94 protein-coding genes, 2 CRISPR repeat arrays and 1 riboswitch (2 of these 97 running past the window's edge) are annotated in these 115,343 nt (G+C 63.2%); of the genes, 53 read left to right on the top strand and 41 right to left on the bottom strand.

Going from position 1 to position 115,343, the window contains the following annotated elements:
* The 8 genes from C8D72_RS07640 to copD all read left to right on the top strand — a co-directional run.
* Positions 1–1,532, top strand: the 3' portion of a protein-coding gene (locus tag C8D72_RS07640; protein ID WP_115853824.1) for a xanthine dehydrogenase family protein molybdopterin-binding subunit. Its footprint begins 703 nt before the window's first position; 1,532 of the gene's 2,235 nt are visible here — the last part of the coding sequence; its start codon lies off the left edge, out of view; it ends in the stop codon at positions 1,530–1,532.
* Positions 1,533–1,968: 436 nt separating this feature from the next.
* Complete coding sequence (locus tag C8D72_RS07635) at positions 1,969–2,649, top strand: (2Fe-2S)-binding protein (protein ID WP_115853823.1); 681 nt, start codon at positions 1,969–1,971, stop codon at positions 2,647–2,649.
* Positions 2,649–3,632, top strand: a complete 984-nt coding sequence (locus C8D72_RS07630) for an FAD binding domain-containing protein (protein WP_115853822.1) — start codon at positions 2,649–2,651, stop codon at positions 3,630–3,632. Before C8D72_RS07635 ends, C8D72_RS07630 begins: the two co-directional genes overlap by 1 nt.
* A 25-nt stretch (positions 3,633–3,657) precedes the next feature.
* Positions 3,658–5,880 carry a xanthine dehydrogenase family protein molybdopterin-binding subunit gene (locus C8D72_RS07625; RefSeq protein ID WP_115853821.1) on the top strand — a complete coding sequence of 741 codons (2,223 nt, stop codon included), beginning with the start codon at positions 3,658–3,660 and terminating at the stop codon, positions 5,878–5,880.
* 116 nt (positions 5,881–5,996) lie between these two features.
* On the top strand, positions 5,997–6,893 hold the full coding sequence (locus C8D72_RS07620; protein WP_115853820.1) for a polysaccharide deacetylase family protein: 897 nt from the start codon (positions 5,997–5,999) through the stop codon (positions 6,891–6,893).
* Positions 6,894–6,929: 36 nt separating this feature from the next.
* On the top strand, positions 6,930–7,643 hold the full coding sequence (locus C8D72_RS07615; RefSeq protein WP_115853819.1) for an SDR family NAD(P)-dependent oxidoreductase: 714 nt from the start codon (positions 6,930–6,932) through the stop codon (positions 7,641–7,643).
* A 106-nt stretch (positions 7,644–7,749) separates the two neighbouring features.
* Positions 7,750–8,130: a copper homeostasis periplasmic binding protein CopC gene (gene copC, locus C8D72_RS07610; RefSeq protein WP_211308804.1), complete on the top strand. Its 381-nt coding sequence runs from the start codon at positions 7,750–7,752 to the stop codon at positions 8,128–8,130.
* Positions 8,127–9,017: a copper homeostasis membrane protein CopD gene (copD, locus tag C8D72_RS07605; RefSeq protein WP_115853818.1), complete on the top strand. Its 891-nt coding sequence runs from the start codon at positions 8,127–8,129 to the stop codon at positions 9,015–9,017. The genes copC and copD overlap by 4 nt, the downstream gene beginning before the upstream one ends.
* A gap of 41 nt (positions 9,018–9,058) precedes the next feature.
* Here the strand turns inward: copD and C8D72_RS07600 are convergent, their stop codons facing one another.
* Both C8D72_RS07600 and C8D72_RS07595 read right to left on the bottom strand, forming a co-directional pair.
* Positions 9,059–10,180, bottom strand: a complete 1,122-nt coding sequence (locus C8D72_RS07600; protein WP_115853817.1) for a CobW family GTP-binding protein — start codon at positions 10,178–10,180, stop codon at positions 9,059–9,061.
* Positions 10,181–10,284: 104 nt separating this feature from the next.
* Positions 10,285–10,767: a PACE efflux transporter gene (locus C8D72_RS07595; protein WP_245955193.1), complete on the bottom strand. Its 483-nt coding sequence runs from the start codon at positions 10,765–10,767 to the stop codon at positions 10,285–10,287.
* 91 nt (positions 10,768–10,858) lie between these two features.
* On the opposite strand from C8D72_RS07595, the gene C8D72_RS07590 reads away from it, so the two are divergent.
* A complete protein-coding gene (locus C8D72_RS07590; RefSeq protein WP_115854455.1) occupies positions 10,859–11,761 on the top strand; it encodes a LysR family transcriptional regulator in 903 nt (300 codons plus the stop codon).
* A 5-nt stretch (positions 11,762–11,766) separates the two neighbouring features.
* Here the strand turns inward: C8D72_RS07590 and C8D72_RS07585 are convergent, their stop codons facing one another.
* From C8D72_RS07585 to cas1f, 7 genes are all read right to left on the bottom strand, one after another.
* On the bottom strand, positions 11,767–13,485 hold the full coding sequence (locus tag C8D72_RS07585) for an HD domain-containing phosphohydrolase (RefSeq protein ID WP_115853815.1): 1,719 nt from the start codon (positions 13,483–13,485) through the stop codon (positions 11,767–11,769).
* A gap of 154 nt (positions 13,486–13,639) precedes the next feature.
* A CRISPR array of direct repeats spans positions 13,640–14,746; the repeat unit is 28 nt; unit sequence TTTCTGAGCTGCCTGGGCGGCAGCGAAC.
* Positions 14,747–14,876: 130 nt separating this feature from the next.
* A complete protein-coding gene (gene cas6f, locus C8D72_RS07580; RefSeq protein WP_115853814.1) occupies positions 14,877–15,446 on the bottom strand; it encodes a type I-F CRISPR-associated endoribonuclease Cas6/Csy4 in 570 nt (189 codons plus the stop codon).
* A 3-nt stretch (positions 15,447–15,449) separates the two neighbouring features.
* A complete protein-coding gene (csy3, locus tag C8D72_RS07575; protein WP_115853813.1) occupies positions 15,450–16,484 on the bottom strand; it encodes a type I-F CRISPR-associated protein Csy3 in 1,035 nt (344 codons plus the stop codon).
* A gap of 17 nt (positions 16,485–16,501) precedes the next feature.
* Positions 16,502–17,494 (bottom strand): type I-F CRISPR-associated protein Csy2, encoded by a 993-nt coding sequence (csy2, locus tag C8D72_RS07570; RefSeq protein WP_115853812.1) that lies wholly within the window; start codon positions 17,492–17,494, stop codon positions 16,502–16,504.
* Positions 17,491–18,837 carry a type I-F CRISPR-associated protein Csy1 gene (gene csy1 / locus C8D72_RS07565; protein ID WP_115853811.1) on the bottom strand — a complete coding sequence of 449 codons (1,347 nt, stop codon included), beginning with the start codon at positions 18,835–18,837 and terminating at the stop codon, positions 17,491–17,493. Before csy1 ends, csy2 begins: the two co-directional genes overlap by 4 nt.
* 27 nt (positions 18,838–18,864) lie before the next feature.
* Complete coding sequence (cas3f, locus tag C8D72_RS07560; RefSeq protein WP_115853810.1) at positions 18,865–22,185, bottom strand: type I-F CRISPR-associated helicase Cas3f; 3,321 nt, start codon at positions 22,183–22,185, stop codon at positions 18,865–18,867.
* A complete protein-coding gene (cas1f, locus tag C8D72_RS07555) occupies positions 22,182–23,162 on the bottom strand; it encodes a type I-F CRISPR-associated endonuclease Cas1f (RefSeq protein ID WP_115853809.1) in 981 nt (326 codons plus the stop codon). Before cas1f ends, cas3f begins: the two co-directional genes overlap by 4 nt.
* A gap of 152 nt (positions 23,163–23,314) precedes the next feature.
* On the opposite strand from cas1f, the gene C8D72_RS07550 reads away from it, so the two are divergent.
* Both C8D72_RS07550 and C8D72_RS07545 read left to right on the top strand, forming a co-directional pair.
* Complete coding sequence (locus C8D72_RS07550; RefSeq protein WP_115853808.1) at positions 23,315–23,557, top strand: FitA-like ribbon-helix-helix domain-containing protein; 243 nt, start codon at positions 23,315–23,317, stop codon at positions 23,555–23,557.
* Complete coding sequence (locus C8D72_RS07545; RefSeq protein WP_115853807.1) at positions 23,554–23,985, top strand: type II toxin-antitoxin system VapC family toxin; 432 nt, start codon at positions 23,554–23,556, stop codon at positions 23,983–23,985. The genes C8D72_RS07550 and C8D72_RS07545 overlap by 4 nt, the downstream gene beginning before the upstream one ends.
* A 127-nt stretch (positions 23,986–24,112) precedes the next feature.
* A CRISPR array of direct repeats spans positions 24,113–25,940; the repeat unit is 28 nt; unit sequence GTTCGCTGCCGCCCAGGCAGCTCAGAAA.
* An 87-nt stretch (positions 25,941–26,027) separates the two neighbouring features.
* Here C8D72_RS07545 and sstT read toward each other — a convergent pair.
* Positions 26,028–27,278: a serine/threonine transporter SstT gene (gene sstT, locus C8D72_RS07540; RefSeq protein WP_115853806.1), complete on the bottom strand. Its 1,251-nt coding sequence runs from the start codon at positions 27,276–27,278 to the stop codon at positions 26,028–26,030.
* A 227-nt stretch (positions 27,279–27,505) separates the two neighbouring features.
* Positions 27,506–27,940: a hypothetical protein gene (locus C8D72_RS07535; RefSeq protein ID WP_115853805.1), complete on the bottom strand. Its 435-nt coding sequence runs from the start codon at positions 27,938–27,940 to the stop codon at positions 27,506–27,508.
* A gap of 177 nt (positions 27,941–28,117) precedes the next feature.
* Here C8D72_RS07535 and C8D72_RS07530 point away from each other — a divergent pair, with 177 nt between their 5' ends.
* From C8D72_RS07530 to C8D72_RS07520, 3 genes are all read left to right on the top strand, one after another.
* On the top strand, positions 28,118–30,289 hold the full coding sequence (locus C8D72_RS07530) for a tRNA(Met) cytidine acetyltransferase TmcA (RefSeq protein ID WP_170140538.1): 2,172 nt from the start codon (positions 28,118–28,120) through the stop codon (positions 30,287–30,289).
* 90 nt (positions 30,290–30,379) lie between these two features.
* Positions 30,380–31,834, top strand: a complete 1,455-nt coding sequence (locus C8D72_RS07525) for an aminoacyl-histidine dipeptidase (protein WP_115853803.1) — start codon at positions 30,380–30,382, stop codon at positions 31,832–31,834.
* Positions 31,835–32,008: 174 nt separating this feature from the next.
* Entirely contained in the window at positions 32,009–33,613 is a 1,605-nt protein-coding gene (locus tag C8D72_RS07520; RefSeq protein ID WP_115853802.1) for an adenosine deaminase family protein, read from the top strand.
* A gap of 24 nt (positions 33,614–33,637) precedes the next feature.
* Here the strand turns inward: C8D72_RS07520 and C8D72_RS07515 are convergent, their stop codons facing one another.
* Entirely contained in the window at positions 33,638–34,837 is a 1,200-nt protein-coding gene (locus tag C8D72_RS07515) for an MFS transporter (RefSeq protein ID WP_115853801.1), read from the bottom strand.
* 281 nt (positions 34,838–35,118) lie between these two features.
* Between C8D72_RS07515 and flhF the strand changes: the two genes are divergently transcribed.
* From flhF to C8D72_RS07490, 5 genes are all read left to right on the top strand, one after another.
* Positions 35,119–37,431 (top strand): flagellar biosynthesis GTPase FlhF, encoded by a 2,313-nt coding sequence (gene flhF, locus C8D72_RS07510; protein WP_115853800.1) that lies wholly within the window; start codon positions 35,119–35,121, stop codon positions 37,429–37,431.
* A gap of 27 nt (positions 37,432–37,458) precedes the next feature.
* The gene (locus C8D72_RS07505) at positions 37,459–37,917 is read left to right on the top strand and encodes a hypothetical protein (protein WP_147301509.1); all 459 of its coding nucleotides are present in this window, start codon (positions 37,459–37,461) and stop codon (positions 37,915–37,917) included.
* A 129-nt stretch (positions 37,918–38,046) separates the two neighbouring features.
* Positions 38,047–40,119, top strand: a complete 2,073-nt coding sequence (locus C8D72_RS07500) for an FUSC family protein (RefSeq protein ID WP_115853798.1) — start codon at positions 38,047–38,049, stop codon at positions 40,117–40,119.
* A complete protein-coding gene (locus C8D72_RS07495; protein ID WP_170140537.1) occupies positions 40,109–40,330 on the top strand; it encodes a DUF1656 domain-containing protein in 222 nt (73 codons plus the stop codon). The genes C8D72_RS07500 and C8D72_RS07495 overlap by 11 nt, the downstream gene beginning before the upstream one ends.
* Complete coding sequence (locus C8D72_RS07490; RefSeq protein ID WP_245955192.1) at positions 40,327–41,301, top strand: efflux RND transporter periplasmic adaptor subunit; 975 nt, start codon at positions 40,327–40,329, stop codon at positions 41,299–41,301. Before C8D72_RS07495 ends, C8D72_RS07490 begins: the two co-directional genes overlap by 4 nt.
* 14 nt (positions 41,302–41,315) lie before the next feature.
* Here the strand turns inward: C8D72_RS07490 and C8D72_RS07485 are convergent, their stop codons facing one another.
* Both C8D72_RS07485 and C8D72_RS07480 read right to left on the bottom strand, forming a co-directional pair.
* Complete coding sequence (locus C8D72_RS07485) at positions 41,316–41,996, bottom strand: hypothetical protein (RefSeq protein ID WP_147301508.1); 681 nt, start codon at positions 41,994–41,996, stop codon at positions 41,316–41,318.
* Between the two features lie 75 nt (positions 41,997–42,071).
* Positions 42,072–42,722, bottom strand: a complete 651-nt coding sequence (locus tag C8D72_RS07480) for a DNA-3-methyladenine glycosylase (protein ID WP_115853794.1) — start codon at positions 42,720–42,722, stop codon at positions 42,072–42,074.
* 150 nt (positions 42,723–42,872) lie between these two features.
* Between C8D72_RS07480 and C8D72_RS07475 the strand changes: the two genes are divergently transcribed.
* The 4 genes from C8D72_RS07475 (at position 42,873) to cobJ (ending at position 46,625) form a co-directional block, all read left to right on the top strand.
* Entirely contained in the window at positions 42,873–44,267 is a 1,395-nt protein-coding gene (locus tag C8D72_RS07475; protein WP_115853793.1) for a hypothetical protein, read from the top strand.
* A gap of 98 nt (positions 44,268–44,365) precedes the next feature.
* On the top strand, positions 44,366–45,037 hold the full coding sequence (locus C8D72_RS07470) for a precorrin-8X methylmutase (protein ID WP_115853792.1): 672 nt from the start codon (positions 44,366–44,368) through the stop codon (positions 45,035–45,037).
* Positions 45,037–45,843: a precorrin-2 C(20)-methyltransferase gene (locus tag C8D72_RS07465; protein ID WP_115853791.1), complete on the top strand. Its 807-nt coding sequence runs from the start codon at positions 45,037–45,039 to the stop codon at positions 45,841–45,843. Before C8D72_RS07470 ends, C8D72_RS07465 begins: the two co-directional genes overlap by 1 nt.
* Entirely contained in the window at positions 45,840–46,625 is a 786-nt protein-coding gene (gene cobJ, locus C8D72_RS07460; protein ID WP_115853790.1) for a precorrin-3B C(17)-methyltransferase, read from the top strand. The genes C8D72_RS07465 and cobJ overlap by 4 nt, the downstream gene beginning before the upstream one ends.
* Here cobJ and C8D72_RS07455 read toward each other — a convergent pair.
* Positions 46,614–47,390: a cobalt-precorrin-6A reductase gene (locus tag C8D72_RS07455; RefSeq protein WP_115853789.1), complete on the bottom strand. Its 777-nt coding sequence runs from the start codon at positions 47,388–47,390 to the stop codon at positions 46,614–46,616. The two genes, cobJ and C8D72_RS07455, sit on opposite strands and share 12 nt — an antisense overlap.
* 100 nt (positions 47,391–47,490) lie before the next feature.
* On the opposite strand from C8D72_RS07455, the gene cbiE reads away from it, so the two are divergent.
* Genes cbiE through C8D72_RS07440 form a run of 3 tightly spaced genes read left to right on the top strand, consistent with a single transcriptional unit; the run spans position 47,491 to position 50,090 of the window.
* On the top strand, positions 47,491–48,759 hold the full coding sequence (cbiE, locus tag C8D72_RS07450; RefSeq protein WP_115853788.1) for a precorrin-6y C5,15-methyltransferase (decarboxylating) subunit CbiE: 1,269 nt from the start codon (positions 47,491–47,493) through the stop codon (positions 48,757–48,759).
* A complete protein-coding gene (gene cobM / locus C8D72_RS07445; RefSeq protein WP_115853787.1) occupies positions 48,756–49,541 on the top strand; it encodes a precorrin-4 C(11)-methyltransferase in 786 nt (261 codons plus the stop codon). Before cbiE ends, cobM begins: the two co-directional genes overlap by 4 nt.
* Positions 49,542–49,550: 9 nt before the next feature.
* Positions 49,551–50,090 (top strand): hypothetical protein, encoded by a 540-nt coding sequence (locus C8D72_RS07440; protein ID WP_115853786.1) that lies wholly within the window; start codon positions 49,551–49,553, stop codon positions 50,088–50,090.
* Between the two features lie 36 nt (positions 50,091–50,126).
* On the opposite strand, the gene C8D72_RS07435 is transcribed toward C8D72_RS07440, so the two are convergent.
* The 4 genes from C8D72_RS07435 to C8D72_RS07420 form a co-directional block, all read right to left on the bottom strand.
* Positions 50,127–50,822, bottom strand: a complete 696-nt coding sequence (locus C8D72_RS07435; protein ID WP_115853785.1) for a glutathione S-transferase family protein — start codon at positions 50,820–50,822, stop codon at positions 50,127–50,129.
* A 22-nt stretch (positions 50,823–50,844) separates the two neighbouring features.
* Entirely contained in the window at positions 50,845–52,119 is a 1,275-nt protein-coding gene (locus C8D72_RS07430; RefSeq protein ID WP_170140536.1) for an Nramp family divalent metal transporter, read from the bottom strand.
* Between the two features lie 175 nt (positions 52,120–52,294).
* Positions 52,295–53,962, bottom strand: coding sequence for a cation acetate symporter (locus C8D72_RS07425; protein ID WP_115853783.1), 1,668 nt, complete (start codon positions 53,960–53,962; stop codon positions 52,295–52,297).
* Positions 53,959–54,285, bottom strand: a complete 327-nt coding sequence (locus C8D72_RS07420) for a DUF485 domain-containing protein (protein WP_115853782.1) — start codon at positions 54,283–54,285, stop codon at positions 53,959–53,961. Before C8D72_RS07420 ends, C8D72_RS07425 begins: the two co-directional genes overlap by 4 nt.
* A gap of 237 nt (positions 54,286–54,522) precedes the next feature.
* Here C8D72_RS07420 and C8D72_RS07415 point away from each other — a divergent pair, with 237 nt between their 5' ends.
* On the top strand, positions 54,523–56,442 hold the full coding sequence (locus C8D72_RS07415; RefSeq protein WP_115853781.1) for a putative nucleotidyltransferase substrate binding domain-containing protein: 1,920 nt from the start codon (positions 54,523–54,525) through the stop codon (positions 56,440–56,442).
* Positions 56,442–57,197: a 3'-5' exonuclease gene (locus C8D72_RS07410; protein ID WP_115854454.1), complete on the top strand. Its 756-nt coding sequence runs from the start codon at positions 56,442–56,444 to the stop codon at positions 57,195–57,197. The genes C8D72_RS07415 and C8D72_RS07410 overlap by 1 nt, the downstream gene beginning before the upstream one ends.
* 87 nt (positions 57,198–57,284) lie before the next feature.
* On the opposite strand, the gene C8D72_RS07405 is transcribed toward C8D72_RS07410, so the two are convergent.
* The 3 genes from C8D72_RS07405 to C8D72_RS07395 all read right to left on the bottom strand — a co-directional run bounded on the left by C8D72_RS07405 (position 57,285) and on the right by C8D72_RS07395 (position 62,360).
* Positions 57,285–58,922, bottom strand: coding sequence for a BCCT family transporter (locus tag C8D72_RS07405; protein WP_115853780.1), 1,638 nt, complete (start codon positions 58,920–58,922; stop codon positions 57,285–57,287).
* A gap of 446 nt (positions 58,923–59,368) precedes the next feature.
* The gene (locus tag C8D72_RS07400; RefSeq protein ID WP_211308803.1) at positions 59,369–61,039 is read right to left on the bottom strand and encodes a BCCT family transporter; all 1,671 of its coding nucleotides are present in this window, start codon (positions 61,037–61,039) and stop codon (positions 59,369–59,371) included.
* 220 nt (positions 61,040–61,259) lie between these two features.
* Positions 61,260–62,360 (bottom strand): cobalt-precorrin-5B (C(1))-methyltransferase, encoded by a 1,101-nt coding sequence (locus C8D72_RS07395; RefSeq protein WP_115853779.1) that lies wholly within the window; start codon positions 62,358–62,360, stop codon positions 61,260–61,262.
* 562 nt (positions 62,361–62,922) lie between these two features.
* Between C8D72_RS07395 and C8D72_RS07390 the strand changes: the two genes are divergently transcribed.
* Positions 62,923–63,942, top strand: coding sequence for a VirK/YbjX family protein (locus C8D72_RS07390; RefSeq protein ID WP_115853778.1), 1,020 nt, complete (start codon positions 62,923–62,925; stop codon positions 63,940–63,942).
* Here the strand turns inward: C8D72_RS07390 and C8D72_RS07385 are convergent.
* Complete coding sequence (locus C8D72_RS07385; protein WP_115853777.1) at positions 63,928–64,947, bottom strand: SMP-30/gluconolactonase/LRE family protein; 1,020 nt, start codon at positions 64,945–64,947, stop codon at positions 63,928–63,930. The genes C8D72_RS07390 and C8D72_RS07385 overlap by 15 nt on opposite strands.
* Positions 64,948–65,093: 146 nt before the next feature.
* Positions 65,094–65,246: riboswitch (FMN riboswitch) on the top strand.
* Positions 65,247–65,358: 112 nt separating this feature from the next.
* Between C8D72_RS07385 and ribB the strand changes: the two genes are divergently transcribed.
* The 11 genes from ribB to C8D72_RS07330 all read left to right on the top strand — a co-directional run bounded on the left by ribB (position 65,359) and on the right by C8D72_RS07330 (position 80,941).
* Entirely contained in the window at positions 65,359–66,051 is a 693-nt protein-coding gene (ribB, locus tag C8D72_RS07380; protein ID WP_115853776.1) for a 3,4-dihydroxy-2-butanone-4-phosphate synthase, read from the top strand.
* 199 nt (positions 66,052–66,250) lie between these two features.
* Complete coding sequence (locus C8D72_RS07375) at positions 66,251–67,741, top strand: carboxypeptidase M32 (protein ID WP_115853775.1); 1,491 nt, start codon at positions 66,251–66,253, stop codon at positions 67,739–67,741.
* Between the two features lie 291 nt (positions 67,742–68,032).
* Entirely contained in the window at positions 68,033–69,865 is a 1,833-nt protein-coding gene (atzF, locus tag C8D72_RS07370; RefSeq protein ID WP_115853774.1) for an allophanate hydrolase, read from the top strand.
* A complete protein-coding gene (gene uca / locus C8D72_RS07365) occupies positions 69,862–73,533 on the top strand; it encodes an urea carboxylase (protein ID WP_115853773.1) in 3,672 nt (1,223 codons plus the stop codon). Before atzF ends, uca begins: the two co-directional genes overlap by 4 nt.
* The gene (locus C8D72_RS07360) at positions 73,530–74,252 is read left to right on the top strand and encodes a GntR family transcriptional regulator (protein ID WP_211308802.1); all 723 of its coding nucleotides are present in this window, start codon (positions 73,530–73,532) and stop codon (positions 74,250–74,252) included. The genes uca and C8D72_RS07360 overlap by 4 nt, the downstream gene beginning before the upstream one ends.
* Positions 74,253–74,370: 118 nt before the next feature.
* Positions 74,371–75,708, top strand: coding sequence for an urea ABC transporter substrate-binding protein (gene urtA / locus C8D72_RS07355; RefSeq protein WP_211308801.1), 1,338 nt, complete (start codon positions 74,371–74,373; stop codon positions 75,706–75,708).
* Between the two features lie 119 nt (positions 75,709–75,827).
* Positions 75,828–77,456 carry an urea ABC transporter permease subunit UrtB gene (gene urtB, locus C8D72_RS07350; protein ID WP_425453265.1) on the top strand — a complete coding sequence of 543 codons (1,629 nt, stop codon included), beginning with the start codon at positions 75,828–75,830 and terminating at the stop codon, positions 77,454–77,456.
* Positions 77,457–77,503: 47 nt separating this feature from the next.
* Positions 77,504–78,535, top strand: a complete 1,032-nt coding sequence (gene urtC / locus C8D72_RS07345; protein ID WP_115853771.1) for an urea ABC transporter permease subunit UrtC — start codon at positions 77,504–77,506, stop codon at positions 78,533–78,535.
* A complete protein-coding gene (urtD, locus tag C8D72_RS07340; protein ID WP_425453264.1) occupies positions 78,528–79,376 on the top strand; it encodes an urea ABC transporter ATP-binding protein UrtD in 849 nt (282 codons plus the stop codon). Before urtC ends, urtD begins: the two co-directional genes overlap by 8 nt.
* Positions 79,369–80,064: an urea ABC transporter ATP-binding subunit UrtE gene (gene urtE / locus C8D72_RS07335; protein ID WP_115853770.1), complete on the top strand. Its 696-nt coding sequence runs from the start codon at positions 79,369–79,371 to the stop codon at positions 80,062–80,064. Before urtD ends, urtE begins: the two co-directional genes overlap by 8 nt.
* 121 nt (positions 80,065–80,185) lie before the next feature.
* Positions 80,186–80,941: a Mut7-C RNAse domain-containing protein gene (locus C8D72_RS07330; RefSeq protein WP_170140535.1), complete on the top strand. Its 756-nt coding sequence runs from the start codon at positions 80,186–80,188 to the stop codon at positions 80,939–80,941.
* A gap of 43 nt (positions 80,942–80,984) precedes the next feature.
* On the opposite strand, the gene C8D72_RS07325 is transcribed toward C8D72_RS07330, so the two are convergent.
* Complete coding sequence (locus tag C8D72_RS07325) at positions 80,985–82,025, bottom strand: alpha/beta fold hydrolase (RefSeq protein WP_115853768.1); 1,041 nt, start codon at positions 82,023–82,025, stop codon at positions 80,985–80,987.
* A gap of 199 nt (positions 82,026–82,224) precedes the next feature.
* Here C8D72_RS07325 and C8D72_RS07320 point away from each other — a divergent pair, with 199 nt between their 5' ends.
* Positions 82,225–83,547, top strand: coding sequence for an Nramp family divalent metal transporter (locus C8D72_RS07320; RefSeq protein WP_115853767.1), 1,323 nt, complete (start codon positions 82,225–82,227; stop codon positions 83,545–83,547).
* A gap of 53 nt (positions 83,548–83,600) precedes the next feature.
* Here the strand turns inward: C8D72_RS07320 and C8D72_RS07315 are convergent, their stop codons facing one another.
* The 3 genes from C8D72_RS07315 to C8D72_RS07305 all read right to left on the bottom strand — a co-directional run bounded on the left by C8D72_RS07315 (position 83,601) and on the right by C8D72_RS07305 (position 86,828).
* Complete coding sequence (locus C8D72_RS07315) at positions 83,601–84,404, bottom strand: DUF1206 domain-containing protein (RefSeq protein WP_245955191.1); 804 nt, start codon at positions 84,402–84,404, stop codon at positions 83,601–83,603.
* A 64-nt stretch (positions 84,405–84,468) separates the two neighbouring features.
* Entirely contained in the window at positions 84,469–84,948 is a 480-nt protein-coding gene (locus tag C8D72_RS07310) for a YchJ family protein (protein WP_115853766.1), read from the bottom strand.
* A 149-nt stretch (positions 84,949–85,097) separates the two neighbouring features.
* Complete coding sequence (locus C8D72_RS07305) at positions 85,098–86,828, bottom strand: META domain-containing protein (RefSeq protein WP_170140534.1); 1,731 nt, start codon at positions 86,826–86,828, stop codon at positions 85,098–85,100.
* Between the two features lie 222 nt (positions 86,829–87,050).
* On the opposite strand from C8D72_RS07305, the gene C8D72_RS07300 reads away from it, so the two are divergent.
* The 4 genes from C8D72_RS07300 to dctP all read left to right on the top strand — a co-directional run bounded on the left by C8D72_RS07300 (position 87,051) and on the right by dctP (position 90,586).
* Complete coding sequence (locus tag C8D72_RS07300) at positions 87,051–87,359, top strand: hypothetical protein (RefSeq protein ID WP_245955190.1); 309 nt, start codon at positions 87,051–87,053, stop codon at positions 87,357–87,359.
* Positions 87,356–88,807, top strand: a complete 1,452-nt coding sequence (locus C8D72_RS07295) for a sodium:solute symporter family protein (protein ID WP_115853764.1) — start codon at positions 87,356–87,358, stop codon at positions 88,805–88,807. Before C8D72_RS07300 ends, C8D72_RS07295 begins: the two co-directional genes overlap by 4 nt.
* A 128-nt stretch (positions 88,808–88,935) precedes the next feature.
* The gene (locus C8D72_RS07290; protein ID WP_211308800.1) at positions 88,936–89,319 is read left to right on the top strand and encodes a methyltransferase family protein; all 384 of its coding nucleotides are present in this window, start codon (positions 88,936–88,938) and stop codon (positions 89,317–89,319) included.
* A gap of 214 nt (positions 89,320–89,533) precedes the next feature.
* Positions 89,534–90,586, top strand: coding sequence for a TRAP transporter substrate-binding protein DctP (gene dctP, locus C8D72_RS07285; RefSeq protein ID WP_115853762.1), 1,053 nt, complete (start codon positions 89,534–89,536; stop codon positions 90,584–90,586).
* A gap of 171 nt (positions 90,587–90,757) precedes the next feature.
* Here the strand turns inward: dctP and C8D72_RS07280 are convergent, their stop codons facing one another.
* The 6 genes from C8D72_RS07280 to C8D72_RS07255 all read right to left on the bottom strand — a co-directional run bounded on the left by C8D72_RS07280 (position 90,758) and on the right by C8D72_RS07255 (position 97,069).
* Positions 90,758–92,041: a TRAP transporter large permease gene (locus tag C8D72_RS07280; protein WP_115853761.1), complete on the bottom strand. Its 1,284-nt coding sequence runs from the start codon at positions 92,039–92,041 to the stop codon at positions 90,758–90,760.
* 99 nt (positions 92,042–92,140) lie between these two features.
* Positions 92,141–92,764: a TRAP transporter small permease gene (locus tag C8D72_RS07275; protein WP_115853760.1), complete on the bottom strand. Its 624-nt coding sequence runs from the start codon at positions 92,762–92,764 to the stop codon at positions 92,141–92,143.
* A 95-nt stretch (positions 92,765–92,859) separates the two neighbouring features.
* Complete coding sequence (locus tag C8D72_RS07270) at positions 92,860–94,518, bottom strand: Na+/H+ antiporter (protein ID WP_115853759.1); 1,659 nt, start codon at positions 94,516–94,518, stop codon at positions 92,860–92,862.
* A gap of 215 nt (positions 94,519–94,733) precedes the next feature.
* Positions 94,734–95,294, bottom strand: coding sequence for a type 1 glutamine amidotransferase domain-containing protein (locus tag C8D72_RS07265; protein WP_115853758.1), 561 nt, complete (start codon positions 95,292–95,294; stop codon positions 94,734–94,736).
* A gap of 50 nt (positions 95,295–95,344) precedes the next feature.
* Entirely contained in the window at positions 95,345–95,908 is a 564-nt protein-coding gene (locus tag C8D72_RS07260) for a type 1 glutamine amidotransferase domain-containing protein (protein WP_115853757.1), read from the bottom strand.
* Between the two features lie 165 nt (positions 95,909–96,073).
* The gene (locus C8D72_RS07255) at positions 96,074–97,069 is read right to left on the bottom strand and encodes an aldo/keto reductase (RefSeq protein ID WP_115853756.1); all 996 of its coding nucleotides are present in this window, start codon (positions 97,067–97,069) and stop codon (positions 96,074–96,076) included.
* 247 nt (positions 97,070–97,316) lie between these two features.
* Between C8D72_RS07255 and C8D72_RS07250 the strand changes: the two genes are divergently transcribed.
* A complete protein-coding gene (locus C8D72_RS07250) occupies positions 97,317–98,774 on the top strand; it encodes a DNA recombination protein RmuC (RefSeq protein WP_245955189.1) in 1,458 nt (485 codons plus the stop codon).
* A gap of 18 nt (positions 98,775–98,792) precedes the next feature.
* On the opposite strand, the gene C8D72_RS07245 is transcribed toward C8D72_RS07250, so the two are convergent.
* On the bottom strand, positions 98,793–99,926 hold the full coding sequence (locus tag C8D72_RS07245; protein ID WP_115853755.1) for a glycerate kinase: 1,134 nt from the start codon (positions 99,924–99,926) through the stop codon (positions 98,793–98,795).
* 130 nt (positions 99,927–100,056) lie between these two features.
* Entirely contained in the window at positions 100,057–102,075 is a 2,019-nt protein-coding gene (betT, locus tag C8D72_RS07240) for a choline BCCT transporter BetT (protein ID WP_115853754.1), read from the bottom strand.
* Positions 102,076–102,366: 291 nt separating this feature from the next.
* On the opposite strand from betT, the gene C8D72_RS07235 reads away from it, so the two are divergent.
* Complete coding sequence (locus C8D72_RS07235) at positions 102,367–102,921, top strand: hypothetical protein (protein WP_147301507.1); 555 nt, start codon at positions 102,367–102,369, stop codon at positions 102,919–102,921.
* Positions 102,918–103,340, top strand: coding sequence for a hypothetical protein (locus C8D72_RS07230; RefSeq protein WP_115853752.1), 423 nt, complete (start codon positions 102,918–102,920; stop codon positions 103,338–103,340). The genes C8D72_RS07235 and C8D72_RS07230 overlap by 4 nt, the downstream gene beginning before the upstream one ends.
* Before the next feature lie 38 nt (positions 103,341–103,378).
* Here the strand turns inward: C8D72_RS07230 and C8D72_RS07225 are convergent, their stop codons facing one another.
* A complete protein-coding gene (locus C8D72_RS07225; RefSeq protein ID WP_115853751.1) occupies positions 103,379–103,798 on the bottom strand; it encodes an HIT domain-containing protein in 420 nt (139 codons plus the stop codon).
* Positions 103,799–103,974: 176 nt separating this feature from the next.
* On the opposite strand from C8D72_RS07225, the gene C8D72_RS07220 reads away from it, so the two are divergent.
* Together C8D72_RS07220 and C8D72_RS07215 are read left to right on the top strand one after the other, a co-directional pair.
* Positions 103,975–104,106, top strand: coding sequence for an entericidin A/B family lipoprotein (locus tag C8D72_RS07220; RefSeq protein ID WP_115853750.1), 132 nt, complete (start codon positions 103,975–103,977; stop codon positions 104,104–104,106).
* 388 nt (positions 104,107–104,494) lie between these two features.
* The gene (locus C8D72_RS07215; RefSeq protein WP_115853749.1) at positions 104,495–106,753 is read left to right on the top strand and encodes a TonB-dependent siderophore receptor; all 2,259 of its coding nucleotides are present in this window, start codon (positions 104,495–104,497) and stop codon (positions 106,751–106,753) included.
* A 117-nt stretch (positions 106,754–106,870) separates the two neighbouring features.
* Here the strand turns inward: C8D72_RS07215 and C8D72_RS07210 are convergent, their stop codons facing one another.
* From C8D72_RS07210 to C8D72_RS07190, 5 genes are read right to left on the bottom strand one after another with little or no spacing between them, the layout of a single operon-like run.
* The gene (locus tag C8D72_RS07210) at positions 106,871–107,659 is read right to left on the bottom strand and encodes a 2,3-dihydro-2,3-dihydroxybenzoate dehydrogenase (protein ID WP_115853748.1); all 789 of its coding nucleotides are present in this window, start codon (positions 107,657–107,659) and stop codon (positions 106,871–106,873) included.
* Positions 107,656–108,525 carry a siderophore-interacting protein gene (locus C8D72_RS07205; RefSeq protein ID WP_115853747.1) on the bottom strand — a complete coding sequence of 290 codons (870 nt, stop codon included), beginning with the start codon at positions 108,523–108,525 and terminating at the stop codon, positions 107,656–107,658. The genes C8D72_RS07210 and C8D72_RS07205 overlap by 4 nt, the downstream gene beginning before the upstream one ends.
* Positions 108,522–109,418 carry an isochorismatase gene (locus C8D72_RS07200; protein WP_115853746.1) on the bottom strand — a complete coding sequence of 299 codons (897 nt, stop codon included), beginning with the start codon at positions 109,416–109,418 and terminating at the stop codon, positions 108,522–108,524. The genes C8D72_RS07205 and C8D72_RS07200 overlap by 4 nt, the downstream gene beginning before the upstream one ends.
* Positions 109,419–109,457: 39 nt before the next feature.
* Entirely contained in the window at positions 109,458–111,164 is a 1,707-nt protein-coding gene (locus C8D72_RS07195) for a (2,3-dihydroxybenzoyl)adenylate synthase (protein ID WP_115853745.1), read from the bottom strand.
* Positions 111,165–111,166: 2 nt separating this feature from the next.
* Positions 111,167–112,405 carry an isochorismate synthase gene (locus C8D72_RS07190; RefSeq protein ID WP_211308799.1) on the bottom strand — a complete coding sequence of 413 codons (1,239 nt, stop codon included), beginning with the start codon at positions 112,403–112,405 and terminating at the stop codon, positions 111,167–111,169.
* Between the two features lie 232 nt (positions 112,406–112,637).
* Here C8D72_RS07190 and C8D72_RS07185 point away from each other — a divergent pair, with 232 nt between their 5' ends.
* The 3 genes in view from C8D72_RS07185 to C8D72_RS07175 are tightly spaced (at most 30 nt apart) and all read left to right on the top strand, a layout consistent with a single transcriptional unit that may run on beyond the window.
* The gene (locus C8D72_RS07185) at positions 112,638–114,413 is read left to right on the top strand and encodes an IucA/IucC family protein (protein WP_170140533.1); all 1,776 of its coding nucleotides are present in this window, start codon (positions 112,638–112,640) and stop codon (positions 114,411–114,413) included.
* Positions 114,414–114,443: 30 nt separating this feature from the next.
* Positions 114,444–115,298 carry a GNAT family N-acetyltransferase gene (locus C8D72_RS07180; RefSeq protein ID WP_170140532.1) on the top strand — a complete coding sequence of 285 codons (855 nt, stop codon included), beginning with the start codon at positions 114,444–114,446 and terminating at the stop codon, positions 115,296–115,298.
* Positions 115,298–115,343, top strand: partial view of an IucA/IucC family protein gene (locus C8D72_RS07175; RefSeq protein ID WP_115853742.1) — the start only. It continues 1,898 nt past the right edge of the window; the window shows 46 of its 1,944 coding nt (coding positions 1–46); it begins with the start codon at positions 115,298–115,300; its stop codon lies off the right edge, out of view. Before C8D72_RS07180 ends, C8D72_RS07175 begins: the two co-directional genes overlap by 1 nt.

Below are 115,343 nucleotides of genomic sequence, written 5' to 3'. Positions count from 1 at the left end.
AGAAGGTGACGGTCATCTCGCACTTCATCGGCTCCGGGTTTGGCAGCAAGCTCTTCATGTGGCCGCACGCCATCATGACGGCCGTGGCGGCACGTCGGCTGGGCCGTCCGGTCAAGACAGTGCTGTCGCGTACCCAGGAGTATCTGGCGACCGGCTATCGCCCGACCTCGCTGCAGCGTGTGCGTCTGGGCGCCGATGACAGCGGCAAGCTGCTTTCCATCCATCACGATGGCTGCAACGAGAGCTCGCCGGCCGGCAAGCACGACGACACCGTCAGCGGCGCCACGCCCAAGATGTATGACTGCGGTGGTAATGCGGCCGTCACCAATCGCCTCGTCACGGTCAACAAGTGCCCGCCGTGCCCGATGCGCGCTCCGGGGGAAGCCTCCGGCAACTTCGCGCTGGAAACGGCGATGGATGAGCTGGCGGTCAAGCTGGAGATGGACCCGCTGGCGCTGCGAAAGAAAAACTTCGCGGCCGCCGATCCGACCTCTGACCTGCCCTGGTCCAGCAACCATCTCAAGGAGTGCTGGGATGACGCCGCCAGCCGCTTTGGCTGGGACAAGCGCAATCCCACGCCCGGTGCAATGCAGGACGGTGACGAGATCATCGGCTATGGCATGGCGACCCAGAGCTGGGAAGCGATGCGCCAGCACTGCAGTGCGCGCTTTGGCTTTCGCGCCGACGGCTCCCTGCTGGTGGCCTGCGGCACGCAGGACATCGGCACCGGCACCTATACGATCGTGGCGCAGACGGCCAGCGAGCTGACCGGGATTCCCATCGAAATGGTCGATGTGCGTCTGGGCGATTCGCAGCTGCCGTCCGGCCCGCTTTCCGGTGGTTCGATGGCGACCTCCACTGTCCTGCCGGCGGTTTCGGCGGCCTTTGATGAGGCGCTGTCACAGCTCAAGTCGCTGGCCACGGCCGAAGGCGGCGTGTTTGAAAACGCCGACCCCGACACCATTGAAATCCAGAGCGGCAAGCTGGTGCAGGGGGATCGCAGCGTCGAGATCACGCAGCTGCTGGCGGACAACCAGCTGGGGCTGATCGACGGTGAGGCGTCCGCCCAACCCGGCGACGAGCAGAACCAGTACAGCTTCCGCTCCTTCGGCGCCGTGTTCGTGGAAGTGCGCTGGGATCCAGGCATCTCGCGTCTGCGTGTGGCACGCGTGGTCTCGACCATCGATATCGGTCGCGCCATCAACCCGATGACCGCACGCAACCAGGTTGAGGGCGGCATTGTCATGGGGATCGGCATGGGGATGTTCGAACAGGCCGAGTTCGACCAGAATGGCTATCCCTACAACAACAACCTGGCGGACTACATTCTGCCGGTGAATGCCGATATGCCGAAGGTCGAGGTGGACCTGCTCGACTATCCCGACTATCGACACAATGCGTTCGGTGCCCGCGGGGTCGGCGAGATCGGCCTGACGGGCGTGGCCGCCGCCATTTCCAATGCGGTCTATAACGCTACCGGCAAGCGCATTCGCGACATGCCGATCTCGATCGAAAAGCTGCTGTCCGCCTGAGTCCGGACCTGCTTTTGAGTAGGGCAGGGCCGGTTCTTGTAAAAGGACCGGCCCTTTTATTGTGGCTCTGCAAGGATCAGGCACAGCCCCTGAAAAGGTGTTGAAAAGGTTCGGCGATAAACTGGCAATCGTTGCCAACCCGGGCCAGGCTGAACATCGTTCGCCGGCAAACGATAGTCCAGACGAACGACAATCCTGACGAATGATAGTTCTGACGAATGATAGTTCTGGCAAACGATAGTCCCGGCAAACGACAGTCCCGGCAGACGACAGTCGGGACAAGCAACAGCCCCGACAGTCACTGACATACCCCACGACTTCAGAGCGCCTCAAGGCGCCATCATTGGTGGCTGGCACCGCCGATGCCCCGCATACCGACCGTGAAGACACAGGGCACACATGAACGCTTGTGCCCTGGTGCAATGAGGAGTGACACATGAGTGATCACCAAAACAATGGCGACTCAAGGGTCGAGACCTTTGATGCCCGTTCGCCTTCAAGGCGACGATTTCTCAAATCCATGGGCGCCTCCGGCCTGGCGGCCGCCACGGCGCCTGCCTGGGCGCAGATTGCCCAGGCCAGCCAGCAGCAACAGAACGCGCCCGTCGAGCCGCAGGACGATGGTGCGCCCGCCGAGGGCGAGCAGCAGATTCAGCTCACCGTCAACGGCGTGGAGCACACCCTGAACGTCAAGCCCAACGCGGTGCTGCTCGATGTATTGCGCGACCGGCTGATGCTGACCGGCACCAAGAAGGGCTGCGACCAGGGCCAGTGCGGCGCCTGTACGCTGCTGGTCAATGACACGGCGATCAACTCCTGCCTGTCGCTGGCGGTCTCCCACGATGGTGACAGCGTGACCACCATCGAAGGGCTCTCCAACGGTGACGAGCTGCATCCGGTGCAGGCGGCCTTCTGGGAACATGACGCCTACCAGTGCGGCTACTGCACTTCGGGGCAGATCATGAGCGCGGTGGCGATTCTCAACGATGACAACATCGGCTCGGACGACGCCTCGGTGCGCGAGGCGATGAGCGGCAACATCTGTCGCTGCGGCGCCTACAAGAACATTCTGGCTGCCGTGCAGGATGCCCGCGGCAAGATGGAAGGAGCGAGCTGATGCGCGAATTTGACTATGCACGAGCCGACAGCCCCCGCCAGGCGGTATCGACCCACGGCAGCAATGAGCAGGCGGCCTATCTGGCCGGCGGCACCACGCTGCTTGATCTGGTCAAGATCGACATCATGCGCCCGGAGCAGGTGGTCGACATCAACCGGCTTGATCTCAATGAGATCGAAACGCTTGATGACGGCCGCACCCGCATCGGTGCACTGGTGACCAATACGGCCCTGGCGCGCCATGAGCGCATCCAGAGCGACTACACCGTGCTCAGCGAGGCGCTGCTGTCGGGGGCCACCACGCAGCTGCGCAACAAGGCCACCACTGCCGGCAACGTCATGCAGCGCGTGCGCTGCCCGTACTTTCGCGACGGCGTCTCGAGCTGCAACAAGCGCGAGCCGGGCTCGGGCTGTGCCGCCATCGAGGGCCATAACCGCTCGGTGCACGCCGTGCTCGGCACCAGCGAGCACTGTATCGCCACCCATCCCTCCGACATGTGCGTGGCGATGGCCGCCATCGGCGCCACGGTCACCGTCGAAGGCCCCGAGGGCCAGCGCGAGATCGATTTTCTCGACTTTCATCTACTGCCCGGTGATGCCCCCGAGCGCGAGCACAACCTGAAGCCGGGTGAGCTGATCACGCATGTGACGCTGGATGCGCCGCTCAACAACGGCCGCTCGGGCTATCTCAAGCTGCGCGATCGCGCCTCCTATCAGTTCGCGCTGGCCTCGAGTGCCGTGATCGTGACACTCGATGGCGACACCATTGTTGATGCCCGTGTGGCACTCGGTGGGGTAGGCACCAAACCCTGGCGCGCCCATGAGGCCGAAAAGGCCCTCAAGGGACAGCAGGTCAGCGAGTCGAGCTTTCAGCGTGCCGCCGAGATCGCGATGCAGGGCGCCACGCCATACGCCCACAACGCCTTCAAGATCCCGTTGGGTCAGCAGGCCATCGTGCGCAATCTCACCACCCTGACCGCCTGAAGGTCTGATCAGACAGGAGAACGTCATGAGTGACAGCATCATTGGCGCCGGACCGAAGCGCATCGACGGCCAGCGCAAGGTGACCGGCGAGGCGCCCTACGCCGCCGACCATCATCCTGACAACATGGCCTATGGCTACGGGGTTTTCAGCACCATCGCCAGCGGTACCATCACCGGTCTCGATCTGGAGGCGGCGCGCCAGTCCCCCGGGGTGATCGACATCTTTCATCACAATCACTTCCCCGAGCTGCACCGCACGCCGTCTTCGATGGCCCAGGGCAACAAGGTCGAGGAGACCCGTCTGCCGTTCGAGGACAACCGGGTCCATTACGAAGGTCAGTTTGTGGCACTGGTGGTGGCCGACACGTTTGACAACGCCCGCGCCGCGGCACGCAAGGTGGGCGTGAGCTACCAACGCGATGACGCCATCGCCAATCTCGATCAGGGCGTGAAGGCCCATGGGACAAAGCCCGGCAGTGGTAACCACGAGCGCGGCGACGCCGAAGGCAACTTCGATGGCGCCGCCCACAGCATCGATGTGACCTATACCACACCGGTCGAGACCCACAACCCGATGGAGATGCACGCCTCCGTGGCGAGCTGGGAGGGCGATCGCCTGAGCATCTTCGAATCCTCTCAGGGGGTGGTGCAGCAGCGCGGCGCGTTGTCGAAAATTTTCGGCATTCCGCCGTCACACATCCGGGTCGAATCGCCGTTTATCGGCTCGGGCTTTGGTTCCAAGCTCTGGATGTGGCCGCACGCCGTGGCGGCGTCCGTCGCCGCACGCGAAACCGGGCGCCCGGTACAGCTGGTGGTGCCCCGCCCGCAGATGTTCACCACTACCGGCCATCGCCCGGAGACGCGCCAGCGCATGCGTCTGGCCACCGACGACAACGGTCGGCTGGTATCGCTGCGTCACGAGTCGATCAACACCACCTCGTTTACCGATCAGTACGTCGAGACCTGCGGCAGCGTCACCCAGAGCCTCTATTCGTGCCCGAACCTGACGGTTTCTCATGAGACCACCCGGGTCAACCGCGGCACGCCCACCTCGATGCGTGCGCCGGGCGCGGCCCCGGGGCTGTTTGCGCTGGAATCCGCCATCGACGAGATGGCACTGGCCGCCGGGGTTGATCCGCTCGAGTTTCGCCTGAACAACTACGCCGACCGCGACGAGAGTCAGGATCTGGATTTTTCCAGCAACCACATCCGCGAGGCCACCGAAAAGGCCGCCGAGAAGTTTGGCTGGCATGACCGCAATCCGGAAGTCGGTTCGATGCGCGACGGTCACGAGATCGTCGGCTATGGGATGGCGGCCTGTAACTGGGAGGCGATCAAGCGCGAGTGCGAGGCGCGGGTCTCGCTGCGCGCCGACGGCACGGCCTATGTCACCTGTGCCACCCAGGACATCGGTACCGGCACCTACACCATCATTGCCCAGACGGTGAGCGACATTACCGGCCTGGGGCTTGAGAAGATCACTGTACGACTGGGGGATACCAGCTACCCGAACGGGCCGATCTCGGGTGGCTCCTGGACCACGGCCACCACGTTGCCGGCGGTCGCGGCGGCCACCCGTGAGGCGATCAAGGAGCTCAAGGGTTACGCGACCTCGGAGAAGGGCGACTTTGCCGATGTCGATAATGACAGCGACAGCCTCGTGTTCGAAAACGGCCAGCTGACCCATGACGGGCAGGGCGTGAACTACGTCGACGTGCTCAAGGGTCAGAAGCTGGCCAGTGCCGACGGCCACGCCCATACCCAGGGCGCCGATGACCGCTACTCCTATCGCTCCTTCGGGGCACACTTTGTGGAAGTGCGCTGGGACCCGGGCATCTCGAATCTGCGCGTCTCCCGGGTGGTCAGTGCCATCGACGTCGGCCGCGTGATCAACTCCCTGACGGCGCGCAACCAGGTCGAGGGCGCCATCGTCATGGGGCTGGGCATGGCCCATTTCGAGGCCACCGACTATGACGCGCGCAATGGCCGACCGGTGAACAACAACTACGCCGAGTACGTGGTGCCGGTGCATGCCGACCAGCCGCCGGAGGTCGATGTGATCCTGCTCGACTATCCTGACCTTGAGTTCAACGAGTTCGGCGCCCGCGGGATCGGTGAGATCGGGATTACCGGCATGGCGGCGGCGGTGGCCAATGCGGTCTATCACGCCACCGGCAAGCGCATCCGGGACCTGCCGATCTTCAAGGAAAAGCTGATGGAGAACATCCCGGCCGTGCAATCGGCCTGAGGTGTCAGGCATCTCCTTCATGCATGCCGGCGCCCGACAGGGCGCCGGCTTTTTAATGTCCGAACACGGGCCGGGGCATCGCAAGGCGCGGCCGTTTTTATCGACAGGAGAACCGCATGACACTCAACCATCTGCGCCATCATGAGCGCTTTGCCTATCGCCCGATCACCGACCGCGATGATTTTCGCTGGCCCGGCGATACGCGCCTGGCCGTCTATGTGGGCGTCAATCTGGAGCACTTTGCCTTTGGCGAAGGGCGTGGCCCCGGTATTGCGCCGCCGGCGCCGGAAGGCGAGCCGGACGTGCTCAACTACGCCTGGCGAGAATACGGCAACCGCGTGGGCGCCTGGCGCTTTCTGGAGATGCTCGATGAACTGTCGCTGCCCGCCGGGGTGATCGCCAATACCTCGATTCTCGACCACTGCCCCGAGCTGCTGGAGGCCTTCATGGCCCGCGGCGATGAGCTGATCGGTCACGGCCATACCAACGCCGAGCGCCAGGGCCAGCTCTCGCTCAATGATGAGGCGGCACTGATCAACCGCTGCCGCGAGCGCCTGACGAGCCACTTCGGTACGGCGCCCGAGGGCTGGCTCTCGCCCTGGATCTCGGAAAGCGATCGCACCCCGGATCTTTTGCAGGAGGCCGGGTTCTCCTACACGCTCAACTGGGCGCACGATGACCGCCCGATTGCCATGCGCACCCGCCGCGGTCAGCTGCTGTCGATTCCCTATCCGCAGGAGCTCAACGACATCCCGACCATCTCGACGCATCGGGTCAGCATGAGCGAGTTCGCCACCATGATGCGCGATCAGTTTTTCGAGCTGCTTGAGCAGTCGCGTCATCAGCCGCTGGTCATGGGCATCGCCCTGCACCCCTGGCTGACCGGCCAGCCCTTCCGGCTGCGGCTGCTGAGAAAAGTGCTTGCTGATCTTGCCGGTCATCGTGAGGCCGAGGGCGTGTGGTGGACCACGCCCGGGGCGATTGCCCGCCACGTGGCCAGACAGAACGTGTGACACGATCGAATGCATCAATGAGCAAGGAGGTTGTGAATGACTGACGACACCGCAGCGCCGCGCGTGGCGATGATATCGGGGGCCAACCGTGGCATCGGCGCCGCGATTGCCAGGCGCCTGAAAGAGGAGGGCTGGCAGCTGAGTCTGGGCGTGCGCCGGCACGACGAGATCGACCCGGCGCTGACCGGCGATAACGTGCTGGTGCATCACTATGACGCCGCCGATGCCGGTCTGGATCAGGCGTGGGTCGAGGCCACGATCAATCGCTTCGGGCGCCTTGATGCACTGGTCAACAACGCCGGCATCATGATTCCCAAAACGGTGATCGAGGCCGAAGATGCCGACATCGACGCGATTTTCGACATCAACGTCAAGGCGCCGTTGCGGCTGGCGCGCGCGGCCTGGCCGCATCTGAAAAAAGCCGGTACCGGGCGCGTGGTGTCAGTGGTGTCGCTGTCCGGTCATCGGGTCAAGAGTCCGCGTTCGGGGCTCTACGCGATGAGCAAGTTTGCCGCCCTTGCGCTGTCTCACGCGCTGCGCAAGGAGGGCTGGGAAGACGGCGTACGCGCCACGGCGCTGTGCCCGGGGCTGGTCGCCACCGACATGGGCGAGTCGGTCGGCAACATTCCGCCCGAGCAGATGACGCAACCCGAGGACCTGGCCCGGCTGGTGTCGATGGCACTGAATCTGCCCAATACCGCAAGCCTTGCCGAGCTCAACGTCAACGCCTCGCTGGATGACTACTACTGAGGCGTTCGGCCGCGGTGACTTTCCAGCCTGCGGGATCAGGACGACAATGGGGCCATTGCGGCGATCCCGCTTTCCTTTCATGTGGCCTGCAGATGGAGAAAAAAAGATGAAGACTGCCCTGCGCTGGAGAACGTCGGTCTGGATGGCACCGGTATTGCTGGGTGCGTTGATGATCAGCGGCCAGGCGCTGGCCCATGCCCATCTGAAGGCGTCCAGCCCGGGCGAGGGGGAGAGCATTTCCGCCCCGCACGAGATCACCCTGAGCTTCAGCGAAGGCCTGGAGCTGGCCTTCAGCGAGGTCGACGTGGTGGGCACCGACGGCAATTCGGTCGAGCTTGACGAGGCCCGCCTGCAGGACGGCGGCAGGACCCTGGTGACGCCGATCAGTGATGAACTCGAAAGCGGCAGCTACGACGTGCACTGGCACGTGCTGTCGGTCGACGGCCACAAGACCCAGGGGCAGTACCGCTTTGATGTTTCGCCGTGATCGAGCCGGCCACGGCGCTGCTGATAACGCGCCTTGTCTTTAACGTGGCCGCACTCCTGCTCTGGGGCGGGAGTGCCTGTCTGCTGCTGATCAATGATCAAACGCTGCGCGAACTGCTCTGGCACCGCCTGCGTCCCTGGGGCGTAGGCGCGGCGGGGCTTGCCGGTTTCGCTACCCTGGCGGGCCTGCCGGTGCTGACTGCCTCGCTCGGCAGCGGCTGGGGGAATGCGCTGGAGAGCCACATGCTCACCCTGGTGGCCACGCGTACCCTGGTGGGCAGCGTCTGGGGCTGGCAGCTGGCCGCCATGGTGGTGATGGGCGCGGTGCTTATCGTGCCGGCGTTGCGACGCCCGGCAGGTGTCAGCGTCGCCTCGGCGCTGATGCTGGCCACGCTCACCGTCTCGGGGCATACCGCCATGCACGACGGCGCGGTCGGCGTGCTGCATCGTCTCAACGATTGGGGCCATCTGCTGGCCGGTGGTTTCTGGCTGGGCGCGCTGGTGCCGGTGGTACTGCTGCTGGGGCAGTTGAAGCAGCCGGCAATGCGACAGGGCGCTATTCAGGCGCTGATCCGCTTTTCCAGCGTCGGGCATCTGGCGGTGGCGCTGGCGGTGCTGACAGGCATGGTCAACACCTGGCTGGTGGTGGGCGGTCTGCCGCTGGATGGTGATGTGGTCTATCAGTGCGCGCTGTGGCTCAAGGTCGCGCTGGTGGGGCTTCTGGTGGCCATGGCGATGTTCAATCGCTACTGCCTGGTGCCCCGGCTTGCCCGGGAGGCCGGCGCGCTGCAGCGCCTGCGCCGGGTCTCCATGGCGGAAATCGCTATTCTCATCGGCGTGGTCGCGCTGGTGGGCTGGTTTGGCACCCTCCCGCCGGGCCACGGTTGATCGTCATGGTGGTTCTAGCCGGGCCATGTTCAAAAAGCGCCTCAGCTGTCGAGAAAGTCGCCCAGCGTCATTTCCAGGGTTTCCCGCGGGATGTCGCGAGTGATAAAGACCAGCCGCGACAAGCGCACACCGCCCGGCCACGCCTCGAGTTCGACCGGCGGGTGAAAGAGATGCTGCACCCCGTGGATGACCAGTGGTCTGTCCCGGCCCTCGATATCCAGCATGCCCTTGATGCGCAGCATGTCGTGGCCCATCAGGCTGGTGATCAGCGACAGCCAGGCTTCAAGACGTGCGGCCTTGATGGGGCGCTCGAACACAAAGCAGTGCGCGCGGATGTGGTCATCGTGGCGGTTGGGATCAGGAAGCGGCGCGGCGGGCATCATGCCGGCCTGAACCTCGGCTTTATCGACGCTTGCAAACATCGCACCGGGAGACAGCGTGGGCGAATGCGGGGTGGGGGCATTTGAGGCGGCCTCACCTAGCCAGCGCTGAATATCGGCGCTGCGCGCTTCCATATCCTCCGGCCCCAGACCCAGCAGGTCATCGGCTTCGATATGGCCGTGATCGAGCAGCTGCTGGGTGGCGCCCGGGTTGATCACCGCCAGACGCTGGCGCAGCGCGTTGAGCTGTTCTTTACTCGCCACGTCCTGCTTGGTGATCAACAAAAGATCCGCCATCGCCGCCTGACGCAGCGCCTCTTCATGACGATCCAGGGTCATGCTGCCACTGGCGGCGTCCATCACCGTGACGATGCCATCCAGTGCATAGTGGCGCGCCACCTTCGCCTCGCTGATCAGGGTATGCACGATGGGCGCCGGGTCGGCCAGCCCCGTGGTCTCGATGATCAAACGGTCGAACTGGCGCTGCCCCTCGCGGGAAAAGCGCCATACCGCGTCCCGGAGCGTACGGGCCAGGTCGGTGCGGATCGAGCAGCAGATGCAGCCGTTGCTGAGCTCGATCTGCTCGCCATCGGTGCTGGCGGCAAACAGTTGATGGTCCAGCCCGATCTCGCCGAACTCGTTGATGATGACCAGTGCCCGCGACATGCTCGGCTGCTGCACCAGCTGATTGAGCAGGGTGGTCTTGCCACTGCCCAGAAAGCCGGTCAAAAGGGTCACGGGGATGCGTCGTGCGGGCGTTGAAGAAGTGTCGAGATAGGACATGTCATTGCCTGAAGGATGCGAGGGGCGGCCAGCGCCGATGGCTAATAATGTTATTTTATAACATTTTCGTCAATCGTCCCTGTCCAGTCACGGTCCCTGCATCCTCAGGCCCGGTTTGTTGGCGCCTCGCCGCGTGCCGGGCTGTCCGGAATCGGAAAGACCACGTCATAGACCCAGTTAAAGACAAAGGCGTAGACCACATAAAAGAGCGCCAGCGAGGTGACCAGCGGTGCGGCCTCGGCCAGGGTCTGGCCCAGATAAAGGGCAATCAGTGGCAGCAGCACGCAGATCAGGCCCAGTTCAAAGCAGATGGCGTGAATGACGCGCATGAACACGTTCTTGTGCACATGGCCGCGCAGGCGCTTCAGCGCGTGATCCACGCCCAGGTTGTAGACGTAGTTCCAGATCGTGGCGACCACGGCGCTGATCACGCCGACCATGCCCATGTGGCTGATGCTTAGTGAAAAGAGCAGGTGCCCCAGCGGCATGACGATCAAAAGGCCGATGATTTCAAACATCAGCGTGTGGCGAATGCGATCAAGGGTGGTGCGCATGGTGTCGAGCTTCCGGTAAGTGATGCTGCGCACTATCATTCATGAAAGTGCCAAAACCAAGTTGGAACCCATCTGTTTTGCAGATGGATCTTCGATCGATTTCTTTCATTGTGTAGAGCCTGCGATGACCCCGACGCTGGAACAGCTCAATGCCCTTGTTGCCACCGCCGAAACCGGATCGTTCTCGGCCGCGGCGCGCCGCCTTGGCAAGGCGCAGTCGCTGGTCAGTACCCACGTGGCCAATCTGGAGCTGGATCTGGGCCTGACGCTCTTTGATCGCAGCGCCCGCCTGCCGGTGCTCACCGAAAGTGGCGTGCGCATGGTGGAAGAGGCGAGAGGCGTACTGGCCCGGCGCGAGCGCTTTCTGGGCGTGGCGCGCCGGCTGGAAGCCCATATCGAGCCGCGTCTGAGCCTGGCCATCGACGAGTTTTATCCCGAGCACCTGATCGGCGGACTGATGCAGGATTTTGCCCGGCAGTTCCCGAGCGTGGAGGTAGAGATGCACTTCCCCCTGCTGGAGGATGTCGGGCGCATGCTGGAGTCGGGTCAGGCGGATCTGGGCGTGATCTGCCGCCCGCAGCCCCTGTTTCCGGCGCTCGAGACCCGCCCGCTGGGGCGCGTACCGCTGCGGCTGGTGTGTGGTCGGACGCACCCGCTGACGGATGAGGCAAGCGTGACCCCCGAGGCGCTGCGACAGCATCGCCAGCTGATCGTGGCCACCCGCGGCCAGCCCGGTTCGCGGCTGGCCGAGCGCGTGGGCGCGGATGTGTGGTGGGTGGAAAGCCACTTCGTGATGCTGGAGCTGGTCAAGCACGGGGTGGGCTGGACGCTGATGTCCGATCACGTGATTGCGGCCTCGCCGGCGCGCCCGTCACTGGTCACGCTGACCGCACCGGCGCTTGAGCGCTGGGTCGCACTCGAGCTGGGCTGGCATGCCAGTCGCGGGCTGGGCGTGGCCGGCAGCTGGCTGCGCGACCGCTTCCTCGCCCAGCCCCTGACGCCGCCGGTCGTACTCGAACGCGGCTGAGCGTTTCAGTAGGGCGCCAGGCCAAAGCCTTCGGGGCGCATCAGGCTTTCCAGCGTCCCCAGCTGGGCAAAGTCGACCCGGCTCAGAATGTCATTCATGGTGCGATCTTCGCGTTTCAGGTTGCGCACCACGCGTACGCGGCGTGGCTGGCCGCTGTCATCCAGCTCCATGACCCAGGCCAGAAAGCCCCCTGAAAACTTCACCAGGCTGCCGATCGGGTAAAAACCGTGACGCTGGATATAGCGCGTCACCCACTGCTTGTCGAAGCACTCGGGGCGGTGATAGAGATAGCGGTAAGCCTCGATGGCCGTTTTGCCGCGCCGACCGCCCCGTGCGCGTGTCATGGCATCCACGGTATCGACCACGGCCGCCATGCGCGCGATGGGGGAAAGCGCGTCTCCCTTGCAACCCTGCGGATAGCCGCTGCCGTCCAGACGTTCGTTGATACACTGGATCACGTCATGGCGCATGGCCGGTGCGAGCCAGTCAATACCCTCAAGCGCTTCCATCAGTACGGGCACATGGCGGCGCAGGTAATCGCGCTGGCGGATATCGAGCGTGCCTTCAATCGAGGGCAGCGTATCGTCGATCAGCATCGGCTTGCCCATGTCATGGACCAGCGCGGCGATTACCACCTCACGAGCCCGAGGGGCGTGATCGGATTCGCTCAACACCAGATCTCCCAGCCGCACGGCCACGTTCAGCGAGTGCTGCACCCAGGTTGGCTGCTGGTGCAGGCAGTGCAGGGCGTAAAAAAGATTCTGGCGCTGCTTGTTCAAAAGCGTCAGTAATATATCGGCACTATCAAACAGACAGTTCGCTGGCAGCGGGCGCTGGTTCTGAAGGGCCAGCAAAAAGATATGCAGCTGGCGGGCTACCTCAAGCAGGGTGCCCACCATGGGAGCTTCTTCGGACTTTTGTCGCTTCGCGTTGCGCCTGTAGCCGGGGTCACTGGAAGAGTAGAGCGGCGACGGGAAGCTCATGCGCCCGCCCTCACCGGTGCGATAGGCCGTTTCGCGCTCGGTCTCGTTGACCAGATATATCAGGCGCTGCTCGTGCGCGCGGTCCGTGTTGATGAAGATCACGCCAATGGCGGCGAAGTGCGAACGCCCGGCCGGGTTGACGTGACGAATCTGGCCCATCGTGGTGAACACTTCCCCGTTGGGAAAGGAGAGTTCGAGTTGGGCCATGAACTCATCGGTTTTCAGCGGCGCGCTGTTGGCCAGAGGCACTTCCAGCAGTGCCCCGCCAATGGAAAGATTGCGCAGCCGCCCGATGATGGGCGGCTGGTTTTCATACAGGGTTATACCGGTTTTGACCTGCATACCCTCCAAAAGAAACACGCGCGTACTGTTGCGCTTGGAGGTGGTATGAAGCGTCCCTGGCAGCGAGCTGCGTATCTCGAGGCGGTCGTTATTGCGCACCACCTCAAGTGCCACCATGCCCTCAAAAAGCAGCGTCTCGGTATCGCCTTCGGCGCTGAGTGTCAGTGGCTGATTGACCAGCTCGGCGGCATCAAGGCTCTGGGCATCGAGCAGGGAAAGTGACAGGACCCGGCGCTCATGATCCAGCCCGCGCAGCGTCACCGGACGGGAGACCGAGGACGCCTCTACGCTGATCGACAGCGCATGGGTGTGATAGCTCAGTGCCTCCACGACGCTGGCGATCTGCTCGGTATCGTGAATTTCGATCTGGGGTGATGTTTCCGACGCCAAACTTTCCATCGAAAGGCCTGCTCAATATAAGTAGTGCGCGACTCAATAGCGTAATCGTGACGTTAGTATCGGCAGCAGAGCAGATTAATTTAGATTAGCGCGATGACTTGAAGGCCAGGAGGGCAATACTCTTGGAAAGATACCGGGCAGAAAAAGGCGGCAGTTTCCGCGCTGCCTGTGCGGCATCCAACCAGCGTCATGGTTTGCTCGATGTCATCGCGCATTTCTGAGCTGCCTGGGCGGCAGCCAACGTGAATCGCTCGTTGCGCTTGTTCTGCGCCATTTCTGAGCTGCCTGGGCGGCAGCGAACAATCTGATGCTATGATGACAACTGCCAGAATTTTTCTGAGCTGCCTGGGCGGCAGCGAACTCGTGATACTGCAGGCCGCATGGTGACGTATTTTTCTGAGCTGCCTAGGCGGCAGCGAACTTTGGTCTGTAATGTGCCTTGATTGTATCAATTTTCTGAGCTGCCTGGGCGGCAGCGAACGGCACCTCGGCCTCGGGGTTGGATCGATACGTTTTCTGAGCTGCCTGGGCGGCAGCGAACTTGGTGCCCAAAAAGTGCAGCTCGGCCCCATTTTTCTGAGCTGCCTGGGCGGCAGCGAACTCGAGAGAAGAACCAGAAGGAACAGAAATCGTTTTCTGAGCTGCCTGGGCGGCAGCGAACCGTATCTGCCGCGCGGAACGCGCATTGAGCTATTTCTGAGCTGCCTGGGCGGCAGCGAACAAGCACTAGAGCAACACTTCCCCAACCATATCTTTCTGAGCTGCCTGGGCGGCAGCGAACTCTTTGTCTGGCCGTCATCTTACATGCGAGATTTTCTGAGCTGCCTGGGCGGCAGCGAACTTGCTGGGATCGCGCACCGGCATCGCCCTGCTTTTCTGAGCTGCCTGGGCGGCAGCGAACATGCCGGAGAGCGTGCGCGACCGCTGCACCAATTTCTGAGCTGCCTGGGCGGCAGCGAACCAAAACAGCGGCGGCACCTATGCATTCGATCGTTTCTGAGCTGCCTGGGCGGCAGCGAACTCGATCGTCATGACTTACGCCCAGCTGCCGATTTTCTGAGCTGCCTGGGCGGCAGCGAACCTTCTGCGATTCCACGTCATCAGCGATGAGCATTTCTGAGCTGCCTGGGCGGCAGCGAACACGCATAGCGATGAGCTGTTCGGCCTTGAGCGTTTCTGAGCTGCCTGGGCGGCAGCGAACCCTACTATCGGGTACACGAATGACGTTATCCATTTCTGAGCTGCCTGGGCGGCAGCGAACTAGCGCATAATGCGCTCAAGCGTATGTTTTTAAATAGCTTTCGGCATATTCACCTCAATATACCCTTTTTTATCGCGTCTCCATAAGCCATTGATTTTGCGAGCGCCGTTATGGCGCCCGCAAAAAAGGGTTAAAACCAGGGGATGGTGGCTTCCCGGCTTAGCCCATACTGGTTGAAGCGTCCCGAGGCGGGGTTCGACTGCAGCTGGCCATGCTCGATAAACAGCGCGAAGCGTTCGCCCGTGGAGCGGCTGGCGATCTGCACAAACGGCAGTTCGATGCGTCGCTCGGCGGGGGCGCTCATCAATTGCTGTGCCTCGGCCTCCGACACGTCATGGCGGCGAGCGTAGCGTCTGGCGCGACTGGGACTGCCGGTATTGAACTGCCGCCGCTGAACCACCCGGTGCTGTGCGCTCTCCGGCACGGACGTAATGCCACCGTGTTCGACAAGCTCGCTCAGACCGGCCAGCCATGGCAGTGCCATCAGCTGTTCGAGCCGGTCCTTCTTTCCGTGGAGGCGAAGGCGATCGCCGGGCGTACGCGCGTTCACGCCGGTCCTGTGGTCAGGAAAGCTCACGCCGATATCCTCGGCCTGAAGGTCGAACAGCGCACGGTGCAGTTTGGCGTAGAGCGCCCCCATCAGCATGGATGGGGGAAAGTCCGGGTCGGGGCGCAGCCGAAGATCGAGATAGTGATCCATGCCTCACCCCGCATCGCCGAAGACGCCGCCGCGAATCAGGGTCGCCATCACGAAGTGCTGATTCTCGGTGGCGGGCACCTGATCCTTCAACAGCCAGTTATCCAGCAGATTGTAGAAATCCACTTTCTGCTTCGGCTGGCGGTAGGCGGCGCCCTGCGTGGTGACCGAGCCGTAGGGCTCCACTGCAATAGGCCCGAGTTCGCTGCCGTCTTCCGGCGTCGGGTACCAGGTGTCGATGGTGCGCAGGGCATTGCCCAGCTTCTGGGAATGGATGGCGGCATTTCTGTCGTCGCCGATTTGATAGAGCGTTTTGCTTTTGTCGCCGCGCGAACGATCCAGGATCAGTTCCTGTGACGGGAAGACCTCCTGACCGGCGCCTACACGGGCAAAGGCCACTACGTCCAGCAGCAGGTACTGCTCACCGGCCAGCGCCGCAGCGATGGTCTCGCCCAGCTCACGCGTCTGGTCGGTGCCGGCGAAATCACGCGTCGAGTGCTCGAGCGCATCGAACGTCCAGCTTTTTTCTGGCTGGCCCTGCTTCATCTGGCTGACGACGACTTCAATCTGTTCGGCCCCCATGCGATTGCGCCAGAGGAAGCGGCCGTTGGCGAGGTTGCAGGCGTAGCGGTGCGCCAGCTCGCTAAAGCCCTGCTCGCTGACGTAGCCACTGACCGTCTGCTTGAGCTTCTGCTGATACGCAGCGTTGTTGCAGGCGGAGGGGTTACCCGCGCCGGCAAGCACACGCAGCGTAAAGCGCACCGCCAGCGTATCGGCGTCATGGGGCAGGGCGGCGACGTCCACCGTCTGCAGGTTGGGATTTTCAATCGCGGCGTCGAGTTTGGCCGGGTCCTGATCCTTCGTCTTCAGGCGGTTGGAGATGGTGCCGCGTACGGATTTCTCGCGAACCGGAATGCCGGGCCACGTCTGAACCTGATCTCGCGCGTCCCACGAACCGGCGCTCAGCAGCGCATCAGAGGGGTCGAGCTTGCGCTCGAAGGCGAGGACGGAAGCGGTCTTGAGGACGTCGTTCTTGGCCATGGTGTTCTCCTTGATGATCAGTCGTTTGTCGAGTGGGTCAGGGCGTAGTCGTTGGTAAGGCGGTAGATGCCGCGCTCGAGGTCGTTGTCGACGAACCAGAGCAGCGCATCGGGGCTTCGCAGGCGATGCGGGCTGACCCACTCACCGATGGAATAGAGGCTTTCGACGAACTGGAACGGCACGCTCGGGTCGCGGGCGTTGGCGACTTCGCCGGGCTCGAACAGGTCGGAAATGGCGCCGTAGCCGACCGGAATCGGCACCAGCCAGCCGGGGTAGGGGCGGCGGATTTCCCACGTCGCCACCTCTTTCGTCCGGCCTTCTCTATCCTGCTGGGTGTCGACTTGGCACTCGTGGTTGAGCCGGCAGAGATCGAGCCAGGCGTCCAGCGCCGTGGCGCTGTCGTCCTTGGCCTGGAGCGTTGCGGTGTGCTCGGTCAGGTAGTCATCGCGCAGCACCAGCGCAAAGCCAGGCAGCAGCCGGCGCTTGAGCCGGCGCCACTGTTTGGCGCGCTGCGCTTCATCGGCATCGAAGGTGATCAGTTCGGGGCGCTGCCGGCTCGACGCATTCAGCGGCGGCATGACACTGCCGCCGGCAATGCGCATGCCCTGCACCTGCTCGAACAGCTGGCAAGCGATGGTCCGGCGGCGCTCGGCGCTGCCCAGATCATCACCATCGGACTCGATGCCGATCAGTAGCGTCACGTCCAGATGGGCGCGCCCTTCTTCGACGATGGCGGCCGTATTACCGGCTTTATCCACCGGGTTGCGGGTGAGATGAAACGCTCGGGTAAAACCGCCCTCGGTGACCTGCGGCTCGATGTGATGACACACCACGCCAACGCCGTCGAAGACCACTCGAATGTCGTCGGGCAGGTTGCGCTCCAGCGCCTGAACGCCGCCCATGAAGGCGCTCATGGCGGGAAAGCCCCAGGTCATCGAGCTCGAGATGGCGTTGGCGTTCTGGATGCGCAGCCGCGGTAGCACGAGCAGATGCGGTGTGGAATCGATCATGCCGCGGCTCCTTCGTCTTCGTCGTCATCGCGCAGCGTGTCCTGCAGGTCATCAAGCTGGCGGCGAAAGCTTTTGAGTACGCTGTCGAATCGCCCTTTCCAGTGTTCATGCTCGACGTCACCGAGATTGAGCGGGCTATCACGGTTGAGCGTGCGATTGAGCCACTGGGCGGCGCGCGCGCTGATCTTGTCATGCCAATCGGACTGACGCCGCGCCTCGGCGAATTCTGCATCGAGTTCCGCGCGCCTCGGATCGAGCCAGTACTGCTCCTCCGCCGCCAACTGACAGCGCTCATCGGTCGTCCAGCCCGCTGGCACCGAGTGAATGTCGAAGATGAACAGCATCAGCTCATCGACCAGCATGGCCGTCAGGTCATCGCGCCGATCGCGCGTGTGCCTGTTGGCGGCGGGGTCGGATTCGAGAAATCGCTTCAGATCATCGAGCGTGCGCCGTACTTCCTGACGCCGGCCGAAGGTCTGAAGCGCATCGCGCATGGGTGGATAGACGTCGCGCGACTGCCAGTGGGGCGGCAGTGAAGCGAGCAGATAGTTCTGGCCGCCGCGCTCGCTGTTGAGCTGGGAGATATTCTGCGGCTTGGTGCCGCCGAACTTCTGAACGGCCAGATTGAGGTAGTCGGCATAGCCGCCTTCAAACGCCGCATTGTCTCGTCGCGCCTTGCGCCCGGTTTTGGCGTGTTCGCCAAAGCGTGCCTCGCTCACTCGTGCGTGAAATGGATGCGCCAGCGCGGTGGCATAAAGCGGTGCGAGCAGGTGGTAATTGGCGTTATCGCCTGGCTCATCACCGACCAGCCAGTACAACTGTTTGCCGCGGGCGTGGGAACTCGGCGTGCCCTTGGGCTCGACGATATTGGCAAAGGCCTGCACCCAGGACTGGGCTTCGGCGCGGTCATCACTGAGCGCCTCGATCAGTGCTTGGTCACCTTCGAGGGCTCGCTCCAGCAGAGAGCGCCCCTCCCACTGCAGTTTCAGGAACTTGTAAACATCCAGAGCGGCCGCATTGCCGACCACATCGCCGTCGAAATCGGCAGGCAGACAATGGCTGCCGACCAGCTCGTTGCGCTTGAGCTGACCGGGCTCGACGTACAGGTTGGTGCCCTTGGCGTCGGGATGAATCGCCTTGAGCGAATGGGTCACGACCTGGAGCTGGCTGACACGATGTGCAGCGTCGGCAAGCCAGGTCTGCGGCTCGAACTGCTGTTGCAGTTTGAGATAGACGGGGTCATCCGGCGCTAGCTTTTCCGTTTTGGTCTGAAAACGGTCATGCATGAAGCCATGAATCAACGCTTCCAGTGATGGCGGCGGACTATTGATGTGTTCTGACATGCTCCCCCTCGTTTGTAGAGTTGTTGGTCATTTTTTCCTCACAAACCCCAGCGCGGGATGGAAGTGCCATCCCTGCGGGGCGCGATCCGGTTTCAAACGAATGCGGCCGAAGCGCCTCGCACAGCGCTCCAGCGTCATGTCCATGGCGTCGGCCTGCTCACTCAGGGCGGCCATGTAGTCCGGCTCGTTCCAGGGCGACACGCGCGGGTTCGCCAGCGCCTCATCCGGCAGACGAGCCAGCTCGGATTCCACCGGTGTCAGTTTCTCCTCGCGACCCTCCTGATCCACCCGGCGGAAGCCGTAATCCTCATCAAGCTCATCCGGATACAGCACGAATTCGGCGTCCGGTTCGTTGTCCTCGCGAAACGGCTGCTGTTGGCTGGCGATCGCGCTTAGCGACATCGCCGTGGGGCGATAGAACAGATAGGCGCCCAGAAAGAGCGGCTTTCGACGCCGGGATCGTCGCTGCCCGGGCAGTTCGGCACCTTCTACCATCAGCATCCTGAGGCGCGCGTGCTCCAGATCGACCAGTCTGCCGGTGGGCGCCAGGGTGTCAGTCGGCAACAGGCGCGGGCGCGAGTCGATGGTGTTGATTTCCTCACCGCGCAGGAGGGTGGCAAGCCGGTGTTTGGCCAGCGGCCACGTCTGCTCGGTCTCAAAGCCCGGACGGCAGAAGGCCGGGCATTTGCCTGCAAGGTGGCGAACGTTGGTGTCGAGCAGGGCAATATTGGGTTCAGTGACAGGCTCATGGCGGTGGCGTCGCACGCGCCCGGCCAGCTGGATGATCGAACGCATGGAAGAAGGCTCGACCACGGCCCAGTCGTAGTCGTGATCGCGGCCCACTTCGGTCACCGGCGAGCCCAGCACGATAAACAGGTGGTCCTCGGCGTCACTGCCCAGCCGCTGGCGAATATCGGTCAGCTCGAACACTGCATTCGGCTCGCGCCGGTCCAGCGTCTGATCCAGCCGGTTTTCCAGCCGCGAGCGCAGCAGCAGCGGAAACTGCGAGTGATAGACGCAAAGATGAACCCGCGTACCTTCAGGAATTTCTGAGCGATAGATCGCCTGCGCTACGGCGACCAGCGGCTCGATGTTGGCCATGCGCACCAGCCCGAAACTGACGCGCCTGCCGTTGTGCGGGTCGATCGAGTGGTGCTGCGCGTGCAGTGCGAAAGCTTGTGTCAGCACGGTCTGCGCCACCGCCTCATGAATGGCGTCCGGATGTTTGGAGGGTGTTGATACGGGTACGAGATAGCCCCGTCGCAGCGGGTCGAGAGCGGCAAGCCGGGCCGCGCGTTTGCGAGCGAAAGCATCATGGGCAGTATCGAACGCGGCGCCATCGGCGCAGCTCTGATGCGTACAGCCGTGCTCGTCGAACCAGGCGCAGATGGGATCAACCGGGGCGCCGGGCACGCCGCGATGACGCTGGTACTCGGCTCGGCCTTCCCGGTAGGCGTCGAACAACCCGCGCACCAGCGCCGGTGGCAGGGTGGCGGAGGAGAGCAGTACACGGGCACCCAGCAGGCCGGTCCAGTAGACCAGGCGGGTCAGTGCGGGCAGGTCGTTGATATCGAAATCATCCGGCTCGTCGAGTACCAGATCACCGCTCATCAGTCTCAGCATCGGGGCAATCTGGCTGCCGCCACGCAGGCTTTCGGTGGCCGGCATCAGATGATCAATGGTGCAGACCAGCACCGGCGCCTGGATCAGCGCGCGGGCATGCGGGTCGGCGACCGCCTTGCCCAGCACGCGATGAGTCTCAAGGTCGCCCTCGAAAACGACATGAGCCTGATCGTCGAGCAATGCGGCGCTGGATTCGGAACCGCCGCTGCCCTGCTGGTGCTCGAAAAGAGTGCGGCTGGCGCTGCCGCCCACCCGAATCGCCAGCTCATCACTGCCGAGCCCGAGCCGCTCGCGGTAGGCCTGTCCGGTCTGTAGTGTCAGGGTGCGAAGGCCGAGCGCAATCGAGAAACGCGCGCCGGTTTCCGGGTCGGCCAGCGCATAGAGAATACGGCCGTTGGCGATGGTCTTGCCGCAGCCGGTAGAGGCCATGTTGATGCCGAAGAAGCCCTGCTCACGGCTTTTGTCACGCAGGCCAGTGGCGAGATCGAAGGCCTTGTCCTGCCAGCGAAAGCGGGCATTGCGGCTGCGTGCCCGGAATCCCTTATGGCGAGCGATACGCGGCAGTGCTGCTGCCATGTCCGGCAGGTGATGGATGATCTCACCGGTGGCTCGAACGACGCCCAGCAGATGCTCGGTCAGCGGCTGGCAAAGTTCGCGCTTGCCGTGACGTGTGGTGGTATTGGCAAACAGCGGCCCCTTCCACGAGCCATCCAGCCGCCCGGTATCGACAAGGCTTGAGTAGTGATGGTCGGCCAGCATCAGCGCCAGACGCGCCAGATGCATCAAATACGGTGATTCGAGCGGTGGCGTCACCCAGCGGCATTCGCTTAACTGACGCGCCAGTCGAGCGGCGCGGGATCTCCAGGCGTCATCCGTCACCGGCAGACCGTGGGAGAGCTGCCACCAGGGAGTGAGCGTTGCGGCATCAGCCGGTGTGATGCACTCGTTCCACGCCGCGGTAATGGCCTGCGGTAGCGTAGGGAGGGCGCCGGCATTGAGTATGGCCCGGGCGCCTGCCCATTTTTGAGTACCGTCTTCCTGGTAGGCGGGCAGTGCCGGCAGGCGATGATGGCTGACGATCAGCCAACCGATGGCGGCAGCCAGCGGCGGCAAATGATGAAAGGGGGACTCATCGGCTGCGGGAGTATCCAGGCCGTCGCGCTTGAGCCGTGACAGCCAGCAGGCATCATCGGTAGCGTTCGGATGTTGCAGGCGTGCCAGCCAGTCGGCATCGTCATCTTCACCAACAAAGGCCTCGAGCAGTCGCAGCGATACCCATTCGTGACGGTAGCGGTTGCGCCCTCCCAGCTCGCCTTTCAACCGTTGTTGAAAGGCATCGGTGGCCTTGCCGAGGTCGTGAAACAGCGCCGCTATCGAGGCCAGAAGATGCATCAAACGCAGCGAGTGCCAGTCGTTTTCGTCCTCGCGTCGCAGCACATTGCGCCGCGTGGTGTTGGTGGGCGTGGCGCCGCGGGCGTTGAACTGCGACGCGTCGCCGACGATCCACAAAAGCTCGCTGTGGTCGTGGCCGCGAATCCAGTGGCAGGCCACGGCGGTATTTTTACGGGCCTTCTGGCGTAGCAGCTTTCTAAGCGTATCGAGCCCGGCCTGGGTGATGGCGGTCTGCCAGGTGCGTTCGCCGCGGCGTTCGGCGAACTGATCCAGAATGCGCCGGGTCTCCTTGAGCGCATTCTTGTGGCACTGCGAGACGATCAGCACGTTCATCGCGCGGCCTCGTTGCCAAGCTGCTCGGCAACGCGTTTTAACGAGTCGATCATCGTGTCGAGCGCCTCGACCTGCGTCAGACGCTCGATACAGGCCTGGCGAAACTCCTGCTCCTCATCGCCGCGACTGGCGGAGATAAACGCCTGCGGCAGGATGACGGCGTCCTTGATCAGATCGGCCACATCGAACACCAGTCCGCCGCGTCGGGTCTTGCCGTGCAGCACTGCCAGTCCGTGGGGCAGCCCCAATACCCAGGTCGCGGTGGCCCCCAGCCCGTAGGCCAGATAATTACCGTGATCGAGAAAGCGATTGGCCGGGTCGGCACCACTGCCAACTTTGGCGCGGGTAAAGTCGCCGTAGTCGCTCGCCTGTGAGGCCAGTCGGAACAGCTGTTTGGTCAGTCGCGCCTCTTCGGTGAGCAGGGCAGTGGTATCCGGCGCCTGAGCGATGGCTGCGCGGCTACGTGTCAGCAGGCCACCCAGTTCCGTACTCGATGGGGCAAAGTCAGTCGCGCGCTGGAACCGCGCTTCTCCCCAGAGACGTTCAACCTGTTTCAGCCGTTCGATCTGAAAGGCGCGGGCGGCTTCCAGCCTGAGGGTATCGTCGAACCAGAACCTTACCCAGTGCTGCAGGTATTCGGTGGGGCGGTACTCGCTCTGCGGATTGAACCAGGCAACCTCGACATCGATCTCGTTGGCCGAAAACAGCGGCGTGCCGCCACCGCCGCAAAACCCTACCAGCACACCGGCCTTCGCCAGCTCCCGCATCGCCGCCTGAGTAATCGAGGTGCCCGTGCCCAGCAGCAGCGAGGTGGTGTTGGCAATGGGAATGTTCCAGTACTTCGAACGCTTGCCTTCATCGGTCACGTACTCGACGCGCCCGCCGTTGACCAGTACCCGACAATGCTGGAGGTAATACAGATTGGCGCGTTTGGAGTGCAGAATCGTTTTCAGATCGCTGGCAGAAAGATCGTCCATGGCGCACTCATGTTCTGTTGGTTTTAGACGTTATCGTCAAAGGCAGGCTGCACATTAGTGATAACTGAAAGTAATCACGCGTGGAAGTAGAACAGGACGCTCGACAATCGAATGATTACAATGATGGCATTGCAATCATCAGGAGGTGGCCCATGGCCAACATCACGATCCGCAATCTGGATGAGTCCCTGAAGGGGCGCCTGCGCATGGCGGCGGCGCGTCACGGACATTCCATGGAAGAAGAGGTGCGCATCATTCTGCGCCAGGCATTGGCGCCGGCCGAGGAAACAAGGGGGCTGGGAAGCCGAATACGACAGCGCTTTGCCGAAGACGGCGTAGCGCTCGAGCTGGTCCCGCGCACCGATTCACCCCGGCCCGCGACGTTTGAAGAATGATCGTTCTCGACACCAACGTACTCTCCGAGCTGATGCGCCCGGTACCAAATGACGAGGTGGTGCGCTGGCTGGATGAGCAGGCCAGCGAGGCGGTGTTTGTAACGGCCATTACCGTGGCAGAGATTCTTCACGGCATCGCTCGTCTGCCGGAAGGCGCTCGGCGTCGTCGGTTGGCGGATGCTGCAGCCGGGATGCTGGAAGAGGATCTGGCGGGCAAAGTCCTGCCCTTCGATACTGACTCGGCGGTAATCTACAGCCGGTGTGTGGCAGCGCGCGAAAACAGCGGTCGACCGATCGGCATGGCCGATGCTCAGATTGCTGCTATCTGCCTGCAACATCAGGCAATGCTGGCCACGCGCAATCTAAAAGACTTTGAAGGACTGTCGATGACACTGCATGATCCATGGCAGGCGCATCAGGCAGGATGACCCTTTTTTGATCGGCTGCTGTCGCTCTTTAAAAATCAACGCGTTAAAAGCAGGCTGGAAAAAGGGTTTTTGGCGGATTTCGCCGGTGAGCCCGGTAGACCAGGGCTTTCCGGCGACATAGCCTCTAGTTCGCTGCCGCCCAGGCAGCTCAGAAATATGGAGCAGGGTAGTATGATAACCGCTTATAGTTCGCTGCCGCCCAGGCAGCTCAGAAATCGGTCGTCAGCGTATACGTATTGGTCTTGGCGTTCGCTGCCGCCCAGGCAGCTCAGAAATGTCTCGCCTGGGGCATGAAGGTACAGCAGAAGTTCGCTGCCGCCCAGGCAGCTCAGAAATACAGTTAAGACACGCTTCCATTTACCCCAGCGTTCGCTGCCGCCCAGGCAGCTCAGAAATTGAATCGGTCAATCGCGACCTTAATGAGGTTGTTCGCTGCCGCCCAGGCAGCTCAGAAAAGCAGGCGGGCCAGGCTATCAGCCTGTGAGTTGTTCGCTGCCGCCCAGGCAGCTCAGAAAAGCCCGGCAGTGTCAGCGGAAACTGGGACTGGGTTCGCTGCCGCCCAGGCAGCTCAGAAAACATCGAGGCGATCGAGTTCATCACGAATGATGTTCGCTGCCGCCCAGGCAGCTCAGAAAACACCAGAGCAGGAGCGCACGTAAACGTTCCCGTTCGCTGCCGCCCAGGCAGCTCAGAAATATACCGGGCAGCGCATCACGCTCGAGGAGCCGTTCGCTGCCGCCCAGGCAGCTCAGAAAAGTTTGCGAAAGGCGTCGACGGTGGTGTCGGCGTTCGCTGCCGCCCAGGCAGCTCAGAAAATGCCGACGCGACGGTTGTAATCACCGGTCGAGTTCGCTGCCGCCTAGGCAGCTCAGAAAGATGATGAGGCCGTACTGGCGCAGGCGCCCCGGTTCGCTGCCGCCTAGGCAGCTCAGAAATGGAGCGCAAGCGGGGCACCGTCGAGGCCGAGGTTCGCTGCCGCCTAGGCAGCTCAGAAAAGATGGCGCGCCCGTCTTTCTTCAAACGCGACGTTCGCTGCCGCCCAGGCAGCTCAGAAAATGACGTGCGCCGAGGTGTGCAAGCGGATCAAGTTCGCTGCCGCCTAGGCAGCTCAGAAAAGCGCGTGACCGTGCCGCGCTCGCAGACAAGCGTTCGCTGCCGCCTAGGCAGCTCAGAAACGGCCAAAGGCGTGTCACGCGCACAGGATAGCGTTCGCTGCCGCCTAGGCAGCTCAGAAAAGCGAGATCTCCGAGCTGGAGCACCGCGCCAGGTTCGCTGCCGCCTAGGCAGCTCAGAAAAGCAGGCGTTCTTCGGCGGGCAGCTCAAAGCCGTTCGCTGCCGCCTAGGCAGCTCAGAAAGTCCAGCACCTATAGGCGCGTAGCGCCTGAAAGTTCGCTGCCGCCTAGGCAGCTCAGAAAGGTATCGGGTCGAGGTCGAATTACGTTCGCACGTTCGCTGCCGCCTAGGCAGCTCAGAAACTCTGGCGGTTCTATCGGTGGTGGTGGCGGTGGTTCGCTGCCGCCTAGGCAGCTCAGAAAGTGGAGCCGCCCGTGGTGCCGCCCGTGGTGCCGTTCGCTGCCGCCCAGGCAGCTCAGAAAACGTGGGCCTGCGCTACGCGATCGCTCGCAAGGTTCGCTGCCGCCCAGGCAGCTCAGAAAACTGACGCGGCAATCGAAACGGCGATATTCAAGTTCGCTGCCGCCCAGGCAGCTCAGAAACGCGACCGCGCCCGCGAAATCTACCTGACGGCGTTCGCTGCCGCCCAGGCAGCTCAGAAACAGATCAGCCTCCACCATCAGCCCCCATAGCTGTTCGCTGCCGCCCAGGCAGCTCAGAAAAGCTTTCTCAGCCAGCGACGCAGCCGATTACGGTTCGCTGCCGCCCAGGCAGCTCAAAAAATAACCTTCTGGATCAGCGTCGCATTGAGCTCGTTCGCTGCCGCATAGGTAGCTCGGAAACGCTCAACACCTGCAGGAAGCGCAGCGCCAGTGTTCGCTGCCGCGCGCCTCCCGGCCTCTGGCTCGGCGCTGCCACAAGCCCTGGTGTCAGGCCGTCTCGTTGCGGGTCTCTTCGCCCAGACGTCGTCTGGCCCCCGGGGAGCGACAGGCCGCGGCGGTAAAGAGCACGTCGGTGGAGGAGTTGAGTGCGGTCTCCGTGGAGTCCTGCAGCACGCTGATGACAAAGCCAACGGCGACGATCTGCATCGCGACGTCGGCGGAAATGCCGAACAGGCTCGCCGCCATCGGAATCAGCAGCAGCGAGCCGCCGGCCACCCCGGAAACGCCGCAGGCCGCGAGGGCCGAGACCACGCAGAGCAGAAACGCGGTCAGGAAATCGACGCCCAGGCCCAGCGTGTTCGTCGCGGCAAGCGTCATTACGGTGATCGTGATCGCCGCGCCGGACATGTTGATCGTCGCGCCCAGCGGGATCGACACCGAGTAGGTGTCGCGATGCAGCTCCAGTCGCTCGCAGAGCGCCATGTTGACCGGGATGTTGGCCGCGCTGCTGCGGGTAAAAAAGGCGGTGATGGCGCTGCCACGCAGGCAGGCGAAGACCAGCGGGTAAGGGTTTTTGCGGGTATGGGCGAACACGATGAGCGGGTTGGTCACCAGCGCCACGAACGCCATGCAGCCGAGTAGCACTGCCAGCAGGTGAGCGTAGTTGGCGAGCTCCCCGAGGCCGGTATCGGCGAGCGTGTTGGCGACCAGTCCGAAAATGCCCAGCGGGGCGAAACGGATGATAAAGCGCACCAGCCCCGACACCGCATCGGACAGATCCCCCAGCGCGTTGCGGGTGGTGTCGCCCGCCTGGCGCAGCAGCAGCCCCAGGCCCACCGCCCAGGCGAGAATGCCGATGAAGTTGGCCTCTACCAGCGCGTTGACCGGGTTGTCGACGGCGCTCAGCGCAAGGTTGCGCAGCACCTCGATGATATCGGAGGGCGGGGCGCCGTCGGCGGGCGGGGCGTCGATCGCAAGCGTCGTGGGGAAGGCGAAGCTCGCCACGACCGCCACCAGCGCGGCCACCAGGGTACCGACCAGATAGAGACCGAGTACGCCATGGACCTGCGTCGGCCGGCCGCGCTGATGCGCGGCGATCGCCGCCATCACCAGCACGAAGACCAGAATCGGCGCGATCGCCTTCAATGCGTTGATGAAAAGATCACCGAGAATGGCAAAGGACTGGGCGATGCCCGGCGCCCAGAGGGCCAGCAGCGTGCCGGCGACGATGCCGATGAGAATCTGTGGAATCAGCCCCAGGCGGGGCAGGGATGAACGATGATCGGAACGGGCGGACATGGCGCTCTCTTGTAGGCCGGGATGTGTGATGCGCAGGCGCACCGCGGGCGCCAGGGAAGTTTCGGAGCGTCCGCGAAACGGCGCATTCTAGCACCGCCACGCCGGCCATACGCCATCGCTTCTGTCTGCCGCTTGAGTGATGTGGCCATCAAACGCTCGGCGCGGTCAGGAGGCCGGCATGGGGGCAGCGGCGTATGACGCCATGGCTCGCTGCCGCCCAGGCAGCGCTACTGCTTCGTTGACCAGCTGCGTCCGCCCGGCGGGTTGGCGTCGCCGTCTTCACAGGTCATTCCGGAGCTTGAGTAGCTGCGCGAGCCGTCACTGTGGCGGCAGACGTTGGCCTCCCCTTCGCTCACGCCGTCGTAGCCGTTGAGCCGGTAGTTGTCGGGCACGTAGTTGCTGCGCCAGTGTTCCAGCTGTTCGGGCGGGAGAATCACACCAATGTCCACATCGCGCGCGGGATCAAAGCGCTGCGGGTCGCGAATGCCAAAGGGTGGGTGGCGGTGCGGCGGGCGGTGATGGTCCAGGTTGGGGCGGCGGTGATCGAACATTACCGATTCGCTGGCACTGGCTGTCTGGGGCGGGCCGGCAAGCGCCACGGCGCTGACAAGACATGCCAGAAAATAACCCGGTACGGCGGGTCTGAATGGTCGGCGCTGCATGGCGTCTCTCCCTGTGCCTGATCCGCAGGAAAAGCGGGGCTGAATGGCATTATCGGCGTGGTACGCGCGTTCTGAAGCTTTCTGAAGAATATAGCGCGTCTCGGGCTCGGGTCGCACCGAAGTGCCATATTCGGCATGCTTTATCGTGATGTCTTGATTCCTGCCTGTGAGGTGGTCGTGTCTGACGACGATGTGATTGCGCTGCATCAGTGGCGCCAGACTTTGAACTCCGCCCGCCACCGCGGCCTTGTATGGCTTTGTGGTCCGGCGCAGGCGGTTCGCGCGCGCGCTGCGGCCGTGCTCGAGGCGCTGGCCCTGACGGATGTCCTGTGGGCGGGCTTGCCGGCCCGCGATGATGTCGCCCCGGCCGTCGAGCCTCTGGCGATGAACAAGGCGCGCACCCGACTGGGCACCGAGCAGGGCGCGGTGGTGTTTGATGCCTTCAACGGCTTCGACCCGGACGCCTTCGGTGCGCTGGCCGGCACCGTGCGCGCCGGCGGTCTTGTGATCCTGCTCACGCCCGATGACTGGGGGCAGGCGCCGGACGGTGACTACGCCCGTTTGGCCGACCATCCGTTTGACGGGTCACAGCTGTCTTCGCGCTATCTCGCCCGACTGGCGCGCCTTCTCAAGGAGGACGCGCAGGTGGCGCGCTGGATCGTCGGGCAGCGATTGATCCTGCCGACAGCCGAGGCACCGATCTCGACGCCGTCCGCCTCGGTTGAGGATGGCGACTGCCTGAGTCCGGACCAGGCCCGGGCGGTGGCGGCCATCACGCGCCTGCGCCGGCGGCGCCCGCTGGTGCTCACCGCCGATCGCGGCCGCGGCAAGAGTGCAGCACTTGGCATTGGCGCGGCGCAGCGGCTGATGCAGAACGACACGCGCATCCTGATCACCGCCCCGCGGTTTTCAAGCGTGGCACCGGTGTTCGAGCGCCTCGCCGCGCTGCTGCCGGACGGTGTGTTGCAGGATCAGCGCTTTGTCTGGCAGGGGGGTGAGGTCTGTTTCGTGGCGCCCGACCGGCTGGTGGAGAACCTCGAGCACTGGGGCGGCGATGGCAGCGTGCTGCTCATCGATGAGGCCGCGGCGCTGCCGGCGGCACTGCTGCATGAGGCGCTGCGCCACTTCCCGCGCGTGGTGTTTGCCACCACCGTGCATGGCTACGAAGGCAGCGGTCGCGGCTTTGCCCTGCGCTTTCGCGCCCGGCTGGATCAGCACGCGCCGCAGTGGAAGGCGCTGACGCTCGACACACCCGTGCGCTGGGCCGCCAAAGACCCGCTGGAGCGCAGCGTGACCCGGCTATTGGCGCTGGCCGCCGAGCCGCCATCTGATGACGGCACAGGCGATACGGCGTACCACCACCGCCTCGATCGGGACGCGCTGGCCCTGGATGAACCGCGGCTCGAGGGGCTGTTCGCGCTGCTGGTGCAGGCGCACTACCGCACGTCCCCGGCGGATCTGCGCACCCTGCTGGATGGCCCCGGTATCGGTATCGAAACGCTGGAGAGCGCCCCGGTGGCGGGTGAGGGCCGGCTGCTGGCGGTGGCGGTGACGGTAGACGAAGGCGGTTTCGATGATCACCTGGCCGAGCAGATTGCCCGCGGTGAGCGCCGCCCGCGCGGCCATCTGATGGCGCAGTCGCTGGCCCTGCATGGCGGGGTGGTCGAGGCCGCCACCCACCGGCTGCGGCGGATCATGCGGCTGGCGGTGCTGCCCGGACGTCAGCGCCAGGGGCTGGGTCGGCGGCTGGTCGCGCACATTGTGGAAGGCGCGCGCGCGGATGACAGGGCGCTTTTAGGGGCGAGCCTGGGTGCCGAGCCCGGGCTGATGGCCTTCTGGCAGCGCTGCGGACTTTCCAGCGTGCGGCTGGGGCTGCACCCGGAGACCTCCACCGGCGAGCATCCGGTGATGATGAGCCGGGCGCTCAACGAGCGCGGTGCGGCGCTGCAACGTCTTCTGGATGGCAGCATGGCGGCGCAGCTGCCGGGGCTACTGGCCTTTGAACTCTCAACGCTGTCGCCGGCGGTGGTGGCGCAAACGCTGCGGGATCAAAGGGTGATCGCTCCGGCATCACCGGTGGCCGCGCGGGCGCAGCTCGATCGGCTGGCGTTTGGTCAGGCGCCGCTGGTGCCGAGCCGTCAGGCGCTGGTCTGGTGCGTGCATCAGGCGCTTCACGACAGGGGTGAGGCGGCCATCTCGCCCGAGCTGATCACCCTGTGCGGCCTGCTGTGGCAGGGGCACTCGCTCACCTGGCTGGCCCGGCGCGAGAACCTGACCGGCAGCGCACAGGCGATGGACTGGCTGCGCCGACAGGCCCGCCTTCTGCTCGAAGAAAAGACGCCGTCATGAGCACCCGGGGGCCGGCAGGGCTGAAGGGGCGCGGTGAATGGCGTATTCTTGAGGGCAGCCATCGAGCCATATCGCACAGGGAGAGTCTGCGTGAACGAACATCTGGACACACTGGAACCCACAAACCTGTGGCGCCACTTTCGTACCTTCTGCGAGGTGCCGCGCCCTTCAGGCAAGGAAGAGGCGCTGGCCAAACGGCTGGAGGCTTGGGCCTCCGAGAAGGGGTTTGAGTACGAGCGCGACGAGGCCGGCAACCTGCTGATCCGCAAGGCCGCCACTCCCGGCCATGAAGACCGCCCCGGCGTGGTGCTGCAGGGCCATCTGGATATGGTCTCCCAGGCCGCCCCCGGCGTGACCCACGACTTTGATCACGATTCGATCGACACCGAGATTCGCGACGGCTGGCTCTACGCCCGCGGCACCACGCTCGGGGCGGACAACGGCGTGGGCGCCTGCGCCGCGCTGGCGATTCTGGAAGAGGAAGGCCTCACCCACGGCCCGCTCGAAGCGCTGATGACCGTCGAGGAGGAGGCCTCGCTGGTCGGCGCCATCAAGCTCAGGGAAGGCTGGCTCAAGGGCAAGTATCTGCTGAACCTGGACTCCGAGGACGAAGGTCAGGTCTACATCGGCTGTGCCGGTGGCGCCTCGGTGCGCACTACGGCCACTCTGCCGGATGCTTCCATTGATGGACCCATGGAGACGCTGGTCATCAGCGTGCACGGGCTCAAGGGCGGCCACTCGGGGCTCGACATCCATCAGGGGCTGGGCAACGCCAACCGGCTGCTGTCGCGTCTGCTGCATCGTCTCTGTGAGCACGGCCTGCGGCTGGTCGACTATGACGGCGGCACCATGGGCAACGCCATCACGCGCGAGGCGCGGGCCACGGTGGCGCTGCCGGAGCAGCAGCACGAGGCGGCGTTGGCGGAGATCGAGCGCTATCAGGCGATCTATCGCGAGGAGCTGGCAGGCCTTGATGACGGCGTGACCGTCAGCGTCGAGTCGGCCTCTGCCGATCGCGCCCTGACCAGCGAAGACACCTATCGGGTCATGGGTCTGATGCACGGCCTGCCCTACGGCGTGGCCGGCATGAGCCGCTCGGCGCCGGGTGTGGTCGAGACCTCCAACAATCAGGGCGTCGTGCGGCTCAAGGACGCCACCTTCTCGATCCAGCTGATGGTGCGCTCGCTGCGCGATTCCACCCGCGATGAGCTGGTGGCACGCATCGCTACCCTGATGCGCCTGACCGGTTTTGAGCCGAAAATCAACGAAGGCTATCCGGGCTGGACGCCCGAACCGGAGTCCGAGCTGCTGGCGCGCTTTGAGCGCGTTCATGAGACCGTCACCGGGGAAGCGCCCGAGGTTCGGGTCATTCACGCCGGGCTCGAGTGCGGCCTGATCGGTTCGAAAAACCCGGGGATGCAGATGATCTCGTTTGGCCCCACCATCCGCGGCGCCCATACCCCGGATGAGCGCGTGGAGCTCGGCGCGGTGGAAAACTTCTATGGCGTGCTCCGGGCCATGGTCGAGGACCTGGCGCAGCGCTGAGCCATCATGACCTGTCGATCAAGAGAGGGCCTTCGGGCCCTCTTTTTTATGTCTGTGGCCGGGGCACCTCGGGCTGCTCCGGCAGGACAGCCTCCAGCGGCCTCGCTAATATGGTCGGAGCCGGCCATCGTCACGGTCGCAGCATCGCCCTCAACAATGACAAAAGGGCCTTTCATGCGAACCCATTTTCTCTCCTGCCGGCGCCAACTGGCCACGCTCATGACCCTGGGCGCCGGGGCGCTTCTGATGGCTGCCCCGGCCCCGGCCTCGGCCTCGGCCGACAGCGATCGTACGGCGCGCACCGCCGACTATATGGCCGATATTCGCGACCGGCCGCCCGAACTTCGCATGTTTTTGCAGCGCATGCCCAAGGGCGGCGACATCCACCATCACCTGTGGGGCGCGCCCTGGCCGGAAACCCTGCTGGAAGAGGCTGGAAAGACGGGGCTTTGCGTGCACGCCGATGGCTCGGCGATCGCGCCGCCGCCGTGTGACGGCGACGCGCTGGTGCCCGCCGAGGGTCTGGCACAGCGCGACAGCGTGCTCTACGCCGATCTTTTAAATGCGCTGTCGATGCGCAACACGCCCATCGGCCCCGGCACGCCGCCCATCGAGGGCCATGATCACTTCTTTGCCACCTTTGACCGCTTCGCTCCGGTAGCGGCCGGCTCGCCCGGGGCGCTTTTGAGCGCCTCGCAACGGCTGGCGGCACTGGATCATCAGCGCTATCTGGAGACCATGTCCAACCCCGGCGCGCTGCATGCTTTTGGCGCCATGGCGCAGTCGCGTGATCTCGACACTGATGATCTGGACGCGGCCTTCAAGGCGCTTTCGCCGGCGCTTGAATCGCATCTGGCAGACGCTCGTGAGGAAGTCGATGAGATGTTTGATGAGGCCGCCACACGGCTGGGGTGTGACAGCGAGGATGCCGCGCCGGGCTGTGACGTCACGGTGCGTCTGCAGGGCTTTGCCGTGCGCACCCAGGCGCCGATGGCGGTGTTTGGCGAGCTGATGATGGCCTTTGCGCTGGCCGATGCCGACCCGCGCTATGTCGGCGTCAATATCGTCGCACCCGAGGATAATCCGGTGGCGCTTGCAGACTACGACCGCCACATGCAGATGCTGGCCTTTCTCTCGAAGCACTACCCCGAGGTGCCGCGGGCACTGCATGCCGGCGAGCTGGCACTCGGGCTGGTGCCGCCGTTCGAGCTTCAGGATCACATTGACAAGGCGGTCGAGGTCGGCGGCGCTCGACGCATTGGACACGGCGTGGACATCGCCCATGAGCAGAACGCGCCGCAGCTTTTGCAGGCCATGGCCGAGCAGGACGTGGCGGTGGAGATCAATCTGACCAGCAACGACGTGATTCTCGGCGTGCGCGGCGCCGATCACCCGCTCAATCTCTATCGCGATGCGGGCGTGCCACTGGTTCTGGCCACCGATGATCAGGGGGTCTCGCGCATCGACCTGACCCATGAATACGAGCGTGGGGTCACCGAGCACGGCCTGGACTATCCGGCGCTCAAGCAGATGGCGCGCAACAGCCTCGAGTACAGCTTTCTGGACGGCGAGAGCCTGTGGGCGGACGGTGACGTGGGGGATGCGCGGGTGGAGGCCTGTCAGGACGTCGCGCTTGAAAATACGCCCGAGGGTGACTGCGCCCGCCTGATCGAGGCAAGCGATCGTGCCCGGCTGCAGTGGCAGCTCGAGCAGGATCTGGTGGCCTTTGAAGACGAGGTGGCGCAGTGGCCCTCGATGCTCGGCGCCAGCGAGCGCTGAGATCAAGAAGAGCAGCGGCCCGGGTTACGACGCCGGGTCCGCCGCCACCGGACGGCGCAGCACGCTGACCAGCACGCTCAGCGAGAGCAGCATCACGAAAACGCCGTAGACATAGATCGTGGCTTCCAGGCCGAATCGCTGAGTGGCCATACCCGCGGCCAGCGCCGGCAGGCTGGCGGAGAGATAGCTCACCACGTAAAACACGGCCATCAGTGAGGAGCGCTCGCCGGCCGGCGCCAGTGGCATGACCGCGCGCAGGGCGCCCATAAAGCCCGAGCCGAAGCCGAGGCCCGCCACGGCGTAACCGGTGATCAACAGCGCCAGGCTTGGCAGGTAGACGCTGATCAGCACCAGCACCAGCCCGGCGGGCAGCAGGGTGCTCGAGAGCAGCAGGATGGTTCGGGTCGTAAAGCGGCGAAAGCGCCAGACGCTGATACCGCCCATGACCGATAAAATACAGGCCAAAAGCCCGCCCATCAGGCTGCTGTGAAACCCGGCGACCTGCTCGGCCAGCGCCGGGCCCAGCGACAGGCTGAAGCCCCCCAATGCCCAGGCGGCCACATTGGCCGGCATGGTGCGCACAAAGGTGGGCAGCACCGTGGCCGGGACCCGGGCACGGGGCGTCATCGATGCCAGTGCGCCCGGACGGCGCGTCACGCTCTCCGTCATGCGGCCCAGCCCCAGTACCTGCCAGGCAAAAATCACGATCATCACGACATAGACCAGCCGCAGCGGCCAGGGGGCGCCTGTGACCAGCAGGCTGGCGCCCAGCGCGCCCAGACCCATGCCGATCATGGGGGCCACGCTTGCCATGACCGGGCCGCGCCGGTGGTCGCTGTCCATCAGCGCCGCACTCAGGGCGCTGGTCACGATGCCGGTGGCTACTCCCTGCAGAATGCGGGCGGCGAACAGCCAGGCAAGATCGGTGGCCATGAGAAAGCAGGCCATCGAGGCCAGCTCGATCACAAGGCCGGTGAGGATCACCGGGCGACGGCCGAGATAATCCGACAGCGCGCCGGTGAACAACAGCGTCAGCAGCAGTGCAAACAGATAGCTGGCGAACACCAGGGTCAGCATGAACGGCGAAAAGTGCCAGCTCTCCTGATAGAGCGGATACAGCGGCGTCGGCACGCCGGAGGCGGCCAGAAAAGCCATCAGCACCAGGGTATAGAACGCCAGCTGGCGCGGGCGTGGCGCATCCGGGGCCGTGACATCACGGGGCATGGGGGGCGACCTTGAGATAGATATCTTTTGGAATGGCGCCAGTGTAGGGGATTGCCCCGGCAGGGTCAGGTTTATGTTGCCGGTGGCGCTTGCCTGCGCCGTGCCCTCGGCGGTGTGGCAGAAAACTTTAGGGTGACGGGTGAATAAGGCATGAATTTATCGTTATTCCGATTGATCGATCCGGGTGCGCGCGTGGCACCCTTGGCGCCATGACATGAAGGCGGCAGTGGGAGGCGATTCCCTGCGGCCCGCATCATTGCCGTCGATCAGGAGAGCCAGGCATGGGGGTACACCGTTTTATCGGCGTCAACGCGCGCGACGCCATGCGTCAGGTGCGCGAGTCGCTGGGCGATGACGCGCTCATTCTCTCCAACCGCCAGGTGGACGGCGGCGTTGAGATCGTGGCGATGCTCGATGCCGATCAGGAAAGCCTGACCGGTCACCCGGCCGAGCCTGCCCCAAAAACGCCCGAGCCCGCCGCACCGGCGCCGGCGCCCCCCGAGCCCGTGCCCGAAGCGCCACCGCGCCCGAGTGGGGCAGCACCGGAGGAGATGCAGGCCTTCAGCGCGCAGCTGATGGGGGAGCTTTCCGCCATGCGCGATCTGCTCAATACCCGGCTCACAACGCCCCCCACCGCCGAGGAGGAGAAAGCCACCCCGGCCACCCGCCTGCGTCAGCGCCTGATCGGCGTGGGGTTCAGCCAGACCTTGGTACGTGAGCTGATCGCACTGCTGCCGGCCGAATTTGCCGACACATCCGAGACCGACATCGACGAGGCGCTCAACGGCTGGATCAGCCGTCAGCTGGCCGCCCGGCTGGAGATCTCGGATGTGAACAGCGACCTGCTCGCCGAAGGGGGCGTGATGGCGCTGATCGGCCCGACCGGGGTGGGCAAGACCACCACCACCGCCAAGCTCGCCTCGCGCTACGTGATGACCCACGGCAATCGCGACGCGGCACTGATCACCACCGACAGCTACCGTATCGGCGCCCAGGAGCAGCTGCGCATCTATGCGCGCCTGCTGGGCGTGGAGGTGCACGCGCTGGAGGGCGACGGCGATCTGGGCGCGCTGCTGGGACGGCTCATGACGCCGCGCCGGGCGCTGCTGCAGATGCAAAGGGCCACGCCCAAGCGCACCATCCTGATCGACACCCTGGGCATGAGCCAGCGCGACCCGCGGCTGGCCACCGAAGTGGCCCGTCTGGGCGAGGCGGGCGTGCCCATTGCGACCCTGCTGGTGCTGGACGCCGCCAGCCACGGCGATACGCTTGAGCAGGTGGTGGCGGCCTATCAGCAGGCTGCCGCCCAGGCCGGCACGCCCATCCGCGGCTGCATCATCACCAAGCTGGATGAATCCGCCCGGCCGGCGACCGTGCTGGACATTCTGGCCCGTCACCGGCTGCAGGTGCTCTTTATCGCCAACGGCCAGCGGGTGCCGGAGGATCTGGCGGCGGTGGACGTGGCGGCGCTGGTCAATGAGGCGCTGTCGGTCGATAGCGCCTCGCCGTTTGGCTATGACGCGGCAACCCTTGCCGAGATGGCCGGGCAGACGCGTCAGTCGAAGGCCCATGCCCTGTCGCGCGATGTCGTCAGCCACGGCCGTTCACTGCACGCCATGTTCGATACCCTGGGCCGCCGGGCGCCGGGGACCCCGCTGCTGGAAAGGCTCTGGGCCCACGGCGTCAGTAACGCCCCCAATGAGAGTTTTGCTGCCCACATGGCGGTGCGCGCGCCGCTGACCGTGGCCCCCAACGAGGAGCACGCCCTGTGGTGGTCGAAGGAGAATGGCTCGCGCAAGCAGGACTGGGCCATGCCGCTGGTGTCGCTGGATGACCACGGCCTGCCGCTGCCGCAGACCTGGCTGCGCCACCGCCTGCCGACCTCGGAAACCGCGCGCATGGCCTGGGCGCGTGAGACCCATCAAAGCGCCTGGCATCTGATGGCAACACTGCCGGCGGTTGAAGAGATGCATCGTCTGGCCGCCGATCGGCAGCTGTGGATGGCGGCGGCCACCGCCGCGCGCCGGGTTCGCCATCAGGGCGAGCGCCAGCGGCTGGTCGATCTGGCCGGTCTTGCCGAGGAGATCGATCAGCGCCAGTGTCGCTGGCGCGCCCGTCCGGTCAACATGGTGCTCTCCTGCCTGCCGGCACTGTACGAGACGCGCGGCAGCGGGGCGCCGGTGGAGGTGCTGGTGTGGTTTGCGCGTCTTCACGATGTCGATGACAACCGCGTGCTGGCGCGGCGCTACTGGCTCTCCAACGCCGTGACCGGTCGCGATGTGGCCTCACGGCTGGCCCGTGCGGTGGCGCTGGAGGGCCTGGAGGGGCTGACCCGCCAGGCGATGCGTCGGCTGGAAGAGAGCGGCGTGGCGCGCAGCGATCGCGAAACCCGACTGCAGCTGGCCTCGGGACTCGCGGCGCTGGCGACCCGGCTGGAGCTGTGCGGTGAGGACTGGGCCATGGATGTGCGCGCCCAGCTGTTCAATCTGTCCGGCGGTGCGCGACGACGCACCGGCACCGTGCTGCTGGAAGCCCTGCTGCAGGCCTTTACCGCCCGTGATGCGCTGATGGATGCCCGCGGGGAGCGCGCGTGATGGCGATTGATGCCAACGGTCGTCGTCATGTCGGGTGATCAGGCCAGCGGCCTGCGCCAGTGGTCGCAGGCGCACGCCTCGAGAAACGATACGGACGGGGCGCCGGCCGAGCTGGTGGTCATGGTATGGGGCGAGACGGGCCCGGGCATTGAGCAGCTGTCGCAGCGTCTGGCACTGCCCGATGGCGTATCGCACTGGCAGCCCCGGCCCGTCGTGCTGTCGGCGTCACTGCCCGACGCGGTACCGGACACTTCCTGGTGGATGCTGCAACTGGGCCATTTGTCGCCGCGGGAGGCGCCGAAGCTGGCCGAGGCGCTGCGTTCATTGCACCGCGCCGGCATGCCACAAACCGTGCTGCTGGATGCGCCTGAATCTCTGGCGGTCGCGGGGCTGATCAGTGCGGCACGCACCCATCTGGGCGTGCGGCTTTTGCAAAACGAGCGCACCTGGCATCACGCTGTCATGGCTGCGCCGGGACCCGGTTAAGGTAGACGTCAGCTCATTGTTGATGAAATACTTTGCGTCCTTACGTTTTTCTTCACGCACGTCGTTGTCTGCCTGTGGGCCTTGCCGCTAACCGGCGGCGTGCGTCGTTCATGATGCTGATCATTCCCGATGAGAATTGTCTCGAGTATTACCGGTGACCACTGGGTGCTGGCGCTGCGGACCGTGCTGGCCGTCTGGCTGGCGCTCTATGTGGCGCTGCGACTGGATCTGGCCCAGCCGGCCTGGGCGATTCTGGCCGTCATGATCGTGACGCTCCAGCCGGTCATGTTCTCGGGCGGCACGCCGCCGCTGGGCATCATCATTCATCGCTGTATCGGCCGCCTGATCGGCACCTTTCTGGGTGCGCTGATGGGACTGGTGCTGATCGCGCTCTTTGCCCAGCAGCCGATGCTCTATCTGCTGGCCGCCGGCGGCTGGCTGGCCTTTTGTACCTTCTGCGTGATGCTGCTCAACGACGAGCCGGCCAGCTACATCATGATGCTCAGCGGCTATACCGCGACGCTGGTCTCGCTGACCGCGATCGGCACCGGCGTGGACAACATCTTTGATCTGGCCGTGGCGCGTACCACGGAGACGGCGCTGGGCATCGGTGCCGGCTTTTTGATGCATGTGCTGATCAAGCCGCGCTTTGGCAGCCACGCCCTGCCGACCACGCTGGACGGCCTGACCGGCGGTGCCGCCGCCGAGGTGCGCATTGCGCTGGTAGAGCGGCGAACGCGTGCCGAGCTCAACGAGCGGCTGCGTACGCTGATGGGCAAGCACAAGCAGTTCGAGACCCAGCACGGGCTTGCCCGCTTCGAGTTTCGTCGCTTTCGTCGGCTGCTGCCGGCGCTGGATCGTTTTGCCGGCGACAGCCTGGCGCTGATGACCGGGCTGCGCGAGCTCGAGGAGGCCGTCGACCGACTGTCGCACTGCGAGGGCGCGGCAATGATCATGACGGCCCTGCGCGACCCGACGCTGCCCTTTCTGGACGCGCTGGCGCAGGGCGGCGAGCTGCCCGAGCAGCCGGTATTGCCCGACATCGACGCGCTGGTCACGGCCGAGGCACGGGTGACCCGGGTACGTGCCGAGCTGGTGCGCGAGCGTTTGAGTGAGGTGCTCGCCCTGTTGCATCACGGCCGGGCGCTGAGTCTTGCCATGCAGCACCACCAGCATGCGCGACTGGTGCGCCTGACCGGGCGACGCCCGCGGCGCGCCTGGCATCCGGAATATGGCGTGGCGCGCTACAACGCCTTTCGCGTGTTCATCGCCTTCGAGCTGCTGGGGCTTTTCTGGATTCACAGCGGCTGGCCGTCGGGCTATCTCTCCATGATGCTGCTGGGCGTCTTTATCGTGCTTTTTGCCAAGGCGCCCAATCCGGCGGCGGTGGTGCGACAGTTTCTGACCGGCACGATCTGGGCGGTGATCATCGGCTGCGTGTTTTCCTACGTGGTCTTTCCGGCCATTACCGGTTTTCCGCTGCTGGCGCTGAGCATCGCGGTGCCGGTGGTGATCGGCACGCTGATGACGCCGCACATGCGCTACTCGGCGATCGGGCTGGCCGGGGCGGTCACGCTGATGACGCTTTTGAACCTGCACCGCACCTACGAGTTTCACCCCACCCAGTTCATCAACGGCGGGCTGGCCTCGATTCTGGGCACCATCGTGACCATGGTGACCTATTCGCTCTTTCGCCAGCGCACGCCCGGGGAGCGTCTGGAAACCCTGGTGGCGGCCTACTGGCGCGGGCTTGAGCGGGTCACCCGGGCGCGGCGGCTGCCCTCAAGAACCTGGATCGAAAGCCGGCTGTATGACCGGCTGGGCCGGTTGCTGGCGCTGGGCAGCGGTGAACTGATGCTGCGTGAAGCGGTGGATCTGCACGCGCTGGCCATGTGCCTGTGGCGGCTGCGGCGCCTGGCCCGGGACAGCGGCCCCCATCAGCGCGACATCGAGCGCTGGGTCGCTGATCTGGGCCGGCAGCTGCCAGGGGCGGGTCGGGATGCACAGGCCTGGCAGCGTCTGGCCGCCGATAGTGAAGCCCGGGCCACGGCGCTTTACGATCTCGAGCCGCTGCCCACGGCGTTGATCGGCGAGTTCGAGATGCTCTCGCATCTGCTGCGGGATCTGCCCGGCGCCGAGGCGCAGGCCCGTGAAGCGCTGCAGGGCGCTGATGACGAACAAGGAGCCATGGATGCTCGATGAGTGGTCATTTCTGGGGTTTCTGACGCCACCCCTGTTTTTGCCGGTGTTTGTGGCACTTTTGCTGTTCTGGGGCGTGCGCCATGTGATGTCGCGCCTCGGGCTGTATCGATTTTTATGGCAGCCGGTACTAGCGGACATCGCCATTTTTACGCTGCTGTTGTGGGCGGTGCTGATGTTGAGCGGGGCACTGCCGGCCGGAGGAAGAGCATGACGGACAAGGAGTCGGGTATGAAGGGCGTGTCGGCAGTGGTGGGGCGCACCCTGCGCATTGTACTGACGCTGGCGCTGGTGGCCGCGGCACTGCTGGCCGCCTGGTGGATCTGGCATCACTACATGCATGATCCCTGGACGCGCGATGGCCGCATTCGCGCCGACATCGTGCAGGTCGGGGTGGATGTCTCGGGGCTGGTTGACACCCTGGAGGTGCACGACAACGATCTGGTCGACAAGGGCGAGGTGCTCTTTACCATCGACCAGGCGCGCTATCAGCTCACCCTGGATCAGGCCAAAGCGGATCTGGCGCGTTTCAAGGAGCAGCGTGACGAGGCGAAGGCGACCAGCAGCCGGCGTGATCGGCTCAACAACTACGTCTCCCAGGAGGCGCGCGACAACGCCCGCTTTGAATACCGCTCGGCCGAGGCAGCGGTACAGAACGCCGAGGTGGCCGTGCGGGCCGCACAGCTTGATCTGGAGCGCTCAACCGTACGCGCGCCGGTGAAAGGCTACGTGACCAACCAGCAGCTGCGCCCGGGGCAGTACGTCAGCTCCGGCACCCAGGCCATGACGCTGGTGGATGAGCAGAGCTTCTACGCGCTGGGCTATTTCGAGGAGACCAAGCTCGGCGGGATTCACCCCGGCGATCCGGCGCGCGTGCGCCTGCTGGGGCGTGATCGGGAGCTTCATGGCCATGTGGACTCGATTGCGCGCGGCATCGTCGACAACAGCCTGACCGGTCAATCCGGCCAGGCCGGCGGGCTGGCGGCGGTGAACCCGTCGTTTGACTGGGTGCGCCTGTCCCAGCGGATTCCGGTGCGCATTACACTCGATGAGATTCCCGCGGATCTGGTGCTCTCCGCCGGGCAGACGGCCACCATCTATGTCGATGCCCCCGGCCATGAGCCGGCCGAGGATGGCTGGGGAGCAGGGCTGCGGCGACAGCTCGAAAACCTCTTCGACCTCTAGACGCCCGCCCGGGCCTAACGGCTGTAGGGCGTGGCCGGTGCCGGCCCGCGCGGGTCCGAGTAGAGGTCCGCGCTCCGGCCCGGGTCGTTGAAGGCCGGCGGTCGTGACTGACCGGGCAGCGGATAGCCGTGCGGCGGCAGGGGATAGCCGGTCGATGGCGGACGATAGCCCGGTGGCTGGCCGCCGGGGCGGTGCCACCGATCGGGCCCGTAATAGCCGTTGCCACGCGGTGCATTGCCGTAGACGGTGGCCCGCTGTTCGCGCTCGAACTGACGACGCTGGCCGTCATAAAGGCGCTCATAGTCACGTCTCAGCCGCTCGTCGGGGTCGATGGGCTGTGGCCGGTGCCAGCCAAAGCCCGGCCGGCCGTCGTAGCCCCACTGACTATCAGGGCCGGGGCGCCCGTCAAATCCGGGGCGGTTGTCGAAGCCGGGTCGTCCATCAAAGCCGGGACGATTGCCGGGGCCGGGACGGTTATAAAAGCCCGGCCGGTTGCCAAAACCGGGTCGATTGGTGCGGTGCCAGTGGCGTTCAACGCCGCCGCTCCCCTGGCGAAACTGCGATTGATTCTGCGAAAAATGCGATCGATCCTGAGAAAAGTGTGAGCGTACTGGTCCCTGATCATCGGCCAGTGCCACACTGCTCAACGTTGACGCAACAAGTCCTGCGACAAGCCCTGCCAGTAATGGTGTCATGACGGCCCCTCCCGGGAGTCGTTCCTTGCAGCCTTCATTCTAGCCTGGCAGGGGGTGTACCGCGCCATGCCGGGATTACTCTTCGGCCCTGTTCCCCTGGCGGGCCTTCTTCTCGAGCTGGCGGCGCAGCTGCGGTGTGGCAATGCGCAGGCGCCAGGGCGCGTCACGATGCTCGGGTTCGGCGTAGTCGATGCCGATACGCGGCCCCAGAATAATGTCGTCATCGCTTACCGGTGTGCCCGGCTCGATCCAGAGGCCCTCACCGCTACACAGATCGAGGCGATTGTGGGCCGTTTTGGTGATTGCCATGGCGCGGGTCATCTTGCCGGGACCGTTCAGCATGTCGCGGCCCCGCTTGCCGTTGCGGCGCGCGATCATGGTCTCTTCACCCTGAACCGGTTCAATGGCGCGAATCAGTACGGCGCAGGGCTCGCCCACGGCCTCGGTCACCAGATTGAGCATGTCGTAGATGCCATAGATGATGTAGACATAGGCATGGCCCGGCGGACCGAACATCACCTCGGTGCGCGGGGTGCGCCCGTTCGAGGAGTGACAGGCGGTGTCCATGAATCCCAGGTAGGCCTCGGTTTCGGTGATCCGGCCGATCAGGCGCTCCTCGCCGTCATCGACGATGAGATGACAGCCCAGCAGGTCACGGGCGACCTCGAGGGTGGGGCGGTCGTAGAAGTGCCTGGGCAGCGGCGCCGGCGCGGGTGTTGCGGACATTGAACCTCCTTGTGAATGCGCCTGACACGGGGACAGCGTTGCCTCCCGGGTCAAATGATGCGATAGCATGGCCCCCAATGATGGACGAGCCCGGCGGGTTTCGCCGGTCCGGGGTGTCCGATATTTCCCTTATCCCGTGGTTGAACGCCCATGTTGCCTGAACCGCACGACTTCAATCAGATGCAAAAGCCCGGCTGGCAGGGCGCGCGAGGTGCCTGCCCGTCGCTGGCCACGCCCATGGAGACCGGGGACGGCTGGCTGGCGCGCCTGCCGCCGCTGATCGCACCGCTTGAGGGTGATGATGTCATCACGCTGTGCGAGGCCGCCGAGCGCTTCGGCAACGGGCTGATCGAGGTCACACGGCGCGGCAACCTGCAGCTGCGTGGTCTGGCCGAAGGCGCCCATCGGGGGCTTGCGGACTATCTGATCCGTCGCTTGTCGCGCCACTGGCTGGAAAGCGGCGTGCCGGCAGTGTCGATCGACCCGCTGATGGACGTCGATGAGGCCATCGATGCGCCCACGTGCGCCCTGGCCCGCCGGCTGCGCGGTCAGATCCTGATCGGTGCCCCGGCCGGGCTCGCGCCCAAGTGCGCCGTGGTGATCGACGCCGGGGGCTGGGCCGGGCTTGCCGGGCTTGCCGGCGATGTGCACGTGCGCCTGGACGGTGACCGCGGTGGCTGGATCGGCGTGGCGGGTGATCACGGCAGCGCCACCTGGCTGGGCTGGATGGTGGCCTCCAAGCTGTCCAGCGCCGTGCTGGGCCTTTTGAGCGAGATCGACATGCTCGGGTCCAGGGCGCGCGGCTATCATCTGCTCGCCCATGTCTCGATCTATACGCTCTGCGATGTGCTGGGCTGTCGTCCCGGCGCGCCACCGCCGCGCAGCGGTCTGTATCAGGGCCCGGACGCCGGCGCCCGGCGCCAGCGCGACGTGCTGGATGTGGTCTGGCCGTTCGGCCAGCTGCCGGCGCTGAAGCTTTTGCGCTTTACGCGCGAGGCGCTGCGCTGTGGCGCTCTGGCCTTTGCTGCTGCACCCGGGCGTCACTGGCGGCTTCTGTGTCGCGAGCATGCCGATGTCGATGCCATCATCCGGGCCGCGCGCCAGGCCGGTCTGATCGTGGCAGACGATGACGCCCGTCTTGCGATTGTGGCCTGCACCGGGGCGCCGGGCTGTGCCAGCGCCTTCATGCCCACCCACGACACGGCCCGGGCGCTGAGCGAGCGCTGGTCGCAGCTGTTTGATGACTCGGTCCGGCTGCACCTGTCCGGCTGCGCCAAGGGCTGTGCCAGCCTGGATCTCTGCACCTTCACCCTGGTCGGGATGGCGCAGGGGGTCGGGCTGGTCTTTCAGGGCAATCCGCGCGGCGTGCCCCGCCTGATCGCCGAGAATCCTGCGGCCCTGACGGCGGCGTTCGAGCACCTGGCGCACACGCTGGCCCGGGAAGGTCATGCCCTGCCGCTGGATGGCGACACCCTTGCCCGCATTGGAGAGGAGCGCCTCGTGGCGCTGCTGCGTGCGGGCAGTGGGCCCACCGGTAGCGCGTAAGGCAGGGCGCTGACGCACAAGGGCGGACGCTGTCGCATCGCCAGGGTAGAATGGCGCGCCTGACCGCCCTGATATCCACCTAAAAAACGAGGGAACCAATGACCGATCGCCATGGCACTCATGACGCACCTGCCAAACGTTCCCTGTATGACTACGAACATGACGGGCAGGCCATCTATCGTCAGTCGTTCGCCATTATCCGCTCGGAGGCGGATCTGGCGCGCTTTTCCCCGGTCGAGGCCGATGTGGCGGTGCGCATGATTCACGCCTGCGGCGTGGTGGCGCTGGCCGAGCAGATCGTCTTTGGCGGTGGCGATATCGTTCGGGCGCGCGAGGCGATACTGCAGGGTGCGCCGATTCTATGTGACGCCGGCATGGTCGAGCGGGGCGTGACGCGGGCGCGGCTGCCGGCCAACAACGAGGTGGTCTGTACCCTGCATGATGCGCGCACGTTTGATCTTGCCGCACACATTGGCAATACCCGTACGGCGGCGGCCATTGAGTTGTGGGGCGAACGGCTTGACGGCGGGGTAGTGGTGATCGGCAACGCGCCGACCGCGCTCTTTCATCTGCTGGATCTGCTCCATCAGGGCGCCCCGAAACCTGCGGCCATTATCGGCGTGCCGGTCGGCTTTGTCGGTGCAGTGGAGTCCAAGCAGGCCCTGATCGATGCCGGGCTCGACATTCCCTTCGTGACGGTACGCGGTCGCATGGGCGGCAGCGCCATTGCGTCTGCCACCATCAATGCGCTGGCAAGCGACCGACTGTGATGCGATCAACTCCCGAATTTTCCGCGTCCTCCGGTGGTAACGCTGCCAGCGGCGGGCGCCTGTACGGCGTGGGCACCGGCCCCGGTGATCCGGAGCTTTTGACCCTCAAGGCCGCGCGGGTACTGGCCCAGGCCGACGTGGTCGCCTGGTTTGCCAAGGCCGGCAATCAAAGCAACGCCCGCCGCGTGGTCGCCGAGCATCTGCGCCCCGGCCAGCCGGAGCTGGCGCTGTACTATCCGGTCACTACCGAGCTGCATCGCCACTCCGAGGGCTATCGCAGCGCCATTGCCGAATTTTATACCGACAGCGCCGAGCGGCTGGCCGTCGAGCTGGCTGCCGGGCGCAGCGTGGCGGTGCTCTCGGAAGGGGACCCGCTCTTTTTCGGCTCCTGGATGCATCTTCACGTGCGCTTGAAAGACCGCTTCCAGGTCGAGGTCATCCCCGGCGTGACGGGTATGGCCGGCGGCTGGTCGAGCGCCGGGGTGCCGATCTGCCAGGGCGATGACGTACTCACCATCCTGCCGGGCACGCTGGACGAGGCGGCGCTGGTGGATCGACTGTCGCGCTGCGAGGCGGCGGTGATCATGAAGGTGGGGCGCAACCTGCCGCGCATTAAAAGCGCGCTGGCGCGTGCCGGCCTGCTGGAGCGGGCGCTGTATGTCGAGCGCGCCACCATGGCCGGTGAGCAGATCATGCGGCTTATCGATCGCGATGACCGGCCCGCGCCGTATTTCTCGATCGTGCTGGTGCCCGGCTGGGCCGAGTGCGCCCATCCGGTCACGCTGGATGCGCAGGTGTCCTCATGAGCGGCCGGCTGATCGTGATCGGGCTGGGACCGGGCGAGGCCACTTATCTGACCGCACAGGCGCTCGAGGCACTTGAGCGGGCCGACTGGTTCTACGGCTATGGCCCCTACGTGGATCGGGTGGTGGCCGTGGACGACCCGCGCCGGGTGGTATCGGACAACCGCGAGGAGGGCGCCCGGGCCCGTGAGGCGCTCACCCTGGCCGAGCGCGGCGAGTGCGTGGCGATGCTCTCCGGCGGTGATCCGGGCGTGTTTGCCATGGCCTCGGCCGTGTGTGAGCAGATCGAGCGCGGCCCGCAGACGTGGCGTGAACTCATACTTGAGGTCGTGCCCGGCGTGAGCGCCATGCTGGCGGCAGCCGCCGCCTGTGGCGCGCCGCTGGGCCATGACTTTGCCGCCATATCGCTGTCCGACAATCTAAAGCCCTGGGCATTGATCGAGCGCCGGCTGCTGGCCTGCGCCGGCGCCGGGCTGGTCATGGCTTTTTACAATCCGATCTCGAAGGCGCGCCCCTGGCAGCTGGGCGTGGCGCTGGAGAAACTGCGTGACGTGCTCTCGCCCGACACATTGGTAATCTTCGCCCGCGCCGCCGGCCGAGTGGATGAGCAGATCACGACCACCACGCTCGACCAGGCCCGCGCCGAGCAGGCCGATATGGCCACGCTGGTCATCATCGGCAGTGAAGAGACCCGCCGGGTCGAGCGGCCCGGGCAGTCGTCGCTGATCTACACGCCGCGCTTTGCTCCCGGTTGCGACCCCGAGGCCGCCGGCTCACAGGGCTGATACCCACTCGACCAGCCGCACCATGCCCGAGTCATCCAGACCCTCCACAACAGGTATGTTCGGCATGGCCGGACGGCGCATCATGATGACCTCAACGCCAAGCTCCCGCGCCGCAACCAGTTTCGGGAAGGTCGCCGCGCCGCCGCTGTGCTTGGTCACCAGCACGTCGATGGCGTGGCTTCGCAGCAGCTGGCGCTCTGAGGCCAGCGTAAAGGGCCCGCGTGCAATCAGATTATCCACATGGGGCAGGGCCAGCGGCGGATCGATGGGGTCGATACTGCGGATCACGTAGTGGTGCATGGGTGCGGCTTCAAAGCAGGCGGCCTGCTCGCGGCCGAAGGTGAGCAGCACCCGACGCGGCGTGGCGCCCAGCAGGGTGACCGCCTCGTCGGTGGTGTCGCACTCGCGCCAGCAATCCTCGGGAGCGCGCTGCCAACCGGGGCGTGCCACCCGCAGGATGGGCAGGCCGGTCTGGCGCGCCGCCTCACTGGCGTTGTGCGCCATCTGCGCGGCAAAGGGGTGAGTGGCTAGAATCACGGCATCAATGTGATGGTTTTTCAGCCAGGCCACCAGCCCCGGCACACCGCCAAAGCCGCCGCTGCGGGTGGTGACGCCGTTGTCGATGGGCGCTCGCGTGCGCCCGGCCAGCGACAGCGTGACTGAAATCGCCGGCAGGGTGGCCAGCCGCGCGGCAATCCGGCGGGCTTCAAGCGTACCGCCGAGCAGCAGGAGGCGTTTATGATGGGAAGCAGTCGGTAGACACATGGTCTGTCAACGCCGTGATCAGTGGTGATGAATATGTCCCGGTCACTGTACACCCGATGGCGGTGGCGACGGGTAGCGCAATATAACAGGAGAGAGATGCATGAGCCCCAGTGACGCCCCCTCCGACGCAGCGAGCGAGCCCTGGCTTGCCATCGTGGGCATTCAGGAGTCCGGTCCCGAGGAGCTGTGTGACAAGGCGCGTGAGGCGATCAGCCGGGCCTCGGTGGTCTTTGGCGGCTCGCGTCATCTGGCGCTGACCGCCACGCTGATTCAGGGTACGCCGATCGCCTGGCCCTCGCCGCTGAGCGAGGGCATCGATCAGCTGCTGGCGCTGCGCGGACAGCGGGTGTGCGTGCTGGCCTCGGGCGATCCCTTTCACTACGGCATCGGTTCGACGCTTTCGGAACATGTGCCGGCCAGCGAGATGGAAGTCTTTCCGGCACCGTCGGCCTTTTCGCTGGCCTGCGCTCGCCTGGGCTGGCCGCTGCAGAAAAGCCGGCTTTTGTCGCTGCACGGGCGGGCCATGAGCCGCCTTAACGGTCACCTGCACCACGGCGTGCGCATCGTGGCGCTGACCAGCGATGGGGACGCACCGGCCCTGATGGCCGGCATGCTCACCGAGCGCAACATGGGCGAGAGCCGCATGACCGTGCTGGAGGCGCTGGGCGGGCCGCGTGAGCGCATCGAAAGCTTCACGGCGCAGGCGCTGGCGCGCGAAGAACAGGCGTTCGATGCGCTCAACGTGGTGGCGCTCGAAATCGTGCAGCACGGCGAGGGCGCCGTGGCCGGGCTGGCCCCCGGACGCAGCGATGTGCTCTTTGAACACGACGGCCAGATCACCCGTCGTGATATTCGCGCCATGACGCTGGCACGACTGTCGCCGCGTCCGGGGGATCGGCTGTGGGACATCGGTGCCGGTTCCGGGTCGGTGGGTATCGAATGGCTGCTGCTGGATGACTCGCTCGAGGCGGTAGCGATCGAGCGCGACGAGACGCGCTGTCAGCGCATTCGCCGCAACGCCGAAACGCTGGGCGTACCGCGACTGGAGATTACCCCGGGCGAGGCGCCCGACGCGCTGGACGGACTGGCCACGCCGCAGGCCATCTTCGTGGGCGGCGGAGTGAGCAACATGACGCTGATGGCGCGCTGTTTTGACGCCCTCGCTCCCGGCGGCCGGCTGGTCGCCAACGCGGTGACGCTGGAAAGCGAACTGGCGCTGGGGGAGTGCCACCGCCTGCTGGGCGGCGAGATGATGCGCCTGAGCCTTGAGCAGACCGCGCCGTTGGGCAGCATGATCGGCTGGACGCCGGCGCGCACCATTACCCAGTGGGTCTGGACCAAGCCGCTGGACTTTCAGGGGGTGTCATGACGGTCCACTTCATCGGCGCCGGTCCGGGGGCGGCCGATCTGATCACCGTGCGCGGCCAGCGTCTGCTCGAGCGCTGCCCGGTGTGCCTCTATGCCGGCTCAACGGTCGCCACCGAGCTGCTGGCGTATTGCCCGAGCGATGCGCGAGTGATCAATACCGCATCGCTGGATCTCGAGGCGATCGAGGCCGAATACCTTCGCGCCAACCAGAGCGGTGACGAGGTGGCCCGGCTCCATTCGGGAGATCTCTCGGTTTATAGCGCGCTGGCCGAGCAGCTCAGGCGCCTGAAACACCACGGCATCGACTACACCCTGACGCCCGGCGTGCCGGCCTTTTCGGCGGCCGCGGCCCTGATCGAGCGCGAGCTGACGGTACCGGAGGTGGCGCAGAGCGTGGTGCTGACTCGCCTTTCCGGCCGGGCCTCGAAAATGCCCGAGCGCGAGCAGCTGGAAACCTTTGCCGAGACCGGGGCGACGCTGGCCATCCATCTGGCGATCCATCGTCTTGAAGAGATCGCAACGCGCCTGGTGCCCTTTTACGGAGAGACGTGCCCGGTGGCGGTGGTCTATCGTGCCAGCTGGCCGGAAGAACGCCTGGTTCAGGGCGTTCTGAGCGATATCGTCGAGCGCCTGGTGGACAATCCGATCGAGCGCAGCGCGCTGATTCTGGTCGGCCCGGCGCTGGCCGACAGCGATTTTCGCGACAGCGCGCTGTACGAGACCGGTTACCGCCGACGCTTTCGTCACGAGGGCGATGACGCGTCAGTGGTTGAGAGGGGATGAGGAGACAACATGCAAAACGATCTGCCCGACAGGGGCGCCTATAGTGAGGCGCTTTATGCCTTTCGCGAACATCGGCTCTCCTGGGTGGCCTATCTGGATGCCGTGCTCAAGGGCGTGGTGGGCATCGCCATCAGCGTTGCGCTGATGCTCTCGCCGCGCTGGATCACGATGGCGCCCATCACCGCGCAGATTCTTTTCTACGCCGGCATCGCTTTTGCGCTCTGCGCGCTGGGGCTGTCGATCTATCGGCTTTTTTATATTCGCCGCGTGCGGCTGTATACCGATCAGGATGGGGTCTGGTGCTATCGCGGCATTCTGCCGTGGCGGCGCGGCATCGTCGGCACCAACTGGCGCGACGTGCGCCAGGCCAGCTACGGCACGGGCTTTGTGCGCTGGGCGACGAAAGCTTACCCGGTCAACGTCGATAACCGCTTCACCGACACCGACCCCATCACCCTTGCCCACGTCCACCGCGGCCACGAGTTTGTGGGGCATGTGAATGCCTGGCGCAACCGGATGCTGCGCCAGGACGGGGAAACGCTGCGCTAGGCTTTATCAGGCTCAGGCTCAGGCTCAGGCTCAGGCTCAGGCTTCGACCGGCGGGCGGCGGTCCTCGATGACGCGTCGTCCGCGAATGCAGTCTTCTTCGTGAAAGGCCTCCCGCCAGGGCTCCTGAATGCCGGCCTCGACCCACTCGGCCACGGCCGGGTGAGCAAGCAGCCGGTCCACGTAAGCCATGGCCTGCTCACCGGGATCGAGCCGATAGTTTTTGAGGCGCACCGCCACCGGGGCATAGAAGGCATCCACCGCGGTGAAGGCGTTACCTGCCAGCCAGGGCCCGCCAAAATGCTCAAGCCCCGCCTCCCAGAGCGCTTCCAGGCGCTTTAGATCACGCGCGAGCGCCTCGCTCGGCGTGCCGAGCTCGATGGTCAGGCCGCAGTTCATCGAACACTCATCGCGCAGGGCACCAAAGCTCGAGTGCATCTCGGCGGTCGCGCAGCGGGCAAAGGCGCGGGCCGCGGGGTCCTTCGGCCACACGGCCGGGGTGGCCTCGGCCAGGTACTCGCAGATCGCCAGCGAATCCCACACCGTCAATGCGCCATCTACCAGGCAGGGCACCTTGCCGGTCGGAGAAAAGGCATCAAAGGCCGGCTGACGTGCGCCGTATTCAAAGGGCGTCAACACCTCCTCGAAGTCGATACCGAGGGCGCGCATCAGCACCCAGGGGCGCATCGACCATGAGGAGTAGTTCTTGTTGGCGATATGAAGCCGATAGCGCATGGTAACTCTCTCCGGGAGATGATCAGATCACGCCCAGCATACCCAGAAATACCCGCAGCGCCAGCAGACAGACGATCAACATGACCAGGCCATAGACCAGGTTCTGTCGGAACGTATTGGCCAGTCCGCCCAGAAGCGTTTTCTGGTTACACAGCACCCAGATCGAGCCCACGATCGCCGGCAGTAGCAGTCCGTTGATCGCCTGCGCCGTCAGGATCAGCTCGATGGGCGTGCTGCCATAAAGCGCCACGATCACCACCGGTGCCAGCGCGGCCAGCAGCATGACGCCGCGGTTGCGCGTGCTGCGGGCACTCTCGTTGCGACCGGTCGCCTCGCCCAGCAGCGGCGGCTGCACGGCGATATTGAAAAGCCCCGACGAGAAGCCGGCCGCCCACAGGCCGAGCGAGAACAATACGCCGGCGTACTGGCCCAGTACGGGCGTAAGCTGACCGGCCATGTCGGCGGCACCCGATACGCCGGTGCCCAGCGGATAAATCGCGGCCGCTGAGCACAGCAGAATGGCGATCATGACCACGCCGGTGATGACCACATTGGTGGTGTGATCAAAGCGTGACAGGGCCAGGCGCTTGTCCAGCGGCGTGGTGGTGTCACTGGCGTACTTGCGCTTGATGAAGGCTGACAGTCCCAGCACGGTGTTGGGCGGCAGCGTGGTGGCGATCAGGGCCAGGATCAGCCAGTAGTTGCCCTCCGGAATCTGAAACGAGAAGCCGGTGGCCGCCACCTCGCCCGGATTCGGGCCGGCCAGTGCCAGCGTCAGCACAAACGACAGCACGATCAGGGCGATGATGACGCGGTTGATGTTTTCCAGCAGTCGATAGATGCCGACCCAGCACATCAGCAGCGCTGACAGGGCCAGGATGCCCACCCAGGCCAGAATCGGAATCGAGGGCAAAAGAAAATTGAGCGCCAGCGCCGCACCGGTGAAGTTGCCGGCCTGAAAGGCGACGGCGCCCAGAAGTAGTGCAACGTAGAGCGTGATCGCCCACTTTCGGCCCATGCGCTGGCGAATGCCCTCCATCGCCGACATGCCGGTGGCCAGCGTGAAGCGAATGACCGGGCGCTGAAAGCAAAAGGCCACCACGGAGGCGGCCATCACCGCCCACAGCAGCGCGAAGCCGTACTCGGCGCCGGCGACGGATAGCGTGGTGATCGAGCCGGGGCCGAGAATGCAGGCCGCTACCATGGCGCCGGGGCCCAGGGCCCGAAGGCGCTCGGCGATCCCCAGTGACGCCGGTGCCGGGGTAACAACGCTCTCGTGCGTGGTCATCGTTTTCATGTCGGGCCTCGTGGCAGATGGGCATGTCCTTTTCTGTTTATGCAAAAGGCGTGCCTGATGCGGTCGGGACCCGATATTTCGATCCTGCCTGGCGGTGTGGGGGCTGGCAATAGACCAAAAAAAGCCCTGCGCGAGGCAGGGCGAAGGAGAGAGCGGGTAGAACGGAAAGAAAGGGTTAGTGGGCCACGCTGCCCGAGGCACCGATGCCGGTCTGGGAACGTACGAACTGGGCATCGAAGAGTTCCCGCTCGCGTGCGGCAGAGGCAGATTTGTCGGTCACCGAGAACAGCCAGATGCCGATAAAGGCCACCGCCATCGAGAACAGCGCCGGATAGTCATAGGGATAGATGGGACTGTCATTGCCCAGCACCTGCACCCAGATGGTCGGGCCGAGGATCATCAGCACGATGGCCGTGGCCAGTCCCATACCGCCGCCAATGACCGCCCCGCGGGTGGTCAGTTGGCGCCAGTACATGGAGAGCAGCAGCACCGGGAAGTTGCAGCTCGCCGCGATCGAGAAGGCCAGGCCCACCATGAAGGCGACGTTCTGACTCTCGAAGGCGATTCCCAGCACGATGGCGACAATCCCCAGCACCAGCACCGAGATCTTGGAGATGCGCACTTCCTTTTTCTCATCGGCGTTGTCTTTCATGATGACGCCGGCGTACAGGTCATGCGAGATGGCCGAGGCACCGGCCAGCGCCAGTCCTGCGACCACGGCAAGGATGGTGGCAAAGGCCACTGCCGAGATGAAGCCCAAGAAGATACTGCCGCCCACGGCGTTGGCCAGATGCACCGCCACCATGTTGGTGCCGCCGATGATCGCCCCCGTGCTGTCCTGAAAGGCCGGATTGGTGCTCACCAGAATGATGGCGCCAAAACCGATGATGAAGGTCAGGATATAGAAGTAGCCGATGAAGCCGGTCGCCACGAACACGCTCTTGCGTGCCTCCTTGGCGTTGCTCACGGTGAAAAAGCGCATCAGGATATGTGGCAGGCCCGCGGTGCCGAACATCAGTGCCAGCCCCAGCGAGATTGCCGAGATTGGGTCCTTGACCAGCCCACCCGGGCTCATGATCGAGGCACCGCTCGAGTGCACGGCCACCGCTTGATTGAACAGTCCCTCGATACTGAAATCGACGTGCATCAGCACCATCAGGGCCATGAAACTGGCCCCGAATAGCAGGATGGCCGCCTTGATCATCTGCACCCAGGTGGTGGCCAGCATGCCGCCAAAGAGCACGTAGCAGACCATCAGCACGCCCACCACCACCACCGCAATGTGATAGTTGAGGCCGAACAGCAGTTGAATCAATTTGCCGGCACCCACCATCTGCGCGATCAGATAGAGCGCCACCACGGCCAGCGAGCCAAAGGCGGAGAGAATGCGCACCGGACGCTTGCTCAGACGAAACGAGGCCACGTCAGCAAAGGTATAGCGCCCCAGGTTACGCAGGCGCTCGGCGATCAAAAACATGATCATCGGCCAGCCGACCAGAAAGCCCATCGAGTAGATGAGGCCGTCATAGCCGGAAGTGAACACCAGCGCCGAAATGCCCAGGAAGGAGGCCGCCGACATGAAGTCGCCCGAAATCGCCAGGCCGTTCTGGAAACCGGTAATGTTGCCGCCGGCGGCGTAGTAGTCCGACGCCGACTGACTTTTCTTTGACGCCCACCAGGTGATGTAGAGGGTGATGCCCACGAAGATCATAAACATGATGATCGCCGGCACGTTGAGTGACTGCTGTGTTACGGGGCCGGTCAGGGCGTCGGCCACGGCAGTGGCACCGGTCAGCAGGCTGCCTGCCGCCACCAGTGCCAGTTTGGCAAGCACGATGTTCATCGTTCGATCTCCTCGAGCACCCGGGCATTGAGGCGGTCGAATTCCCCGTTGGCACGACGCACGTAGAGACCGGTCAGCGCGATGGCGACCACGATCAGGCCCAGACCGATGAGGATGCCCCAGGTCGTGGTCATGCCGCTGGCCAGCGGTGTGCCCAGCACGCCGGGCGCAAAGGCGATCAGCAGGATAAAGGCCATGTAGAGGCTCAGCATGATGATGGCCAGTGTCATGGCAAACCGGCTGCGTTTTTGCACCAGCTCCTGAAAGCTGGCGTTGCGCTGAATATCGCGCCACTGGGTATCGTTGTGCGTCGGTCGATTCATGGCTCATCCTTGTTGTCCCGGCGAATTACCATTTTTATGTGCATGGCCACTAATACTTGCCCGGAATCGGGGCAAAAGAGCAGAGCACTTTAGTCGTGATTCGACCAAAGAGAAGTTCAGGGCGCGAAGAGCTCGCCGGTCGCGATGGCGGCGGATATGCTTTAAAAAGCAGGAACATCACAAGCCGTTGGTCGCCCACGCGATCCGCGGCAAGGCATGACAGGGAGCAGCAGGGACATGGATATCGAGCAGCTGGAAATTCGCCAGCACATGGCGCAGTTTGCGCCCTTTGAATATCTCGGTGACGAGTTGCTGGACCAGGTGGCCACCCGGGTCGAAATCAGCTATTACCAGGCCGGTACCGATATTCTGACACTGGATCAGGACGTCAACGAGCTCTGCTATGTCCGCAGTGGCGCCGTCGAAGTCTCAAGGCGCAGCGGTCAGCTGTTTGACCGGCTGGTGGAAGGCGACATCTTTGGCTATTCGGACATCATGCGTAATCGCCGCGTCCGGTTTCCGGTGCGCGCCATCGAGGACACGCTGATCTACTTCGTGCCCGCCGAGCTTTTTGACTCGCTGCGCGCCAACAATGACGATTTCGCCGACTTTGTCGAAACCGGCGGCGACCGGCTCAAGGCCACGATCGACCAACAGCGCAATGACAATCAGATGAGCAGTACCCGGGTGCGACGGTTGATTCGGCGCAAGCCTACCATGGTCGATATCCAGACCCCGGTGGGGCAGGTGGCTCGGCTCATGCGCGAGAACAACGTGACCTGCGTACTGGTGCTCAGCGAAGAGGGCGAGGGCGCCAACGGTCCGCGTCACTTCACCACCCAGGAGGGCCAGGTGCGCCGTCTGGCCGGGCTTTTGACCGACCGTGACTGCTGTGTGCGGGCGCTGGCGGAAAACCTCAGCGGCGATACACCGGTCGGCGAGGTGATGTCGACCAGCCTGATGACGGCTCAGTCGGATGCCTCGATCTATGAGGCCATGATGACGATGCTCAATCACAATATTCAGCATCTTCCCATCCTGTACCGGCGCCGGCCGATCGGCGTTTTGCAGCTCAGCGATGTCATGCGCTATGAAACCCGCAGCAGCCTCTATCTGGTCAGCTCGATCTTTACCCAGTCGGGCCTGGCCGGTCTGGTGCGCCTGAGCGGTGACGTGCCACTGGCCTTTGCGCGACTGGTGGATGAGGGGGCCGATGCCCAGATGATCGGTCGGACCATGGCCACGATCTGTCGAAGTTTCATTCGCAAGCTGCTGGAACTGGGCGAGGCCGAGCTGGGGCCGCCGCCGATCCCCTACTGCTTTATGGTACTGGGCTCGTGCGCGCGCGATGAGCAGACGGTCCTTGCCGATCAGGATCACGCCATGGTGCTGGACGACAGCTTTGTGCCCGAAGAGCACGATGAGTATTTCCAGTCGCTGGCCCGCTTTGTCAGCGACGGACTGGCGGCCTGCAGCTATCCTCTGTGCAAGGGTGATGTCATGGCCACCAATCAGCGCTGGCGTCAGCCACTGTCGGTCTGGCAGGGCTACTTCCGCGACTGGATCGAAAACCCCGATCCGGAGGCCCTGCTGCACAGCGCCATCTTCTTTGATCTGGGCTATGTGCACGGCGAGCTCAACATGATCGAAAAACTTCAGGCTTTGATCTGTGAGCTGGCGCCCCAAAATCCCTTCTTTCTGGCCGCCATGGCCCGCAATGCGCTCAACCGCACGCCGCCGCTGGGACTTTTCCGCACCTTCATTCTGGAAAAGGACGGTCAGCACAACGATGCCATCGACCTAAAAAGACGGGGTACGGCGCCGCTGGTGGATCTGGTGCGGGTCCATGCGCTGGCCTGTGGCTCCGGCTCGCACAACACCATTGATCGCTTGAAGGACATTGCCGAAACGCGGCTGCTGCCCGAAGGGGTCAATGATCGTCTGCGCTACGCCTTCGAATTCATCTCGATGGTGCGTATTCGCCACCAGTCGCTGGCCATCGAAAGCAACGAGTCGCCGGACAACCGTTTGCGGCCCGACAATGTCGAAAGCCACGAGCGGCATAACCTCAAGGATGCCTTTGAAGTGCTCAGCCACGCTCAGAAATTCCTGAAGTTTCGCTATCACGCGCCCTCCAGAAAGGAACGTCGACGGTGATACAGCAATGGCGTCAGCGACTACAGAAACACATCAGGCGATGGCAGTGGCACCGCCGAAGCCGGCTGGTGTCCGAATGGCCGGCCTATCTGGCGGATCGGCAGAGCAACACGCGTGATGACCGGCTGGCGCGCTATTTTGGCGCCGGCACCATGGATGCACAGACGCCGATCAGTGAGGTGCCGCTGGTGGCGCTGGATATCGAGACCACCGGTCTGGATCCTGCGCGTGACAGTATCGTCAGCATCGGGGTACAGCCCTTCACGCTCGGCCGCATTCGGGTCGCCGACAGTCGCTACTGGACCGTCAAGCCCCGGCGGGCGCTCAGCGGCCGTTCGGTGGTCTATCATCGTTTGACGCATAGCGATCTGGCCGAAGCGCCGAGCTTTGACGAGATTATCGGCGAGGTGCTCGAACAACTGGCCGGACGTCTGGTGGTGGTTCACTACACCCGGATCGAGCGCGAGTTTCTGGATGCCGCGGCCCGGCACTATCTGAAGGAATCGCTGCTGTTTCCGCTGATCGATACCATGGCGATCGAAGCCTATCAACATCGTCGGCTGCCCTGGTTTCAGCGTTTGATCGGCCGGCGGCCGGTATCACTGCGGCTTCATCCGAGCCGGGAACGCTATAACCTGCCGCCCTATCAGGCGCACCATGCCCTGGTCGATGCACTGGCCACGGCCGAGCTTTTACAGGCGCAGATCGCCCGGCACTACGAGCCTGATACGCCGGTCGGAGTGCTGTGGGAATAACGATGTTGCCATGCACCTGTCACGGAAAAGGCGGCCCGCGGGCCGCCTTTTATATGCGCTTGAAATGCGCTGACGTTTCAACTCGCTTCAGTAGCGCGGCTCCGAGCGTAGCCCCTTGATGATGGCGTAACAGGCGGCCAGCAGCACAATGGTGAAGGGCAGCCCGGTGGTGATGACGGCGGCTTGCAGTGCGGTCAGACCACCCCCCAGCAGCAGGGCAATGGCGATGGCGCCCTCGATCAGCGCCCAGAAGATGCGCTGTGGTTTGGGGGCATCGACCTTGCCACCGGCGGTGATGGCATCAATGACCAGCGAACCGGAGTCCGAGGAAGTGATGAAGAACACCATGACCAGCACAATGCCGACAAAGGAGGTGATCGACGACAGTGGCAGCTGGCTCAACATGGAAAACAGCTGAAGCTCCAGTGCGGCATCACGCGCGCCTTCGAAGCCGTTGGTCAGCTGCGCGATGGCGGTCTCGCCAAAGGCGGTCATCCAGATCACGGAAACAATGCTGGGTACGAGCAGCACGGCGATCAAAAACTCTCGTACGGTACGACCGCGGCTGACGCGCGCGATGAACATGCCCACGAACGGGGACCAGCTGATCCACCAGGCCCAGTAAAAGGCCGTCCAGCCATGCATGAAGTCAGTATCTTCACGGCCGAAGGGCATCGACAGTGCCGGCAGATTCTTGAGATACGCTCCCATGTTTTCGATAAGGCCGGTGGCGATGAGCATCGTCGGCCCGACGATGATGACAAACAACATCAGCAGAAAGGCCAGTGCCATGTTGATCTGCGACAGGCGCTGGACGCCCTTGTCGACCCCCAGCATGACCGACAGCAGCGCGACCAGGGTGATGCCGATGACCAGAATGACCATGGTGACGTCAGTATTGGGCACGTCGAACAGGAAATGCAGGCCGGCGGCGGCCTGAGAAGCACCGATGCCAAGCGAAGTTGCAAGGCCGAACAGCGTCGCAAATACCGCCAGAATGTCGATGATGTGGCCCGGCCAGCCCCAGATGCGCTCACCCAGAATCGGATAAAAGATCGAGCGCATGGTCAGCGGCAGGCCCTTGTTGAAGGAAAACAGCGCCAGCGACAGGGCCACGATGGCGTAGATGCCCCAGGGATGCAGGCCCCAGTGGAAGATGGTCGCGGCCATCGCCATGGACTTTGCCTGATCCTGATTGCCTGTCGCACCGCCCAACGGGGCCCACGAATCGCCGGTAATGGACGTGCCGTAGTGGGTAAGCGGTTCTGATACGGCGTAGAACATCAATCCAATGCCCATCCCGGCGGCGAACAGCATGGCCAGCCAGCCGGCATAGCTGAAATCCGGCTTGGCATGCATGCCGCCAAGGCGAACCCGGCTTAGCGGGGTAAAGATGAGTACCACCGCGAGGATGACAAAAATATTGGCTGCCAGCAGGAAGAGCCAGCTGAGATTGTCGGTCAGAAAGCTTTTCGCACCGTTGAAGACCGGCTCCATCTGCGCCGGCAGTGCGAGTGTGACAATTACGAACAGCAAAATGACCAGTGAAGAGACCGTAAAGACCTTGCCGTGCAGGTCGACATTGAAACCGAATCGATTGGTTTGAATATTGTCCTGGCCAATAACGTAGTCGGTGTCAATCAGGTTGGCCTTACCGCTGGGGGCGGGAATGCCCTCGCTGCCCTGATCCCTATCGTTGTCGTTGTTTCCGGGTGTCTGACTCAATTTTTTTCTCCATTACAGCTTCGAAGGCGCTGGCAGGTTGAGCAGTGAATCTCCACAGTACAGTAAAGGGTATGACGGAATGAACCGGTGCTTGAGAGCCCAGGCACGACCTGGCGTCAATAGGGTCATCCAGGTCGGTTGAGCACCATGTGTCCCCGTTTGACGACATGAACCTGCACTCGGGCTCGATCACCAGCGAGTTACGTTTTATCACATCGGGCGCTCGAATCCATAGAAAAAGGGTCATTTCGGCCCCTTGACGTGTGCACGCAGGGCCCTGTTTGACGGGTCGCCGGCAGAGACATCAGTCGCCGGGCCGGCCTTGGACAGGCGTCGCGACGCCGTTACTGGCACAAAAAAACGGGGCGATCCCATGGTCGCCCCGTCATGCACGTCTTTTTCAGGACAGTACGACGTCCGGCGTCGTACTGTCCTGCCCGGCAGGATCATTTTGCCCGCGGTTCCGACATCAGCCCCTTGATGACACCGAAGCAGCCAACCAGCAGTACGATGGCAAAGGGCAGACCGGTCGAGATGACCATCGCCTGCAGGGCGCCCAGACCGCCACCCAGCAGCAGAGCGATGGCAATGACACCACTGATCAGTGCCCAGAACAGGCGCTGAGAGGTCGGTGCGTCGATCTTGCCACCGGCGGTGATGGTATCGATGACCAGCGAGCCGGAGTCGGCAGAGGTGATAAAGAACACCATGATCAGCAGCAGACCGATCAGAGAGGTGACCGTCGACCAGGGTAGATTGCCCAGCATGACAAAGAGCTTGAGCTCCAGTGCCGCCTCGGAAATGCCCTGCATGCCGGAATCGACCTGAAAGATGGCAGCGCCGCCAAAAACGGTCATCCACAGTACGCAGACAATGGTCGGCACCAGCAGCACGGCGATCAGGAACTCACGCACGGTACGGCCACGGCTGACACGGGCGATAAACATGCCCACGAACGGCGACCAGCTGATCCACCATGCCCAGTAGAACGCCGACCAGGACTGGCTGTAGTCGACATCTTCACGCCCGAAAGGCATCGACAGTGCCGGCAGGTAGGTCACGTAGGCCCAGAGATTATTGAAGAACCCGATGATCAGATCCATCGTCGGACCGGTGAACAGGATAAACAGCAACAGTGCAAAGGCCAGGCCCATGTTAAGCTCTGAGAGATGCTTGAGGCCGGCATTGACGCCTGCAGCGACCGAACACAGCGTTACCGTTGTGATCGCCACGATCAACAGGACCCGCGTGGTATCGGTATCGGGGATATCAAAGAGATAGTTCAGACCGGCTGCGGCCTGCTGGGCGCCCAGACCCAGTGAAGTAGCAAGGCCGAACAGGGTGGAAAATACCGCCAGGATATCCACGATGTGCCCGGGCCAGCCCCAGATGCGCTCCCCCAGAACCGGGTAGAAGATCGAGCGCATGGTCAGCGGAAGTCCCTTGTTAAAGGAGAACAGCGCCAGCGACAGGGCCACCATGGCGTAGATTGCCCAGGGGTGAAGTCCCCAGTGCAGCATGGTGGAAGCCATGCCGAGCTGGCGGGCTGCGGCCTCATCGCCCATGGCACCGCCCAGCGGTGCGCCATCAGTGCGGATGCCGTTTTCGACCGTGGTACCGCCCAGCGCCGCCGTATAGTGCGAGATCGGCTCGGAGACCCCGTAAAACATCAGGCCGATGCCCATGCCGGCAGCAAACAGCATGGCAAACCAGCTGATATAGGTATGGTCGGGCCTGGCCTCGGCGCCGCCCAGGCGCACCTTGCCCAACGGGCTGAAGACCAGACCGATGGCCAGTATCACGAAGATGGCGGTGGAGAGCATGAAAAACCAGGAGAGGTTACCGGTCAGCCAGTCCCTCATGCCGTTGAAAAACGGCTCCATTTGCGACTGCATTGTTAGTGTGAGTACTACAAACAGCAGCACCAGCAGCGACGAGATGCCAAACACCTTGCCGTGCAGATCCACATTGAACAGCATGCGGCCCTGGAAGTTGTCCTGACCGATGACATAGTCGGTATCAATCAGGTTGGATTCACCTGTCGGCGCCGGTATCCCCTCTCCGGCGTCGCTGTCCTCATCCTTGTTCTTTTTTTCGTTTTCCGATTCTTGCGTCAATGTCGTTCTCCATCATTGTCGCCGGGTAACGTCGCGGGACGAAACGGGCTGAATGAATGTCAAGTCGGGTCTGCCCCGGGTGTTTTTTGTGGCGTCGGTCAGGAGGGTAGACGTTGTTAAAAAAACCTCATAATTCTGGGCGCTTTTCGTCGATGAAATTTGCAATGAACGCCTGCAGACATCAGGAGGACATCACCTCCAGGCCCTGGCCGAGGCTGCTTTAGCAGGTGCGTGACCTGCTCTGGCCGACACAAAGACCATTGCGGTCAAACACCATGACATCAAGTGCGATACCACTGTGGCGGATGACCTCTGCTGCACGCTCCAGAGCACTTTCTGCCAGCCGGTCGCCCAGATTGATGCCCGCCTCACTGGCAAGTTCAAAGGCCTCAAGGCCCGAGTTGGCGCCGGTGATGCGCTCAAACAGCCTGTCATCACCGCCGGCTTCGCGTGTCAGATGCGCCAGACGGTCAAGGTCAATGGCGCCGCGTTTGGAGTGCACATCCAGCATGCCCTGACCGAGCTTGGCCATCTTGGCGATGCCGCCGGCAACGGTAACCTGCGGCACCGGATGCTTGCGCAGGTACTTGAGCATGCCGCCAACAAAATCGCCCATCTCGATCAGTGCGCTTTCGTCCAGACCGTAATGCGTCTGGACCGCCGCCTCCGATGTCGAGCCGGTCGAACCTGCCACGTGAGAAAGACCGCGGGCCCGGGCGACGTCGATGCCCCGGTGGATGGAATGAATCCATGCCGAGCAGGAAAACGGGATCACTACCCCGGTGGTGCCCAGTACCGACAGCCCGCCGATGATGCCCAGTCGACCATTGAGGGTGTTGAGTGCAATGCGCTCGCCCTCGTCGATGGCGATGGTGACTTCCAGATCCACCTGATGATGGCCCGAGGTCTCCTGCGCGACTGTTTCCAGTGTCTGACGAATCATGCGCCGGGGCACCGGGTTGATCGCCGGCTCCCCGGGCGGTATGGGCAGACCCGGGCGAGTGACCGTGCCCACCCCGGGGCCGGCTTTGAACACCAGACCGGAGCCTGCCTTTAACGGTCGAACCGTGGCGCGCACCAGCACGCCGTGTGTGGCATCCGGATCATCGCCGGCGTCCTTGACGACACCAGCCATGGCCCAGCCGTTGCCGCGCTCATGCACGGCAAGCGCAAAGGCTGGCGTTTGCCCTTTGGGAAGCGTGATGCTGACCGGATCAGGGAACTCGCCGCTCAGCAGCGCGACATAGGCCGCCCGGGCGGCTGCGGTCGCACAGCAGCCGGTGGTCCAGCCACGCTTAAGAGAGGCACGATCGTCGCTCATGAAATTTCAGGGTCGCGAGAGTAGGGCATCAGAATAACATGTTCAAATGCGGTCACCGGGGCGCGGCCACCTTCATGACCCTTAGTCCGGTAGATCAGGATGGCTCAAGGGCATTACGGCAGGGTCGCAGGGTTATGGCCATGTGCCAGGTTAATAAACCGGAAATTGACAATGGCGCGTTCGATATCGACGTCAAGCCATCATGAAGTCTCCAGCCCGGCGCTCTATAGCGCCGGGTTTTTTTATGGCGGCCTCCTGTTCATGGACGGCCTCCAATTGATGAGCGGCCTCCGGCGCCGAGTATTTTCCCCATGCCAGAACAAACCTTGAGAGGTAGCGCGTAATCGGGCCACTTGCGGCGCAGCCACCTCAACCTCGCCATGACGTGCGCGCCGGCTCAAGTTCTGGCTACGCCTGCCGTCAGACAAGGATATCGGCTCGATAGCGAACACTGTTTGCTATGGGTGTTAAAGGTCATTTAAGATTTCGTTAACATTTCCTTAATGCCTGTGGGGCTCACTCAGGTGGGCAGACCACGCTGCCATGCAATGAGTTACCTGCCATGAATCACGTTACTGCTTCCCTGCACTGGGAGCGCCTGTCTTCCTGGCATGCCGCTCGCCACGTCTACCCCAGGCGGCGAGAGTGGAAGATGCGCTACAAGATGTTCATGCGTGCGTCACTTCATCGAAGTGTGCATCGCTCCCTGTTGATGGGCGTGTCACTGAATCCGCTGCTTGAAAAGGCAGTGACCAGTCGTGCCAACCTGCTCAACAAGCCGTTTCGACCCTATATCTCGATTCGCTACGGCCATGTTGAGCGCCTGCGCCATCTGCTGCTGCATTATCAGATGCAAAGGCAACTGCTGAGCGAGGACATCAGCGCCCGCATCATGCAGCGCCCGGGCGTGTGGCTGGGAGAGTGTGTGGTCGGCGGTGAAACGGCCAACATCTATCTGGGCTATCGCGGGGCGCACGACAAGGAGGGCGAGATGATGCTGATGATCATCCGGCCGCCCAAAAAGCGTCTCTACAGTGCGGCGCTCTCCTTCATGCGGGATGCTCAGGGGCATCCGGCGCTGTGTCTGGGTACCGTGCAGGGCTCGCGCCAGCAGTCGGACTGGAACCGTCAGTTCACCCGCGATCATTTCGGTTTGCGGCCGCAGTCGCTGATGGTCGAGCTTACGCAGATGCTCGCCCGTACGTTGGGCATGGACGACATCTACTGTGTGGACAACGCTCACCACATTTATCGCGCACGCCCCAACGGCAGTCGCCAGCGTGGCTTTGACCTGGATGCGCTGATCATCGAACACGGTGGCGAGGTCGACGCACCCGGCTGGATCGCGCTGCCCGCCGAGCAGCGGCGCAAGCCCGTCGAGGTGATCGCCTCCAAAAAGCGCAGCATGTACCGCAAGCGCTACGCCTGGCTGGATGCGCTGGAAACGCAGGTCACGCAGGCCCTGATCGGCGCCCCCGAAGCAGCGCCGAGCGGCGAGGGCCCGAAAGCGCCGGCGGCCCACACACCGCCATTAGCCATGGTCGATGTGCGGGAGCGGGCGGGCGAGTCAGTCGCGCTCTGAGCGCGCCTCGCCGATGCTGACCGGGATGCGATAGAGGCTGCTGGTGGCGGTCACGAAGAGATAGTGCTGACCGTCGTGCTCGGCAAAGGCCAGGTTGGCGGTGCGCTCGGGCAGGTCCACGCGGCCCAGGCGCTGGCCTTCGGGATTAAAGACCTGCAGGCCGCTGTCGCTGCTGGTCCAGACGTTGCCATGTTCGTCGACCTTGAGGCCATCCGGCACGCCGGGGGAGACCTCGGTGAAGATGCGTTCGTTGGATAGCGCGCCGTCATCCCCCACATCGTAGGCGACGATATGGTGGTTGAGACTGGCATCCTCGCGGTCGTGACCCTGCTCGGAGTCGGCGATATAAAGCGTTGTCTCATTCGGGGCAAAGGCCAGTCCGTTGGGCGTTTTGACCGCAGGCGTGGAAAGTCGGGTCAGCTCGCTGCTGTCCGGGTCGAAGCGGTAAACGTACTCGCCGCCGGTCACTGAACGTCCGCCGTAACCTTCTTCGGGCTCATCAATGCCAAAGGTCGGGTCGGTGAACCAGATGCGCCCGCGACGGTCCACGACCAGATCGTTGGGGCTGTTGAGCTTGTTCTCGCCGTCCAGGTCGACCAGCACTTCCCACTTGCCGTCCTCGTTTTGTCTCTCCACCGCACGCTTGCCATGTGACGCGGCCAGTACTCGACCGTCATGATCGAGGGTATGGCCGTTGTGGAACTGCGCCGGCCTGAGCCACTCGCGAACCTCTTCCCCCTCTCGCCAGATCATCACGCGATTGTTCTTGATATCGCTCCAGATCACGCTGCCATCCGGCAGGGCCAGCGGCCCCTCGCTCCATTTGGCGCCAGCGTAGAGCTGCCGGATATCGGCACCCTTGTCGACCAGATCGGCAAATTCCGGCGACTCCACGACGACCTCCGGGGCATCACCACTTGATGCCAGCGCACTGCCTGCCCCCATGCCGGCCATCAAAAGGCCGGTACACAGCGAGCGCGAGAATTGTTGAAGCCAGCGGGACATGAGCGTTTTCCTTGTGCCTGAATGATGCCACCAGCCTGACGGTTTAAACCCCTTTCGCCAATATGACCTTTTGCGATTGACATGTACGAGCAGGGATTGCTCGAGTAGCGCTTGCGAGCTAGTCTGATCCCGATTCGTTTTTCGAGTCAGATCCTCAGGGCGGGGTGAAAGTCCCCACCGGCGGTGATGTCGAGGCCAGTGTCCTGATCTGGCCGAGAACAAGCCCGCGAGCGCATGACGCGCAGGAATCGGTGAGATCCCGATGCCGACGGTGATAGTCCGGATGGGAGAGGATCGGCGCCTGATTGCCCCTGTTGGCGGTGAGGCGTCGCTGTACATGTCGTACACGTGCTCCTGTCTTGCCCTGTTCCTTGTTTCTCGCCACTGATGGCGACCCTGGAGCAGCCTTTTATGTCTCACAATATCGAAAATGATGGTTTCCCCTCTGCTGACAACGCTCAGGCGCGCGTGCGTCTGGCGCTGGACAGTCTGTCGCGCGGCCACGGCGTGGTGGTCACCGACGACCCCGACCGCGAAAACGAAGGCGATCTGATCTTTGCTGCCACCACGCTTGACGAGAAGCAGATGGCGCAGATGATTCGCTTTGGCAGCGGCATCGTCTGTTTGTGCCTGACCGGCGAGCACGCCGACCGGCTGGAACTGCCGCCGATGGTGGCCAACAATGAAAGCCCCTACTCGACCGGCTTTACCGTCACCATCGAAGCCAGAGAAGGCGTCACGACCGGCGTCAGTGCTTATGATCGCACCGTGACCGTGCGGGCCGCGGTCGCAGACAACGCCCGGGCCGACGACCTGGTTCGCCCCGGTCACATTTTCCCCCTGCGCGCCCGTGACGGCGGCGTGCTGGCCCGCCGTGGTCATACCGAGGCGACGATCGATCTGGTGCGCCTGTCAGGCCATGCCTCGACCGGCGTGCTCTGTGAGCTGATGAACGATGACGGCACCATGATGCGCGGCGAGGCACTGGAAGCCTTCGCGCGCGAGCGTGACTACCCGATGGTCTCGATTGCCGAACTGGTCGCCTGGCGCGAGCAGCATGACCCGGCCGAATCCTTTGATGTCGCAGCGTTTGCCTCGATGTAGTCCATTGGCCGACAGCACGCTCTGTGCTGTCGGCCTCATGCAGGGAGCCGGTCAATGAAGACATTTCATGAGGCGAGCTTTTTTATGCGCCATCATTTTGATGCTTCGCCGTTTTGCGGGAAGGCTGCGCCTGCTGCCGAGCTACTGCCCGGCTTCTCCCTGACCGCGATCTGACCCTTCTCTGTTTTCGGAGCATTGCATGACATCCAGTACCGCTTATCAGCAGCTCGAAGCGTGCTTTACCCGCCTGCATCGCTACGCGCACCTGGGCGCCATGGCCGGCTGGGATCAGCTGACCATGATGCCGGAGGGCGGCAATGAGGCCCGTGCCGAGGCCATGGCCGAGCTGAGCGTGCTGATGCACGAGACGTTGACCGCACAGGAGACGCGCCGACTGCTCGATGAGATCGACCCGGCCTCGCTTGAACCCGAGCAGCAGGCCAATCTGCGCGAGATGACGCGTGAGGTGCGAGACGCCACCGTCATGCCGCCGGAACTGGTCGAGGCGCAGTCGCTGGCTGGTGCGCGCTGCGAAAGCGTCTGGCGGCGCTGTCGTCCCGCCAACGACTGGGAGGGCTTTCTGCCCACCTTCCGGGAAGTGGTACGCCTGTCCCGCGAGGAGGCGCGTATCCGTGCCGAGGCGCTGGGCTGTGGCCGCTACGAGGCGCTGCTGCAGAAGTTCGAGCCGGGGCTGAACCTCGAGACGCTGGAAAGTATCTTTGACGACATGCGTCAGTGGCTGCCTGGGCTTTTGAGCGAGGCTGTTGCGCACCAGCGCGGCGGTGAACTCGTCATGCCCCAGGGGCCCTTTGGCGAGCGTGATCAGCGCCGCCTTGGCGAGCGCGTCATGCGCTGGCTGGGGTTCGATTTCGAGCATGGTCGGCTGGATGTCAGCCTGCATCCCTTCTGCGGTGGCGTGCCGGATGACGTGCGCCTGACCACCCGCTATCGGGAAGATGAGTGTCTCACGGCGCTGATGGGCATCATCCACGAGACCGGTCACGCCCGCTATGAACAGAATCTGCCGCAGCAGTGGCGCCGTCAGCCGGCGGGCCGTGCCCGCTCGATGGCGGTGCACGAGTCACAGAGTTTGAGTCTTGAGATGCAGCTGGGACGCAGTGCGGCCTTCGTGCGCCAGTTAAGGCCCTGGCTGGTCGAGGCGCTGGGCGACCAGCCGGCCTTTGAAGCCGACAATCTGATTCGCCTGGCGCAGCAGGTCGAACCGGGGCTGATTCGCGTCGATGCCGATGAGGTGAGCTATCCGGCCCACATCCTGTTGCGCTATGACATCGAGCGCGCCCTGATCGAAGGCGAGATCGAGGTGGAAGACATTCCCGTGCGCTGGGATGAGTCCATGCAGCGTCTACTGGGGCTCGATACCCGCGGCAACTACCGCGATGGCTGCCTGCAGGACATTCACTGGACCGACGGGTCGTTTGGCTATTTTCCCACCTACAGCCTGGGTGCCATGCTCGCCGCGCAGCTGATGGCTGCCGCCCGACGCGCCGAGCCGCAGCTCGACGCACGCATTGCCGAGGGCGACCCGGGCCTGCTGCTTGACTGGCTGAAAACCAACGTCTGGCAGCAGGGCAGTCTGCTGGAGACGCCCGAACTGATTCGACGCGCTACCGGCGAGGCGCTCAATCCCGAGCACTACCGGCATCACCTGCGTGAACGCTATCTGGGTTGAGACGATCACGCCCGCCTGCGAATGGCTACTTTCCCGGGGCCGCATCCTGCGGCCCTTTTTATTGTTGAGCAGGCACTGTTTCGGTCGCCTTGATGAACTGTTATCACGGCGCGTCCTGATGGTGCGTCCATGTATTTCATGCCCCGGCAGGTAGCAGAAATCTTCGACCATGCTCTTTTTTTAAAGGGCCAGACGGACATCGTGCCCTGAAAGTCAGACGCTTATCCTGAGTTGGCACACTTCCTGCAATACCGTCTTGTATACAAGTCGATATATCAGCAGGACGTGATCATGACGCAGGGAATCGAAAGCGGGGGCTGGACGCTGACCCAGTGGTGCAGGGTACAGCAGGACGGCCAGGGCCGGGAGCGGCTTCAGGCGCTGGCCGCGACACTGGCAGATTCGGATACGGCATGGATTGTTCGTGCCGACGCGGCGCTGATCGATAGTCAGTGGGCCGAGCTTGAGCGCCAGGCCGAAAGCGTTGGTGTAAAAGCGCTGCCGCTTTACGGCGTGCCGTTCGCGATCAAGGACAATATTGATGCCGTGGGCTGGAAGACCACCGCTGCCTGTCCGGCGTTTGCCTATACCGCCGAGCAGGATGCCACCGTGGTGTCACGTCTCAGGGCGGCCGGCGCGATCCTGGTGGGCAAGACCAATCTGGATCAGTTCGCCACCGGGCTGGTTGGCACTCGCTCACCTTATGGCGCCGTACCCAACAGCTTTGATCCTGCCTATGTGTCGGGTGGGTCAAGTGCCGGCTCGGCGTCGGTCGTGGCGCGTGGGCTGGTGCCTTTTGCGCTGGGCACCGACACGGCAGGTTCGGGGCGGGTGCCGGCAGGCTTTAACAACATTGTGGGGCTCAAGCCCACCCGCGGCTGGCTCTCCATCGGCGGGGTCGTGCCGGCCTGCCGCACGCTCGACTGCGTCTCCGTTTTTGCCCTGACGGTGGAAGATGCCCTGGCGGTCACCGAGATCGGCGGCAGTGCGCCGGATGAGCGCGATGCCTACAGCCGTCAGCACCCCCATACGGCGCCAGTGGCGATGCCGGAACGGCCGCGGCTGGCGATACCGGCAGCGCTTGAATTTCATGGCGATGACGTCATGGCCCGGGCCTTTGATCGGGCCCGCACGCAGCTTGCGCGCGTCGCCGAGCTGGTGCCCATCGATTACACCCCCTTTGCCGAGCTGGCCGCACTGCTTTATCAGGGGCCCTGGGTGGCCGAGCGCACCCATGCGGTAGGGCCACTGCTGATCAATGATCCGGACGCCATCGATCCGACAGTGCGCGGCATCATTGACAAGGGGCTCGATTATTCGGCGTTGGATACCTTTGATGCTGAATATCGTCGCGCTGAACTTAGTCAGCGCATTGCTCGGGTGTTTGACGACGTGGACGCCTTGGTGGTGCCCACATCACCCACCATCCGCACCATCGCCGAGATGGCTGAGCAGCCAGTGCAGTACAACAGTGAGTTTGGCACCTATACCAACTTTACCAACCTGGCTGATCTCTGCGCCCTGGCACTGCCGGCGGTGATGCGCGATGACGGCCTGCCGGCCGGGATTACCCTGATCGCACCAGCCTGGCACGACCGGGCGCTGGCAGATGTTGGCCGCCGCTGGCAGGCGCTGTGCGATCTGCCACTGGGGGCCACCGAGCAGCCGCTGCCGGTCGCTGATAAAGAGGTGATCCCGCCACCGTCATCGGCATGTGTGCGCCTGGCGGTGGTGGGGGCGCACCTGCGCGACATGCCACTCAACTTTCAGCTCACCACGCGCCGCGCCACCTTTGTGGAGGCGACCCATACCGCACCGGATTACCGCCTTTACGCGCTGGCCAATACCACCCCGCCCAAGCCGGGGCTGGCCCGGGTCGAGACGAATGGGACGGCCATCGAAGTTGAACTCTGGGATATACCGCTGGCGCGTTTTGGCGAGTTTGTCGCCGAGATTCCGGCCCCGCTGGGGATCGGCTCGCTGACGCTGTCCGATGGCCGCGTGGTCAAGGGCTTCGTCTGCGAGCCCTGGGCACTGCCCGCGGCGCAGGATGTGACTGAGTACGGCGGCTGGCGGGGTTTCATGACGGCGCTGAAGAGTGCTGCAACCGGAGGTGAGGCATGAGTGCGCTTTCTCTGACGCGGGTGTTGATCGCCAACCGCGGCGAAATCGCCTGCCGCGCCATTCGAACGCTCAAGCGCCTGAACATCGAGAGCGTGGCCATCTACAGCAATGATGACCGCAATGCGCTGCACGTGCGTCATGCCAACCACGCCGTGGCGCTTGAGGGTGAGCGTGCCGATGACACTTACCTGGCAATCGACAAGGTGATCGCCGCCGCGCGTGACAGCGGCGCGCAGGCGATCTATCCGGGCTATGGCTTTCTCTCCGAAAGTGCTGCGTTCGCCGAGCGCTGTGAGGCAGAAGGGATCATTTTTATCGGCCCAACGCCTGCGCAGATTCGCGATTTTGGTCTCAAGCATCGAGCGCGGGCGCTGGCAGAAAAGGCTGGGGCACCGCTGACCCCCGGCAGCGGACTGCTGGATGATGTTGATCAGGCCATTCATGAGGCGACACGCATCGGCTATCCGGTGATGCTGAAATCCACCGCCGGCGGTGGCGGTATCGGGATGACCCGCTGCGCCGATGAGGCCGGACTGAAGGGCGCCTTTGACAGCGTTGTGCGCCTCGGCCAGCAGTATTTCAGTGATGCCGGCGTTTTTCTGGAACGCTGCATCGATCATGCCCGCCACATTGAAGTGCAGCTGCTGGGCGATGGTCAGGGCCGGGTGGTGGCGCTTGGCGAGCGTGACTGCTCGCTGCAGCGCCGACATCAGAAAGTGGTGGAGGAGACCCCGGCACCGCATCTGCCGCCCGCGATTCGTGAGCAGATGCTGGCCGCCGCCGTCAGTCTGGGAGAATCGGTCCACTATCGCAGCGCCGGGACGGTGGAGTTCATTTATGACGCGGGCCTTGAGCATTTCTATTTTCTCGAGGTCAACACCCGCCTGCAGGTTGAGCACCCGGTCACCGAATGTGTCACCGGGCTTGATCTGATCGAGTGGATGCTGCGCATTGCCGATGGCCAGCCGCTGACTGAGGCGCTGGAGGCCATCACGCCGGAAGGTGCGGCGATCGAGGTGCGCCTTTACGCCGAGAATCCGCTGAAAAACTTTCAGCCCAGCCCCGGCGAGCTGGACGCCGTGCATTTTCCCACCGAGCTTCCGGGCGTGCGTGTGGATACAGGCGTTGAGAGCGGCAGCCTCGTGTCGGCGCAGTTTGATCCCATGATCGCCAAGCTGATTGTGCAGGGCCGTGACCGTGACGAGGCGATCAACCGGCTGACCGCGGCACTTGACGCCACGCGCCTCTACGGTATCCCCACCAATCTGGATTATCTGCGTGCCGTGATTGGCTCTGACGCCTTCAGGCGCGGCGAGGTCTCCACCCGGGCCCTGTCACGATTCACGTTTACACCGCACTGTCTGGAGGTGGTCTCTCCGGGGACCTGGACCAGCGTGCAGGACGTGCCCGGGCGGCTGGGCTACTGGGACATTGGTGTGCCGCCATCAGGGCCGATGGATGACATGGCCTTTCGCATGGCCAATCGCATTGTGGGTAACGCGGCTTCGGCGGCAGGGCTTGAATGCACTCTGGTGGGGCCGGAGCTGGTGTTTCACCAGGCCGCGGTCATTGCACTGACCGGTGCGCCCTCCGAAGCACAACTTGACGATGAACCGGTGGCGTTCTGGCAGCCGGTCAAGGTTCGCGCCGGCCAGCGGCTGAGGATTGGGCAGGTCAGCGTCGGCTGTCGCTGCTATCTGGCCGTACGTGGCGGAATCGATGTGCCGGTCTATCTGGGTAGCCGCTCGACCTTTGCCCTGGGGCAGTTCGGCGGCCACGGTGGGCGCGTGCTGCGCAGTGGTGATCTGCTCTCATTGATCCATGAAGACGATGCTCTGGAAACCCCAGCGGCCGTTCCCGCGGCGCTGATCCCCGACTACGGCCATGAGTGGCGTATCGGTGTATTGGTGGGGCCTCACGGTGCGCCGGACTTTTTCACCCAGCCGGCATTTGAGCAGCTGCTGGCCACCGACTGGGAGGTGCACTACAACGCCAACCGTCTCGGCGTACGGCTGGTCGGCCCGACACTTGAATGGGCGCGCAGCGATGGCGGCGAGGCGGGTCTGCATCCGTCCAACGTTCATGACTGCGAGTACGCCATTGGCGCGGTCAACTTTACCGGCGACAGCCCGGTGATTCTGATGCGCGATGGCCCAAGCCTTGGTGGCTTTGTCTGTCCGGTGACCATCGTTCGTGGAGAGCTCTGGAAAGCGGGTCAGGTGCGTCCGGGCGACACGATTCGCTTTGTCCCGATCACCCTTGAACATGCTCTGGCGCTGGAGACCGAGTGGCTGCGCGCCATCGAGACCCTGAGCGCGCCCGACCCGGAGATCATGGCCCTGCCGGCGCGGGTTGACAGCGCCCTGATTGCCGCGACGGGGGCGACGCCAGAAGCCGAACACTCTCCCTGTGTGCTGGCCACGCGAGCGGCCAGCGAGGAGCGCCCGGCGGCGGTCTATCGTCAGGCCGGTGATGGCTACATTCTGCTGGAATACGGTGAGAACGTGCTCGATCTCACCACCCGGGTGCGGGTGCATCTGCTGATGGCAGCGATCAATGAGGCGGCCATCGAGGGCGTTGAGGAGCTCGCTCCCGGCGTGCGCTCGCTGCAGATTCGCTACAACGGTCATGTGGTCGCTCAGGATACGCTCATCACGCAGCTGCTCAGCCTTGATGACGGCCTGGGCGATGTACGCACGCTCAAACTGCCCACCCGGGTACTGCACCTGCCCATGGCCTTTGAAGACAGCGCCACGCTGGATGCGGTGACGCGCTACAGCGAGACGGTGAAGGCCGACGCGCCCTGGCTGCCCAACAACGTCGATTTCATCGCCCGCATCAACGGGGTGGATCGCGAGACGGTCAGGCAGACGTTGTATGAGGCGCGCTATCTGGTTTTGGGGCTGGGGGATGTCTATCTGGGCGCACCCTGCGCCGTCCCCGTCGATCCTCGCCACCGGCTTTTGAGCTCCAAGTACAATCCCGCGCGTACCCATACCGCAGAAGGCACGGTGGGCATCGGCGGTATGTACATGTGCATCTATGGCATGGATTCCCCCGGCGGCTATCAGCTAGTGGGGCGCACCGTGCCGATCTGGAATACCTGGGGCAACAATGCACGGTTTGCGCCGGGCGCGCCGTGGCTTCTGCGCTTTTTTGATCAGGTCTGCTACTACCCGGTCAGCGAAGAAGAGCTGCATACACTGCGTGAGGACTTTCGCCACGGTCGCTTTGAAGTGCGGGTGGAAGAAGAAGTTTTCGATGTCGGTGCGTATCTCGATTTTCTCAAAGCTCATCGCGAGAGCATTGAGGCCTTTCAGGCGCGCCAGCGTGAGGCCTTTACCCAGGAGGTCAGCCGCTGGAGTGCGGCCGACATCGCCCCGCCGGCGATTGAAACTGCGCAGGCTGCGCCATTGGACAGCGAAACACTCGGCGCCCATCAGTGTCCTGTACAGGCCGATATCGCTGGCAGTGTCTGGAAACTGGTAGCCGAACCCGGCGCCCGGGTCGAGGCCGGCGATCCATTGGTGATTGTCGAGGCGATGAAAATGGAGGTGGCAATCACTGCGCCGCAGGCGGGCACGCTCAGTGCCTTTCACTGCGCGCCCGGGACGCCGGTACGCGCCGGTGAGCTGCTGGCGGTGCTCGATACCGGATCGGCGTCATGACGCGCGCCTCACCCTTTCGACAGCGCGGCAGCATGCGTGGGCAGAGTCTGGCCGAGCGCGTCTACGCCACCCTCAAGCAGATGATCTTTGATTTTGAGCTGCTGCCCGGCGACTACTTCAGCGAAGCGGAGGTGGCCGAACGTACCGGTGCTTCGCGTACGCCGGTGCGTGAGGCGCTGCATCGTCTGCGCCGTGAAGGGTATGTGGAGGTGCATTTTCGCAGTGGCTGGCAGGTGGTGCCCTTTGATTTTGATGTTTTCGAACAGCTCTACGACGTGCGCATCGTGCTGGAGTGCGCCGCCGTTGAGCGCCTGTGTGCCATGAGCGAGCCGCCGCCGATGCTTCAGGCGCTGCGCGATATCTGGTGCGTGCCAGGCCAGGCGCGCTCGTTTGACCCCGCGATGGCCGAGCAGGACAAGGCGTTTCATACCGCGCTGGTCACGGCATCAGGCAATCAGGAAATGGCGCGCATTCACCGTGATGTAAGCGAGCGGATTCATATCATTCGCCGGCTCGATTTCACCCAGGCCACACGGATCGAGGCCACCTATGACGAGCACGCCGTGATTCTGGAAGCACTGGCGCGGCGGCGTACGGCTCACGCCCAGCAGTTGTTGAGTGCCCATATTGCGCTCAGTCGCAACGAGGTGCGCAAGATCACGCTGCACATGTTGCACGAAGCCCGCAGTCGCCACGCGCAGGGCCCACCCGAGGCGTAGCAACTGGATGCGCCCCGCACATCAGCGTCATTGGTGCCCTTGATGCTGTATCCCTGCTGTACCTGCCCCGCGGCACAGGCCCGGGGCACCCTCACCAACAATGACAATGAGGTATGCCATGAAAGGATTTTCAATGGGGTCACTGGCCCTGTCCCGTCCGCTGCTGGTGGGCGCGCTGTTGAGCGCAGGCGCTGCTCTGGGTCTGAGTGATGACGCGCGCGCCGAGGCTGACAGCGATCCGATTCGGGTCGGCATTCTGCACTCGCTCTCCGGCACCATGGCGATCAGCGAATCGACCCTGAAGGATGAAATGCTGATGCTGATCGAGGAGCAGAATGAGCACGGCGGTCTGCTGGGGCGCAAGCTTGAACCGGTGGTGGTTGATCCGGCCTCCGACTGGCCGCTGTTTGCCGAACAGGCCCGTGACCTGCTCTCTGGTGATGATCGGGTCGACGTTATCTTTGGTAACTGGACCTCGGCGTCGCGCAAGGCGGTGCTGCCGGTGGTCGAGGAACTCAACGGGCTGTTGTTCTATCCGGTGCAGTACGAGGGCGAAGAGTCATCGGAAAATATCTTCTATACCGGCGCTGCGCCCAATCAGCAGGCGATTCCGGCCGTCGAGTATCTGCGTGAGCAGGGCGTCAAGCGCTGGGCGCTGGTGGGGACCGACTACGTCTATCCCCGCACCACCAATAAAATTCTGGAGGCCTGGCTCAAGGATCAGGGCGTGAGCGATGACGACATCATGGTCAACTACACGCCGTTTGGTCACAGCGACTGGCAGTCGATCGTTTCCAGCATTGCCTCGTTCGGCAGTCAGGGCAAAAAGACTGCGGTGATCTCCACCATCAATGGTGATGCCAACGTGCCGTTTTATCGCGAGCTTGCCAATCAGGGCATCTCGGCCAGCGACATCCCGGTCATGGCCTTCTCGGTAGGGGAACAGGAGCTGACCGGCATCGATACTGCACCGCTGGTGGGTCATATGGCGGCGTGGAACTACTTCATGAGTGTCGACAGCGATGCCAACTTCGATTTCATCGATAGCTGGCTGGCGTACAAGGACGATGACAGCGCGGTCACCAACGATCCGATGGAGGCTCATTACATCGGTTTCAACATGTGGCTGGAGGCGGTCAAAAAGGCCGGTACACCGGATGTTGATGCGGTGAAGGACGCCATCGTCGGGGTTACCGTGCCCAACCTTTCCGGGGGGGGCTCGGCGATGATGCCCAACCACCACATCACCAAGCCGGTCATGATTGGCGAGATCCAGAACGATGGCCAGTTCAGCGTGGTCTGGCAGACCCCCTCCAATATTGCAGGCGATGCCTGGTCGGACTATCTCCCCGACTCGCGCAATCTGATCAGTGACTGGCGCGCGCCGCTCCACTGCGGACGTCTCAATGTCTCCAGCATGACCTGCGAGGACGGCGAGCCGGTCGTGTCGCAATAGGTGCTGAGGCATACGGCCCCGTCGTTGTGAAGTGACGTGGTGAAGTAACGTCGTGCAGGGACGCCGGGTTGCTGGCAGCAGGCGAGCAGCCCGGACGTTTTGAAAGTGGGGGAGAGAGCATGTCAAGACGCGCAATACGTGACCTGTGGCGGGCCGGGATCGTACTGGTACTGGTAATGATGGTGCCGGTAATGATGGCGCTGCCCGGGGTCGTTCATGCCGGCGATCAAATCAGCGATGAGCAGGCCCGTACGCTACTGGAAGGGCTGGATGCCTCGGGGTTTGAAGCAAAGGGCGAGGCCGTCGAGCGTGTCGCGGCCAGCACGGCCTCCCAGCGTGAGCGCTGGCTGCAGGCGCTGCTGGAGGGGCGGCTGGCCCGTGAGCGCCGTGGTGATCACTTCTACATCATTACCGATGATGGCGGCCGTGAATGGCCGATCATCGATGCCATTACGCTGGAGGATGTCGGTACCGGCTCACGGCGTACGATCAACACCATTACCATTAACAACACGCTGCGCACGCAGATTGAGGGGGCGCTGGCGGCGATGTCACTGACGGCGGGGGACGTAAAGGCAAGACTTGCGGCGGCTCGGGCGCTGGTGGGGACGGTAGATGCGATCAGCGTGGCGCGGGTGGAAGACACGTTGGCCGAGGAGGAATCCCTAGCAGTACGTGAACAGCTTGAGACGGCACTGGCGCTGCATCGTGTGCAGCAGGGGGATGTAGATGCCCTGGAGACGCTGCGCGGTCATCTGGATACCCGGGTGCGCAACACGCTGGTGCCGCTGGCCGAAGGCGACGGCGAATTGGCGAGTGAAGCTCGCGGGGTATTGGCAGGCATCGAGCGCAAGCGCGAATGGCATCAGCGGGTACAAACGCTCTTTTTTGGTTTGAGTGCCGGCTCGATTCTGGTGCTGGCCGCGATTGGTCTGGCGATTACCTTTGGCGTGATGGGGGTGATCAACATGGCTCACGGTGAGCTGATCATGCTGGGCGCCTACAGCGCCTGGTGGCTGCAGCAGCTGTTGCCCGGTCAGCCGGGGCTGGCGCTGATACTGGCCATCCCGTTCGGTTTTCTGGTTGCCGCAGCCTTTGGCATTGCTATCGAGCGCAGCGTAATTCGCTTTTTGAAGGGGCGTCCGCTGGAAACCCTGCTGGCCACCTTCGGGGTGAGTCTGATCCTGCAGCAGCTGGTACGCACCGTGTTCTCACCGCTCAACCGGGCGGTCGCCTCACCGGAGTGGCTGCGCGGCAGCTGGCAGGTCACCGAGGCGCTCTCGATCAGCTATAGCCGGCTGGCGGTGCTGATCTTCTGTCTGGTGGTGTTTGCCGCGCTCTGGGCGGTGATGCGCTTTACCCGGCTGGGACTTGAGGTGCGCGCGGTAACGCAAAACCGTGACATGGCACGCGCCATGGGGGTAAGGGCGGCACGGGTGGACATGCTGACCTTTGGTCTCGGGGCCGGGGTGGCTGGTCTTGCCGGTGTGGCGTTGTCACAGATTACCAATGTAGGTCCCAATCTGGGACAGAACTATATCGTCGACTCCTTTCTGGTCGTGGTCTTCGGGGGTGTGGGCAATCTGTGGGGCACGCTGGTGGCCGGCATGACCCTGGGGGTGCTCAATCAGGTGCTACAGCCCTGGGTCGGCGCCGTGCTGGCCAAGATTGTGGTGCTGGTGGGCGTGATTCTATTCATTCAAAAGCGCCCGCAGGGGCTCTTTCCACCGCGCGGGAGGGTGTCATGAGTCAGGTATGTACGGGATCATCCGGTGCTGGAGGAGTACGGCGCAGCATGGGCCATTTAAGTGACCGTACCACGATGCTCACCTGCGCGGTGCTGGTGAGCGCTGCGGTGCTGGTGGTGGGGCTCAACCTGCTGCCATCGGATCATGCGCTGCATGTGGGAGACGCGACGGTCAGTCTGCTGGGTAAGTATTTCTGCTACATGCTGCTGGCACTCGCCGTGGATCTGATCTGGGGGTATCTGGGGATCCTGAGCCTGGGTCATGGTGCGTTTTTTGCCCTGGGAGGGTACGCCATGGGTCTCTATCTCAACGCCCAGGGGACAAATATCGATGGCTGGCAGGCCTGGCTGGGCCATTTTCCTCTGATGGCACTTGCAGTCGTGCTGGCGCCCGGCTTGCTGGCGCTGGTCTTTGGCTGGCTGGCCTTTCGTTCGCGTGTCACCGGCGTTTATTTCTCGATCATTACCCAGGCGATGACCTTTGCGCTGATGCTGGCGTTCAACCGCAATGAAATGGGGGTGGGCGGGTCGACCGGGCTGACACGTTTTAGTGAGCTGCTGGGTATGCCGCTCAACAGTCACGCCATGACGGTGGCGCTGTTTGTGGCTTCCGTACTGGCGGTACTGCTGGCCTTTGTAATCTGTCGCATGATGACCACCTCGCGCCTGGGCCGGGTCTGTATTGCGACTCGTGACGCCGAGGCCCGGACACGCTTTCTGGGGTATCGGGTCGAACACGTCAAGCTGGCGGTCTTTGTCGTATCAGCCGTGATGGCGGGTATCGCCGGGGCGCTTTATGTCCCGCAGGTGGGCATTATCAACCCCGGCAGCTTTGCACCACTCTTTTCCATTGAAGTGGTGGTGTGGGTGGCGCTGGGTGGACGCGCAACGCTCTTTGGCGCGCTCATCGGTGCGCTGGTGGTCAACTGGCTCAAGACAGTACTGACCACCGAGATGCCGGATGCCTGGCTCTTTATGCTGGGCGGACTTTTCGTGGTGGTGACCATGGCCCTGCCCCAGGGCATTGCAGGCCTGGCGGCCTCAATGCGCCGCCAAAAGGGAGGCGCTGTCCATGAGTGAGACTCTGAACAGACTTCGCGACATGGCCCGTCCTGATCGGGTATTTGATTTCATGGTGCCTGATCGGTCACCGGTGGATGTGCGTCACGGGCCGATACTCTATATGGAAGATGTCACGGTGAGCTTTGACGGTTTTCGCGCCATCGACCGGCTCAACCTGACCATCGATGACGGTGAGCTGCGCTGCATTATCGGCCCCAATGGGGCCGGCAAGACCACCATGATGGACATCATTACTGGCAAAACACGGCCCGACAGCGGCCAGGTGTGGTTCGGTTCGCGCCATAATCTGCTGCGCCTTTCAGAACCGGAGGTGGCAAGCCTGGGTATCGGGCGCAAGTTTCAAAAGCCCACCGTGTTTGAGGCGCTCACCGTGTTTGAAAACCTGGAGCTGGCGATGGCCGGTGATCGGCGCGTATGGGCCACCTTCATGGCGAGACTGGATCATGAGGGGCGTGCGCGTCTTGATGAGGTGCTGGAGACCATTGGGCTTGAGGCCGAGCGTGACCGGCGCTCTGGGGTGCTTTCCCACGGGCAGAAACAGTGGCTGGAGATCGGCATGCTGCTGATGCAGCGTCCGCGGCTGCTTTTGATTGATGAACCCGTGGCCGGCATGACCGAGCAGGAAATGCACCGTACTGCCAATTTGTTGAATCGGCTGGCCGGGCAGCAGTCGGTGGTGGTGGTCGAACATGACATGGGCTTTGTGCGCTCGATTGCCCGTCATGTCACCGTGCTGCACCAGGGTAGCGTACTGGCCGAGGGCAGCATGGACGCCGTGGCCGCTGACTCACGGGTCAGAGAGGTGTACCTGGGCGCCGAGGAGGAGCGTCATGCTTGAGATCGAAGAGCTTGATCAGTATTACGGCCAGAGCCATACCCTGCGGGGGCTGTCGCTCTCGGTACCCACCGGACAGTGCACCTGCGTAATGGGGCGCAACGGCGTGGGCAAGACCACGCTGATGAAAACGATCATGGGCGAGGAGCCGGCCCGGGGCGGGCGCATCCTGTTTGAGGGCGCTGACATCTCGCGCGCCAGGCGTGAGGCACGCGCCGGGCTTGGCATTGGCTACGTGCCGCAGGGGCGACAGATATTTTCGACCCTGACGGTCGAGGAGAATCTGCGTATCGGCCTGCCGGCGCGGCCTGATCGCCTGCGACGTATTCCCGAACGCATTTATGAGCTCTTTCCGGTACTTGAGGAAATGAAACGTCGTCGTGGCGGCGACCTCTCCGGTGGCCAGCAGCAGCAGCTGGCCATCGGCCGTGCGCTGGTACTGGCGCCCGGGTTGTTGATTCTTGATGAGCCGGGAGAGGGCATTCAGCCCAATATCGTGACTCGGATCGGCGATGTGCTGCGACAGCTCAATCAGGAAGACGGGCTGACGGTCCTGCTGGTGGAACAAAAGCTGCCCTTCGCGCGCCGCTACGCTGATCGTTTCATGCTGATGGACCGCGGTGCGCATGTGGCCGAAGGTGGCATGGCCACGCTGGATGATGAGCTGGTGCAACGCCATCTTACGGTATGAATTCCTGAGTGCACGAAGTGTTGCAACAGGCAAGCCATAAAGGCGATTTATTGGTGTGACATTCGTGCTGCCTACCACCACACTTGGGCGTTCAAACTACTGAATGTCGAGTCCTTGGTCGATGGGTGTACAGGTACTTTTTCACGGCTGTCTCGATGATTTCCTGCCGTCTTCCGGGCGAGGGCTGCCGGTCACACAACATACACCACGGCGTACCTCTCTCAAGGACCTGGTAGAGTCCTTTGGCGTTCCCCACCCCGAAGTTGCCGCGCTGACGCTCAATGATCATCCGGCGGCGTTCGAAACGCTGATCGAACCGCTGGAAAATGATCACTACCTGATCAGGGCCTGGCCGGTCCGGGCCCTGAGTGATCTGGTGATGGGGCACGCCCTGCAGCCGCCGCGGCCGCGCCCGGCACGCCTTGTACTGGATGTGCATCTGGGTCGGCTGGCACGTTATCTGCGCCTTTTGGGGTTTGACGTGTGCTGGCGCAACGATTTCAGCGATGAAGAGCTGGCAGACACCTCGGCCGCGCAAAATCGTATTCTGCTCACCCGTGATCGGCGCCTGCTGTATCGCCGCCAGATTGTGCACGGCTATTTCGTGCGTGCCACGGACCCTGCTCAGCAGGTTGAAGAGGTCTGCCGACGTTTTGAGCTGCATGACGAGATCGCCGGCTTCAAACGCTGCGCGCGCTGCAATGCTCTGTTGGTGAAGGTGGACAAGGCTTCGGTGGCCCGGCGCCTGGAGGCGCGCACCCTGCTGTATTACAACGACTTCTACAAATGCAAAAAATGCTGCCATGTCTACTGGCAGGGCAGCCATTTTGCACGCATGTCGGCCTGGATCGAGGCGCTGAAACAGCAGGCCGCCTGACCTGCTGCGGTGTCCGACGACGGATCTGGTCGCCCGGCGCGGTTCAGATCGTGGGGTCGCTCACATCATCGGCAGTCGGTCCCTGCGCCACGCGTGTGATCATGCGACGCACTTCCTCGGCCACGATGTCGGGGTGGTCTTCGGGGTTGAAATGATATCCGCCCTGAATACGCCGAATCACCGGAACCGAGATTCTGGCGGCCAGTCGTTCTGCCGAGGCAAGCGACAGCGGGTCCTGATCGCCCCAGACCATGGCGATGGGCATGGTGGGCGACAAGGGCAGCCGGGCCGCGATCGATGCGGTATCCGCGGCGCTCATGCAGCGTGCCTGATGGGCAAAGCCGGCAGGACCGGTCGGCTGACTGTAGGGGGCCCACAATAATGCCGCCGAGCGCGTTTCACGCCGGGTGTTGTCATGCCCCAGACTGGTCAGCGCTTTATGAAAGATGGGTCGTAACAGTGCCGGCGGCAGCTTCCCGATGACACCGGCCATCTGTGCGGCGGTAGCCACCGCCGGAACCGGCCAGTTGTCAAAGGCCACCGAATCCACCAGCACCAGCCCTGCAATGCGTTCGGGATAAAGCGCCAGCAGCGCCTGCAAAACCCCACCCCCGATGTCGTGGCCGACAAAGGTGGCCCGCTCGATCTGCTGGTGATTCAGCCAGGCGATCAGATAGTCCACCTGTGCGGCCACCGAGATGTCGCGCTCCAGCCCTTCATTGATCGACCAGCCAAAGCCGACCAGCTCCCAGGCCAGACAGCACGTTCCGGTATCGACAAGGCGTGGGATCACATGACGCCAGAGGCGTGGGTTGGTGGGGATACCATGGAGCATGACCACCGGCGGCTGCTCGCTGCGTTCGCCGTGTTCTTCCCAGCGCATCAGGATGCCGTTGACCATGGCGCTGCGCGAGAGCTCCGGCGCCGTATTGAGCCGGTCGTGGTGCGTGGCCCTGATGGCCTGACGCTTCTGCCAGCTGGCCCAGGCCATGCTGGCGGCCAGTCCTGCCAGCGCCCAGCGGCCCTTGTGTGAACGTCTGCGTGAATGCCGTTGTGTACGCTCTTGTGGAAAGTCACGTGCCATGATGGGTCCCTCCTCGTTAACGATGATGGCGACCTGCCCGCACCTGCTGAAGACTCATGATGAAAGATGGCCTGCATTGAAGCGTAGCCGTCCCCCTCGGAGGTGCAATTCACACCTGATGTTGCTCGGACCCTTTTTAACCTCGGTATAATTGTATTACCCTAGTGTTCTTAAGGTCTGCTTCAACGAAGAGTTCCACATGAGCGCGAGATCCAGACAGTCGGATTCGCTGCTGGGCACCGATATTGTGCCCGGCAGCATCAGTGTGCCCCGCGGCGGTAGTGCCTTTCGACGTTTTCTGGCCTTTCTGGGCCCGGGCGCCATGGTATCGGTGGGCTATATTGACCCGGGCAACTGGGCCACCTCGCTGGAGGGCGGGTCGCGCTTTGGCTATACGCTTTTATGCGTGATTTTGCTTTCCAACCTGATGGCCGTGCTGCTGCAGTCGCTTTGCGCGCGGCTGGGCATTGCCAGCGGACGTGATCTGGCGCAGAGCTGTCGCGAGCATTATTCGAAGCCGGTCAATTTGGCGCTCTGGGCGCTGTGCGAGCTGGCCATCATTGCCACGGATCTGGCCGAGGTGATCGGCACCGCCGTGGCGCTCAAGCTCCTGTTCGGTATTCCGCTGGCCTGGGGAGCGGCCATTACCATCGTGGATACGGTGGTGCTGTTGATGCTGATGCGGCGGGGATTTCGCTGGCTGGAAGCCTTTGTCATGTCGCTGATGGCCATGATCTTTGCCTGCTTTGTGGTGGAGCTGGCGCTGGCGCAGCCCTCGCTGGCCGGCATCGCGGACGGTTTTTTGACCCCCGATACCGATATCGTGACCAATCCGCAGATGCTCTATATCGCCATCGGCATCATCGGCGCCACGGTCATGCCGCATAACCTGTATCTGCATTCGGCGCTGGTGAAGACCCGCGATTTTGAGCAGAACGCCCGCGGTAAACGTGAGGCGCTGCGCTTTGCCACGCTCGACAGCACGATTTCCCTGTCGCTGGCCCTGTTCGTCAATGCCGGCATTCTGATTCTGGCCGCGGCGGTGTTTCACAGTGCCGGACAGACGGTGGTGGAGATCGAGGAGGCCTACGGACTCTTGAGCCCGCTGCTGGGTGCGGGCATTGCCGCCACGCTGTTTGGCGTGGCGCTGCTGGCGTCGGGGCTCAATTCGACCGTCACGGCCACGCTTGCCGGTCAGATCGTGATGGAGGGATTTTTACGATTTCGCATGAAGCCCTGGGTTCGACGATTGATCACCCGCGGGCTGGCGATTTTGCCGGTGCTGTATGTCACCCAAGTCTACGGCGATCAGAGCGTGGGGCGGCTTTTGATTCTCAGCCAGGTGGTGCTGTCGCTGCAGCTGCCGTTTGCCATTATCCCGCTGATCCGTTTTGTCTCGCGACGCGACTGGATGGGGGAGATGGCCATTGGCTGGAAAATAAAGGCACTGACCTGGGCGATCGCCGTGCTGATTCTGGTACTCAATGTCCGGCTGGTCATTGAAGTCTTTCAGGGCCTCTAGCGCCCTGCAGGGCGTCAGTGCTTCGTCATGGTCGAAGCGCTTTGATGTCTGTCTCAGGCATTCACATTGCGAAAGCGCGCGTTGACCAGGCAGTAGCCGCCGTAGGCAATCAGGCCAATGGCGACCAGACTCAAAAGCCAGGGGCCGAAGGGCTGCTCGGCGACGGCACTCAGAGCGCCACCCAATCCGCGGGCGTCGGAGGGGTCCGTATTGATGGCCGACAGGCACAAAAAGAGTGCCATGATCATGAACACGATACCGCGTGCCGTCAGGCCGACCCTCGAGACATTGGCGGCGATGAGACGCTGCCGGCGGCTCATCTCGTCCAGATGCCAGTTCTTTTCATAGCTATGGTGCCAGCCGCGCCAGATCTGGCGCAGCCCCACGCCCAGAAAGCCGAGTCCAATAACAAAAATGGCCACGATACCGCCGGGGTGGGACATGACGGTACGGGTATGGCTGGAGGTAGAGCTTGAGCTGCTGCCGCTGTCGAGCAGCAATTCGACGCAGTTGATGGCGATACCGGCATAGATCAGTCCGCTGAGGACATAGCCCAGCCGGGTCAGAATGCCTTTCCAGTCACGCCCCTTTTGCTCGGCGTCAAAGATGGCCTGGATCAGTCGCCAGGCGGTGTAGCCGAAAAGCCCGATCGCCAGCAGGGCAATGAGAACGCTGCCGAAGGGCTGGGTTGCCAGCTCCCTGACCGCCTCAGAAGTGCCGCCGTTGCGCCCGCCCATGCCCAGTACGGCCATCATGGAGAGCCAGCCGATGGTGATATAGATCATGCCCTTGGCAGTGTAGCCACATCGGGCAGCGATGGTCACAAGGCGCTGGGTGTTGCCGCTGGGATGGTCCAAGCCAACTCCAAATTGTCAGGGTGAACGCTAGAGTCTGGAAAACAATGCTTTCGTTTACCAGTCCTTATTGGTCGGCGCAGCACTTCTTGTATTTCTTCCCGCTGCCACACGGACAGGGGTCATTGCGCCCGGCTCGAGCCATGGCAGGCGGGTCGATGACACCATCCACATAGCGCCAGCGCCCGGCGCTGCGCCGAAAGCGCGACCGCTCGTGGAGCATGTGCTGCTGGCCATCTTCCAGATACCACGCCTTGAACTCCACCATTCCCTGGGCGCCGTGATTTTTCGTCTGCACGATCTCCAGGTGCTGCCAGTCGACGGTGCGCACGTTGAGCATGGGCGCGTCCTGTGGCGGGCGTCCCGGGGCGTTGTCGACCCAGGTTTCAAACAGATAATCTCCCAGTCCGCCCAGCGCGAAGGCGCTGTAGCGCGAGCGCATGAGGGCTTCAGGCGTGGCGGCGATCTGTTCTTCCCGGTGCAGCGGGCCGCAGCAGCGATCGTAATGGTTCCCGCTGCAGCAGGGGCAGATAAAATCAGTGGTCATGGGGCAACCCTGTGGTAATGCTGATCAACGTCATGCAGACAAGCGTTATGCAGATAAAGAGGCAGATGACAGTGGTGCAGATAAAAAAAGACCGGCCGACAGTGTAAAGACTGTCGGCCGGATGTCGAGACGCGCAGGCGATGCGGTAATCAGGCCTGCCAGCGCGCGCTCATCCAGTTCAGGGCGCGGGAAGTGGTGGCTCGTACGCCACGTTCCAGGGCGCTTTCATCCAGGCGCGAGGTGGTGATGACGCTGTTGTCATCGCCGGCATCGCGATCGGTCAGCTCGGGATCGGTGTTTTTCTGATGCTGCTCGTCGGACAGGACCTTCTCCTGCGCCTGATCGATCGGCTCGCCCGAGTACAGCACCCACTGATTGCTTTCCCTGACGGCATAGGAGCGTACTTCACGCGGTGCTGTCACGGTCATGTCGGGCAGGTCGTTCGTGGTATCTCCCTTGAGCAGGCTGGCGAACCAGGCGTGACGCGAGGTTTCAACGGCCGGCTGCCAAGGCGTGCTTTCCTGCGGCGTATGCTGGGGGGCGAGCTGCCAGCTGTCGGCACCCATCTGCTGCCACAGGTCCAGACGAGGAGACTGTTGGGCGAATACGCGTGTTTCTTCCTGCGCCAGGCTGGTGGCCTGGACGGCTTCCCGCGGTGCCAGCGCCATGGTGGTCGCTTCGCGCGGTGTCGGACGGCTCTGTGCCACCTGTGCCGGAGCTTCCTGAGCGGTGGTCTGCTGTGCCGGGGCCGGCGCGGCGGCGACCTCGCCGGTGGCGATCTGATCGTTCAGGCCGATCGGTGCACGTGTCGGTTCGGCAGTCGGTGCCTGAGCAACGGTGTTGGTCGGGGCAGGTGCTAACGTGTCACCGGTGCGGATCTGACCGCCAAGGCCGATGGGCGTGCGCTCGGGGGCGGTGTTGATCGGCGTGACGGCAGGGGCCTGAGCCACGGTGCGAACCGGTGCCGGGGCCACCGTGTCGCCGGTACGAATCTGACTGTCCAGACCAATGGAAGCTCGCTCGGCGGCGGTGTTGATCGGCTCGACGGCCGGTGCCTGAGCAACGCTTCGAGTCGGGGCCGGTGCTACCGTGTCGCCGGTGCGGATCTGACCGTCAAGACCGATGGGGGCACGCTCGGGCGTGGTGTTGACCGGCTCGACGCTGGGGGCCTGAACCACGGCCCGTGATCGGGCGTTGGTGACCGGTGCGCCGACCTCCACCTGGCTGTAGAACTGAAGTTTCGGGCGCTCGGCGACCGGCTCGGGCGCAGGCTGTTGCGGTGCCGGCGTCGGGGCCACAGCCGCCGTCTGGACCGGCGCCGCGGCAGCGGGTGTGACGGCGGCCGGCTGTGCCTGCGCACGGCTTGCTGGCCGGGTCGTCGCCTGTTCACGGGTTTCGCGCTCGATGGCGCGATCCATGGCCAGGGCGCTTTCGCTGTCGCTGGCATCAGGGCTACGCCCGGCCGGATTCGGGCCAAAGCTTGCGTGGGTCAGCTGCGGGTCGGTGTTGGTGTGGACGACCACGGCGTGAACGTTGTCACGCAAAAGCCACATGTCACCGGTCTTGTCGAGCTTGGGCCCGCGCTTGAGGAACTCGGCAAGGACCTGCTCGCGGCGGTCGTCCGAGGGCTGGCAGGCCATGTCGCTCGAGGCGATGTCGCCGACCTCCAGTGTGGCATCACTCTGGCGCGCGTTGGCACTCAAGTGGTTGCAGCCCACCCAGGCATCGAGGCGGTTGCCGGTCAGATTGACCCTGGCGCCGCTGATGTTGGTCAGTGCCGTGGCGTAGTAGCCTGAAGATGAAGACCCGGAACTGGCGCATCCTGCCATCAGGGTGGCCAGTGCCAGCGTAGTAAGCGTTGGCCTGAATGCGTGTCGCATGGAAACTCCTGTTGCGTTGATCATGCTACCTGTTCCGGGTAGACGGTCGGTCCTGATGAAAACATCGGCACATATTGGTAATAGGGCGCAAGCATACCCTGGTGCGAGGGTGAAGATGTGATCAAAGTGATGATTGTTACATGCTGTCGCATCACACTGTTATCCTTCGCCTCTTTTTTGGTTGACATGGCTTGCCCCAGGGGCGTCACATCAGGACAGGATATGGCTGACAATGATATCGGCCCGGACGCGCAAAAGTTGCGTCATCGGGTCATCTTGCCTCGCAGTCGTCGCGCGCGCTGGCTGCTGGTGGCCTTTGTGCTGCTTTTGGCCGCCGGCTGCTGGCCGGTCATCGTGCTTTTCAATCGGTCCGTGGTCGTTGCCGGCCTGCCGCTGATGGCGCTTTGGAGCTACGTCATCGTGTTTGCCAGTGTTGCGCTCATGGCGCTGGCCAATCGACTGTTGGCGGGTGACAACGATGCGTCACAATCCGGGCATTATCAGGCATCAGAGGAGCCCCGGAAACCATGACCGGCATGATACCGCTGTGGCTGACCCTTCTATATATAGCACTGGCGCTGTGGCTTGGCATTCGCGCCCGCCGCGGTCATGCCATGACGGCGCTTGAGCAGTGGGGCGTTGCCGGGCGCAGCATGAACGCCATGATGCTTTATCTGTTGATCGGCGCCGGCAGCGTCAGTGCCTACACCTTCATGGGGGCACCGGGCTGGGCCTTTTCGCGCGGCGTGGCGGTCTTTTATGTGGTGGTCTATCTCTCCTATCTGGCCGTCGTCGCCTGGTATTTTGGCCCGAGAGTATGGACGCTGGGGGCGCGCTTTGGCCACGTGACACAGGGTAGTGCCATTCGCGATCGGTTTGAAAGCACCGCACTTGGGGCTCTGTCGGCGCTGGTCATGGCGATTGGCACCCTGGCCTACGCCGTGCTGCAGACCATGGGGGCGGCCTATATCCTGGGGGTCATGAGCGGCGGCATGATCCCGGTGTGGGTCGGCGTGCTGGTAGTGCTGGGCGTGATGGGGACCTATCTGTATATCAGCGGCCAGCGAGCGATCGGCATGACCAACGCCTTTCAGGGCGCCCTCATGCTGTTTGTGGCCTGGCTGGTGGGCATCTGGGCGGTGCACGATTTCACGGGGGGCTGGACCACCGGTGCGCTTTTTGACCGTCTGGCCACCGAGCGCCCCGAGTTCATGACCCTGCCGGGGGCCAGCGGCAACATGGGATTTGCCTTCTGGACCACCTCGATCATCGTGTCGATGCTCTCCTTTCTGCCGCCGGTCTGGACGCAGTGGATGAGCGCGCGCTCGCGCGAGACCATTCGGCGCAGCGCGACCTGGCTGCCCACCTACTATGTGGTCATTCTGCCCATGGTGGTGGTCGGTTTTATCGGCATCTTTACCCTGCCGACCCTGTCGCGGGCCGATACGGTAGCGCTCGAGATGGCGATGCAGACCATGCCGGTCTGGCTGACCGGGCTGCTGGGCGCGGGCACGCTGGCGGCGGCCATGTCCTCGTGCGAGCCCTTTATCCATTCGGCGGCGCTGTCGATCACGCGCGATGTCATCCAGCCGGCGCTGCGTCTCGGGGACGACGTGACCGGGCGTCTGGCACGCTGGATGCTCTTTCCCGTGCTGGCGCTGGTGGCCGTGCTGGCAATCAGCGAACCCGGCAATCTGGTGATGATCCTGCTGGTCGGTCTTGGCTTTGCCGCCCAGGTGCTGCCAGCGTTTATTGGCATGTTCTTCTGGTTCGGCGCCACTCGAAGCGGCGTCATGGCGGGGCTGCTGGCCGGATTCGTGGTGACGTTTGCCTTTACCGTCTTCTGGCCCAATCCGCTGGGCGTGCATGCCGGCTTCTGGGGACTTTTGCTCAACCTGCCGCTGTTTGTTGCGATCTCCCGTCGTACCCGTCCGGCATCGACACCGACGCTGCAGCGCTTTTATGAGGCGGTACGCTGATACCGGCGCGGGCCCTGACAGCCTGATTGATGCCGTGAACCGACAAGGAGAGGGTTATCTCGATACGCACGGATTTTCCCGATCTACCGCCCGTCTGGGCGGCAGGCACTGGCGCCGCCGCCTGGCTGGTGGGTCGTTTCGCGCCGCTGTGGCGACCCGAGTTGCCGGCGCTCAATGTCGTGGCCCTGCTGCTGGCCGGCATGGGCCTGGCGCTGGCCGGCTGGGCGATTCTCTGGTTTGTGCGCCGTCGTACGCCCATCGAGCCCCATGAGACACCGACCTGCCTGATCGTCGAGGGGCCTTTTCGGCTCAACCGCAACCCCATCTACAGCGCCATGACACTGCTGCTGCTGGCCCTGGCGCTATGGAACGGCGCGCTTTCGGCCCTGTTGACGGTGGGGCTCTTCCCGTGGGTGATCACCCGCCGCTTCATCCATCATGAGGAGCGTGCCCTGCGTGATGTTTTTGGAGCACAGGCCGAGCGCTATTTCGCGCGTACCCGGCGCTGGTAACCCATGACGTTCTACCCGGGCGCGCCCTGTCTTGATGGCCTTTGTGTCGCCGGGGCATGGCTGGAGGGCAGGGGAGCACAAAAAAGTGCGCCACAAGCTGTGATACAGTGAGTTTCGCTTCGACAGATCGGTATTGCGCCCTGTTACCTGGTTTGACAGAGCAGTACCGCTGTCCTTTTCTGAAGTCGGATAAACAACTACTAAAGGTATCCGTATGCAGATTCGTAATGTCGTGACCGGCGTGTTTGCCCTTTCGATGATGGGGGCGGCTTCCTCGGCGCTCGCCGACACCTGGCGCTTTGGCCTTGAAGAGACCGAGGGCAGTGTCCAGTACGCCTACGCAGAAGCCTTCAAGGATCTGATCGAAGAAAAGAGTGACGGGGACATCACCATCCAGATCCTCCCCTACGGGGTCTGGGGCTCGAACTATTCGGCGCTGTATGACGCGCTGCAAAGTGGCGCCATTCCCATCTCCTTCGGGTCGGGCTTTCTGGGCGGCACGGTGCCGGAAAGTCAGTTGATGAGTCTCAACTACGTCATGCCCAACGATCAGCTGGAAACGGCGGAGATTCTCAACTCCGATGCGTTCATGCAAAGCGACGCGTGGCAGCAGTCGTTTCGCAGCCGTGGGCTGGTGCCGCTGGCGGCCGTCCCTGAAGGCTTCCAGGTGTGGACTGCCAACAAGGAGATTCGCACCCCCGAGGACATGAAGGGCCTGCAGATTCGCGTCATGGACAACAGCCTGCTGCGCGCCACCTATCAGGCCTACGGCGCCGCGCCCATTACCATTGCCTACGGCGAGCTTTACAGCGCGCTCCAGCAGGGCCAGGCCGAGGGCAATATCCAGCCGGTTTTTGCCCATGAAAACATGGGCTTTTACGAAGTACAGGACTACATGATCTTCGCCGAGCAGGCGCAGTTCATCGGCAATCTGATCGCCAATCAGGACTGGTACGAAGCGCTTCCCGATGATCAGCAGGCGGTGCTGCAGTCCACGCTGGATGAGATGGTACACAATGGCCACGACATCCAGACGCAGTTCAACGCCGAGCGTCTTGAAACCATCCAGGACAACAGCGACATCAATATCATCCGCCTCAATGGGGAAGAGCGCAGCCGCTTCCGCGAGCTCGCCCGCCCGGTGCGTCAAGAGTATGTCGATATGGTCGGTGAGCGTGGCCAGCAGGCACTGGATATTCTGCTCAAGCAGGTCGAGGAGAGCCAGTCCGGCTCCAGTGACACTGACGACAGCGATCAGACGTCCTGATAGACCAGGTACCTGAGCGTACAAAACGCCCGCAGACTCTGTCTGCGGGCGTTTTTTTACAGTGCGATCAGCCCCGGGTTTGCTTTCCTTTTAAAGACATGAAAAAGCAGGCCTGGAGCCTGCCCGAAGAGATCAATCACGGTGTGGTATCAACCACGGTACGGCCGGTATTCAGTCGCCGCCCAGCGAGGGCAGCAGCAGCGAAATCTGCGGAAAGACAATCAGAATCAGCGTGGCCAGCAGCAAAATGAGGATAAAGGGCGGCGTGCCTCGAATGACCTCCAGATAGGGGCGGCGAAAGACGGCAATGGCGGTAAAGATATCGCAGCCAAAAGGCGGCGTGGCTGAACCGATGGCCGCCTGCAGGGTCACGATGACCCCGACGTGTATCGGGTCCAGCCCGGTCGACTGCACCAGCGGCTTGAAGATGGGGACCAGAATCAGGATCACCACGATGGGGTCGACAAACATGCAGCCGATGAAAAAGGCCACGGCAATCAGAAGCAGTGCCAGAAACTGATTGTCGCCGATACTTTCGATCATCGGTGCCAGTATCTGCTGCGGCACGCCGGCGGTTGCCAGCGCCTGGGAAAATGCCGCCCCGACCGCCACCAGAATAAAGACCACGCCGGTAATCATGCCGGTCGAAAGTGCCAGGCTGCCCAGATCGCGAATCGAGACCTGACGGTAGATCACCACTTCCAGCAACAGGGCATAGGCCACCGCTACCGCCGAGGCCTCAACGGCGCTGAAAAAGCCCCCATAGATACCGCCGACCACCAGAATTGGAAAGCCCAGCGGCAGGATGACGCGGCGAATGGCAAGCCCCCGCTCGCGCCATGATGCCTTCGGGTCCGGCTTGATGCCCTTCAGGCGAGCGTCGATCCAGCAGTAGATCGCAAACATCGTCATGATCAGAAGTCCCGGCAGAATACCGGCCAGAAAGAGATCGCCGATCGAGGTCTGCATCGCCACGCCATAGATAATGAAGCCGATACTGGGCGGGATCAGCAGGGCGACATCACTGGCATTGATGATCAGTGCCAGCGTAAAGGAGTCGGAATATCCCTTTTTGAGCAGGCGGGGGCGCATCGGCCCGCCCATGGCCACCACGGTGGCCTGGGTAGAACCGGAAACGGCACCGAACAGGGCGCAGGACGCAGCGGTGGTAATGGGCAGACCGCCGCGCAGATGGCGGGTGAAGGCATCCACCACGTCCAGCAATCGATTGGCCGTATGGCCCTTGGTCAAAATATCGGCGGCAAAAATGAACATCGGTACGGCCGCCAGTACCCAGCTGCCGACACCATTGATCATCCAGCTGACCGCCTGATCCGGCCCGAAAAAGGTCATGCCGGTAAACATCATATAGAGCGTGCCGGCTGCCAGGGGCACCATCATGGGAAACCCCAGCAGCAGCAGCACGAGCATGAGCACACCAAGCCCTGTCAGCATGATCTCTCCCCTCGTATTGTTGTCATCAGCTTGTCGCTATCGAATTGTCGTTATCGAGCTGTCGCTATCGAATCATTGTGATCAACGCCACGCGCGTGATTATCGATCGCGTGTCGTGCTGGCGCCTTCGGCTGCGCTGCCGGCCACCGGCACATCGCTGTAATCCTCCTGTTCGGTAAGAGAGCGCCAGATGCCGGGGCTTGTCAGATTACGAATAATGGTCAGCACATACTGAATGCCGGCCAGCGCAAAACCGGCGGGCAGGGCGAGATAAATGATCCATAGCGGCATCTGCAGCGAGGCACTGGTACGGCCGCGATCGTGGATCGTTGCGACGTACTCGATGGACTTGTAGCTGAAGTAGAACATCAGAACCGCCGTGCCCAGACAGATCAGCACCAGCAGTGCCTTGCGGCGTTGGCCGCTGAGCTGTTCATAGAACGCCGACATGCTGATATGACGAGCGTGACGTGCGGCGTAGCCCACACCCACAAAGGTAATGATCACAATCAGCATCTCGGTGATTTCATAGGTGCCGGTGATGCCCTGACCGAAGACAATGTTGCCCACGACGTGAGCGCTGACCAGAAACGCCATGAGTAGGATGCTGCCGGCAACAATGGTGCGTTCGATCAGGCCCAGCGCGCGATCGAACAGCAGCAGTGCCCGCAGCAGTGGGCTCAAGCGTTGATCACTGCTGCGCGAGGAAGAGAGCTGGTTCATGAGGTTTTATCCTTGTTGTAAGGAGCGCATGACAAAACATCAATACAGTCCTGCCCCTTTATAGCAAGGGACAGGCGGATATCACCAGCATCGTCCTACCTGGCGCTTGAGGCCAGCGCCATCTCGACCAGATCCAGTTCGCGCACCAGTCGTCGCAGCGTGTCGTCATCGATCTGGTGGATCGAGCGCAGACGGTAGTACTCGCGTCGCTCGGCGCGTATGGCTGTCAGGCGCATCTCGCGGGAAAAGCGCTGGTCATACTCGTGACGCTCGGAACTCGAGCGCTTGTCATTGATGGTCATCAGGTTGCGGTAATAGCTGATCATGCGGGCGCTGACCTCGGTCAGTGTCGAGCGCTCGATCTCCGACTCATGCGTTTTCTGCGCCTCGTGATACCAGCTTTCGATGGCCTCGATGGCCGCAAGTGAGGCGGCGTGGCGCGCCGAGCGAGCTTCTTCATCGCGCCAGCTGTCATCGGGCTTGTCCATGCGTCGCAGCAGCAGGGGCAGGGTGATGCTGCCCAGCAACAGCGTGAAGAGGATGACGCCGGTGGCCAGAAAGATCACCAGATCGCGGCCCGGGAAAGGCTCGCCGCCGGGCAGCGTCAGCGGCAGCGAGAGCGCCGCGGCCAGGGTAATGGTGCCGCGAATGCCGGCCATCGTGCCCACGGCCATGACGCCACTGGAAAGCGGCACGTGTGCCGAGCGACGCCGCCGTGATGAGAGCCTGGAGAGATAGACCGCCCCCATGATCCAGAAAAGGCGCAGCAGCATCAGGGCCAGCGAGATCACCACCACATAAAACACCAGTTCCGCCAGGCTGAAGCTGCGGGCGTTATTGAGCGAGACTTCGATGGCCCCGCCGATGATGTCGGGCAGCTGAAGGCCCAGCAGCAGAAACACCATCGCATTGAGCAAGAAGGTCAGAATTTCCCAAAAATGGTTCATCTGCATGCGGGTGCGGGTCTGGGCGTAGCGCTTGAGCTCGGTGCGATTGATGGTAATGCCGGCCGAGACGGCGGCCAGAATACCCGAACCTTCCAGATGTTCGGCAATCAGGTAGGCGGCAAAGGGGATCATCAGCATGACCAGCAGGATTTCGGTCGAGGATTCGGTCCCGCGTCTGTCGATCAGCTTGCGACGGATGGTCGAGAAGATGAAGGCAAGACCGATACCGACCGAGATACCGATGAAGGTGATCAGGGCAAACTGCAGGCTGACCTGGCCAAACGAGAAGGCGCCGGTCATGGCCGCGGCCACGGCAAACTTGAGTGATACCAGCGCCGAGGCATCGTTCATCAGCGACTCGCCCTCAAGGATGTGCATCAACCGCGGCGGTACACCCAGCTTGCCGGAAATCGCCGATACCGCCACGGCATCGGTCGGTGACAGGATGGCCGCGAGGGCAAAGCACACCGCCAGCGGCAGGTTGGGCAACAGCCAGTGGATCAAAAAGCCCGCGCCCACGACAGTAAACAGCACCAGTCCCACGGCCAGCGCGATAATCGGATGGCGCAGCGAGGTCAGCTCACGCTGGGGAAACTGCCAGGCGTCAGCAAACAACAGCGGCGGCACGAACAGCAGCATGAAGGTTTCGGGTTCCAGATTGATATCCAGCGGGGTGTTCAACCCGGCAAGCAAAGCGCCGATCGCGATCTGTAAAATGGGCAGGGGAATGCGCGGCATGAACCGGGCCAGTATGCCGCTGCCGGCGGCGACCAGAATCAGTGATAAGGCCAATAACACGATATGCATCAATGACTTCCTGTCATGTTGTTCCTGGTTTTTGATGGGCGCCGAGGAAAATGGTTGCATCCGTGCCGACATGAAATGAGGTAATACTACCCGGTGTGGTCATGGCCTGAATCGATGGGAAGTGTTCTGCATTGTTTCAAACAAAAAACCGGCACCTCGTTTGAGGTGCCGGCGGATGCTCACAACCCGTGCGCGTGGCACGTGATGTTGCGGTATCAGGCGTGCTGCTTTTTGTGACGCCCTTCCTTGATCTCTTCAATCAACTTGTTGTTGAAGGCGTTGAGATCCTTCGGCGTACGGCTGGTGACCAGTGCGCTGTCGCAGACCACTTCGCTGTCTTCCCACTGGGCGCCGGCATTTTTCAGATCCTGCGCGATAGTGGGCACGGACGTCATGCGACGGCCGTCGACCACTTCGGCGTTGATCAGAATCCAGGGCGCATGGCAGATCGCACCGACTGGCTTGCCGGCCTTGAAGAAATCGCGCACAAAGCTCAGCGCCTTGTCATTGGTACGCAGCGTGTCCGGGTTGAAGTGGCCGCCGGGCAGCATCAGTGCGTCGTAGTCATCAGCGCTGACTTCCTCGAGGACCTTGTCGACCGGATACTCATCGCCCCAGTCGGTTTCCGCCCAGGCCACGATGCCGTGCTTTTTGGGCGAGACCACGTGAACCTCGATGCTCTGGGCTTCCAGCGCCTTTTTCGGCGAGGCAAGCTCGGACTCTTCAAAACCGTCGGTGGCCAGAATGGCGACCTTCGTGCCTTTCAATTCGCTCATGTCAGAACGCTCCTTATCCTGGACATTGAATGTTGGCTATCGGGCGCGTCTTACGCGTGCTGCTTGCGATGACGGCCTTCGTGGATTTCCTCGATCATCTTGTTGCAAAAGGCATCCAGATCCTTCGGCAGGCGACTGGTGACAAACGCGCTGTCGCAGACGACTTCGCTGTCTTCCCACTTCGCGCCGGCATTTTCCAGATCCTTGCGCAGTGCCGGAACCGACGTCATGCGGCGGCCATCGACCACGCCGGCATTGATCAGCGTCCAGGCACCGTGGCAGATGGCGCCGACCGGCTTGCCTTCCTCGAAGAAACCGCGGGCGAAGGTCAGTGCCTTCTCGTTGGTGCGCAGGTTGTCGGGGTTGATGACACCGCCCGGCAGGACCAGCGCCTGGTAATCGTGCGAGCTGACTTCATCAAGGCTCTTGTCGACCGGATACCCCTCGCCCCACTGGGTTTCGGCCCAGGCACGAATGGTGCCGTGCTCGGGCGAGACGACGTGGACTTCAATGCCCTGTGCGGTCAGTGTGGCCTGCGGTACGGCAAGCTCGGACTCTTCAAACCCGTCGGTGGCCATGATGGCAACGCGGACACCCATCAGATCCTGATTCATGTGCTTCCCCCCATTCCTTTGGTGGTTCATGTGATAACGATCTACCCATTGACCTGCGGTCGACGGGAAGAACTTTCAAGAGGCGCGGATCTTTTGCACCTCGTTTTTCATCGGCGGCGCCATCCCTTTCGGCGCCACCGTCGTGTTGCCTTGCGCCCCGTCGCCTTATGCCTCGTTCCTCGTCGGCGGCGCCATGAATTCCGGCCCGACCGGGTCGGTGATGCACTCAGAGAGGATGGCATCGATGTCGCGCATTGCCTTGTCATCAAGCGACCAGCCCATCACTTCGTTGGCCGGGTCGAGCTGGTCCGGGCGGCGAGCACCCCACAGCGCGACCGAGACGCCCGGTTGGTCGAGCAGCCAGCGCAGGGCCAGGTGCAGTACGCGCTTGTTGTAGTGCTCCTGGGCGTAGGCGTCGAGTTTTTCGACCGCACTGATGTACTGCTCAAAGCGCGGCGACTGAAACTTGGGATCACTTTTGCGCAGGTCGTCACCGTTGAAGGTGGTGTCGCGATTCATCTTGCCGGAGAGCAGACCGCGGCACAGGGCGCCGTAGGTCAGCGTGCCCACGCCATCTTCACGAACGGCCGGCAGGATGCTGCTCTCGATGTCGCGCTCGAACAGGTTGTAGGGCGGCTGCATGGTCGACAGCGGGCAGATCTTCTCAAAGGCCCGCATCTGCTCGACCGAGAAGTTGGACACACCGACCGCCCGGATCTTGCCGCTTTCCTTCAATTCCTTGAGCACCGTGGCGGCTTCCTCGACGTCAACGGTCGGGTCCGGCCAGTGCAGCTGGTATAGATCGATGTAGTCGGTCTGCAGCCGCTTGAGGCTGTCGTTGATCTCCTGCTCGATACGACCGCGGCTGGCATCACGGTACGGGCCGTCATCGTTCCAGTTCAGGCCGCACTTGGTGGCCAGCACTGCCTGATCGCGAATGCCGCCTTCCTTGAGGGCCTTGCCGACCAGACGCTCGGATTCACCAAAGCCGTAGACCGCGGCGGTATCGATACAGGTAATACCGCGCTCCACGGCGCTCTGGACAGTGGCGATCGACTGCTTTTCGTCAGTGCCGCCCCATTTCCAGCCGCCGATGGCCCAGGTGCCCAGCGCAATGCGCGACGGCTTGAGATCGCTGTTGGGGAGTTGAATCGTTTCCATGGGGACAATACCTCCTTGAGAACCTGATTCCTGCAGCAGGGCCATGTCATGGTTAGGCCGCTACGAAAACGTGACTCAAGCGTAGACGCCGCCTTGCTATCGTGCATGCAGTACCTGCTAATCAAGCCGTTTTGTCACGGATGCACAGGCGTTGGGGCTCGGTTAAGCTGGCCGCTCCGATGTTGTTCTGCCTGGTCGGAAGCCCTCATGACCTGTTGGAAGTTCTCATGACTCGTTGGAAATGCTTATGAATAGTGCGCTGCTGATCTCCCTGATGGTGATGACCGCTGCCCTCGTCGTGGCCGCCGGGCTGTGGTGGCGTGGTCACAGCCATAGGGCACTGATGGCAACGCTTGAAGATGATCTGGAGCGTCTGCGTGAGCAGTACGGGGAAGCCGAACGCATGCTGGCCGAGCGTGAGGCGCTGCTTGAGCGCGAACAGACCCATACCCAGGAGCTGCGAGCGCAGCTGTCGCAGCGTGAGCAGCGCCTGGCGGAGGTGAGCGATTCGCTGCTGGATTACCGCGAGCGCTACACCCGACTGGAGGCCGAAAAGCAGCGGGATACGGTCCATTTCGAGGAGCGCCTGAGCCTTCTGGGCAGTGCCCGACAGGAGCTGACCCATGAGTTCGAGCGCCTGGCCGGGCGCATCTTTGACGAGCGTCAGCAGCAGTTTTCCCGCCACTCTCAGGAGAGCGTCAGCGCGCTGATGGCGCCAGTACGCGAGCAGATCGAACAGTTTCGTGCCCGGCTTGAAACCCTGCACGGCGAGCAGCAGCACAGCCGCACCCAGCTCACGACGCAGCTGGAGTATCTGGCCGGGCTCAATCGCCAGATGAGTGAGGACGCCAGCAACCTGACCCGGGCGCTCAAGGGCGATAGCAAATCGCAGGGCAGCTGGGGCGAGCTGATTCTCGAGCGGGTGCTGGAGCGTTCCGGGCTTAGACAGGGCATCGAGTACGAGCGCGAGGTGGTCCTGACCCACGACCAGGGGCGGTCACGCCCGGACGCCGTGATTTATCTGCCCGAATCGCGCCATTTGATCATCGATGCCAAGGTGTCGCTGACGGCTTGGGGTGAGGTGGTGGCCGCCGACAGCGACGCGGCCCGCGAGCAGGCCATGCGCCGGCACCTGCGCTCGGTGCGCAGCCACATCGAGACGCTCTCCGACAAGGGCTATGCGCGCCTGCCCGGTCTCAATGCCCCGGACATGGTGTTTCTGTTCATGCCCATCGAGCCCGCCTTTGCTGCGGTGTTCGAACACGATGACCGGCTCTTTCATGAGGCCTTTGACCGCCACGTCGTGCTGGTCACGCCCTCCACGCTGCTGGCCAGCCTGCGCACGGTGGCCGGTCTCTGGCGGCTGGAGCGCCAGAACGACAACGCCCGGGAAATCGTGGCGCGCGCCGAGAAGCTGCTGGAGAAGTGCCACGGCTTCGTCACCAGCATGGAGGAGGTGGGCACCCAGCTTGAGCGCGCCACCAACAGCCACCGCCAGGCGATGAACCGGCTGCGCGACGGGCAGGGCAGCCTGATCGCCCAGGCCGGGCGGCTCAACGCGCTGGGGGTGCGCAACCGCAAGGCCTGGCCGGAAAGCGTCAGGGAAAGCGCCCAGAGCGGACGCGAGGCGCAGCAGACCGAGCATCACGCGCCGTTTGTGTCAGCAGACGAGCCCCCCGGGCCGCTGCGCTTTGACGAGGAGTGAGTCGGGAGGGGCGTGGGCTCAGCGCCCGTGACGGAACAGCCTGACGATCGAGGCGCTGCGCGCGCTCAAAAGCTCCGGCGCGCGCTCAAGCGCCTCTTCCAGCGCCATCGGGCCATCGGCGAGGGCAAAGGCCGCCGTTACGCCTTCATCGAGGGCCTTCTCCCAGCCGCTGTCCAGCTTGCCGGCCAGTACCACACACGGCACCCCCTGACGATGCGCGGCGCGGGAGACGCCAATGGGCGTCTTGCCGGAGAGACTCTGGCCATCCAGCCGACCTTCGCCGGTAATCACCAGATCAGCGCGCTCAAGCGCCTGGTCAAAGCCCACCTGCTCCATCACAAGTTCGATGCCCGGGCGCAGGGTGGCGCTTAAAAAGGCCAGGGCCGCAAAGCCCATGCCGCCGGCCGCACCGGCCCCGGCGCTGTCGCGATGATCCTGGCCGGTGGCGTTGGCGGTGACCTCGGCAAGCCGTGCCAGCGCTTGATCAAGCTGGTTGACCTGCGCTTTGGTAGCCCCCTTTTGCGGGCCGAAAATCGCGCTGGCCCCCTGGTCGCCGCACAGCGGATTGTTCACATCCACGGCGGCCTCGACCGTCAGCCCTGCAACGCGCGAATCGATGCCGGAACAATCGATACGCGCAAGGTCGGCCAGCGCCGCGCCGCCGGGGGCAAGTACCCGGTCACTCTTGTCCAGAAAGCGCACGCCGAGTGCGCTCATCATGCCGGTGCCGCCGTCGTTGGTGGCGCTGCCGCCCAGCGTCAGAATCAAATGTTCGGCGCCTTCCTCAAGCGCGGCATGAATCAGCTCGCCCACGCCCCGGGTGGTGGTGTGCAGGGCGTCGCGTTCCTCGTTGGTGAGATGCTGTAACCCGCTGGCTTCGGCCAGTTCGACAATGGCGGTGCGCCGGTCGGCAATCCAGCCCCACTGCGCCGTGCGCGGCCGGTTCAGGGCGTCGTGAACCTCAAGGCTTCGCGCCTCGGCGTTGCTGGCGACCAGCAGCGCTTCCAGCGTGCCTTCGCCGCCATCGCCCAGCGGGCACAGGGTCCAGTCGGCATCGGGCGCGGCCTGACGCACACCCTCGGCGATGGCGTTCGCGGCGTCAGTGGCGCCCAGAGCATCCTTGAAGCTGTCGGGGGCGATCAGAATGTGCATGCAGACTCTCCGGCAGGAACTGTGAACCCCGAGCATAGCCCGGCAGGCGTCACGTCGGCCAATGGCGCCCGGCGTGCAGGCATAAAAAGGCCCGCACTGTCATGCGGGCCTGACCGTGCGGTGATCGCCATCAGCGCATGATGTGCAGGAAATGCAGGTGCTTCTCGTACTGATCGAGAATGTCACCGATCACCTGCTGCTTCGAGTAGCCCATGATGTTGTATTTCTGACCACCTTCGCGCAGAAAGACCTCGGCGCGGTAGTCGTTGTTGTCCTTCGAGTGCCCCTTGCTGCGCATGCCGCTCATGGCAAAGGAGGGCGCGGCGTAGCGGCGAATCCGCACGCCATAGACAAAATCGTTTTCTTCGCCGTGATCGACACGGAGATAGCAGCGGTCGTCTTCATCGGTGATTTTGATATCCAGCGACTGCTTTTTGAACTCTTCACCAATCTCTTTCATGGCGACCTCGACGGTCTCATGCAAAAACGTCGAGACCTGCTGATGCCGTGGCGAGGTCACCAGCGTCTGCAGGCGCGTCTGCCAGTAGTCGGTCCTGCCGGGCGTATTGCCGGCGGCCACGCGCGAGACGTTGCCGGGGGTGTTCATCAGATGCTGCAGGCTGTCCTGCTTGACCGCCTCGACTTTCAGCGCCTTGAGAAGCCCGTAGCAGATGACCATCAAAATGATCGAAAAGGGCAGCGCCGCGAGCAGCGAGGCCGCCTGAAGGGCTTCAAGGCCGCCGGCCATCAAAAGCGCGACGGCCGACACGCCGGCGCTGACCGCCCAGAACACGCGCTGCAGAACGGGGGATTCGTCACCGTCCTTTGAGGTCAATAGATCCATTACCAGCGAGCCCGAGTCTGCCGAGGTCACAAAGAAGGTCGCCACCAGCAGCACGGCGATGGTGGAGGTCACCACCGACAGCGGCAGCAGGTTCAAAAATTCGAACAGGGCGATCGAGCTGCTCTCTTCGACGGCGTCCGACAGCTGGCTCAGCCCCTCGGTGGCGATCATGTGGATGGCACCGTCGCCGAAAAAGGTCATCCAGATGAAGTTGAAACCGGTCGGCACAAACAGCACGCCCATGACGAACTCGCGGATGCGGCGACCGCGCGAAACGCGCGCGACGAACATGCCGACAAAGGGGGACCAGGCGATCCACCAGCCCCAGTAGAACAGCGTCCAGTTGCCCAGCCAGTCGTTGGTGTCTTCATTGCCGAGATAGGCATAGATATTGAACGTGCGATCCACAACGCCGGAGAAATAGGAGCCCACGTTCTGGGCCAGTGACTGGAAGCTGAAGAGTGTGGGGCCCATCACGATTACGAACAGCAGCAGGATAAAGACCAGCCATAGATTCATCTCCGACAGCCGTTTGACCCCGCCATCAAGGCCCAGCGACACCGAGCAGGTCGCCGCGGCCGTAATGGCGGCAATCAGGATGATCTGGCTGACCAGCGTGTCGGGAAAGCCAAACAGGAAATTGAGCCCTGAGCTGATCTGCATGACGCCCAGCCCCAGTGAGGTAGCCAGACCAAACATGGTGCCAAAGACGGCGAAGATATCGACGGCGTAGCCGATCGGTCCATGGATACGCTTGCCGATCAGGGGGTAGAGCGCCGAACTCAGGCGCAGCGGCAGGCCATGTCGAAAGCTGAAATAGGCCAGCGCCAGCGCCACCACGGCATAAACACCCCAGGGATGGAGCCCCCAGTGGAAGAAGGTGATCTCCATGGCTTCCTTGGCCGCCGCAGGGTTACTGCCCTCACCATTCGGCGGGCTCATGTAGTGCGTGACAGGCTCGGCGACCCCGTAATACATGATGCCGATGCCCATGCCGGCGGCAAAGAGCATCGCAAACCAGGAGGCGTAGCTGTACTCGGGCTCGCTGTGATCCGGCCCCAGGCGAATCCGACCGTGCCGGGACATGGCCAGATAAAGGGCGAAGATGAGATAGACCCCCATGGCGAGCAGATAAAACCAGCCAAAGGTGTCGATGACCCAGCTCTGGGCCTGACCAAAGGTCTGACCGGCAAGCTCGGGTGCCACGACGGCAAACAGGATAAAGGCAACAATGATGCCCGCAGCGGTATAGAAAACGGGTGGGTTCAGTTTGGCAACTGTGGGTGGATTGGCGTCATCAGCCATAAGCTTTTGTCCCTGTTCTATAGTTTGATCAATAATACTAACTTATAATTTTGTGACGGCCAGGTGCCGTCGACATTCGGCGGCCGACGTTGCACAAAGTTGATGGCCGTCGGGTATCAAGCGTCGGTGACGGTTAAACGTGCCGTGCCTGCACGCTGTCGGCCGCATCATGCAGACATTGCGGGCCTTTCGTATTCGCTCTACTGTCTAAGAAACAAGGGCAGCGGTTGGGCGCCTTTTCTCATGGGACCACCCGCGGGTGTCAGGGATAGTTCACCGGGGATGCGTGCCATGTCATCCATTCAGTTGCTTATAAAGATGTCCCTGCTGGGCCTTGCGCTGACAGGCTGTAGCGCCCTGCCGTCGTCGCAGCCGCTGGGCGTCAATGAGCACGCCCTGCCGGCATCGTGCTACGCCGAATACAGCGGCACGCGCCTGGCGCAGGTCCGGGCCATCGCCAGCGCGCTTGAAGCGCAGGGCTACGAGGTTCGGACCAGCGATGTCGAGCTGGGGCTGGTCAGCGCCGAGCGCATTCGGCGTCAGCCCGGGCTGGGCGCCACGCGACAGTGGCGCAGCAGCATGGGGTGGTTTGGCAGTCGTCGCGGCGGGGTCATGCTGGGCGGCGGGTTCGGCGATCCCTTCGATACCTTCCGCTCCGATCCCTACAGTCGCGAACAGGTAGCGGTCAGTGCCGATGGCCAGCGCTATCTGGCGGTACGCAGCATGATGATTGTGTCACCGGATGGCTTTGTCATGGATGCCCGCCCGGCCTCACCGGAACCCTTTTGTCAGCAGACACATGCGGCCATCGAGCAGGCGCTGATGCGCTCGGGAGCATCCTTATGAGACCGGGACACCAATACACCGCGCATCGAGTGGTGCGCGGACTCGTGATGGCCATGCTGCTGGGGATGGTGACCGGTTGCGCCACCACGACCTCGCTGCCCCCGCCCGAACGCCTGGAGCATTTCGATGCACCGCCCGAACGGGTCATGCAGGCCACTATGGCATCGCTTGCCGAGCGCGGCTTCGTGATCCTCTATGGCGATCACGCCCTGGGCGAACTTCGCGCTAGCTACGCTGCGCGTCCGGAATGGCGGGTCGAGGCACATGTGGCAGCCGAGCAGCGTGGCAGCGAGCTTCGGCTCAGGGGCTGGCGGGGGGAGGCAGCACTGGGCGTGGGGGAGTTTGATCGACTGGCCACGTCCATTGCCGAGCGTCTCGGAGAAGGGCCGCTGTCAGGGTCTGGTGTCGTGACGCCCTGAGCGGTTGTGTTTGGGCGGCCCGGCTTCACATGCTGTGATTAGGTGCCCTTGATCTCGTCTACAAAGCGCTGCAGCAGCCTCAGGCGTGCCTGTCGAGCATCTTCCTCCAGCGGCTGCGCCTGACCTGCGCCCCAGACCGGTCCGGGCCAGGCCGCATCCTCTCTTGAGCGCGCGATTACATGCACATGCAGCTGCGGCACCATGTTGCCCAGTGCGCCGATGTTCATCTTGTCGGCACCGGTGTGGTACTGCATGAATGCACTCAAAAGGTCGACCTCCTGCCACAACTGCGTGCGCTCGTGCTCGGGCAGCTCAAAACTTTCGCGAATGTTGTCGCGCTGCGGCACCAGCAGTGCCCAGACAAAGCGGGCATCGTTCATCAGGCGCAGCTCGCAGAGTTCGAGCGAGGCAACAAACAGGGTGTCAGCGGCCAGTCTTTCGTGCAGCACAAAGGCCATTTTTTAACTCCATGGACGAAGGGCAAAAGGAGAGGGTGCCGGCGCATTGGAGGCGATCGCCGCTGGAAATGCAAACCGGTTCAAAAAATGCCAGACTCCTGCCGTGGGTTGCGATGACGAGCTCCGCGCTCCGGATCATCGCAAACCATATATTCCCATCAACAAGGAGTTGTTACATGAAAAAATGGATGAGCATGACGCTGATTGCCCTCTTTTCCGCTGCGGCACTGTCTGCCTGCAATACGGTTGGCGGCGCAGGTGAAGATATCTCCTCAGGTGGTGAGTCCATTCAGGACGCGGCTGATTGATATCGCTTTCTCGGGCAGGGGCGCAACGCTGCCTGCCCGTGGCATCCAGTGAAGTCTTCTTCCTTTCCTTCTTCTCCTTCCTCTCTTTTATACGTTTCTCTCGCTGTTCCTTTCAGCTTCTGCCTGCCTCTCCTGACGCTGCCGTATGCCTGACGTGTCGGTCTTTTTTATCCTTTCTGCCCGAAACCCGTGCGTTTTCGAATAGACTCTGCGCCCGCAGTGACAACAATCGGGCGCCCGAGTTCAAATGATATGGATATACACTTGATAATCCTTATCATCCAGCTTACTGTGACCTCGCTCGGCCTGGCGCCTTTACATGCCTGAGCGCGGCCTTCAGCGCCGATCAAAAAGACGGTAGTGATCTATAACAGTCAGGGGAACAGTCATGAGTCGAACGGGGAAATTGTCTCCCGGGGCAGGGGAAGTACGTTATCTGACCTCGCTGCTGGCAGGGGCAGTGTTGTTGCCGGTCGCCGGTGGGGTCTGGGCTGCCGAGCAGCAGGGCGATGGCGCGGCAGAGACCACGACGGTCACCACGACCACTGCCACGGCTTCCAGCGGTGACGACTCACGCCTTGACACCATTACCGTGGAAGGCAATCGGCTCTATGACATGCTCCCCTCCGAGCAGACCGGCGGCTACGGCGTGGATGCCGCCACCGTCGGCACCAAGACGCCGGCGGCCCTGCGTGATATCCCTCAGTCGATCAGCGTGGTAACCCGCGAGGCGATCGAGGATCAGAATTTCGACACGCTCGATCAGATGGCCAAACGTACTCCGGGGATGCGGGTGCTCTCCAACGATGACGGTCGCTCTTCGATTTACGCCCGTGGCTACGAGTACGACGAATACAACGTTGACGGTCTTCCGGCACCCATGGCCAGCATCAATGGCACGGTACCCAACCTGTCTGCCTTTGACCGGGTCGAGATCATGCGTGGACCGTCCGGTCTCTTCAACAGCACCAGCGAGATGGGCGGTATTGTCAATCTGGTGCGTAAGCGTCCGACCTACGACTTTCAGGGCCACGTGACCGGCCGTTACGGCAGCTGGGACCAGAATTATGTGGAAACAGATCTGTCCGGGCCGATCAACGCTGATGGCAGCGTACGTGGTCGCCTGGTGATCGATAACAGCGACACCAACGGTTTTGTCGATCACAACGATAATACCAACCAGACGTTTTATGGCGCGCTGGATTTTGACCTGGACGAGGACACCACGTTGTCGCTGGCATATCTTCGCCAGCACAAGGACATTACCGTCAATAATGGCCTTCCGACCGGTGCCGACGGAAACCTGCTGGACATCAAGCGTTCCACCTTTGCCGGAGCGGACTGGAACAGCTTTGAAATGCAAAGCAATGACTACATTGCTGATCTGACCCACCAGTTCGATAATGGAGGCTACGGCCGATTTGCTGCGCGTTATTCCACCCGACAGGCCAATTATAACTATGTATTTGGCGGTACCGGCGTTGACGCAAATGGAGGCTTTGATGCCAGAGGCACAGGCGGCGATGTCGATCAGCAGTCGTTATCAATGGATGCCAGCTACAGCCAGCCCTTTGATGCACTGGGCAATGTCAGCGAATTCGTTGTAGGTACGGATTACAAGCGCTATGAAACCGATACGCTTCGTAGCTCGGTGGCTGCAAGAGGAGGTCCCGACAATACTTATTTCGATGACGGTCTTGGCGATGGACCGACGTCATTCGATGGAATCAGAAACATTACTGAGATCGATTTTCTTGCTCCCGGTCGAGCTGGTGCCCGAATTTCCGATCAGCGTGAAACGCTTGAAGAATACGGCCTTTATTCCAAGCTGACCTTCCGGCCGATTCAGGATCTGGCCCTGATTGGTGGTGCCCGGCTGAGTTCCTATCAGGCTCGCGTCACTGATCATGGCAACAACGATGCGGTCAGTAGTCGCAGCGATGACAGCAAGTTAACGCCTTATGGTGGTCTGGTTTACGATCTGGATCGTCATCACTCGCTGTATGCCAGCTACTCCGAGGTGTTCAAGCCACAAACGCAGACAGATGCCAATAACGATCTACTCAAGGCGCGCGAGGGCACGCAGTATGAAGTAGGCATCAAGGGCAGCTATTTCAACGGTGACCTCAATGCTCGCATGAGTGCCTTTCGCCTGTACGATGAAAACTACGCGGCCGGCGTTACCGGACAAAACTACAGCGCTGATACCGGCAAGCGTCGAATCCAGGGGGCAGAGCTTGAGCTGACTGGCAGCATTACCGACCAGTGGGATGTGATCGCCGGGTACACTTATCTGGACACCGAAGTGAAAGACGGCGATGAAGAAGCCACTTTCCTGCTGATGCCGCACAACATGGTCAATCTCTGGACCCAGTACGGCTTTGAAGGCGGGGCGCTGGATGGTTTCCGGATTGGCGGCGGTGTGACGGCGATGGACGGTTTCCACTCCAGTCAGGGCGTTGAAGCGCCGGGTTATGCCGTGGTCGATGCCATGGTTGGTTACGACTTTACCCCGAGCCTGTCGGGTCAGCTCAACTTCAACAACATCCTCGACAAGAAGTACTACGAGCGTGTGGGTAGCACAGGTACCTTCAACATGTACGGCGCGCCCTCAAACGTGGTGGCCTCGCTGCGCTACGACTTCTGATTGATCCGGCGCCGGTCATGCCGGCGCCGCGTTTCAGGATGGAAAAACACCTTTGAAGCACTAAAAAACCCGGCACATGGCCGGGTTTTTTGATGCTTCTGAAAGGCCTCCAACGTCTCAGCGAATGCCCAGCGTGGCCCCACCGTCGATGCGCATGTCGTGCATGGTGATGTGGCGCGCGCGATCACTGAGCAGAAAGCGAATCGCCTCGCTGACGTCTTCGGGTTCGGCAATGCGCTTAAGCGGAATGCCCAGCTTCCAGCCCTCCAGCGAGCCGCGAATCACGTTGTCGCGGCCGCTGTCATCGACCCACATGCCGCGCTGCATGTCGGTGTCGGTGGAGCCGGGGGATACGATGTTGCAGCGCACGTTGTGCTCAGCCATTTCCAGCCCCAGACAGCGCACCAGCTGATGGGTGGCCGCCTTGGAGGCGCAGTAGGCGCCCATCGCCTGGCGCGGGGTATCCGCGGCGTTGGAGCCCACCACCACGATGGCACCGTTGTCACGCTCGGCCATCCGTCGCGCCACGGCGCGGGTGACGTTGAACACGCCGGTGGTATTCACGTTCATGGCGTGCAGCCACTGCGCGTCGGTCAGCTCCGTAATGCGCCCCATCTGCAGTACGCCGGCCACGTGCGCCAGACGCGTGATGGGGGCTCGAGCCTCGATCTCGGCAATGGCAGCCTCTACTACGTCTGAGTCACTGACATCGACCACGTGTGCGCTGACCCGCTCGGCGCCGAATTCACGGCCCAGCCGGGCGGCCGTGTCGGCAAGCGCCTCGCCGAGGCTGTCGAGCAGGGCCACGCTGGCGCCTTCCCCGAGAAGATCATGCGCCAGCGTGGCGCCAATCCCGCGGGCGGCGCCGGTAATTACGATCCGTTCGCCTTCAAACTCACCGCTCATTTGAGTTCATCCATGATGCGATGACGCTCCTGGTGGTAGCGCTCTTCGTTCCAGCAGTGGCGCCAGTAGGGCACCGCGTAGAGCTGACGCTTGGTAAGACCGCGAATGCCCATCAGGTGCTCACGCAGGGAGAGCACCGCCGAGTTTTCACCGCCGACCCAGGCGGAGACGCTGCCGGTGTCGGGAAAGTCCATGGCGCGCACCGCATCGACCTGCAGGGTCGACAGACACGACGGCATGTCGCCGCGATAGAGCCAGTGCACGTCCATGCCCGGCGGATGGCGCAGCGTCTGGCGCTCGGCCTCGTGATCCACCTCGATCAGCACCACGCCGCGGGCCTGCTCATCCATCGCCTCGAGCAGGGCGCTGATGGCCGGCAGGGCCGTCATGTCGCCGGAGATCAGCGACCAGTCGGCCGGCGGCAGCAGCGGATCGGGGCCACCGGGGCCGCTGATGCCGATCATGTCGCCGGGACGGGCGGCCAGCGCCCAGCGCGAGGCTGGGCCTTCATCGCCGTGGGCCACGAAATCCACGCTCAGCTCGCGCCGCTCGGTATCGAAATGGCGCACGCTGTAGGTGCGGGTAATCGGCTTCTCTTCCGCGGCGGGCCAGACCACGCCGGCCTCGGTCAGCTGCGGCAACACCGGTGCACTCTGATGTTCCAGCGGTAGAAAGACCTTGATGTGACCGCCGCCACGGCGGGCAGGAAAGCCTTCCAGCGCCTCACCGCCGAGCACGATACGGATCATGTGCTCGGTGATCACCTCGCGGCGCACCACTTCCAGAAGCATCGGCGGGCGTTTCTTGCCTTTCGGCGGCGGGGCAGTCTGAGCTGCCTGGCCGGTGGTCATTTCGGCGACACTCATGCGCTGACTCCCTGACGGTTGAGCAGTGCGACCCAGTCAATGATGGTGGGTGCTTCGACCAGATCCATGAAGCTGACATCAAAGCCTTCCCGGCGCAGCTCCTCGACAAACGTCATCATGCGCATCGAGTCCAGTCCGTAGAAGAGCAGGTTGTCATCCGCCGGGATCTCTTCGGCGCTGACGCCGGCAAGGGCGGCTACCCGATCGGTCAGCGCGGCCTGCGTCATGGCGCCGGCGCTGTGCTGATCGCCCTGTGCGGACTCGAGCGCCTCAAGGGCGCGGGCGCTGGTGGTCACCACGCCGCAGCGTCCGGCGACGTATTCAAGGGCCATGTCATGACGGGCGCGCGAGAAATCGGCCACGCCATCGGTGAGCATGAAGCACTGTACGTCCTGCATGAAGCCTTCCAGCGCCGTGGCCATGCAGCCGATGTGGGCATATACCCCGCCGATGACCAGCTGATCGCGACCCCATTCGTGCATGCGCTCGCGCAGGTCGCTGCGCTGAAAGGCGCTGTAGCGCCACTTGGTCAACACCACATCGCCGTCCTGAGGGGCCAGTTCGTCCACCACCGGATACTGCTCGGGGTGGGCCGGCAGGCCCGGACCCCAGAAGTCATTGAGCAGGGCGCGATCATCATCGGGCTGATCGGTCGGCTGCGCGGTATACACCACCGGGACGCCCGCGGCGCGAGCGGCCGCGATCAGCGCAGCCAGATGTGAGATCACCTCGGGGATGGGTGCTGCGCTCACGTCATATTTCGCCAGGAAATAGCGCTGCATGTCGTGGATCAACAGCACGGCGCGTGCGGGGTCGACCTGCCAGCTGACCCGGTTGTCGGGCAGCTCATCGGTCGTGGGTAGTGAATAGCTCGCGATGGCGGGAATGGCCATGATACTTCTCCTGTAATCCTTCAGCGCTGCCGGCAGCCGTCAGTGACCCGCGGGTGCATCGGCGGCAAACCAGTGTTCCTTGAGCGTCTGGCGCAGCGCCTTCTTGCTGATCTTGCCCACCCCGGTCTGGGGGAAGGCCTCGAGAAATTCAAAGCGCTCGGGCACCTTGTAGTTGGCAAGGCCCCGATCGCGCAGAAACCGGGCCAGTACCAGCGGCTTTGGCGTTTCGCCGCGCGGTACGACAAAGGCGCAGACCCGCTCACCCAGATAGGGGTCGGGCATGGCCACGACCGCCACGTCATGAACGTTGTCATGCGCCAGCAGCTGGTTTTCGACCTCCTCGGCCGCCACCTTCTCGCCGCCGCGGTTGATCTGATCCTTGTCACGCCCTTCGACAATCAAATAGCCATCCGGTGTCATCTGGACGCGATCACCGGTGCGATAAAAGCCCTCACGCGTGAAGGCGCGCTGGTTGTGGGCACCTTCAGGCTCATCGCCGCCGGCGGGGGCCACAAAATAGCCCGGGATGGTATAGGGCCCGCGGGTGATCAGATGGCCCACGCCGCCCGGCGGCACCGGCTGATCGTCGTCATCGACCACCAGCACTTCATCAAACGGTGACATCGGATGGCCCTGGGTGGTGTTGATCAGCTCGATGGGGTCATCAAGGCCGGTGTAGTTGACCAGCCCTTCGGCCATGCCAAAGACCTGCTGCAGCCGACAGCCCAGCGCGGGTGCCACGCGGCGGGCCGCCTCGCTGACCAGCTTCGCCCCGCCCACCTGCAGGATGTCGAGACTCGACAGATCGGCCTGTGCGTGGGCGGCGCTGTCGAGCCACAGCATCGCCAGCGGCGGCACCAGCGAGGTCATGGTGACGCGCTCGCGCGCGATCAGAGCAAAGCATTCGTCCGGACTGGGGCGGGGCGCAATCACCAGCCGGCCACCGCCGAGCAGCACGCCGAGAAAGCCCGGCGAGCTCATGGGGAAATTATGCGCAATCGGCAGCGCGATCAGGTAGACCGTCTCGGACGTCACGGCGCAGGCGCGATTGCTCTCGCGCAGGCTGTAGTGATAGTCGTCATGACGCCGCGGAATCAGCTTGGGCACGCCGGTGGTGCCGCCGGAGAGCTGGAAAAAGGCCAGATCGTGGGCGCTGGGCACGTCCTCGACCGGCTCGCCTTCATGCTCATAAAGGCTGTTAAAGGCGGTAAATTCCTCGGCCTCGCCACAGACGATGACCTGCTCAAGCGTCGGCACCGTCTCGCGGACCTCACGGGCCATGGCGCGATAATCAAAGCCGCCGTCGCGATCGCAGATCAAGAGCGCGCGTGCCGTGGCCGCGCGACAGAAATGCTCGACCTCGAAACGGCGATGCGCCGGCAGGGCGAATATCGGCAGTGCACCGAGGCGAAAGAGGGCAAAGCAGGCCACCACGAACTCATGGCGGTTGGGCAGCTGAATGACCACGCGGTCACCGCGCTCGATGCCCGAGCGCGAAAGGCCGCGGGCGAAGGCGTCCACGCGCTGATCAAGCTCGGCGTAGCTCAGGCGCAGGCCGCCATCGGCCAGCGCTTCACGCGAGCCGTGCTCGCCGGCCAGGCGGCGCAGCATGGCGCCGAAGGTTTCGTTGATCCAGCAGCCCTTGTCGCGGTACAGACGCTGGCGCTCAACCGGGTAATCCGGGCAGCGGGCAATAATCTCGTCAAGCGTGGCGCGCCGGGTAGGCGCAGGTGTCGGGTTCGTCATGATCAGGCAGTCGTATTCGTTGAGCCGCAGCTGCTGTCTGAGACAGGTAGCGCATCGTCTTCGTAATCAAGGCCCATGGCATCCAGCATGGTCCGCATCTTGGCCGCTGTTTCTTCCAGCTCGCCCTGCGGGCTGGAGCCCGGCACGACGCCGGCGCCGGCAAACACGCGCACATGCTCGGGGGCCAGCTCGGCGCAGCGGATGGCAATGGCCCACTCGCCGTCGCCGGCTTCATCACACCAGCCGACCAGCCCGGTGAAATAGCCGCGCTCGAAACCTTCCAGTGATTTGATCGCCTGATGGGCATCCTGCCAGGGCGCGCCGCAGACGGCAGGTGTGGGGTGCAGCGCGGCGGCCACGCCAAGCGAGGTCAGGCTCGGGTCGGCCAGTTCGCCTTCAAGGGTGGTCGAGAGATGCCACATGCGATCGGTGGCAATCACCTCGGGGCCTTCCGGGATATCCAGCGTGCGGCACAGCGGGCGCAGGGCAGCAACGATCGCATCCACTACCAGCGCATGCTCGCGCAGGTCCTTGTCGGAGACGCGAAGCCCGTCGGCGCGACGCTGATCTTCCCCTGCGTCACCGTGACGCGGGATGGAGCCGGCCAGCGGGTTGGCAATCACGCTATTGCCCACGCGGCGAATCAGAAGCTCGGGGCTGGCGCCCACTAGGCTTTCGCTGTTGCCGGTCGGCAGAGCAAAGTTATAGCCCTGCGGGTTGATGCTCAAAAGGCGCTTTAACAGGGCCAGCGCGTCCACCGGGCCCTGGGTCTGCACGCGCAGCGACCGGGCCAGTACCACCTTATTGAGCGCGGTGGTATCGAAAAGAGTTAGGGCACGGTCCACGGCGTGGCAGTAGTGCTCGGGGGCCGGCTCGGGTGTGATCGAGCGGGCCCGGGTCTCCAGCGGTGCGCCGGTCGGGCGCTGCCCGGACGTATCGGGCGCGGCGCGCAGCAGCTCCGAGGGGATGAAAAGGCGTGCGCTGTCAGCGTGATCAAACGGGATCAACCCCATGATGACGGGATCAGGATGCCCCTGGCGTCGGGCCGTATCGAACAGCTCCCGGGCCGTGTCATCCAGCGTCTGCGGCCGGGCATCCGGCGTCTGGCGTTGATGGGCCATGCCGCGGCCGAGCAGGGTCGTGGCCGGTGAAGAGAAAAAGGCATCATTCGGTTTGAGGCCATCAAGCAGTCCCCAGGGGGCCTGGGCAAGCGGTAACCGGGAAGGGAAAGGCTGATTCACGTTGACTCCTGACAAGTCGCGTTGTCAGTGGACGGGCACCGGAAGAGGTCATGCGGTGCAGTAACAGAGCGCCACTCTAGCCCAAATGAGAAGCATTATCAAAATCATTTGTGCTGACAGGAGGACCTTCCCGGGTGGCTTCACAGGCCCGGCGCAGGCGCCGGCACGATCGGCTATGCTTGCCCCCACGTCAGAACACGCTGGTCAATGCGACCCATCACAGGAGTGCCCAATGCAGGACTTCCCTCGCCATTTGAGGCCCGCCGACAGCAGCGAATGGGCCGATCGGCTGGCGGCGACCAGCTTTTTCAACGCGCTGCTGCGTGAAACCACGCACTGGTGGCTGGAACAACAGAGCAGTGACGAGATCGCCGTGATCCCCCTCACGCGTGCCCGCGACATCTGTTTACGCGTCTGTCTTGAGCATCGAAGCCTGTCGGGGCGCTGCCGGGTCAGGCTGCCCCTGACGCTGGCAACGCCGGACGACCTTCAGATCATCTCCCTTGAGCAGGCGGTTGAAGCGCTGCTGGAAAGCCCCTGGCTGAGCGATCATCCGCTGGTGGGCACGCTGGACGCCACGCGGCGCGAGACGTTTTTCAATAGCGTGATGGGCAGTCGCAACACCATCGCGCAGGCGCTTGCCGGGCGCGATGACCTGGCACATCTCATTGAAGGGCCGCTCGGGTTTCTCGACGCCGAGCAGGGGTTGCTGGTCGGCCACGACTTTCATCCGGCGCCCAAGTCGCAGGCCCCTTTTGATGCCGAGCAGGCGCGGGAGTATACCCCCGAGCATCGGGCGAGCCTTTCACTGGTCTGGTGGGGCGTGTCGTCGGCGCGCGCGGTGGGCCATTCCAGCCGCGAAACCGCCGCGGCCGCCCTGATGTACGACCTGCTGCCCGAGACGCTGGCGACCCGGCTGCCGGTGGGCTTCAGCGCATTGCCCATGCACCCCTGGCAGGCCCGCTTTCTGCAGCAGCGTGAGGATATCGCGGAGCTGATCGAGGCCGGAGAGCTGATCGTGCTGGGCGAGGAGCGTGATGACGGTGGTGACGCGCGGCGCTGGCACCCGACCTCTTCACATCGCTCGCTTTATTGCCCCCAGGCGGATTGGATGGTCAAGGGCTCGCTGTCGGCGCGGCTGACCAACTCGCTGCGGGTACTGCACGGCGATGAGGTGATGCGCGGGCTGCGTCTGGATCGCTGGTGGCCGAAGGTCAGCGAGACCATTCGCGAGCACTTTCACCTGATGCAGGAGCCGGCCTGGCTGGGCTGGAAAACCGATGACGGTGATATCGACGAGGGGAGCCTGGCGCTGTTGCGGGAAAATCGCATTGCAGGCCCGAATGCTTCCAGCGTGGTGCTTGCCACGCTCACCCAGCCGCTGGGAGAGGCCGGACAGACGCTGCTGGCCAACGGTGTCAGGCGCCTGGCCGCGCTTGACGGTATCAGCGAGCGCGAGGCGGCGCTTGTGTGGTTTGACGCCTTCTGCGAACGGGTGCTCTCACCGCTGATTCGGCTGGTGGTCGAGGAGGGCATCGTGCTGCTGGCCCATCAGCAGAATATCGTGGTGCGCCTGGAAAACGAGCGCCCGACGGGCGTGGACTATCGCGACTGCCAGGGCAGCGGCGTCACGGATCATTTTCTGGCCCGCCACCCCGAAGAGCTCGTCAGTCAGGACCATCGCATCAGCACGGCGATGCTCAAGCGCTATTTCCCCTACTATGTGCTCGTCAATTCGACACTGGCGGTCACGGCGGCGCTGGCCGAGGCGGGGCTGGTCGACGAGCGTGTACTGCTCACGCATCTGCGCGATCACCTGACGGCGCTGCGCCGCCGCTGCCGTGACGGCGATACCACGCTGCTCGATCACCTGCTGACGTCGACAACGCTTGAGGTCAAGAGCAACTTCTTCTGTTATCTGGCCGGCATCAACGAATCCACGCTGGATGATCCGGCGAAGATCTATCTGGACATGTCCAATCCGCTGATCGAGACACCCACACCCTGAACCATGACTTTGATATCGCGAGAAACCACCATGTCCAGCCGTGACGATCTGTCGGCCAGCGAGACGCTGGCCCCTTCACCGGCGCGAACACTTCTGGAAGCCATCGATCACCATTTCGCGAGCCATCCGGCGTGTCGCCTGCTGATACTTGATGACGCTTGGCGCGCCGACCCGCACTGGTATCCGCTGTGCCAGGCCATGGGTGCTGCGCGGGTTCTGCGTGAAAGCTTCTATCAGCGGCCGTGGCATTGGCTTAAGTCCGACTACGCCGCCCAGCCCTTCGAGATCGAGCTGGGCCGGCCGTGGCGTCCAGTCAAGCCGCGGGACGTGGTGTATGAACGCATCGACCCGCGGCTGGGGCAGCGCCTGACCCTGCGGGCCTGTGACCACGAGCACGATCTCGATCGTGTGCATCAATGGATGCAGCGCGAGCGGGTGGCGCGTTTCTGGCAGCAGAACAAGCCGCGTGACGAATTCAGCGACTGGCTGGACCAGCGGCTGGCCGAGCCTCACCGCCTGTCATTGATTGCCGAGCTGGACGGCGAGGCGTTTGGTTACTTCGAGCTCTACTGGGCACCCGAAGACGTGCTGGGTGAGTATTACCCCTGGCAGGCCTTTGACCGCGGCCTGCACGTGCTGGTCGGTGAGGAGCACTTTCGCGGCGCGCACTTCGTGGATGGCTGGCTGACCGCACTGCAGCACTACGCGTATCTGAGCGAGCCGCGCACCGAGCGCATCGTGCTGGAACCCGATGCCGGCAACGAGCGCATCTTCCGCCATCTCGAGCGGCTGGGTCTTTTCAGCCAGCGGGAATTTGATCTGCCCGACAAGCGCGCCATGCTGGTCATGGGCTGGCGTCATCACTTCTTTGGCAGGGTCATGTGATGTTGTCTGAACCTTCCCGGTCGACACCGGCGGCATCGATACTGC

It is taken from the genome of Kushneria indalinina DSM 14324 (assembly GCF_003385845.1).
GTDB lineage: Bacteria > Pseudomonadota > Gammaproteobacteria > Pseudomonadales > Halomonadaceae > Kushneria > Kushneria indalinina.
The sequence above is the reverse complement of the archived record's forward strand: the minus strand, read 5'-3'. Positions and strand labels throughout refer to the sequence as shown.

Coding starts and splice junctions, on each gene's coding strand:
- C8D72_RS07635 (WP_115853823.1), top strand. CDS start 1,969: ATGAGTGATCACCAAAACAATGGCGACTCAAGGGTCGAGACCTTTGAT.
- C8D72_RS07630 (WP_115853822.1), top strand. CDS start 2,649: ATGCGCGAATTTGACTATGCACGAGCCGACAGCCCCCGCCAGGCGGTA.
- C8D72_RS07625 (WP_115853821.1), top strand. CDS start 3,658: ATGAGTGACAGCATCATTGGCGCCGGACCGAAGCGCATCGACGGCCAG.
- C8D72_RS07620 (WP_115853820.1), top strand. CDS start 5,997: ATGACACTCAACCATCTGCGCCATCATGAGCGCTTTGCCTATCGCCCG.
- C8D72_RS07615 (WP_115853819.1), top strand. CDS start 6,930: ATGACTGACGACACCGCAGCGCCGCGCGTGGCGATGATATCGGGGGCC.
- copC (WP_211308804.1), top strand. CDS start 7,750: ATGAAGACTGCCCTGCGCTGGAGAACGTCGGTCTGGATGGCACCGGTA.
- C8D72_RS07600 (WP_115853817.1), bottom strand. CDS start 10,180: ATGTCCTATCTCGACACTTCTTCAACGCCCGCACGACGCATCCCCGTG.
- C8D72_RS07590 (WP_115854455.1), top strand. CDS start 10,859: ATGACCCCGACGCTGGAACAGCTCAATGCCCTTGTTGCCACCGCCGAA.
- C8D72_RS07585 (WP_115853815.1), bottom strand. CDS start 13,485: ATGGAAAGTTTGGCGTCGGAAACATCACCCCAGATCGAAATTCACGAT.
- cas6f (WP_115853814.1), bottom strand. CDS start 15,446: ATGGATCACTATCTCGATCTTCGGCTGCGCCCCGACCCGGACTTTCCC.
- csy3 (WP_115853813.1), bottom strand. CDS start 16,484: ATGGCCAAGAACGACGTCCTCAAGACCGCTTCCGTCCTCGCCTTCGAG.
- csy2 (WP_115853812.1), bottom strand. CDS start 17,494: ATGATCGATTCCACACCGCATCTGCTCGTGCTACCGCGGCTGCGCATC.
- csy1 (WP_115853811.1), bottom strand. CDS start 18,837: ATGTCAGAACACATCAATAGTCCGCCGCCATCACTGGAAGCGTTGATT.
- cas3f (WP_115853810.1), bottom strand. CDS start 22,185: ATGAACGTGCTGATCGTCTCGCAGTGCCACAAGAATGCGCTCAAGGAG.
- cas1f (WP_115853809.1), bottom strand. CDS start 23,162: ATGGACGATCTTTCTGCCAGCGATCTGAAAACGATTCTGCACTCCAAA.
- C8D72_RS07550 (WP_115853808.1), top strand. CDS start 23,315: ATGGCCAACATCACGATCCGCAATCTGGATGAGTCCCTGAAGGGGCGC.
- C8D72_RS07545 (WP_115853807.1), top strand. CDS start 23,554: ATGATCGTTCTCGACACCAACGTACTCTCCGAGCTGATGCGCCCGGTA.
- sstT (WP_115853806.1), bottom strand. CDS start 27,278: ATGTCCGCCCGTTCCGATCATCGTTCATCCCTGCCCCGCCTGGGGCTG.
- C8D72_RS07535 (WP_115853805.1), bottom strand. CDS start 27,940: ATGCAGCGCCGACCATTCAGACCCGCCGTACCGGGTTATTTTCTGGCA.
- C8D72_RS07520 (WP_115853802.1), top strand. CDS start 32,009: ATGCGAACCCATTTTCTCTCCTGCCGGCGCCAACTGGCCACGCTCATG.
- C8D72_RS07515 (WP_115853801.1), bottom strand. CDS start 34,837: ATGCCCCGTGATGTCACGGCCCCGGATGCGCCACGCCCGCGCCAGCTG.
- flhF (WP_115853800.1), top strand. CDS start 35,119: ATGGGGGTACACCGTTTTATCGGCGTCAACGCGCGCGACGCCATGCGT.
- C8D72_RS07505 (WP_147301509.1), top strand. CDS start 37,459: ATGTCGGGTGATCAGGCCAGCGGCCTGCGCCAGTGGTCGCAGGCGCAC.
- C8D72_RS07500 (WP_115853798.1), top strand. CDS start 38,047: ATGAGAATTGTCTCGAGTATTACCGGTGACCACTGGGTGCTGGCGCTG.
- C8D72_RS07495 (WP_170140537.1), top strand. CDS start 40,109: ATGCTCGATGAGTGGTCATTTCTGGGGTTTCTGACGCCACCCCTGTTT.
- C8D72_RS07490 (WP_245955192.1), top strand. CDS start 40,327: ATGACGGACAAGGAGTCGGGTATGAAGGGCGTGTCGGCAGTGGTGGGG.
- C8D72_RS07485 (WP_147301508.1), bottom strand. CDS start 41,996: ATGACACCATTACTGGCAGGGCTTGTCGCAGGACTTGTTGCGTCAACG.
- C8D72_RS07480 (WP_115853794.1), bottom strand. CDS start 42,722: ATGTCCGCAACACCCGCGCCGGCGCCGCTGCCCAGGCACTTCTACGAC.
- C8D72_RS07475 (WP_115853793.1), top strand. CDS start 42,873: ATGTTGCCTGAACCGCACGACTTCAATCAGATGCAAAAGCCCGGCTGG.
- C8D72_RS07470 (WP_115853792.1), top strand. CDS start 44,366: ATGACCGATCGCCATGGCACTCATGACGCACCTGCCAAACGTTCCCTG.
- C8D72_RS07465 (WP_115853791.1), top strand. CDS start 45,037: ATGCGATCAACTCCCGAATTTTCCGCGTCCTCCGGTGGTAACGCTGCC.
- cobJ (WP_115853790.1), top strand. CDS start 45,840: ATGAGCGGCCGGCTGATCGTGATCGGGCTGGGACCGGGCGAGGCCACT.
- C8D72_RS07455 (WP_115853789.1), bottom strand. CDS start 47,390: ATGTGTCTACCGACTGCTTCCCATCATAAACGCCTCCTGCTGCTCGGC.
- cbiE (WP_115853788.1), top strand. CDS start 47,491: ATGAGCCCCAGTGACGCCCCCTCCGACGCAGCGAGCGAGCCCTGGCTT.
- cobM (WP_115853787.1), top strand. CDS start 48,756: ATGACGGTCCACTTCATCGGCGCCGGTCCGGGGGCGGCCGATCTGATC.
- C8D72_RS07440 (WP_115853786.1), top strand. CDS start 49,551: ATGCAAAACGATCTGCCCGACAGGGGCGCCTATAGTGAGGCGCTTTAT.
- C8D72_RS07435 (WP_115853785.1), bottom strand. CDS start 50,822: ATGCGCTATCGGCTTCATATCGCCAACAAGAACTACTCCTCATGGTCG.
- C8D72_RS07430 (WP_170140536.1), bottom strand. CDS start 52,119: ATGAAAACGATGACCACGCACGAGAGCGTTGTTACCCCGGCACCGGCG.
- C8D72_RS07425 (WP_115853783.1), bottom strand. CDS start 53,962: ATGAACATCGTGCTTGCCAAACTGGCACTGGTGGCGGCAGGCAGCCTG.
- C8D72_RS07420 (WP_115853782.1), bottom strand. CDS start 54,285: ATGAATCGACCGACGCACAACGATACCCAGTGGCGCGATATTCAGCGC.
- C8D72_RS07415 (WP_115853781.1), top strand. CDS start 54,523: ATGGATATCGAGCAGCTGGAAATTCGCCAGCACATGGCGCAGTTTGCG.
- C8D72_RS07395 (WP_115853779.1), bottom strand. CDS start 62,360: ATGAGCGACGATCGTGCCTCTCTTAAGCGTGGCTGGACCACCGGCTGC.
- C8D72_RS07390 (WP_115853778.1), top strand. CDS start 62,923: ATGAATCACGTTACTGCTTCCCTGCACTGGGAGCGCCTGTCTTCCTGG.
- C8D72_RS07385 (WP_115853777.1), bottom strand. CDS start 64,947: ATGTCCCGCTGGCTTCAACAATTCTCGCGCTCGCTGTGTACCGGCCTT.
- ribB (WP_115853776.1), top strand. CDS start 65,359: ATGTCTCACAATATCGAAAATGATGGTTTCCCCTCTGCTGACAACGCT.
- C8D72_RS07375 (WP_115853775.1), top strand. CDS start 66,251: ATGACATCCAGTACCGCTTATCAGCAGCTCGAAGCGTGCTTTACCCGC.
- atzF (WP_115853774.1), top strand. CDS start 68,033: ATGACGCAGGGAATCGAAAGCGGGGGCTGGACGCTGACCCAGTGGTGC.
- uca (WP_115853773.1), top strand. CDS start 69,862: ATGAGTGCGCTTTCTCTGACGCGGGTGTTGATCGCCAACCGCGGCGAA.
- C8D72_RS07360 (WP_211308802.1), top strand. CDS start 73,530: ATGACGCGCGCCTCACCCTTTCGACAGCGCGGCAGCATGCGTGGGCAG.
- urtA (WP_211308801.1), top strand. CDS start 74,371: ATGAAAGGATTTTCAATGGGGTCACTGGCCCTGTCCCGTCCGCTGCTG.
- urtB (WP_425453265.1), top strand. CDS start 75,828: ATGTCAAGACGCGCAATACGTGACCTGTGGCGGGCCGGGATCGTACTG.
- urtC (WP_115853771.1), top strand. CDS start 77,504: ATGGGCCATTTAAGTGACCGTACCACGATGCTCACCTGCGCGGTGCTG.
- urtD (WP_425453264.1), top strand. CDS start 78,528: ATGAGTGAGACTCTGAACAGACTTCGCGACATGGCCCGTCCTGATCGG.
- urtE (WP_115853770.1), top strand. CDS start 79,369: ATGCTTGAGATCGAAGAGCTTGATCAGTATTACGGCCAGAGCCATACC.
- C8D72_RS07330 (WP_170140535.1), top strand. CDS start 80,186: ATGGGTGTACAGGTACTTTTTCACGGCTGTCTCGATGATTTCCTGCCG.
- C8D72_RS07325 (WP_115853768.1), bottom strand. CDS start 82,025: ATGGCACGTGACTTTCCACAAGAGCGTACACAACGGCATTCACGCAGA.
- C8D72_RS07320 (WP_115853767.1), top strand. CDS start 82,225: ATGAGCGCGAGATCCAGACAGTCGGATTCGCTGCTGGGCACCGATATT.
- C8D72_RS07310 (WP_115853766.1), bottom strand. CDS start 84,948: ATGACCACTGATTTTATCTGCCCCTGCTGCAGCGGGAACCATTACGAT.
- C8D72_RS07305 (WP_170140534.1), bottom strand. CDS start 86,828: ATGCGACACGCATTCAGGCCAACGCTTACTACGCTGGCACTGGCCACC.
- C8D72_RS07300 (WP_245955190.1), top strand. CDS start 87,051: ATGGCTGACAATGATATCGGCCCGGACGCGCAAAAGTTGCGTCATCGG.
- C8D72_RS07295 (WP_115853764.1), top strand. CDS start 87,356: ATGACCGGCATGATACCGCTGTGGCTGACCCTTCTATATATAGCACTG.
- dctP (WP_115853762.1), top strand. CDS start 89,534: ATGCAGATTCGTAATGTCGTGACCGGCGTGTTTGCCCTTTCGATGATG.
- C8D72_RS07280 (WP_115853761.1), bottom strand. CDS start 92,041: ATGCTGACAGGGCTTGGTGTGCTCATGCTCGTGCTGCTGCTGCTGGGG.
- C8D72_RS07275 (WP_115853760.1), bottom strand. CDS start 92,764: ATGAACCAGCTCTCTTCCTCGCGCAGCAGTGATCAACGCTTGAGCCCA.
- C8D72_RS07270 (WP_115853759.1), bottom strand. CDS start 94,518: ATGCATATCGTGTTATTGGCCTTATCACTGATTCTGGTCGCCGCCGGC.
- C8D72_RS07265 (WP_115853758.1), bottom strand. CDS start 95,294: ATGAGCGAATTGAAAGGCACGAAGGTCGCCATTCTGGCCACCGACGGT.
- C8D72_RS07260 (WP_115853757.1), bottom strand. CDS start 95,908: ATGAATCAGGATCTGATGGGTGTCCGCGTTGCCATCATGGCCACCGAC.
- C8D72_RS07255 (WP_115853756.1), bottom strand. CDS start 97,069: ATGGAAACGATTCAACTCCCCAACAGCGATCTCAAGCCGTCGCGCATT.
- C8D72_RS07250 (WP_245955189.1), top strand. CDS start 97,317: ATGAATAGTGCGCTGCTGATCTCCCTGATGGTGATGACCGCTGCCCTC.
- C8D72_RS07245 (WP_115853755.1), bottom strand. CDS start 99,926: ATGCACATTCTGATCGCCCCCGACAGCTTCAAGGATGCTCTGGGCGCC.
- betT (WP_115853754.1), bottom strand. CDS start 102,075: ATGGCTGATGACGCCAATCCACCCACAGTTGCCAAACTGAACCCACCC.
- C8D72_RS07235 (WP_147301507.1), top strand. CDS start 102,367: ATGTCATCCATTCAGTTGCTTATAAAGATGTCCCTGCTGGGCCTTGCG.
- C8D72_RS07230 (WP_115853752.1), top strand. CDS start 102,918: ATGAGACCGGGACACCAATACACCGCGCATCGAGTGGTGCGCGGACTC.
- C8D72_RS07225 (WP_115853751.1), bottom strand. CDS start 103,798: ATGGCCTTTGTGCTGCACGAAAGACTGGCCGCTGACACCCTGTTTGTT.
- C8D72_RS07220 (WP_115853750.1), top strand. CDS start 103,975: ATGAAAAAATGGATGAGCATGACGCTGATTGCCCTCTTTTCCGCTGCG.
- C8D72_RS07215 (WP_115853749.1), top strand. CDS start 104,495: ATGAGTCGAACGGGGAAATTGTCTCCCGGGGCAGGGGAAGTACGTTAT.
- C8D72_RS07210 (WP_115853748.1), bottom strand. CDS start 107,659: ATGAGCGGTGAGTTTGAAGGCGAACGGATCGTAATTACCGGCGCCGCC.
- C8D72_RS07205 (WP_115853747.1), bottom strand. CDS start 108,525: ATGAGTGTCGCCGAAATGACCACCGGCCAGGCAGCTCAGACTGCCCCG.
- C8D72_RS07200 (WP_115853746.1), bottom strand. CDS start 109,418: ATGGCCATTCCCGCCATCGCGAGCTATTCACTACCCACGACCGATGAG.
- C8D72_RS07195 (WP_115853745.1), bottom strand. CDS start 111,164: ATGACGAACCCGACACCTGCGCCTACCCGGCGCGCCACGCTTGACGAG.
- C8D72_RS07185 (WP_170140533.1), top strand. CDS start 112,638: ATGCAGGACTTCCCTCGCCATTTGAGGCCCGCCGACAGCAGCGAATGG.
- C8D72_RS07180 (WP_170140532.1), top strand. CDS start 114,444: ATGTCCAGCCGTGACGATCTGTCGGCCAGCGAGACGCTGGCCCCTTCA.